Annotated in this window: 108 protein-coding genes (1 of these 108 running past the window's edge); 58 read left to right on the forward strand and 50 right to left on the reverse strand. The window is 60.9% G+C overall.

Annotated features, from left to right (window positions below; translation table 11 throughout):
- Positions 1–414: 414 nt before the first annotated feature.
- The 7 genes from ycaC to AC1MEK_RS25675 all read right to left on the reverse strand — a co-directional run bounded on the left by ycaC (position 415) and on the right by AC1MEK_RS25675 (position 7,608).
- Positions 415–1,035 (reverse strand): isochorismate family cysteine hydrolase YcaC, encoded by a 621-nt coding sequence (gene ycaC / locus AC1MEK_RS25645; RefSeq protein ID WP_480399046.1) that lies wholly within the window; start codon positions 1,033–1,035, stop codon positions 415–417.
- 100 nt (positions 1,036–1,135) lie between these two features.
- Positions 1,136–2,974, reverse strand: a complete 1,839-nt coding sequence (locus tag AC1MEK_RS25650; RefSeq protein WP_480399168.1) for an amidohydrolase — start codon at positions 2,972–2,974, stop codon at positions 1,136–1,138.
- Positions 2,975–3,122: 148 nt separating this feature from the next.
- A complete protein-coding gene (locus AC1MEK_RS25655) occupies positions 3,123–3,782 on the reverse strand; it encodes an antibiotic biosynthesis monooxygenase (protein WP_480399047.1) in 660 nt (219 codons plus the stop codon).
- The gene (locus tag AC1MEK_RS25660) at positions 3,775–4,191 is read right to left on the reverse strand and encodes a DoxX family protein (protein WP_480399048.1); all 417 of its coding nucleotides are present in this window, start codon (positions 4,189–4,191) and stop codon (positions 3,775–3,777) included. The genes AC1MEK_RS25655 and AC1MEK_RS25660 overlap by 8 nt, the downstream gene beginning before the upstream one ends.
- Positions 4,192–4,340: 149 nt before the next feature.
- Positions 4,341–4,850, reverse strand: coding sequence for a GNAT family N-acetyltransferase (locus tag AC1MEK_RS25665; protein ID WP_480399049.1), 510 nt, complete (start codon positions 4,848–4,850; stop codon positions 4,341–4,343).
- Between the two features lie 181 nt (positions 4,851–5,031).
- Entirely contained in the window at positions 5,032–6,306 is a 1,275-nt protein-coding gene (locus tag AC1MEK_RS25670) for a glucarate dehydratase family protein (RefSeq protein ID WP_480399050.1), read from the reverse strand.
- Between the two features lie 18 nt (positions 6,307–6,324).
- The gene (locus AC1MEK_RS25675; protein WP_480399169.1) at positions 6,325–7,608 is read right to left on the reverse strand and encodes an MFS transporter; all 1,284 of its coding nucleotides are present in this window, start codon (positions 7,606–7,608) and stop codon (positions 6,325–6,327) included.
- Positions 7,609–7,819: 211 nt separating this feature from the next.
- On the opposite strand from AC1MEK_RS25675, the gene AC1MEK_RS25680 reads away from it, so the two are divergent.
- Entirely contained in the window at positions 7,820–8,758 is a 939-nt protein-coding gene (locus AC1MEK_RS25680) for a LysR family transcriptional regulator (protein WP_480399051.1), read from the forward strand.
- A 7-nt stretch (positions 8,759–8,765) separates the two neighbouring features.
- Positions 8,766–9,167: a hypothetical protein gene (locus AC1MEK_RS25685; protein ID WP_480399052.1), complete on the forward strand. Its 402-nt coding sequence runs from the start codon at positions 8,766–8,768 to the stop codon at positions 9,165–9,167.
- A 295-nt stretch (positions 9,168–9,462) separates the two neighbouring features.
- On the opposite strand, the gene AC1MEK_RS25690 is transcribed toward AC1MEK_RS25685, so the two are convergent.
- The 4 genes from AC1MEK_RS25690 to AC1MEK_RS25705 are packed head-to-tail and all read right to left on the reverse strand — an operon-like array spanning position 9,463 to position 13,007.
- Positions 9,463–10,311: a sugar phosphate isomerase/epimerase family protein gene (locus AC1MEK_RS25690; RefSeq protein ID WP_480399053.1), complete on the reverse strand. Its 849-nt coding sequence runs from the start codon at positions 10,309–10,311 to the stop codon at positions 9,463–9,465.
- Positions 10,304–11,545: an NAD(P)/FAD-dependent oxidoreductase gene (locus AC1MEK_RS25695; protein ID WP_480399054.1), complete on the reverse strand. Its 1,242-nt coding sequence runs from the start codon at positions 11,543–11,545 to the stop codon at positions 10,304–10,306. The genes AC1MEK_RS25690 and AC1MEK_RS25695 overlap by 8 nt, the downstream gene beginning before the upstream one ends.
- Positions 11,542–11,874 carry a MocE family 2Fe-2S type ferredoxin gene (locus tag AC1MEK_RS25700; RefSeq protein WP_480399055.1) on the reverse strand — a complete coding sequence of 111 codons (333 nt, stop codon included), beginning with the start codon at positions 11,872–11,874 and terminating at the stop codon, positions 11,542–11,544. Before AC1MEK_RS25700 ends, AC1MEK_RS25695 begins: the two co-directional genes overlap by 4 nt.
- A 41-nt stretch (positions 11,875–11,915) precedes the next feature.
- Positions 11,916–13,007, reverse strand: coding sequence for a fatty acid desaturase family protein (locus AC1MEK_RS25705; protein ID WP_480399056.1), 1,092 nt, complete (start codon positions 13,005–13,007; stop codon positions 11,916–11,918).
- A 181-nt stretch (positions 13,008–13,188) separates the two neighbouring features.
- Here AC1MEK_RS25705 and AC1MEK_RS25710 point away from each other — a divergent pair, with 181 nt between their 5' ends.
- On the forward strand, positions 13,189–14,232 hold the full coding sequence (locus AC1MEK_RS25710) for a LacI family DNA-binding transcriptional regulator (protein WP_480399057.1): 1,044 nt from the start codon (positions 13,189–13,191) through the stop codon (positions 14,230–14,232).
- Positions 14,233–14,355: 123 nt separating this feature from the next.
- Here AC1MEK_RS25710 and AC1MEK_RS25715 read toward each other — a convergent pair whose 3' ends face one another.
- On the reverse strand, positions 14,356–15,507 hold the full coding sequence (locus tag AC1MEK_RS25715; RefSeq protein WP_480399058.1) for a phytanoyl-CoA dioxygenase family protein: 1,152 nt from the start codon (positions 15,505–15,507) through the stop codon (positions 14,356–14,358).
- Entirely contained in the window at positions 15,504–16,355 is an 852-nt protein-coding gene (locus AC1MEK_RS25720) for an SDR family oxidoreductase (RefSeq protein WP_480399059.1), read from the reverse strand. The genes AC1MEK_RS25715 and AC1MEK_RS25720 overlap by 4 nt, the downstream gene beginning before the upstream one ends.
- A 165-nt stretch (positions 16,356–16,520) precedes the next feature.
- Between AC1MEK_RS25720 and AC1MEK_RS25725 the strand changes: the two genes are divergently transcribed.
- A complete protein-coding gene (locus tag AC1MEK_RS25725) occupies positions 16,521–17,546 on the forward strand; it encodes a LacI family DNA-binding transcriptional regulator (RefSeq protein ID WP_480399060.1) in 1,026 nt (341 codons plus the stop codon).
- A gap of 69 nt (positions 17,547–17,615) precedes the next feature.
- Entirely contained in the window at positions 17,616–18,614 is a 999-nt protein-coding gene (iolG, locus tag AC1MEK_RS25730) for an inositol 2-dehydrogenase (RefSeq protein WP_480399061.1), read from the forward strand.
- A 182-nt stretch (positions 18,615–18,796) separates the two neighbouring features.
- Here the strand turns inward: iolG and AC1MEK_RS25735 are convergent, their stop codons facing one another.
- From AC1MEK_RS25735 to lexA, 4 genes are read right to left on the reverse strand one after another with little or no spacing between them, the layout of a single operon-like run.
- Positions 18,797–21,898 (reverse strand): error-prone DNA polymerase, encoded by a 3,102-nt coding sequence (locus AC1MEK_RS25735; protein WP_480399062.1) that lies wholly within the window; start codon positions 21,896–21,898, stop codon positions 18,797–18,799.
- The gene (locus tag AC1MEK_RS25740; RefSeq protein WP_480399063.1) at positions 21,895–23,325 is read right to left on the reverse strand and encodes a Y-family DNA polymerase; all 1,431 of its coding nucleotides are present in this window, start codon (positions 23,323–23,325) and stop codon (positions 21,895–21,897) included. Before AC1MEK_RS25740 ends, AC1MEK_RS25735 begins: the two co-directional genes overlap by 4 nt.
- A 7-nt stretch (positions 23,326–23,332) precedes the next feature.
- Entirely contained in the window at positions 23,333–23,950 is a 618-nt protein-coding gene (imuA, locus tag AC1MEK_RS25745; protein ID WP_480399170.1) for a translesion DNA synthesis-associated protein ImuA, read from the reverse strand.
- Positions 23,950–24,567: a transcriptional repressor LexA gene (lexA, locus tag AC1MEK_RS25750; protein WP_480399064.1), complete on the reverse strand. Its 618-nt coding sequence runs from the start codon at positions 24,565–24,567 to the stop codon at positions 23,950–23,952. The genes imuA and lexA overlap by 1 nt, the downstream gene beginning before the upstream one ends.
- 412 nt (positions 24,568–24,979) lie before the next feature.
- Here lexA and AC1MEK_RS25755 point away from each other — a divergent pair, with 412 nt between their 5' ends.
- The 6 genes from AC1MEK_RS25755 to AC1MEK_RS25780 all read left to right on the forward strand — a co-directional run bounded on the left by AC1MEK_RS25755 (position 24,980) and on the right by AC1MEK_RS25780 (position 30,096).
- Positions 24,980–25,570: an amino acid synthesis family protein gene (locus tag AC1MEK_RS25755; protein WP_480399065.1), complete on the forward strand. Its 591-nt coding sequence runs from the start codon at positions 24,980–24,982 to the stop codon at positions 25,568–25,570.
- Between the two features lie 191 nt (positions 25,571–25,761).
- On the forward strand, positions 25,762–26,595 hold the full coding sequence (locus AC1MEK_RS25760) for an alpha/beta fold hydrolase (protein WP_480399066.1): 834 nt from the start codon (positions 25,762–25,764) through the stop codon (positions 26,593–26,595).
- The gene (locus AC1MEK_RS25765; RefSeq protein WP_480399067.1) at positions 26,592–28,073 is read left to right on the forward strand and encodes an aldehyde dehydrogenase; all 1,482 of its coding nucleotides are present in this window, start codon (positions 26,592–26,594) and stop codon (positions 28,071–28,073) included. Before AC1MEK_RS25760 ends, AC1MEK_RS25765 begins: the two co-directional genes overlap by 4 nt.
- A 14-nt stretch (positions 28,074–28,087) precedes the next feature.
- Positions 28,088–28,588 carry a flavin reductase family protein gene (locus AC1MEK_RS25770; RefSeq protein WP_480399068.1) on the forward strand — a complete coding sequence of 167 codons (501 nt, stop codon included), beginning with the start codon at positions 28,088–28,090 and terminating at the stop codon, positions 28,586–28,588.
- A 190-nt stretch (positions 28,589–28,778) separates the two neighbouring features.
- Positions 28,779–29,531 (forward strand): GntR family transcriptional regulator, encoded by a 753-nt coding sequence (locus tag AC1MEK_RS25775; RefSeq protein ID WP_274134711.1) that lies wholly within the window; start codon positions 28,779–28,781, stop codon positions 29,529–29,531.
- Position 29,532: 1 nt separating this feature from the next.
- Entirely contained in the window at positions 29,533–30,096 is a 564-nt protein-coding gene (locus tag AC1MEK_RS25780) for an NUDIX hydrolase (RefSeq protein WP_480399069.1), read from the forward strand.
- Positions 30,097–30,233: 137 nt separating this feature from the next.
- On the opposite strand, the gene AC1MEK_RS25785 is transcribed toward AC1MEK_RS25780, so the two are convergent.
- Complete coding sequence (locus AC1MEK_RS25785) at positions 30,234–30,527, reverse strand: DUF1330 domain-containing protein (RefSeq protein ID WP_480399070.1); 294 nt, start codon at positions 30,525–30,527, stop codon at positions 30,234–30,236.
- 138 nt (positions 30,528–30,665) lie between these two features.
- Between AC1MEK_RS25785 and ribBA the strand changes: the two genes are divergently transcribed.
- The 6 genes from ribBA to AC1MEK_RS25815 all read left to right on the forward strand — a co-directional run bounded on the left by ribBA (position 30,666) and on the right by AC1MEK_RS25815 (position 37,036).
- Entirely contained in the window at positions 30,666–31,775 is a 1,110-nt protein-coding gene (ribBA, locus tag AC1MEK_RS25790; protein ID WP_480399071.1) for a bifunctional 3,4-dihydroxy-2-butanone-4-phosphate synthase/GTP cyclohydrolase II, read from the forward strand.
- A 481-nt stretch (positions 31,776–32,256) separates the two neighbouring features.
- Complete coding sequence (locus tag AC1MEK_RS25795) at positions 32,257–33,282, forward strand: ABC transporter substrate-binding protein (protein ID WP_480399072.1); 1,026 nt, start codon at positions 32,257–32,259, stop codon at positions 33,280–33,282.
- A complete protein-coding gene (locus AC1MEK_RS25800) occupies positions 33,267–34,223 on the forward strand; it encodes an ABC transporter permease (protein ID WP_480399073.1) in 957 nt (318 codons plus the stop codon). The genes AC1MEK_RS25795 and AC1MEK_RS25800 overlap by 16 nt, the downstream gene beginning before the upstream one ends.
- Positions 34,224–34,229: 6 nt before the next feature.
- On the forward strand, positions 34,230–35,045 hold the full coding sequence (locus AC1MEK_RS25805; RefSeq protein ID WP_480399074.1) for an ABC transporter permease: 816 nt from the start codon (positions 34,230–34,232) through the stop codon (positions 35,043–35,045).
- A complete protein-coding gene (locus AC1MEK_RS25810) occupies positions 35,042–36,193 on the forward strand; it encodes an ABC transporter ATP-binding protein (RefSeq protein ID WP_480399075.1) in 1,152 nt (383 codons plus the stop codon). The genes AC1MEK_RS25805 and AC1MEK_RS25810 overlap by 4 nt, the downstream gene beginning before the upstream one ends.
- Before the next feature lie 210 nt (positions 36,194–36,403).
- Positions 36,404–37,036 (forward strand): START domain-containing protein, encoded by a 633-nt coding sequence (locus AC1MEK_RS25815; RefSeq protein ID WP_480399076.1) that lies wholly within the window; start codon positions 36,404–36,406, stop codon positions 37,034–37,036.
- 144 nt (positions 37,037–37,180) lie between these two features.
- Here the strand turns inward: AC1MEK_RS25815 and AC1MEK_RS25820 are convergent, their stop codons facing one another.
- Positions 37,181–38,599 carry a purine-cytosine permease family protein gene (locus AC1MEK_RS25820; protein WP_480399077.1) on the reverse strand — a complete coding sequence of 473 codons (1,419 nt, stop codon included), beginning with the start codon at positions 38,597–38,599 and terminating at the stop codon, positions 37,181–37,183.
- A gap of 369 nt (positions 38,600–38,968) precedes the next feature.
- Here AC1MEK_RS25820 and AC1MEK_RS25825 point away from each other — a divergent pair, with 369 nt between their 5' ends.
- Positions 38,969–39,454, forward strand: a complete 486-nt coding sequence (locus tag AC1MEK_RS25825) for a flavin reductase family protein (RefSeq protein ID WP_480399078.1) — start codon at positions 38,969–38,971, stop codon at positions 39,452–39,454.
- Between the two features lie 59 nt (positions 39,455–39,513).
- Positions 39,514–40,551 (forward strand): LLM class flavin-dependent oxidoreductase, encoded by a 1,038-nt coding sequence (locus AC1MEK_RS25830; RefSeq protein WP_480399079.1) that lies wholly within the window; start codon positions 39,514–39,516, stop codon positions 40,549–40,551.
- Positions 40,552–40,729: 178 nt separating this feature from the next.
- Here AC1MEK_RS25830 and AC1MEK_RS25835 read toward each other — a convergent pair whose 3' ends face one another.
- The 5 genes from AC1MEK_RS25835 to glnT all read right to left on the reverse strand — a co-directional run bounded on the left by AC1MEK_RS25835 (position 40,730) and on the right by glnT (position 46,642).
- Positions 40,730–42,055: an ammonium transporter gene (locus AC1MEK_RS25835; RefSeq protein ID WP_480399080.1), complete on the reverse strand. Its 1,326-nt coding sequence runs from the start codon at positions 42,053–42,055 to the stop codon at positions 40,730–40,732.
- A 241-nt stretch (positions 42,056–42,296) separates the two neighbouring features.
- Positions 42,297–43,619 carry an FMN-binding glutamate synthase family protein gene (locus AC1MEK_RS25840; RefSeq protein WP_480399081.1) on the reverse strand — a complete coding sequence of 441 codons (1,323 nt, stop codon included), beginning with the start codon at positions 43,617–43,619 and terminating at the stop codon, positions 42,297–42,299.
- 15 nt (positions 43,620–43,634) lie between these two features.
- Positions 43,635–44,318 (reverse strand): protein glxC, encoded by a 684-nt coding sequence (locus AC1MEK_RS25845; RefSeq protein WP_480399082.1) that lies wholly within the window; start codon positions 44,316–44,318, stop codon positions 43,635–43,637.
- Between the two features lie 11 nt (positions 44,319–44,329).
- On the reverse strand, positions 44,330–45,235 hold the full coding sequence (locus tag AC1MEK_RS25850) for a class II glutamine amidotransferase (protein ID WP_480399083.1): 906 nt from the start codon (positions 45,233–45,235) through the stop codon (positions 44,330–44,332).
- Positions 45,236–45,307: 72 nt separating this feature from the next.
- Positions 45,308–46,642, reverse strand: coding sequence for a type III glutamate--ammonia ligase (glnT, locus tag AC1MEK_RS25855; RefSeq protein WP_480399084.1), 1,335 nt, complete (start codon positions 46,640–46,642; stop codon positions 45,308–45,310).
- A gap of 288 nt (positions 46,643–46,930) precedes the next feature.
- Between glnT and AC1MEK_RS25860 the strand changes: the two genes are divergently transcribed.
- From AC1MEK_RS25860 to AC1MEK_RS25895, 8 genes are all read left to right on the forward strand, one after another.
- Positions 46,931–47,530 carry a helix-turn-helix domain-containing protein gene (locus AC1MEK_RS25860; protein WP_480399085.1) on the forward strand — a complete coding sequence of 200 codons (600 nt, stop codon included), beginning with the start codon at positions 46,931–46,933 and terminating at the stop codon, positions 47,528–47,530.
- Positions 47,531–48,580: 1,050 nt separating this feature from the next.
- Positions 48,581–49,447, forward strand: coding sequence for a formyltetrahydrofolate deformylase (purU, locus tag AC1MEK_RS25865; protein ID WP_480399086.1), 867 nt, complete (start codon positions 48,581–48,583; stop codon positions 49,445–49,447).
- Positions 49,444–50,346, forward strand: a complete 903-nt coding sequence (gene folD, locus AC1MEK_RS25870; RefSeq protein WP_480399087.1) for a bifunctional methylenetetrahydrofolate dehydrogenase/methenyltetrahydrofolate cyclohydrolase FolD — start codon at positions 49,444–49,446, stop codon at positions 50,344–50,346. Before purU ends, folD begins: the two co-directional genes overlap by 4 nt.
- Positions 50,328–51,569 (forward strand): FAD-dependent oxidoreductase, encoded by a 1,242-nt coding sequence (locus AC1MEK_RS25875; RefSeq protein WP_480399088.1) that lies wholly within the window; start codon positions 50,328–50,330, stop codon positions 51,567–51,569. Before folD ends, AC1MEK_RS25875 begins: the two co-directional genes overlap by 19 nt.
- A gap of 13 nt (positions 51,570–51,582) precedes the next feature.
- Positions 51,583–51,879, forward strand: a complete 297-nt coding sequence (locus tag AC1MEK_RS25880) for a sarcosine oxidase subunit delta (protein WP_480399089.1) — start codon at positions 51,583–51,585, stop codon at positions 51,877–51,879.
- Positions 51,876–54,773: a 2Fe-2S iron-sulfur cluster-binding protein gene (locus AC1MEK_RS25885; RefSeq protein ID WP_480399090.1), complete on the forward strand. Its 2,898-nt coding sequence runs from the start codon at positions 51,876–51,878 to the stop codon at positions 54,771–54,773. The genes AC1MEK_RS25880 and AC1MEK_RS25885 overlap by 4 nt, the downstream gene beginning before the upstream one ends.
- Before the next feature lies 1 nt (position 54,774).
- Positions 54,775–55,350 carry a sarcosine oxidase subunit gamma gene (locus AC1MEK_RS25890; RefSeq protein WP_480399091.1) on the forward strand — a complete coding sequence of 192 codons (576 nt, stop codon included), beginning with the start codon at positions 54,775–54,777 and terminating at the stop codon, positions 55,348–55,350.
- Positions 55,351–55,504: 154 nt separating this feature from the next.
- Positions 55,505–56,293, forward strand: coding sequence for an IclR family transcriptional regulator (locus AC1MEK_RS25895; protein WP_480399092.1), 789 nt, complete (start codon positions 55,505–55,507; stop codon positions 56,291–56,293).
- Positions 56,294–56,434: 141 nt separating this feature from the next.
- Here the strand turns inward: AC1MEK_RS25895 and AC1MEK_RS25900 are convergent, their stop codons facing one another.
- The 4 genes from AC1MEK_RS25900 to AC1MEK_RS25915 form a co-directional block, all read right to left on the reverse strand.
- A complete protein-coding gene (locus AC1MEK_RS25900) occupies positions 56,435–57,238 on the reverse strand; it encodes an isocitrate lyase/PEP mutase family protein (protein ID WP_480399093.1) in 804 nt (267 codons plus the stop codon).
- Between the two features lie 43 nt (positions 57,239–57,281).
- Positions 57,282–57,803, reverse strand: coding sequence for a methylated-DNA--[protein]-cysteine S-methyltransferase (locus AC1MEK_RS25905; RefSeq protein ID WP_480399094.1), 522 nt, complete (start codon positions 57,801–57,803; stop codon positions 57,282–57,284).
- A 262-nt stretch (positions 57,804–58,065) separates the two neighbouring features.
- Positions 58,066–58,746, reverse strand: a complete 681-nt coding sequence (locus tag AC1MEK_RS25910; protein ID WP_480399095.1) for a hypothetical protein — start codon at positions 58,744–58,746, stop codon at positions 58,066–58,068.
- Between the two features lie 216 nt (positions 58,747–58,962).
- Positions 58,963–60,096, reverse strand: a complete 1,134-nt coding sequence (locus AC1MEK_RS25915) for an MFS transporter (RefSeq protein ID WP_480399096.1) — start codon at positions 60,094–60,096, stop codon at positions 58,963–58,965.
- A 412-nt stretch (positions 60,097–60,508) separates the two neighbouring features.
- Here AC1MEK_RS25915 and AC1MEK_RS25920 point away from each other — a divergent pair, with 412 nt between their 5' ends.
- The 4 genes from AC1MEK_RS25920 to AC1MEK_RS25935 all read left to right on the forward strand — a co-directional run bounded on the left by AC1MEK_RS25920 (position 60,509) and on the right by AC1MEK_RS25935 (position 64,738).
- Complete coding sequence (locus AC1MEK_RS25920; RefSeq protein ID WP_480399097.1) at positions 60,509–61,492, forward strand: LacI family DNA-binding transcriptional regulator; 984 nt, start codon at positions 60,509–60,511, stop codon at positions 61,490–61,492.
- A 107-nt stretch (positions 61,493–61,599) separates the two neighbouring features.
- On the forward strand, positions 61,600–62,400 hold the full coding sequence (locus tag AC1MEK_RS25925; protein WP_480399098.1) for a sugar phosphate isomerase/epimerase family protein: 801 nt from the start codon (positions 61,600–61,602) through the stop codon (positions 62,398–62,400).
- Positions 62,393–63,358, forward strand: a complete 966-nt coding sequence (locus AC1MEK_RS25930; protein WP_480399099.1) for a sugar kinase — start codon at positions 62,393–62,395, stop codon at positions 63,356–63,358. Before AC1MEK_RS25925 ends, AC1MEK_RS25930 begins: the two co-directional genes overlap by 8 nt.
- Positions 63,359–63,421: 63 nt before the next feature.
- Positions 63,422–64,738, forward strand: coding sequence for an MFS transporter (locus tag AC1MEK_RS25935; RefSeq protein WP_480399100.1), 1,317 nt, complete (start codon positions 63,422–63,424; stop codon positions 64,736–64,738).
- Positions 64,739–64,747: 9 nt separating this feature from the next.
- On the opposite strand, the gene AC1MEK_RS25940 is transcribed toward AC1MEK_RS25935, so the two are convergent.
- Positions 64,748–65,587: an AraC family transcriptional regulator gene (locus tag AC1MEK_RS25940; protein WP_480399101.1), complete on the reverse strand. Its 840-nt coding sequence runs from the start codon at positions 65,585–65,587 to the stop codon at positions 64,748–64,750.
- Between the two features lie 167 nt (positions 65,588–65,754).
- Here AC1MEK_RS25940 and AC1MEK_RS25945 point away from each other — a divergent pair, with 167 nt between their 5' ends.
- The 3 genes from AC1MEK_RS25945 (at position 65,755) to AC1MEK_RS25955 (ending at position 68,169) form a co-directional block, all read left to right on the forward strand.
- Entirely contained in the window at positions 65,755–66,261 is a 507-nt protein-coding gene (locus AC1MEK_RS25945; RefSeq protein WP_480399102.1) for a YkgB family protein, read from the forward strand.
- Positions 66,262–66,523: 262 nt separating this feature from the next.
- The gene (locus AC1MEK_RS25950; RefSeq protein ID WP_480399103.1) at positions 66,524–67,420 is read left to right on the forward strand and encodes an alpha/beta fold hydrolase; all 897 of its coding nucleotides are present in this window, start codon (positions 66,524–66,526) and stop codon (positions 67,418–67,420) included.
- Between the two features lie 119 nt (positions 67,421–67,539).
- Positions 67,540–68,169 carry a CGNR zinc finger domain-containing protein gene (locus AC1MEK_RS25955; protein ID WP_480399104.1) on the forward strand — a complete coding sequence of 210 codons (630 nt, stop codon included), beginning with the start codon at positions 67,540–67,542 and terminating at the stop codon, positions 68,167–68,169.
- Positions 68,170–68,201: 32 nt separating this feature from the next.
- Here the strand turns inward: AC1MEK_RS25955 and AC1MEK_RS25960 are convergent, their stop codons facing one another.
- Positions 68,202–69,827: a methyl-accepting chemotaxis protein gene (locus AC1MEK_RS25960; RefSeq protein ID WP_480399105.1), complete on the reverse strand. Its 1,626-nt coding sequence runs from the start codon at positions 69,825–69,827 to the stop codon at positions 68,202–68,204.
- 484 nt (positions 69,828–70,311) lie between these two features.
- On the opposite strand from AC1MEK_RS25960, the gene AC1MEK_RS25965 reads away from it, so the two are divergent.
- On the forward strand, positions 70,312–70,593 hold the full coding sequence (locus AC1MEK_RS25965; protein WP_480399106.1) for a DUF1652 domain-containing protein: 282 nt from the start codon (positions 70,312–70,314) through the stop codon (positions 70,591–70,593).
- Between the two features lie 110 nt (positions 70,594–70,703).
- Here the strand turns inward: AC1MEK_RS25965 and AC1MEK_RS25970 are convergent, their stop codons facing one another.
- A complete protein-coding gene (locus tag AC1MEK_RS25970; protein ID WP_480399171.1) occupies positions 70,704–73,124 on the reverse strand; it encodes a UvrD-helicase domain-containing protein in 2,421 nt (806 codons plus the stop codon).
- 192 nt (positions 73,125–73,316) lie between these two features.
- The gene (locus AC1MEK_RS25975; protein WP_480399107.1) at positions 73,317–73,496 is read right to left on the reverse strand and encodes a hypothetical protein; all 180 of its coding nucleotides are present in this window, start codon (positions 73,494–73,496) and stop codon (positions 73,317–73,319) included.
- Between AC1MEK_RS25975 and AC1MEK_RS25980 the strand changes: the two genes are divergently transcribed.
- Positions 73,495–74,190, forward strand: a complete 696-nt coding sequence (locus tag AC1MEK_RS25980; protein ID WP_480399108.1) for a pirin family protein — start codon at positions 73,495–73,497, stop codon at positions 74,188–74,190. The two genes, AC1MEK_RS25975 and AC1MEK_RS25980, sit on opposite strands and share 2 nt — an antisense overlap.
- Positions 74,191–74,379: 189 nt before the next feature.
- Here the strand turns inward: AC1MEK_RS25980 and pgm are convergent, their stop codons facing one another.
- The 7 genes from pgm to AC1MEK_RS26015 form a co-directional block, all read right to left on the reverse strand.
- On the reverse strand, positions 74,380–76,026 hold the full coding sequence (gene pgm, locus AC1MEK_RS25985) for a phosphoglucomutase (alpha-D-glucose-1,6-bisphosphate-dependent) (protein ID WP_480399109.1): 1,647 nt from the start codon (positions 76,024–76,026) through the stop codon (positions 74,380–74,382).
- A gap of 139 nt (positions 76,027–76,165) precedes the next feature.
- Entirely contained in the window at positions 76,166–78,463 is a 2,298-nt protein-coding gene (locus AC1MEK_RS25990) for an ATP-dependent DNA helicase (RefSeq protein WP_480399110.1), read from the reverse strand.
- Between the two features lie 534 nt (positions 78,464–78,997).
- Positions 78,998–79,162: a hypothetical protein gene (locus AC1MEK_RS25995; protein WP_480399111.1), complete on the reverse strand. Its 165-nt coding sequence runs from the start codon at positions 79,160–79,162 to the stop codon at positions 78,998–79,000.
- 288 nt (positions 79,163–79,450) lie between these two features.
- The gene (locus AC1MEK_RS26000) at positions 79,451–80,845 is read right to left on the reverse strand and encodes an aminotransferase class I/II-fold pyridoxal phosphate-dependent enzyme (RefSeq protein ID WP_480399112.1); all 1,395 of its coding nucleotides are present in this window, start codon (positions 80,843–80,845) and stop codon (positions 79,451–79,453) included.
- Positions 80,846–80,941: 96 nt separating this feature from the next.
- Complete coding sequence (locus tag AC1MEK_RS26005; RefSeq protein ID WP_480399113.1) at positions 80,942–82,447, reverse strand: hypothetical protein; 1,506 nt, start codon at positions 82,445–82,447, stop codon at positions 80,942–80,944.
- Between the two features lie 678 nt (positions 82,448–83,125).
- Positions 83,126–84,160 (reverse strand): zinc-dependent alcohol dehydrogenase family protein, encoded by a 1,035-nt coding sequence (locus AC1MEK_RS26010; protein WP_480399114.1) that lies wholly within the window; start codon positions 84,158–84,160, stop codon positions 83,126–83,128.
- 63 nt (positions 84,161–84,223) lie between these two features.
- Positions 84,224–84,499: a hypothetical protein gene (locus AC1MEK_RS26015; protein WP_480399115.1), complete on the reverse strand. Its 276-nt coding sequence runs from the start codon at positions 84,497–84,499 to the stop codon at positions 84,224–84,226.
- Between the two features lie 130 nt (positions 84,500–84,629).
- Between AC1MEK_RS26015 and AC1MEK_RS26020 the strand changes: the two genes are divergently transcribed.
- The 4 genes from AC1MEK_RS26020 to AC1MEK_RS26035 all read left to right on the forward strand — a co-directional run bounded on the left by AC1MEK_RS26020 (position 84,630) and on the right by AC1MEK_RS26035 (position 87,627).
- On the forward strand, positions 84,630–85,535 hold the full coding sequence (locus AC1MEK_RS26020; protein WP_480399116.1) for a LysR family transcriptional regulator: 906 nt from the start codon (positions 84,630–84,632) through the stop codon (positions 85,533–85,535).
- Between the two features lie 365 nt (positions 85,536–85,900).
- Positions 85,901–86,305, forward strand: coding sequence for a MauE/DoxX family redox-associated membrane protein (locus tag AC1MEK_RS26025; RefSeq protein ID WP_480399117.1), 405 nt, complete (start codon positions 85,901–85,903; stop codon positions 86,303–86,305).
- Positions 86,306–86,358: 53 nt separating this feature from the next.
- Entirely contained in the window at positions 86,359–86,952 is a 594-nt protein-coding gene (locus tag AC1MEK_RS26030) for a cupin (RefSeq protein ID WP_480399118.1), read from the forward strand.
- Between the two features lie 330 nt (positions 86,953–87,282).
- Positions 87,283–87,627 carry a hypothetical protein gene (locus AC1MEK_RS26035; protein WP_480399119.1) on the forward strand — a complete coding sequence of 115 codons (345 nt, stop codon included), beginning with the start codon at positions 87,283–87,285 and terminating at the stop codon, positions 87,625–87,627.
- Between the two features lie 27 nt (positions 87,628–87,654).
- Here the strand turns inward: AC1MEK_RS26035 and AC1MEK_RS26040 are convergent, their stop codons facing one another.
- Both AC1MEK_RS26040 and AC1MEK_RS26045 read right to left on the reverse strand, forming a co-directional pair.
- A complete protein-coding gene (locus AC1MEK_RS26040; RefSeq protein ID WP_480399120.1) occupies positions 87,655–88,089 on the reverse strand; it encodes a DUF1810 domain-containing protein in 435 nt (144 codons plus the stop codon).
- Between the two features lie 104 nt (positions 88,090–88,193).
- Positions 88,194–88,364, reverse strand: coding sequence for a hypothetical protein (locus AC1MEK_RS26045; protein WP_480399121.1), 171 nt, complete (start codon positions 88,362–88,364; stop codon positions 88,194–88,196).
- A 262-nt stretch (positions 88,365–88,626) separates the two neighbouring features.
- Between AC1MEK_RS26045 and AC1MEK_RS26050 the strand changes: the two genes are divergently transcribed.
- Positions 88,627–89,424, forward strand: coding sequence for an EAL domain-containing protein (locus AC1MEK_RS26050; RefSeq protein ID WP_480399122.1), 798 nt, complete (start codon positions 88,627–88,629; stop codon positions 89,422–89,424).
- A gap of 89 nt (positions 89,425–89,513) precedes the next feature.
- Here AC1MEK_RS26050 and AC1MEK_RS26055 read toward each other — a convergent pair whose 3' ends face one another.
- Positions 89,514–90,620, reverse strand: coding sequence for a Gfo/Idh/MocA family protein (locus tag AC1MEK_RS26055; protein WP_480399123.1), 1,107 nt, complete (start codon positions 90,618–90,620; stop codon positions 89,514–89,516).
- Between the two features lie 294 nt (positions 90,621–90,914).
- Here AC1MEK_RS26055 and AC1MEK_RS26060 point away from each other — a divergent pair, with 294 nt between their 5' ends.
- The 3 genes from AC1MEK_RS26060 to AC1MEK_RS26070 all read left to right on the forward strand — a co-directional run bounded on the left by AC1MEK_RS26060 (position 90,915) and on the right by AC1MEK_RS26070 (position 92,309).
- Positions 90,915–91,214, forward strand: a complete 300-nt coding sequence (locus AC1MEK_RS26060) for an RcnB family protein (protein WP_480399124.1) — start codon at positions 90,915–90,917, stop codon at positions 91,212–91,214.
- A 234-nt stretch (positions 91,215–91,448) separates the two neighbouring features.
- On the forward strand, positions 91,449–91,967 hold the full coding sequence (locus AC1MEK_RS26065) for a DUF4142 domain-containing protein (protein WP_480399125.1): 519 nt from the start codon (positions 91,449–91,451) through the stop codon (positions 91,965–91,967).
- 63 nt (positions 91,968–92,030) lie between these two features.
- Positions 92,031–92,309 (forward strand): hypothetical protein, encoded by a 279-nt coding sequence (locus AC1MEK_RS26070; protein ID WP_480399126.1) that lies wholly within the window; start codon positions 92,031–92,033, stop codon positions 92,307–92,309.
- A gap of 39 nt (positions 92,310–92,348) precedes the next feature.
- On the opposite strand, the gene AC1MEK_RS26075 is transcribed toward AC1MEK_RS26070, so the two are convergent.
- A complete protein-coding gene (locus AC1MEK_RS26075) occupies positions 92,349–92,609 on the reverse strand; it encodes a DUF1652 domain-containing protein (protein ID WP_480399127.1) in 261 nt (86 codons plus the stop codon).
- Positions 92,610–92,720: 111 nt separating this feature from the next.
- Here AC1MEK_RS26075 and AC1MEK_RS26080 point away from each other — a divergent pair, with 111 nt between their 5' ends.
- From AC1MEK_RS26080 to AC1MEK_RS26095, 4 genes are all read left to right on the forward strand, one after another.
- Positions 92,721–92,954, forward strand: coding sequence for a hypothetical protein (locus tag AC1MEK_RS26080; RefSeq protein WP_480399128.1), 234 nt, complete (start codon positions 92,721–92,723; stop codon positions 92,952–92,954).
- Positions 92,955–93,093: 139 nt separating this feature from the next.
- Entirely contained in the window at positions 93,094–94,458 is a 1,365-nt protein-coding gene (locus tag AC1MEK_RS26085; RefSeq protein ID WP_480399129.1) for an iron-containing redox enzyme family protein, read from the forward strand.
- The gene (locus tag AC1MEK_RS26090; protein ID WP_480399130.1) at positions 94,455–95,441 is read left to right on the forward strand and encodes a methyltransferase; all 987 of its coding nucleotides are present in this window, start codon (positions 94,455–94,457) and stop codon (positions 95,439–95,441) included. Before AC1MEK_RS26085 ends, AC1MEK_RS26090 begins: the two co-directional genes overlap by 4 nt.
- A complete protein-coding gene (locus AC1MEK_RS26095) occupies positions 95,438–95,974 on the forward strand; it encodes a hypothetical protein (protein WP_480399131.1) in 537 nt (178 codons plus the stop codon). The genes AC1MEK_RS26090 and AC1MEK_RS26095 overlap by 4 nt, the downstream gene beginning before the upstream one ends.
- Before the next feature lie 76 nt (positions 95,975–96,050).
- On the opposite strand, the gene AC1MEK_RS26100 is transcribed toward AC1MEK_RS26095, so the two are convergent.
- Positions 96,051–96,428 carry a termination factor Rho gene (locus tag AC1MEK_RS26100; protein WP_480399132.1) on the reverse strand — a complete coding sequence of 126 codons (378 nt, stop codon included), beginning with the start codon at positions 96,426–96,428 and terminating at the stop codon, positions 96,051–96,053.
- Between the two features lie 214 nt (positions 96,429–96,642).
- On the opposite strand from AC1MEK_RS26100, the gene AC1MEK_RS26105 reads away from it, so the two are divergent.
- Complete coding sequence (locus AC1MEK_RS26105) at positions 96,643–96,957, forward strand: DUF6021 family protein (RefSeq protein ID WP_480399133.1); 315 nt, start codon at positions 96,643–96,645, stop codon at positions 96,955–96,957.
- Positions 96,958–97,180: 223 nt separating this feature from the next.
- On the opposite strand, the gene AC1MEK_RS26110 is transcribed toward AC1MEK_RS26105, so the two are convergent.
- The 3 genes from AC1MEK_RS26110 to AC1MEK_RS26120 form a co-directional block, all read right to left on the reverse strand.
- Complete coding sequence (locus AC1MEK_RS26110; RefSeq protein WP_480399134.1) at positions 97,181–97,399, reverse strand: hypothetical protein; 219 nt, start codon at positions 97,397–97,399, stop codon at positions 97,181–97,183.
- A 235-nt stretch (positions 97,400–97,634) separates the two neighbouring features.
- Positions 97,635–98,003 (reverse strand): response regulator, encoded by a 369-nt coding sequence (locus AC1MEK_RS26115; protein WP_480399135.1) that lies wholly within the window; start codon positions 98,001–98,003, stop codon positions 97,635–97,637.
- Positions 98,004–98,071: 68 nt separating this feature from the next.
- A complete protein-coding gene (locus tag AC1MEK_RS26120; RefSeq protein WP_480399136.1) occupies positions 98,072–99,460 on the reverse strand; it encodes an ATPase domain-containing protein in 1,389 nt (462 codons plus the stop codon).
- 321 nt (positions 99,461–99,781) lie between these two features.
- On the opposite strand from AC1MEK_RS26120, the gene AC1MEK_RS26125 reads away from it, so the two are divergent.
- Together AC1MEK_RS26125 and AC1MEK_RS26130 are read left to right on the forward strand one after the other, a co-directional pair.
- The gene (locus AC1MEK_RS26125) at positions 99,782–100,057 is read left to right on the forward strand and encodes a hypothetical protein (RefSeq protein WP_480399137.1); all 276 of its coding nucleotides are present in this window, start codon (positions 99,782–99,784) and stop codon (positions 100,055–100,057) included.
- A gap of 123 nt (positions 100,058–100,180) precedes the next feature.
- The gene (locus AC1MEK_RS26130; protein WP_480399138.1) at positions 100,181–102,799 is read left to right on the forward strand and encodes an ATP-binding protein; all 2,619 of its coding nucleotides are present in this window, start codon (positions 100,181–100,183) and stop codon (positions 102,797–102,799) included.
- 30 nt (positions 102,800–102,829) lie between these two features.
- On the opposite strand, the gene AC1MEK_RS26135 is transcribed toward AC1MEK_RS26130, so the two are convergent.
- Complete coding sequence (locus AC1MEK_RS26135) at positions 102,830–103,063, reverse strand: hypothetical protein (protein WP_480399139.1); 234 nt, start codon at positions 103,061–103,063, stop codon at positions 102,830–102,832.
- A 246-nt stretch (positions 103,064–103,309) separates the two neighbouring features.
- On the opposite strand from AC1MEK_RS26135, the gene AC1MEK_RS26140 reads away from it, so the two are divergent.
- Positions 103,310–103,870, forward strand: a complete 561-nt coding sequence (locus AC1MEK_RS26140; protein WP_480399140.1) for a type 1 glutamine amidotransferase domain-containing protein — start codon at positions 103,310–103,312, stop codon at positions 103,868–103,870.
- A 34-nt stretch (positions 103,871–103,904) separates the two neighbouring features.
- Here AC1MEK_RS26140 and AC1MEK_RS26145 read toward each other — a convergent pair whose 3' ends face one another.
- On the reverse strand, positions 103,905–105,245 hold the full coding sequence (locus AC1MEK_RS26145; RefSeq protein ID WP_480399141.1) for a cation:proton antiporter: 1,341 nt from the start codon (positions 105,243–105,245) through the stop codon (positions 103,905–103,907).
- 289 nt (positions 105,246–105,534) lie between these two features.
- Here AC1MEK_RS26145 and AC1MEK_RS26150 point away from each other — a divergent pair, with 289 nt between their 5' ends.
- The 6 genes from AC1MEK_RS26150 to AC1MEK_RS26175 are packed head-to-tail and all read left to right on the forward strand — an operon-like array spanning position 105,535 to position 110,967.
- Complete coding sequence (locus tag AC1MEK_RS26150) at positions 105,535–106,389, forward strand: STAS domain-containing protein (RefSeq protein WP_480399142.1); 855 nt, start codon at positions 105,535–105,537, stop codon at positions 106,387–106,389.
- A 3-nt stretch (positions 106,390–106,392) separates the two neighbouring features.
- A complete protein-coding gene (locus AC1MEK_RS26155) occupies positions 106,393–106,755 on the forward strand; it encodes an STAS domain-containing protein (protein WP_404631880.1) in 363 nt (120 codons plus the stop codon).
- The gene (locus AC1MEK_RS26160) at positions 106,752–107,156 is read left to right on the forward strand and encodes an anti-sigma regulatory factor (RefSeq protein ID WP_480399143.1); all 405 of its coding nucleotides are present in this window, start codon (positions 106,752–106,754) and stop codon (positions 107,154–107,156) included. The genes AC1MEK_RS26155 and AC1MEK_RS26160 overlap by 4 nt, the downstream gene beginning before the upstream one ends.
- Positions 107,147–108,166, forward strand: a complete 1,020-nt coding sequence (locus AC1MEK_RS26165; RefSeq protein WP_480399144.1) for an ATP-binding protein — start codon at positions 107,147–107,149, stop codon at positions 108,164–108,166. The genes AC1MEK_RS26160 and AC1MEK_RS26165 overlap by 10 nt, the downstream gene beginning before the upstream one ends.
- Positions 108,153–109,025 carry a sensor histidine kinase gene (locus tag AC1MEK_RS26170; RefSeq protein ID WP_480399145.1) on the forward strand — a complete coding sequence of 291 codons (873 nt, stop codon included), beginning with the start codon at positions 108,153–108,155 and terminating at the stop codon, positions 109,023–109,025. Before AC1MEK_RS26165 ends, AC1MEK_RS26170 begins: the two co-directional genes overlap by 14 nt.
- Complete coding sequence (locus tag AC1MEK_RS26175; RefSeq protein ID WP_480399146.1) at positions 109,018–110,967, forward strand: response regulator; 1,950 nt, start codon at positions 109,018–109,020, stop codon at positions 110,965–110,967. Before AC1MEK_RS26170 ends, AC1MEK_RS26175 begins: the two co-directional genes overlap by 8 nt.
- Before the next feature lie 30 nt (positions 110,968–110,997).
- Here AC1MEK_RS26175 and AC1MEK_RS26180 read toward each other — a convergent pair whose 3' ends face one another.
- On the reverse strand, positions 110,998–111,563 hold the 3' portion of the coding sequence (locus AC1MEK_RS26180) for an SDR family oxidoreductase (protein WP_480399147.1). 292 nt of this gene lie beyond the right edge of the window; the window shows 566 of its 858 coding nt (coding positions 293–858); its start codon lies off the right edge, out of view; its stop codon occupies positions 110,998–111,000.

Below are 111,563 nucleotides of genomic sequence, written 5' to 3' on the forward strand. Positions count from 1 at the left end.
ATGCTCCTGGTTTGGCCCTCCTGCGTCGGGTCCCTTCATTCCGGCCTCGCTCCGTGGGTCCGGCGTGAAAGGGCCATCCATGGCCCACACGCCTCTCGCGGCATCCATGCCGCTCGACCCACTCCGCGAGACCTCCATTCAGCCTGCACCCAAGTCGCGATTTGTGGTGTCTGGAAGTTCTGCGTTTGAAGATCAAGATCAAAAGCAACGGCAACCGCATCGCGGGCAAACCACGTTCCTACGCCCTCCGGGCAGAAACCGCTCGTGGACACCACACAATCCCGTAGCAGCACGGCTTGCCGGCGGGACAATCTCGAGATCGCTCCCGCAGGCAAGCCCGGCTGCTACGAGGGATGTGCGATGCTCAAAAATGAGGTGGCCGCAAAATTTGCGGCCACCTTGTGCCGCGCAGGATTACTTGTTGAACGCCGAGTAGCTGTTCATCAGGTTGCGGTAGTTCGGGATGCGCTGGGACAGCAGGTTGGCCAGGCCTTCCATGTCGTTGCGCCAGTCGCGCTGCAGCTCGCAGGCCACGGCGAACCAGTTCACCAGTTGCGCACCGGCAGCGGACATACGCGCCCACGCAGCTTGTTGCACCACGTCGTTGAAGGTGCCGGAAGCGTCGGTCACCACGAACACGTCAAAGCCTTCTTCCAGCGCGCACAGGGTCGGGAACGCCACGCACACGTCGGTCACGACACCGGCGATGATCAGTTGCTTGCGGCCGGTGGCCTTGATTGCCTTGACGAAGTCTTCGTTGTCCCAGGCGTTGATCTGGCCAGGACGGGCGATGTACGGCGCGTCCGGGAACATTTCTTTCAGTTCAGGCACCAGCGGGCCGTTCGGGCCGGATTCGAAGCTGGTGGTCAGGATGGTTGGCAGCTTGAAGAACTTGGCGCAGTCGGCCAGGGCCAGCACGTTGTTCTTGAACTCGTTCGGCGAGAAATCCTGTACCAGCGAGATCAGGCCAGTCTGGTGGTCGACCAGCAGAACGACGGCATCGTTGATATCCAGACGCTTGTAAGGAACGCTCATGATTGACTCCATTTAAGTGGATTGCAGGTGTGTGCGATGCCAACAAACTGCGTCGGCGGATAGCCTCGCCGGGGTGATCCGGCGAGGTGTCTTTTGCTCTTTAGAAGGCGAAGCACGAGCAGCCAAAGGCGCCCCAGAAGCCCTGGAAGTCGCTGACCGGCACTTTCGACTGGCGTGCCTTGTCATGCCCGTGGGCGTGCACGGCGCACGGCCCGCTGCACTGGTGAACCGCAGCGGCCATCGGCGCGCCCGGGCGCCAGTGGCCCGGCACCATCGCCACCGGCGACCAGTCCGGCAGCACCGGCACGCTTGGCGGTGCCAGCTTGTCGAACTCGTTGGTGCCGTAGACGACCTTGCCGTCAACGATGGTCAGCACCGACTCGATCCACTTGATCGACTCTTCCGGCACGCTGAAGAAGTCCTGGGACAGCGCCACCACGTCCGCCAGCTGGCCGACCTTGATCTGGCCTTTCTTGCCCTGCTCCGAGGAGAACCAGGCGCTGCCACGGGTGAACAGCTCTAGCGCGGTCTCGCGGGACAGGCCTTCCGGATACAGCTCCAGGCCGCCGACGGTACGGCCGCTGACCATCCAGTACAGCGAAGTCCAGGGGTTGTAGCTCGACACGCGAGTGGCGTCGGTGCCGGCGCCCACCGGCACGCCTTCGGCCAGCATGCGCTTGATCGGTGGCGTGTGTTCGGCAGCGTTCTTGCCGTAACGGTCGACGAAATATTCGCCCTGGAACGCCATGCGGTCCTGGATTGCGATGCCGCCGCCGAGGGCCTTCACCCGCTCGATGTTCTTCGGCGAGATGGTCTCGCAGTGGTCGAAGAACCACGGGATGCCGCCGAACGGGATGTCGCGGTTGACCTTCTCGAACACGTCCAGCATGCGCGAGATCGACTCGTCGTAGGTGGCGTGCAGACGAAACGGCCAGCGGTGCTCGACCAGGTGGCGCACCACCGGCTCCAGATCCTGCTCCATGCCCGGCGGCAGGTCAGGACGCGGTTCGAGGAAGTCCTCGAAGTCGGCGGCCGAGAAGGTCAGCATCTCGCCAGCGCCGTTGTGCCGCAGGAAATCATCGCCCTGATGCAGCTTGACGCTGCTCGTCCAGTGTTTGAAGTCTTCCAGCTCTTCCTTTGGCTTCTGGGTGAACAGGTTGTAGGCGATACGCACGGTCAATTGCTTGGCTTCTGCCAGCTGGGTAATGACCTCGTAGTCGTCCGGGTAGTTCTGGAAGCCACCGCCGGCATCAATGCAACTGGTCAGGCCCAGGCGGTTCAATTCGCGCATGAACTGGCGGGTCGAGTTGACCTGATACTCCAGCGGCAGTTTCGGGCCCTTGGCCAGCGTCGAGTAGAGAATCATCGCGTTCGGACGGGCCACCAGCATGCCGGTCGGCTCGCCGTTGCTGTCACGCACGATCTCGCCGCCCGGTGGGTTCGGCGTGTCGCGGGTGTAACCGGCCACGCGCAACGCGGCGCGATTGAGCAGTGCACGGTCGTACAGGTGCAGCACGAACACCGGGGTGTCTGGCGCGGCCTGGTTCAGTTCTTCGATGGTCGGCAGGCGTTTTTCGGCGAACTGGAATTCGTTCCAGCCACCCACTACGCGCACCCACTGCGGGGTCGGCGTGCGCTCGGCCTGAGCCTTGAGCATGCGCAGGCCGTCGGCCAGCGACGGCACGCCTTCCCAGCGCAGTTCCAGGTTGTAGTTCAGGCCACCGCGGATCAGGTGCAGGTGCGAGTCGTTCAAGCCCGGGATCACCGTGCGCTTGTGCATGTCGATGACCTGGGTCGCGCCGCTGCGCATGCCCATGATCTCGGCGTCGGTGCCCACGGCTACGAACTTGCCGCCGGCAATGGCCACTGCGCTGGCTTTGGGTTTTTCCTGGTCAACCGTATGAAAGTTGCCGTTGAAGAGAATCAGATCGACGTTCATCGCGCCTCCTTGGGCAGAAGATTTGGCCGCACCGACGGCAAAGCCGGTGGCTGGCAGAGAAGTGAGAATCGCGGCGGCCGCGCTGAGCAACGAGCCCTTGGCAACGAAGCTGCGGCGCTCGCTGCTGCTGGGGGCGTCATCGCCGGGCTTATCCTTCATGGTCCGCTCCGGGTTTGGCCTTGGGCGCGGCGTTGAGCCAAGGCGCTGCGAGCTTGGTGGCCTGAGGCATCAGCAGGTAAACCACCAACAGGACGATGGTGATGGTGACCAGCGCGGTGCTGATCACGTAATTGCCCAGCAACGGAAAGGCGCGGAACACGGGCCCCCAGAGCAGCGGGATCAACAGGGTCAGCGGGCAAATCACGAAAAAGGTCACCACGGCCTGCTTCCAGCGCGGCGGCTGAGGCGCGTCGCCGGCCGGGACGAACCAGAATTCGTTGTGCGGATTGACCTCGGTGCGGTCGCCATCGGCCAGCATCGGCTCGGCCTCGGCCACCAGTTCGCGGCGCTGACTCGAATCCAGCCAGCTTTGCATCGCATCGGTGGAACAGAAGCGCAGCACACAGGTGAACATGTGCAGGCCGTCGGACTTGCCACGGATCACATCGACACCCAGATGCCCCGGGTACGACGCCGCGATGGACACGATGCGGCGCAGCCAGGCTTCGTATTGCGCCTCCTGGCCCTGTTTGACCCGGTGCTTGATCACCAGCGTGACGATCTCGTCGCGGGACAGGCCGGAGGCTTTGGCGGCGTCGGCGCTGACGTTCAAAGGGGCAGCGTTCAAAGGGCTTAGGGATTCAGGCATAACGCAACGCTCCGGAAAAACGATGATTGAGCGCCAGACGGCCGGGCCCGGCGATCAGCACACTGGTGAAAATGATGATCAGCAACCAGCCGAACTGCCCCTGCGCAACGCTCCAGTCCCCGTGCACCACCACCAGCGCCACCAGCAGCAGAAACAGAATAGGCAGGCACGCCAGACGCGCCAGCACGCCGGTCAGGATCAGCAGCGGGCACAGGACTTCGGCAAAGATCGCCAAGCAAAGGGTCAGTACCGCGCCCATGTGGAACGGGTCTTCGATCAGTTGCAGTTGGGCGTTGAAGTCCAGCAGCTTGGGCAACCCGTGGACGAACAACAGAAACAGCGCACCGCTGGCCCGCAGGAACAGAAGCCCCAGGTCCAGCGCGCGGTCATTGAAGGTTGAATAGCTCATCGCGTACCCATGAGTTCATGAACAGCGGGGCAATGGCGGTTTTCACCATTAGCCCGCGATGAAGTCATAGTGCGGCGGTCAGGTTTGGCGGTATTGAACAGGCGTGCTGCGATTGGCCGGTTTGTGCGTGGTGCGAGTTTTGCGAATTGTTACGGGGCTAGTTGCATGTGCGTGGTTCGCCACACAGGGTCATCCTCAACATCGACGATGGCGAAACCCTGGCGCTGCCAGAACTCGATCGCGCCCGCCAGAAACGGATGGGTGTGCAGGTAAAGCACCTCGACGCCCTGCTTGCGCGCAGCCGTTTTCAACGCCTGGAACATGCGTGCGCCCAGCCCGATGCGCCGGAACTCTGGATCGAGGAACAGCCGCACCACTTCCACCGTCTTGCGTCCGGTGTAATCCAGTTGCGGGAAGCGCCCGTCATAGGGCAGATAACCGATGGCGCCGATCAGACGGCCTTCACTGCGGGCGATGAAAAAACCACTGCAGTCGCCGCTCAGGTAAACGTTGCCAAAGCGCTTGAGATCGTCAGGTACGACATCAGCGTCCAACAGCGGAAACATACGGGCCCTGGCCTGCCTGGCGAACGCCACCACTTCAGCCGTTTCCTCGGGCTGGACCTGGCTGATGCGTGGGGCGTAGGGCAAGGTATTCATGACATGTCCGGCGATGGCAAAGGCCGGCAATGGTAACGCTTTCTTGCGGGAAGAAGCTCGCGATCTCCACCGCTATCACGGTCAGGAGAACAACCGGCGTAGCAGCACGGCTTGCCGGCGGGGACGTCCTCAAGATCGCCCCCCGCCGGCAAGCCGTGCTGCTACGTGGTCGGTGCACCCATCAATACCGCGGTTTGACCGCCTTCCACTCCGGCTTGTACTTCTGCATCTGCTTCACGTCATCGCGCGAGCGGATTCCGCAGGTCAGGTACTGGTCGTTGAGCTTGCCCAGCTGGTCATAGTCCAGCTCCAGCCCCAGGCCCGGGTCACGGGTGATCTTCACGCAGCCGTCGACGATCGGCAGCTTGCCGCCCTTGATCACTTCCTCGTCCGGCTCCTGCCACGGGTAGTGGGTGTCGCAGGCGTAGTCCAGATTCGGCACGGCGGCGGCCACGTGGGCCATGGCCATCAGGCTGATGCCCAGATGCGAGTTGGAATGCATCGATACGCCCAGACCGAAGGTTTCGCACATCTTGGCCAGCGCCTGGGTGTCGCGCAGGCCGCCCCAGTAATGGTGGTCGGCGAGGACGATCTGCACGCTGTTCTGCGCCACACTCCTGCGGAACTCGTCGAAATCGGTGACCACCATGTTGGTCGCCAAGGCTAGACCGGTGCGCTTGTGCAATTCGGCCATGCCTTCCAGACCCGGTGTCGGGTCTTCGTAATACTGCAAGTCATCGCCCAGCAGCTCAGCCATGCGGATCGAGGTTTCCAGCGACCAGTTGCCGTTGGGGTCGATGCGCAGCGGGTAGCCGGGGAAGGCCTTTTTCAGGGCCTTGATGCACGACACCTCATGCTCCGGATCCAGCGCACCGGCCTTGAGCTTGATGCTCTTGAAGCCGTAAGCCTCGATCATGCGCCGGGCCTGAGCGACGATCTGCTCCTCGCTCAAGGCCTCGCCCCAGCTGTCCGGCGCGTAGGGCGAATCGGCGTGCTGCGCGTACTTGAAGAACAGGTAGGCGCTGAACGGCACCTGATCCCGCACTGCGCCGCCGAGCAGGTCCACCAGCGGCAGGTTCATGGAACGCGCTTGCAAGTCGAGAAACGCCACTTCGAACGCCGAATAGGCGTTGCTCACCGCCTTGCTGGCGTGGGAGCCGGGCGCCAGTTCCGCACCGGCGATGCTGGCCGGCTTGTGCGCGGCTACCGTCGCTTTCACCACCGCTTTCAACTGCGCGAGGTTGAACGGGTCCATGCCGATCAGCTGGCTCTGCAACTGCTGCTGGATCGCCAACGCCGGGGCGTCGCCGTAGCTTTCGCCCAGACCGATGTAGCCGTTGTCGCTTTCCACCTCGATGATCGAGCGCAGCGCGTAGGGTTCGTGGATGCCACTGGCGTTGAGCAGCGGTGGGTCACGGAATGCAATCGGGGTGACAGTGACACGTGTGATTTTCAAATGACTTCTCCCGGTCAATCAGGGTTTGAGGCTTGAAGAGGTGCTCAGCGAAGCTTGAGTCGACAATGCACTATTGATGTCGCTCGGCAGCGTGCGATCAGCGCGCGGCGTGGTGCGGGCAAAGAAGATCACCACCGCCGCCAGCAGCGAGGTCGCCGCCAGGCCATACAGGCCGCCCTGGATGGAGCCGGTGGTCTGTTCGAGAAAGCCAAAGGTGGCCGGCGCAACAAAACCGCCGAGGTTGCCGATGGAGTTGATCAGCGCAATCACCGCCGCAGCGATTCGTGCGTCCAGATAGCCCTGGGGAATCGGCCAGAACAGCGCCGAAGCAGCCTTGAAACCGATCGCCGCAAAACAGATGGCGACGAAGGCGAATACCGGCCCGCCGGTGGTCGAGGCGAACATGCCGCAGGCGGCGATCACCAGAGTCACTGCGACCCACGCCTGCTGATGCTTGAAGCGCGCAGCCAGCGCAGCGAAGCCGTACATGGCGACGATGGAGATGATCCACGGGATCGAGTTGAACAGCCCGACCTGGAAGTCGCTCATGCTGCCCATTTTCTTGATCATGCTCGGCAGCCAGAAGGTCGCGCCGTAGATGGTCAGGGCTACCGAGAAGTAGATGAAGCAGAACAGCACGATCTGCCGGTCGGCCAACAGTTTGAAGATCGACGGCTTGATCACCTGGGTCGCCTCGCGGGCCTTCTGTTCGGCAGCGATGGCGGCGATCAAAGCGCCCTTCTCTTCTTCACTCAGCCATTTCGCCTCACGAGGATGGGACTGCAGCCAGAACCAGACGAAACCACACAAGGCAATCGAGGCGAAACCTTCGATCAGGAACATCCATTGCCAGCCGTGCAGGCTCAGGCCGCTGATGCCGAGCAAGGCGCCGGACACCGGGCCGGAAATCACCGAGGCTACTGCCGAGCCGCTCAGGAAGATCGCCATGGCCTTGCCGCGCTCGCTGGCCGGCAGCCATTGGGTGAAGTAATAGATGATGCCGGGGAAGAACCCCGCCTCGGCCGCGCCCAGCACGAAACGCAAAACGTAGAAGCTGGTTTCGCCCTGCACGAAGGCCATGGCCATCGCCGCCGCGCCCCAGGTGAACATGATGCGGGTCAGCCAGGCGCGGGCGCCGAAGCGTTGTAGCAGCATGTTGGACGGCACTTCGAACAGCGCGTAACCGACGAAGAACAAACCGGCGCCCAGGCCGTAGGCTGCCGCGCCGATCCCCAGGTCGGTCTCCATATGGCTGCGCACGAAGCCGATGTTGACGCGGTCGATGTAGTTGACGATGAACATGATCACGAACAGCGGCAGCACGTGCCGCTTGACCTTGGCGGCGGCGCTGGCCAGTGCCGAGGCGTCCGGAGACGGATGGGGGTTATTCAAAGGCGCGACTCCCGTTCATTGTTTTTTTAGGGATGATTTTTTGCGGATGGGTCGATGATGGACGCCGATATTGTTCCCGTCTAATCTAGATTGACTGCTGATTGATACCCGGAATGGATCAATGTTTGAACTCGCCCAACTGCGCTGCTTTACCACGGTGGCCACTGAACTGAATTTTCGCCGCGCCGCCGAACGCCTGAACATGACCCAGCCACCGCTGAGCCGGCAGATCCAGTTGCTGGAGCATCATCTGGGCGTCGAGCTGTTTACCCGCAGCACCCGCAGCGTGGCCCTGACCGCCGCAGGCCGGGCATTCTTCATCGAGGCTCAAAACCTGCTCGACCGCGCGCAACAGGCGGCGCTGGCCGCCAAGCGCATCGCCCAGGGCGACATCGGCTCGGTGAACATCAGTTTCGTCGGCAGCGCTGTCTATGAGTTTCTGCCCAGGGTCATCGCCGAGGCGCGATTGAACCAGCCCCACGTGAAGATTTCCCTGAGCGAGATGAACACCGCTTCCCAGCACGAAGCCCTGCGGGCGCGACGGGTCGATCTGGGCATTGTCCGCGCACCGTTGCTGCAGCCGGGTTTCCAGACCGAACTGCTGGTGCGCGAGCCGTTCGTGCTGGCCGTGCCGGTCGGCCATCCGCTGGCCAGCGCCGCGACCGTCAGCGTCGCCGATCTCGATCAGCAACCATTCCTCATGTATTCGCACTCGGCCTACCCGCCGTTCAACGAACTGCTCACCGGCGTGCTGCGCTCCGCGCAAGTGGCGCCGGACTACGTGCAATGGCTGGGCTCGTCGCTGACCATTCTGGCGCTGGTCAACGCCGCCATGGGCCTGGCGCTGGTGCCGCGCTGCGCGACCAACGTGGTGTTCAAGAACGTGGTGTTTCGCGAGCTGGAGCTCGGTGAAGGGGTGCAGAGCGAGCTGCACCTGGTGTGGCGCACGGACAACGACAACCCGGCGTGCACAATGCTGCTCGAAGCGATTCGCGCGGCGGTGAAGGCCGAAGCCGGTCTGCCAAACGCTGCTGTAAAACCCCCGTCGGCCTCGCTATGATCGGCCCATGATCCCCTCGATGCCGATCCGCTCACCCTGCCCGCCCGGCGCCTGCATTTGCGAGCGCGAACGGCTGCTGGAAACCGCTGGCGCGGACCTGCGCATCCTCAACCTGACCCGCCAGGAAGAGAAACGCCTGCTCGAACGGTTGGAAAACATCACCAGCCTTCAGGACCTGGGAAACATGCAGCGGCGCATGTTCGACCTGCTGGGCCTGCACATCGAAGTCGCGCCGGGCTTCAACGAAGTGCGCAGCATGCGCGGGATTGTCATCGACATCGCCGAACACCCCGGCCTGTGCCGCAAGACCCGCGCGGCGATCCCGGCAGCGATCCGCAAGGGCATGGAGAAATGCCCGCAGATTGCCTGGGATCTGCTCAATGCCCATGACTTGTTGAGGGATGCGTGAGAGGCGCCGTGGCCCTGCGATGCCACGGCTTGTAATTTTTTCTGACCACTTTCCCGGATTTGTAAAAAAATCTTGGCTAAGGTAAAAAAATCTTCGTGTTCGTCAGGAAAATAATGTCATGGGGTTTGTGGGCTACAGCCACCTCGTTGAAAAACTGTCTCTGAATGTCTGCCCGCTCAAGCGCTGTGCAGTGTTGATCGTCCCCACGCTCCGCGTGGGGATGCAGCGCAGGACGCTCTGCGTCCGGTGACGCGGAGCGTCACATGAGGCGTTCCCATGCGGAGGGTGGGAACGATCAAGTTCTGAGCGTTTCGGCCCAGAGATTTCTGGCCAGATCCTTAAGCATCAACGACTCCTCCCAGCGATCGGTAATGTCCCGGCCTGTGCGGTCGGTAATCGCATAAGGCGGCGGGCCGAGTTCGCAGGTGAACGACAGGCTGCCCGGCACGTGGTCCCGCGCCAACCAGTCGCGCATGCCGTACGCCCACCAATGGCCGAACAAATCGACCCACGGCCCGTGCTGCTCAAAGGCAATCGGCAGTTGCACCTGTTCGCAACTGGCCACGCGCCCGTGGAAACCCCAGCTATGGCGCAGGATGGTTTCGATCTGCTGCTGATCGTCGGCATCGGGCTGCAGGGGAATTTCCCGCCCCACCACGTAATGGGACAGATCCGCCAACAGCTTCACATTCGGTAACTCCCTGAGCAGATCGAGGGTGAAATGCAGGTCGTTGGTCACACGGTAGCGATGGGTTTCCAGCAGCACCGGGAAATCCACCTGCTCGGCCAGGCGCAGCCAGCCTTCGGCCAGCCTGACCGCTTCTTTCAAGGTCCGTGGCCGAACATCGGCCTGGATTGTCAGGTGATGGCAGCCGTACTGGCTGGCGATCTCCAGAGCCGGCTGCAAATCGTCGATGGCTTTGGGAAACAGCTGGCCCTCGATCTGCAACCCCAGATTTGCAGCCAACATTGCCAAGCGCTTTGCCGCTGCGGGCTCATAGAAATGATCGGTGACTCCATCAAACCCGGCTTCGGCGATTTTAGTGAGCTGCGCCTCCAGCGGCCCAGGCAACTCGCCCTGCTCGTTCTGCATCGCCCACATCGATTGAAACACCACCAGTTCGCGGTTGTGGACGTCAGGCATGGGCACCCCGCAGCAGGCTCTTGAGGGAAACCTCGGGGTCGGCCAGTTGCGAGACCGGCAGTGCAATCTGGTTCTCGATCAAGCGCTCGCACAGCTTGATGTCTTTGGCCACGCTGTTGCCCTGGCCCCAGCCGCTGGCGCCAACCAGTCGATCCTGAGCGTTGAGGTAGAGCAGAAGAAAACTGCCATCTGCGCCTTCGCGCGTGATCACCTTCGCATCCGCTTCGAGCACGCCCACCGTCTGCAGACCGAACTCGTAATGATCGGACCAGAAGCCCGGCACGCCGCTGATCGCCTGTTGTTGGCCGAGCATGTTCAGCGCCGCCAGACGCCCCTGGCTCTCGGCGTTGCGCCAGGTTTCCTGACGCCCGAACCGGCCCTCGGCGCCGGGAAACTCGCACACATCACCGGCCGCAAAAATGTCCTGCGCGCGGGTCTGCAGAAACCGGTCGACGCGAATCCCGCTGCCGGTTTCAAGGCCCGCTCGCTGTGCCAGCTCAAGATTGGGTTGCATGCCGATCCCCACCAGCAGCGCGTCACAGGGCAAACGCTCGCCGCTGACCAGTTGCACCGAAGTCAGTCGCTCGTCGCCCTGCACGCTCTCGATCTGCGCGCCGAGATGCACCGCAACGCCCTTGCTGCGATGCACGTCCAGCAACGCCTGTGACAGACGCTGCGGCAGAGCCCGCGCGGCAAGCCTCGCCCCGGCTTCCAGCACCGTGACCTCACAGCCACACTCACGCGCCGTAGCGGCCACCTCAAGGCCGATAAAGCCACCGCCGACCACCAGCAACCGTGTGCCCGGCTTAAGACTTTGCTGCAGGCGCAGCGCCTCATCCAGCGTGCGCAGGTAATGCACATTGCTGAAGTTGCGCCCGCCCAGATCCAGACGCCGACACTGCCCGCCCATGGCCAGCAGCAATTTGCCGTATTCCAGCTGCTGGCCATTATCCAGCTTCAACAGGTGCCGCTCTGCGTCGATATCTGTGACCCGAATGCCACTCAGATGCTCGATGCCCGACGCCATGAGCCCGGCCTCGCTGAACAGGCTGCAGGTCTCAAGCGACGCCTCTCCCTTTAGCAGCGCCTTGGACAGCGGTGGCCGCTCGTAGGGCAAGTGCGCCTCGTCGCCGATCAGCACGATGCGCCCGGCGAAGCCCGCCTCGCGCAGGGTCAAGGCTGCACGCCCGCCGGCATGCCCGGCGCCGACGATCACCATCGCCTCGATGCTCATGACTGGCCCTGCCCCAGGGTATCCAGCAGGACCTTGCCTGCCTCCACCTTGACCGGATAGGTCTTGAGGTTGACGCACGCCGGGGCGTTCAGCGCGCGGCCATTACGGTAGTCGAAACGGCCGTTATGTTTGGGGCACTCGATGACGTGGTCCATCACCAGCCCATCGGCCAGGTGAATCCGCTCGTGGGTGCACAGGCCGTCGGTGGCGAAGAACTCGCTGTCGGCCGAGCGATAGACCGCGTAGGTTTTTTGCTGATGATCGAAACGGATGACGTCTTCTTCATCGATGTCATCGACATGGCACACCTCTACCCACTGATTGCTCATGGCAGTGCTCTCTCTCTTGTTGTTCGAAGGGCGAAACGGCTTCAGCTGAACGCCGATTCCTGCGCAGTGGCCTCGGCTTGCGGCGCGGGCTCGCGCACCGGGCGACGGATGTAGTAACTGGGGTCCTTGCGCTGTTTGAGCAGCGTCGGAATGATTTCCCGGTACGCCTCGATAATGCTGTTATACGGCGGCGGGCAATCGTCCTTTATTTCTTCGTGAAGTTTGGCCAGCGCATGGTACGGCACCATCGGAAACATGTGATGTTCCAGGTGATAGTTCATGTCCGAGTAAAAGAAGCGGAACACCGGGTTCATATAAATGGTGCGGCAGTTTTTCCGGTGGTCGAGTTCATCTTCGGCCAGGCCCACATGTTGAGTCAGGCCGAACGCGTAACTGAGCCAGCCGCCGTACATGGTCGGTAGCAGCACATACATCAGCGGCAACCAGGAATTCAGGTAAAGCGCCGCGCCGATCACCAGCGCGTGTAACGCCAGCCAGATACGCGCAGTACGGTAGACCTTGGCAAACTCCGACTCAGGCACGAAGACTTTCTCTTCCTCGCTCATCTGCCCCGAGGCATGGAGAAACAGCGATTTGAACGCGTTGTAGACGTGGGGCAAGGAAAGAAACTTGAGCGCAATCATGTTCAGGCGTGGCGGACGCGGCTCGACGATTTCCGGGTCGCGGCCCACGACGATGGTGTCGGTGTGATGGCGGGCATGGCTCCAGCGCCAGACCTGCGGCTCGTACATGACCATGAAACAGGCCAGTTGATAGACCACGTCATTCATCCAGCGGGTCTTGAACGCGGTGCCGTGGCCGGTCTCATGCCAGCGCGAGTTGGCGGCGGTGCCGTACAACAGGCCGTACACCAGAAAGAACGGCACGCAGGCCCAGGTGCCCCAGAACATATAGCCGCCGATGCCGCTGACCAGCATCGCGCCCAGCCACAGCGCGGTGTCCCGCAGGGCGCGGCCGTCGCTGCGTTGCATCAGTTCTTTCATGCGTTTGCGCGGCACCGGGCACTGGTACCACACCGCCGATACCAGTCCGGCTTCTTCGGCGCGGCGGGCCTGTTCGCCGGTCAGGCTGTAGTCTCTTCCACGCTCGGGATCGTAGGGAATTTGCGACATTGTTATTGTTCTCCAGACAATTGAAACCGCGTTGTTCAATGACTTCGCTGATTCAAAAATATAGAGACGCAAGGCCCTGCAACAAGCGCTTGAAAGTATTCTCTCTCAAGCTATCATCCAGCCTTGTCCGGGCTTGATAGTTTTCTATCAAGCGCTGTTTTTACAATTAGCCCATGGCACCATGAATAATAAAAAACGCCCGACCATCGCCACCGTTGCGCAATACGCCAACTTGAGTGTCGCCACCGTTGACCGGGTGCTCAATGCCCGGGCGCCGGTCAATCCCGACACCGCCGAAAAAGTTCACGAAGCCGCCGAAGCGGTGGGTTATTTCGCCGCCCGGTTGATCTCCCAGCGCATCAATGAAAAGAAGCCGGCCTATCACTTCGGCTTTCTGCTGTTGGGCACTTCCCAGACGTTCTACAAGACCCTGAGCGATGCCATCGTCAAACAGGCGCGCGATGCACGCAGCGCCAATATCGTCTGCCATGTCGAGTTGATCCACGACCGCACGCCGCAGTCCATCGCCGGGCAGATTCATCAACTGGCCGAGCGCTGCGACTGCCTGGCGCTGGTCAGTTTCGAGCACCCGTTGATTCTCGAGGCCATCGAGCAGGTGCGGCTCAAGGGCGTGCCGGTGGTGTCGCTGCTGACCGAACTCCCAACGACGCACCCCGGCGCTTATGTCGGCACCGACAACCATGAAGTCGGGCGCACCGCGGCCTGGCTGATCGCCCACGGCTCGCACCCGGTGGGCGGTTCGGTGGCGGTGATGCTCGGCGGCCATCGCTTTCTCGGCCATGAGCAGCGGGAAGCCGGGGTTCGCAGTTTCTTCGAAGAAAAGGCCCCGCAGTTTCGCGTCCTGCCGCCGATCATCACCCTGGACAATGGCGCGATCACCGAAGAGGCCACGCTTGAGCTCCTGGCGAGGCATCCCGATCTGCGAGGGATCTACGTGGCCGGAGGTGGCGTTGAAGGGGTCATCAGCGCGCTGGCAGCCACGCCTGAACGCGGGCGGATCTGCGTGATTCTGCAGGAGCCGACCGTGGAATCCCGCCAGGCGATGCGCAAAGGACTAGTCACGCTGGTGATCGACTCCCAGCCGCGGCTGATCGCCAAGGAGTTGATCGAGGTGATGGTCGAGCTGCCGCGTACACAGGACATCGACCCGCAACGCCACCGGGTGCTGGTGCCGTTGCAGATCGTGACGCCGGAAAATATCTGACGAAGATATGCATATCCCCTGTAGGAGCGAATTCATTCGCGAATGATCGAAAAGGCGCCGCCGATGTGGCGCATGTCATGGCCAATCGCGAATGAATTCGCTCCTACAGGTTTTGTGTCGTAATCACGCCAACCGCTTGACCCGCATCGCCTCCACCGCCTCGCCAAACCGCTCGACCGGCCAGCGCTCCTCCAGCGCCTGGTGCATCAACTGCTGCCCGGTCTGTGGCGCCATGCCGTGCAGCGGCGGGTCGGTGTCCAGGTTGGTGGGAAACGAATAACCGTCGGCGCTCATGGCAATCACCGCCGACGCCTGCGCGGCATCCACCTCCCCCTGCTCCAGGCGCTTGAGCATGGACGGATACAACGCCAGCATCATCCGCTCCCGATTGACCGTTTCCATCGGTTTGCCGAACGCCGCCGAGATCTGCAACAGATTGGCCATGCGGAACTGGTCCGAAGTGCGGTTGGTGCCTGCGGCGTGAAACAGCGCCGGGTTGAAGAACAGCAAGTCGCCCTTGTTCAGCGGCAACTGGATCGCGTGACGGGCAAAATGATCAATGAAACGCTGATCGCGCCACGCCAGATAGCCCAACTCGTACTGCTGAGAAAACGGCAACAGCAGCGTAGGACCGGTTTCCAGCGGCATGTCAGTGTGCGCCACGGCGCCTTGCAGCGTCAGGTTCTGCGACAGCCGATGCAGCTCCAGCGGGTAGCGCGCCACCACCTCGTCGGTCTGGAAACCCAGGTGGTAATCCCGATGCGGCTGTTGCGCCTGCCCGCCCGGCGTGACCACGTTGACCTGCGCTGTGGTCTGGAAATAAGGGCCCAGCCACGCCTCGGCGATCAACCCCAGCAGCGGGTTGGCGTAATACTCGATGAACGACTCCGGCGAGTGCTCGGCCGCCTTCTGCAAGGCGTTCCAGATCCGCTGGTTGGCCCCGGCCTTGGCGAAGTGATCAGCGCGCACCACCCTGGCCGCCTCGTCGGCGATGATCTGGCGAAACACCTCGCTGTGCCGGTCGACCACCGAGGTGTCCGGATACGCGCCACGCACCACGAATACGCCGGGCCCGTCGCTCAAAACGCGATGCAGCTCGGCCAGCAACGCCTGGCGATTGCCGTGCATGGCCTCGCGCAAGGTGTCGGCCGCGTAGATCACCACGCGGCTGGCGACGTCCTGCGCATGGGGGTAATCGGCCAGATCGACCGATTGCCCGCACAGCGCCGCGAAAGCGTCGACGTCGAGGTCATCGACGCTGGCGAAGCGGCTCACAGGCCACCCAACCCGTCGAGGGTCAGCGGCGCGTCCGGGCGCGGGGTCGAGCCGTCGCCACAGCCCATGATGCCCTGCTCCATGTCGATCACCGCGCCGGTGGTCATGCCCGACTGGTCCGACAGCAGGTACGCCACGCTGTTGGCCACTTCCTGAGGTTTGAGCAGGCGACCAAACGGCGACTGGGCTTCGGCGCGCTCCAGCCAGCCATCGCTTGCGCCGTGGTACTGGCGCTGGATCTGGTCCTCGTGGGGCGTGTCCATCCAGCCGATGTTCAGGCCGTTGACCCGGATGCGGTTGCGCAAAGTGCTGAACGCGACGTTCTTGGTCAGCACCGCCAGCGCGCCCTTGGACGCCGCGTAGGCCGAGAGGAACGACTGCCCGCCATGGCCGGAGACACTGAGAATGCTGACGATCGAGCCTTCGACCTGATTGGCGATCATCAGCTTGATGCATTCCTGCATGAGGAAAAATGGCGCCTTGACGTTGACCGCGAAGATCCGGTCGAACAGCTCCGGCGTGGTGTCGATGATGCTGCCGCGATCGGACATTCCGGCGCAGTTGACCAGCCCGTGCACGGTGCCGAAGCGCTTTTTGGCTTCTGCCACCACTCGGCGGCAGTCGTCGACATTTTCCATGTCGGCTTCGACGAAAAACGCCTGGCAGTCCAGTTCAGCAAGCTGTCGCACCTGCTGCTCGCCCTTGTCGCGGCTGCGACCGCAGATAATCAGGCCGGCGGCGCCGCGCTGCGCCAGGGTGCGTGCCACAGCGGCGCCCAACCCTTGAGTACTGCCGGTGACGATGAAATAACGGCCGTTGAAAGAGGTGGAAAGGTCCAGTCCTGACATGCTCGGTTTCTCCTGCTGTTGTTGTTTTTGGCTGCGGGTACTGCATCAACAATAGAATTTAAATTCCATCTGTACAATGATTAGAACTGAGACTAGCATTGCCCTCACCTCATAGAGACCCGAATCAACCTCAACAAGACCTCAGCAGAGGCTCAAGGGGATTCCATGCTCGACCGCGCCAGACGTTTTTCCATCAAGCAGATCGCCGCGCAGGCCGGGGTCAGCAAGGCGACCGTCGACCGCGTGCTGCACGAGCGCGGCAGCGTGCATTACCAAACCAACCGGCGCATCCAGCAGGCATTGGAAGAACTCGAAGCCCAGGAAAAATCCGGGCCCGCAGTTGGCCGGACCTTTCACATCGACATCATCCTGCACGTGCCCAAGCGCTTCAGCGACGCGGTGCAGGAAGCCATCCACGCGCAACTAGGCAGCCTGGCACCGTTCCGCATCTTTCCGCGCTTTCACCTGTATCAGGAAATCGACACCGCGCAGATGCACGACCTGATCCTGCGCTGCGTGAGCAAGGGCAGCCAGGGGCTGATCCTCAAGGCCGCCGACGAGCCGCAGATCAACGAAGCGGTGAACCGGGTCACCGCGGCTGGGATTCCCGTGGTGACGCTGGTCTCGGACCTGCCGCAGAGCGAGCGTATCGGCTACATCGGCATGGACAACCGCACCGCGGGCCAGACGGCTGCCTACCTGATGTCGCGCTGGCTGGACAGCGCCGAGCAGGACGTCGGGGTGATGATCAGCAGTGAGTTGTTTCGTGGCGAAGAAGAACGCGAAATGGGCTTTCGCACCTGGCTGCGCAGCCGCGCGCCGCATCTGCGGGTAGTCGACATCACCGGTGGTTTCGGCGTGCACCAGCCGACCTTCGAGCGCGTCACCCAAGCGCTCAAGGACAACCCGTCGATCAAGGCCATCTACAGCGTCGGTGGCGGCAACCGCGCCATCGTCGACGCCTTTGCCGCGCTCAGGCGGCCACTGGCGGTGTTCATCGGCCACGACCTGGACCAGGAAAACCGCCAGTTGCTGGCCGAAGAAAAGATCGCCGCGATCATCGACCACAACCTGCAGGTCGATGCACGCAACGCCTTTACCCGGATTCTGCAGTTTCACCGGTTGTGCACGGCCGATCCGATCCCGTCTTCGGCGGTGCAGATCGTCACCCCGTTCAATCTGGCGCACTGAATTTCGCTTTGCCGTTCCACCCGTTTGACCGATCTACCCCGACAACAACAATCCCAGGAGATCCACCCCATGCTACGCATCGCAGTCCTCGGCGCAGGCCGTATCGCCAACATCCACGCCGCCAACGTCGCGGCCAACCCCGATGTGCAACTGTCGGTGATCGCCGACCCGTGGCGCGAAGGCGTCGACAAGCTGGCCGCGAAACTGGGCTGCGCGGCGGCGTACGACTGCGCCGAAGCCATCGCCCGGGACGATGTCGACGCGGTGGTCATCGGCACGCCCACCGACACCCACATCGACCTGATGCTGCGCGCCGTGCAACTGGGCAAACCGGTGCTGTGCGAGAAACCCATCGACCTGGATTTCGCCAAGGCGGCCAAGGCCGTGGAGGACATCGAACGGCTCAACGGCAAGGTCATGCTGGGCTTCAACCGCCGCTTCGACCCCGACACCCTGCAGATGCGCAAGGCCATTGCCGACGGCAGCATCGGCGAGGTGCGTCAGGTGGTGATCACCAGCCGTGACCCGGGCCTGGCGCCGGTGGAATACCTCAAGCATTCGGGCGGGATTTTCCGCGACATGACCATCCACGACTTCGACACCGCGCGCACCCTGCTGGGCGAGGAACCGGTGGAAGTCATGGCCATCGCCAGCCGCCTGGTGGACCCGGCGCTGGCGCAGATCGACGACTACGACAGCGTGATGGTCCTGCTGCGCACCGCTTCCGGCAAGCAATGCCACATCAACTGCTGCCGCGAGGCGGTCTATGGCTATGACCAGCGCCTTGAGGTGTTCGGCTCCAAAGGCATGGTCCTCAACGACAACCACCGCGCCACCACCGTGCGCAGCTACAGCGCCAGCCAGACCGAGATGCTGGAGCCGTTGCAGAACTTCTTCCTGGAGCGCTATGCCGATTCGTACCGCAACGAGTTGAACCAGTTCATCGCCGCAGTGAAAGCCGGCGAGCCGCTGCCGACCAACGCACGGGATGGGTTGAAGGCGCTGCACCTGGCCAATTGCGCGCTGGAGTCGATCAAGACCGGGCGCGCGGTGAAGGTAGAGGTGTAACCCGCTTCTGCCCAGAGGGCGTGGGAGCCCGACTTGTCGGCGATCTGCCGGGAACCGGCAGCAAATCCGGTGAATGCGGTTCGTCTGGCACGACAGAGGCGGATGGCTTTGCTGCCGCTGCGCGCCAGATCGCGGGCAAGCCCTACTCCTACGCCCCTCGGGCAGAATCAAAAGCGACAAAATCATTTGAAATCCCGGCTGCGCACATCAAGGCCGGTCAACAGCGGCGTCAGGTCGAACAGCCGCTGGGCGATGATGTGCCGCACGCCCTTCTGGTATTCGAACTTGCCGAACACCTGCAGCAGTTGCGAGCCCACCAGCACCTTGCGCTGACGCTCGGCCAGGTCGCGCCAGACCACCACGTTGATCATCCCGTGTTCATCCTCCAGGGTGACGAAGGTCACGCCACTGGCGGTGCCGGGGCGCTGCCTGCCGACCACCAGCCCGGCGACACTGAAGCTGCGACCGTGCTCTTCGCCCAACAGATCCTTCGAACTGCGAAAGCGCCTGGCGGCCAGTGAATGGCGCAGTATCGCCAGCGGGTGCGGCCCCAGGGTGGTGCCGAGGGTGTCGTAATCGGCCTTCAGATCCTGCGCCACGCTGGGCAGCGGCAAGGCTACCTGCGCCTCGTCGGCAAAGCAGTCATCGCCGAACAGCGGCCGCTGCACCTCGACCCCGGCCACTTCCCAGCGGGCCCGATGCCGATGGCCGGCCAGCCCGCGCAGCGCGCCGGAATCGGCCAATGCGGCGCGGGCGCGGTTGTCCAGGTCAGCGCGCACGCACAGGTCGGTCACGTCCCTGAACTCGCGCAAGCTGCGGGCCTGTTCGATACGCCGGGCGTCTTCTTCGCGAAAGCCGCGAATCATCCGCAGCCCCATGCGAATCGCCAGATCCTGGGTGTACTCGCGGCCCGGCACCGGCTCCAGCGAGCAGTCCCAGTCGCTGTAGCGCACATCCACCGGGTGCACGTCGATGTGGTGTCGGCGGGCGTCCTGCAGCAACTGGTCCGGGCTGTAGAAGCCCATGGGCCAGCTGTTGATCAGGGCGCAGGTGAACGCCGCCGGTTCATGGCATTTGAGCCAGCAACTGGCGTAGGTCAACAGGGCGAAACTGGCGGCGTGGGATTCGGGAAAGCCGTAACTGCCGAAGCCTTTGATCTGTTCGAAGATGCGGTCGATGAAGGCTTTTTCATAACCTTTTTTGCCCATTCGCTGACTGAGGCGTTCGTAATGAGACTCAAGGCCGCCATGACGCTTCCATGCCGCCATTGAGCGGCGCAACTCGTCGGCCTCACCAGGCGTGTAGTTGGCCGCGACAATCGCCAGTTGCATGACCTGTTCCTGAAACAGCGGCACGCCCAGAGTGCGTTTGAAGACATCCCGAAGTTCTTCCGATGGATAGGTCTCCTCTTCTTCGCCGTTACGCCGCCGCAGATACGGATGCACCATATCGCCCTGAATCGGCCCCGGGCGGACGATGGCCACCTCGATCACAAGATCGTAGAACTTCTGCGGCCTGAGCCTGGGCAGCATCGACATCTGCGCCCGCGATTCGATCTGAAACACGCCGATGGTGTCGGCGCGGCTGATCATGTCGTAGGTAGGTTTGTCGTCTGCCGGAATGTCGGCGATGGTCCAGCGCTTGTGCCGATGCAGTTCGACCAGATCGAAGGTGCGGCGCAACGCACTGAGCATGCCCAGCGCCAAAATGTCGACCTTGAGCAGGCCTACCAGATCCAGATCGTCCTTGTCCCACTGGATGATGGTGCGCTCGGCCATGGCGGCGTTTTCCACCGGCACAAGGCTTTCCAGCGGTTGTTCGGAAATGACGAAACCGCCGGGGTGCTGGGACAAATGCCGGGGGAAGCCGATCAGCTCACCGGCCAGGGTCAGCACCCGGCGCAACACCGGGCTGTCCGGCTCGAAGCCGCTTTCGCGCAGGCGCTCGGCGGGCGGCAGGTTGTCAGTCCAGCGCCCGCAGCAATCGGCCAGCGCGTTGATCTGGTCCGGCGGCAGCCCTAGCACCCGCGCTACATCGCGAACCGCGCCAGCGCCGTGATAGGTGCTGGCGACCGCGGTCAGCGCCGCCCTGCCCCGGCCATAGCGGCGAAACACGTATTGCAGGACCTCCTCGCGACGTTCGTGCTCGAAATCGACGTCGATGTCCGGTGGCTCGTTGCGCTCTTCGGAGATGAAGCGCTCGAACAACAAGTTGACCTTCGAAGGGTCCAGCTCGGTGATTTCCAGCGCGAAGCAGACTGCCGAGTTGGCAGCCGAGCCCCTGCCCTGGCAGAGAATGGCCCGATCACGGGCATAACGGACGATGTCGTGCACCGTCAGGAAATAGCTCTCGTACTTCTTGAGAGCAATGATGCGCAGCTCTTTTTCGATGTTCTCCCGCGCAACGGTGGGTACGCCTTTTGGCCAGCGCTTGCGTGCGCCCTGCTCGGTCAATTCACGCAGCCAACTGGTCGGGGTATGCCCCTTTGGCACCAGTTCCCGGGGATATTCGTACTGCAGTTGCTTGAAATCGAAACAGCAGCGCCGGGCGATGACCAGAGTCTCCTCCAGCAAGTGCGCGGGATACAGATCCGCCAGCACCGCCCGCGAGCGTAAATGCCGTTCGCCGTTGGGAAACAGCCGGTGCCCGGCCTCGGCCACGGTGGTGTGATGGCGGATGGCGGTCATGGTGTCCTGCAAGGCGCGACGTCCCCGGGCGTGCATGTGCACATCGCCACAGGCCACTGCCGGGATGGCCAAGGTGTCGGCCAGCGCCAGCAAGGTGGCGAGCCGCTGCCGGTCATCCGGGCCACAATGCAGCTCGACGCCCAGCCACAGGGTCTCTGGAAACTTGCCACGCAGCCAGTCTCCCTGGGCCAGACGAGCTTCGACCGGTTGGTCCAGATCCGCCAGCCACAGCGCCAGCAGGCCATCGAGCGGTGTGTCGAAGTCCTCGGGCAACAGGCGGTACTCGCCCTTCTTGCTGCGTCGCCGCCCTTGAGTGATCAGCTTGCACAGCGCCTGATAGCCCGCCAGATTCTCCGCGAGCAAGACGATTTTCGGGCCGTTCTCGACCGTGATTTCACTGCCGACGATCAGCGGTACTTCACTTTTGATCGACGCCTGCCAGGCCCGCACGATGCCGGCCAGGGTGCACTCATCGGTGATCGCCAGCGCCTGATAGCCCTGTTTCTTCGCCCGCTCGAACAGTTCTTCGGCGCTGGAGGCTCCGCGCTGAAAGCTGAAATTGGACAGGCAATGTAGCTCGACGTATTCGCAGTTCATGCGAACCAGCCGTGCAGCAACAGGCCGCCGTCGTCATTGACCTTGCGATAGGCCCAGCCGCGCTGGCCGCTGCGGGTTTCGATCAGAAAGTAGTCGCGGCGCATGTCGCCGCCGTCCCACCAGCCGGACTCGATGCGTTCGGGCCCGGCCAGCACCCGCACCGCCGAGGGCGTCAACGGCTCGGGCTCGCGCAGCAGCCAGCCCGGACGCGGCACGCGATGGGTGGCGATCACCGGTTTGCCGGTGTTGTTCGGCAGCCATGCGCATTCGGGCCGGTGATCGGCCTGAAAAGCCAGCCCGCTGACGGCCTCGTCCCCCAGCCGTGCCCGCAGGCGTTCGCGCAATTGCTCCCAGGGCATGTTCTGTTGCGGCCGATCATCGAACAGCTCGCGGTGGGAGGGCACGAACGCTGGCAGGTCATTGGCCTGCAGGCGCAAAGCACGTACGGGCGACGGTACCTGCACCTGTTCCAGCCGCCCTCGCGCCAGCTCGAACAACATGTTGGCCTCGCGCTCGGCACTGAGCAGGCCCACCGGAATCAGGGTGTCGGGGGCCACGCTGCCGACACTGGGCACGTGCTCCAGGTGAATGACGAAACGCTGCACGCCACTGTCGCGCCCGCCGAGGAACAGCGCCAGGTCGGCGATCATGCGCTTCAAGGGAAACAGCAGCGCCTGATGGGATTCGACGTCGAAATTGAGCTCGATGCGGGTCTCGAAATGATCTGGTGGCACGTAACACTCAAGCGCCACCGGCCGACGCCCGAGCAAGGTGTCCAGATGCTGCAGCAGCGTGGCGGCAAAGCGCCGGGCCAGGGTGTCGCGCGGCAATGCCAGCACCTGACACAAACGCTGCAGGCCCATGCGCATCAGCGCGGTGGACACCTCCTCGGGCAAGCCGATGCGATTGACCGGCATCTGTTCCAGCACCCGCTCCAGTTGCTCGTTGCAGGTGATGGCCAGACCGTCATGGGCATTGGCCAGCATCCGCGCCGCCACCGGATTGGGCGCAACGACAATACGGTGGCTGAAGCCCATTTCTGTCAGTTCGTGGCGCAAGCGCGCTTCGAACAGCGGCCAGGGGCCGAACAGCCCCAGGCTGGATTCGACTTCCATCAGCAGCACGCGCGGGTATTTCAGGCTGACCTGGGAGCTGAAACCGTAGGCCCAGGCCGCCAGCAGTCGATGGGAGCGCTCGGTTTCGCCCGGATCGTACTCAACGGTGTCGAAATCGCGGCTCATGGCATGGGCCGCCGTCAGCGACTGCCCGGCACGCAAGCCCAGCGCCCGCGCTGCGGCATTGACGGTCTGCAGCACCCGGCGCTGGACTGGGCCGCTGATCAGGGCCAGCGCACGTTCAGGCTCGGCGCGACGGCGCATGACGCCGTCCAGTGCCAGTTGCGGCAGCACAACACAGGCCCAGAGCATGCCGACCTCAAGCGTCCTGCGCGAACGGAATGGGTGATGCCGGCGCCAGCCCGCCCCGGCACTTGAGTACCCGCAACTGGCTGGGACGCACATCGATGGCCAGGCGCAGGGCCGCCGGCGACGGGTTGGCCGCCGCCTGTTGGCTGCGACAGGCAAAGGCCAGGGTTTCGCCGGTTTCGGCCGCCACCTGCAAGCGGCGCAGGGCCCGGTCATCGACCTTGCCCGGCCAGCACAGCACTGCGCCGCAACTGCCCGAGCGCAAGCATTGCTCGACCGCCCACAGGGCATCGCGCTCGTCGGCGTCGATCACCGACAGTTGACGCAGGTCGATACCTGCCGCCTGCCAGGCTTGCGGATACGGCACATGGGGCGGCGCCACCAGCACGATCCGCTCGCCCTTGTCGGCCAGCCGCGCCAGGGTGGGCCAGAGCAGGCGCAACTCGCCGCTGCCATGGGCCGGAATGAGAATTTCGCTCAGCGCCGCCGGTGGCCAGCCGCCGATGGGCAATGCCGCATCGAGCAAGGCGTGGCCGGTGGGTTGCTCGCCCACAGGTTTTGCCTGCGGGCGGCCTTTCCAGACCCGGCGTTCGTCCAGCAATGCATCGAGACTGACCACCGCGCCCATCATTCGCGCCTCACCAGGCCGCAGAATACGCCTTCGATGGCGAAATCCTGATCGGCGCGCACGATGATTGGCGCGTAGGCCGGGTTGCGTGGCAACAGACGAAATTCATCCTTGCCCCGCTCCAAACGCTTGATGGTCACTTCGCCATCGAGCCTGGCGACGACGATCTCGCCGTCTCGCGCGTCGGCCTGTTGCAGGATGCCCACCAGATCGCCGTCGAAAATGCCGTCTTCGATCATCGAATCGCCTTTGACCCGCAGCAGATAGTCGGGGACGCGCAAAAAGGTACGGCTGTCGAGGGTAAAGGTGTCGTGGATGTCGATGTCCGGGCCGATCGGCGCACCGGCGGCCACGCGGCCCAGTACCGGGATTTCCAGCATTTCGGCGCGCTTTCGGTGTTCGACCAGGCGAATGCCCCGCGCCTGATGGGCGGTGACTTCGATAAAACCGGCTTCGGTGAGCGCCACGATGTGCTTGCGCGCCACGCTACGGGAAGCGAAGCCGAAGGCTTCACCGATTTCCGCAAGGCTGGGCGGCTGGCCATTTTGAGCGATGCGATCACGGATGAAGGTCAGGATGGCAGCGCGTTTTGGGGATAGATTCGTCATGGAGTACATTTGTACTCTTTTCGGCGAGCGCTGACCAGCACCTCTTGTCTGCTCCCTGACTGACTCCGAGATTCTGCCGATCCTGTACCTGTAGGAGCGCACGAGCCCCGCGAGGCCGCGATCGGCTGCGCAGCAGTCGTAAATCCGGTAATCGCTGATGTATCTGACACACCGCGTGCGCAGGGTTTGCTGCCGCTGCGCGCCAGATCGCGGCCTCGCATGGCTCGTGCGCTCCTACAGTTGCGCGTACGTCTTCATGCCACGCGTGAGGTGCGCGTTCTCCTTCAGGCCATGCGTCGCCTCAAAACCCCTTTTTCGACACAAGTGCTAACAAACCACTTGCACGATCAATCTTATGGTATACCATCAGACCAAATACAAACCCCCATCAACAATCTGATCAAGAACCCGGGAGCCACTCATGAGTTTCGAAATTCGCAAGATCGTCAGCTACCTCGAAGAAACCCTGATCGAAGGCGGCAAGGCCACCGACACGCCGGTGACCATGGTCGGCCTGGCCGTGGTGATGAAGAACCCTTGGCTGGGTCGCGGTTTCGTTCAAGACCTCAAGCCTGAAATCCGCGCCAACTGCTCGGACCTGGGCGCGATGATGGTCGAACGCCTGACCGGCCTGATCGGCGGCGCCGACAAGATCCAGGCCTACGGCAAAGCCGCCGTGGTCGGTGCCGACGGTGAAATCGAGCACGCGTCTGCCGTGATCCACACCCTGCGCTTCGGCAACCACTACCGTGAAGCCGTGAAAGCCAAGAGCTACCTCTCCTTCACCAACAAGCGCGGCGGCCCGGGCACTTCGATCCAGATCCCGATGATGCACAAGGACGACGAAGGCCTGCGCTCGCACTACATCACCCTGGAAATGCAGATCGAAGACTCGCCACGCGCCGACGAAATCGTCGTGGTGCTGGGCGCGGCCAATGGCGGTCGTCTGCACCCGCGCATCGGCAACCGTTACATCGACCTGGAAGAGCTGGCTGCCGAGAAAGCCCAGTAATCCGACGCCGAGAAAACATACTAATAAGGCCGTTTGAAAGCGTCGCGAGCGAAGGCAAGACAAGGCAAAAGCAGGCGAAAAAGCGGAGTCCAGGTGTTCTAAATGAGCATTTTTCGCCTGTTTTTAACGCCGTATTGCCGAGCGCAGCAGCTTTCAATCGGCCGTACAAGGCCTGTGCAGGAGCGATCCAAATGATTCGGCTCACCGCTGAACGCACCCCGGCCGGCACCAGTTATCTGGCGACCGGCCAAGGCCACCCCGTGGTGTTGATCCACGGGGTCGGTCTGAACAAGGAGATGTGGGGAGGACAGATGGTTGGTCTGGCCCCGCACTATCGAGTCATTGCCTACGACATGCTCGGTCATGGTGCGAGCCCGCGTCCTGATCCCGAGACCGGCCTGCCCGGCTACGCCGAGCAACTGCATGAACTGCTGGAGCACCTGGGCCTGCCCTGCGCCACGGTCATCGGTTTCTCCATGGGCGGCCTGGTCGCACGGGCCTTCGCCCTGCACTTCCCGCAGCAACTGGCGGGGCTGGTCATTCTCAATAGCGTATTCAACCGCAGCCCCGAGCAGCGTGCAGGCGTCATCGCCCGCACTAGCCAGGCCGCCGAACACGGCCCTGATGCCAACGCCGCCGAAGCGCTGTCGCGCTGGTTCAGCAGCGAATATCAGGCCGCCAACCCGGCGCAGATCGCGGCGATCCGCCAAGTGCTGGCCAGCAACGATCCGCAGGGTTACCTCACCACTTACAAACTGTTCGCCACCCAGGACATGTACCGCGCCGACGATCTGGGCAGCATCCAGGCGCCGACACTGGTGGCCACTGGCGAGCTGGACCCCGGCTCCACGCCCGACATGGCGCGCCAGCTGGCCCTGCGCATCAAGGGCGCGCAAGTGCAGATACTTGCCGAGCAGCGGCATATGATGCCGGTTGAGTCGCCGCGTCTGGTCAATCAGATGCTGCTCGATTTCCTCAAGCAGGCAGACGCGCAAAACACTTCGGTAAAGGGGATCGTTGCATGAGCCTTACCCGTTTTCAGATGTGCATCGGCGGAGAGTGGGTCGATGCGCTGTCCGGCAAGACCTTCGAAAGCCTCAACCCGGCGTTGGCGCAACCCTGGGCCGAACTGCCTGACGCCGCCGAAGCCGACGTCGAGCGTGCCGTGCAGGCCGCGCAGGCGGCCTTTGAGAACCCGGCCTGGCGCAAACTGACCGCCACCGCGCGGGGCAAACTGCTGCGTCGCCTGGGCGATCTGATCGCCGAGAACAAGGAAAAACTGGCGCAGCTGGAAAGCCGCGACAACGGCAAGCTGATCCGCGAAACCCGCGGCCAGGTCAGCTATTTGCCTGAGTTTTTCCATTACACCGCAGGCCTTGCCGACAAGCTCGAAGGCGGCACCCTGCCGCTGGACAAGCCGGACCTGTTTGCCTACACCGTGCACGAGCCGATCGGCGTGGTGGCCGGGATCATTCCCTGGAACAGCCCGCTGTACCTGACCGCGATCAAGCTGGCACCAGCGCTGGCCGCCGGCAACACCATCGTGCTCAAGCCGTCCGAACACGCTTCGGCGACCATTCTGGAGCTGGCGCGTCTGGCCCTGGAAGCCGGGATTCCGCCGGGCGTGGTCAACGTGGTCACCGGCTACGGCCCAAGCACCGGCGCCGCCCTCACCCGTCACCCGCTGGTGCGCAAGATCGCCTTCACCGGCGGCGCCGCCACGGCCCGTCACGTGGTGCGCAGCAGCGCCGAGAACTTCGCCAAACTGTCGCTGGAGCTGGGCGGTAAATCGCCGAACATCATCTTCGCCGACGCCGATCTGGACAGCGCGATCAACGGCGCCGTCGCCGGGATCTATGCCGCTTCCGGCCAGAGCTGCGTATCGGGTTCGCGCCTTTTGGTGCAGGACGAAATCTACGACGAATTCGTCGAGCGCCTGGTGGCCCGCGCCCAGCGCATCCGCATCGGCAATCCGCAGGACGAAACCAGCGAAATGGGCCCGATGGCGACCGCGCAACAACTGGCGGTGGTCGAAGGTCTGGTGGCCGACGCCCTGGCCGAAGGCGCGCGCCTGCGCACCGGCGGCAAGCGCGCACAGACCGGCAGCGATGGCTGGTTCTACGAGCCGACGCTGTTCGAATGCGACGCCAACTCGATGAAAATCATGCAGGAAGAAGTCTTTGGCCCGGTCGCCTCGGTGATCCGCTTCAAAGATGAAGCCGAAGCGCTGGCCATCGCCAACGACTCGCAATTCGGCTTGGCAGCCGGGATCTGGACCCGCGATCTGGGCCGCGCCCATCGCCTGGCCCGCGACGTGCGCTCAGGCATCATCTGGGTCAACACCTACCGCGCCGTGTCGGCCATGGCGCCGATCGGCGGTTTCAAGAACAGCGGCTACGGTCGCGAGAGCGGTATCGATTCGGTACTGGCCTACACGGAACTTAAAACGGTGTGGATCAACCTCTCGCAAGAACCGATGCCCGATCCTTTCGTGATGCGTTGAGCGAGGTTTGCAGCATGATCGAACCCGGCATTTACAAAGACGTCATGGGCAGCTTCCCGTCCGGGGTCACGGTGGTCACCACCCTGGACCCGGAGGGCGGCATCGTCGGCATCACCGCCAGCGCGTTCAGCGCGTTGTCGATCGAGCCGGCACTGGTGCTGTTCTGCCCCAACTACGCGTCGGACACCTACCCGGTGCTGCGCGACAGCAAGCAGTTCGCGATTCACCTGTTGTCGGCAGACCAGAAAGCCGAAGCCTATGCTTTTGCGGGTAAAGGCAAGGACAAGGCCAAAGGCATCGACTGGCACCTGAGCGAGCTGGGCAACCCGCTGCTCAGCGAGTCTTCGAAGATCCGCGCCACGGCGATCATCGAATGCGAGCTGTGGCGCGAGTACGACGGCGGCGATCACGCGATCATCGTCGGCGAGGTGAAGAACCTGATCCTGCCTCACGAGCCGGTCACGCCGATGGTCTATCACCGCGGCAAACTGGGGCCATTGCCAAGCCTTGGTTGAGTTCTGCGGCTGAAATTGGCAAGAAAAGAGGTGAAACAGGGCCCATCGGTGTCGATGGGCCTGCTGGTTGGCGTCGCGCGGCGTGATAAACTGCGCGACGTTTTGGTCGACAGACCCCTAATCACCCCTGGCTGTCCCCGCTGCCTGTAATCCGGGCAATGGCCGGACAGCCAACTCAAGAGCGGAACCCATGAAACGCCTGCCACTCGACGACACATTCAAGGTCAACCGCAACCCCGTCACCCTGCGGGAAATCGTGCTGGACAAACTGCGCAGCGCGATCATGAACTTCCAGCTGCTGCCCGGTGACCGCCTGGTCGAACGCGACCTGTGCGACCGCCTCGGCGTCAGCCGCACCTCCGTCCGCGAAGCCCTGCGCCATCTGGAATCCGAAGGCCTGGTGGAATTCGCCGACGCGAAGGGCCCGCGCGTGGCCATCATCACCCTGGAAGACGCCTGCGACATCTACGAGCTGCGTTGCGTGCTCGAAGGCATGATCGTTCAGCTGTTCACCCTGCGCGCCAAGGCCAAGGACATCCGTGCCCTGGAAAAAGCCCTCAACGAAAACAGCGAAGCGCTGAAGGAAGGCGACCTGCAGCAGGTGCTCGATTCGGTTCAGGGCTTCTACGACGTGCTGCTCGAAGGCTCGGGCAACCATGTGGCGGCCACCCAGCTGCGCCAGTTGCAGGCACGCATCAGCTACCTGCGGGCGACCTCGGTCTCCCAGGAAAACCGTCGCGGCGCGAGCAACCGGGAAATGGAAAAGATGGTCGAAGCGATCAAGAGCGGCGATCCACTGGCCGCGCATCAGGCCTCGGTGGATCACGTGCGCAGCGCCGCGAAGGTCGCGCTCGATTACCTCAAATCCAAACAGGACGATGGCACCAAGGTGCGCGACATCGTCGAACCCGTGGTTCTGAAGGAACCGCGCATAGGACACTGACATGCCAGCCCCGCGCTTTTGTCCGCAATGTGGCAGCGCCGACCTCGCCCGGCGCGTTCCTGACGGAGACACCCACGAGCGGCTGATGTGCGGGGGCTGCCAGTACGTCCACTACGTCAATCCGAAGATCATCGCCGGCTGCATCATCGAGCGCGAAGGCAAGTACCTCTTGTGCCAGCGCGCGATCCCGCCACGGCCCGGCACCTGGACGCTGCCGGCCGGGTTCATGGAGGCTGGCGAGACCACCGAGCAGGCGGCGCTGCGGGAAGTCTGGGAAGAAAGCGGCGTGCGCGCCGAAATCGTCTCGCCCTACTCCATCTTCAGCGTGCCGCAGATCAGCGAGGTGTACATCGTCTTTCGCGCCATCGCCCTGGAAGTCACCGGCCAGTTCGGCCCGGAAACCCTGGCCTGCCGCTTCTTCGACCCGGAAGATATTCCCTGGGACAGCATCTACTACCCGGCCATCCGGCAGATCCTGGAACGCTACATCGCCGAGCGCCAGGCCGGGGTGTACGGGATTTATGTCGGCAATGATGACACCGGGAAGGTGCATTTCATTCGCTGAACCTGCCGCATGACGGCGATCGGTCACACGCTCTGTAGGAGCGAATTCATTCGCGAAAAATGTTCCAGGCCACGCAGATGCGTTGGATGTTCCGACGCATCGCGAATGAATTCGCTCCTACAGAGTCTGCGTATCCGTTACCCCTCAAACCCCTCGACAATCACGATCTCGGCATGGGCCGCGCCCTGGCGGTGGCTCATGGCTTCCTGGTACTCGGGCGAGTGGTAGCACGCCAGCGCCTGTTCGTAGGACTCGAACTCGATCACCACGCTGCGCTGTGGGGTCTTGCGCCCTTCCAGCGCTTCGGCGCGGCCGCCGCGGGCGAGGAACTTGCCGCCGTACTTCTTGAACGCAGCCGGGCCGCGCTGGGTGTACTCGGTGTATTGCGTCGGGTCGTTGATGTCGACGTGGGCGATCCAGTAGGCCTTCATTGCACTCTCTCTTTTATGGTCAATGCTCAGGTTTCAACGCTGTAGTTTCAAAAAGGGTGAATCTGTGAAATATTCTGTCTTATGGTATACCACGATTTTCCCTTGTTATCCTCCCTTCATAAAAAAGAGATCCCGAGTATGGCGTTCGACCGCATCGAAGACATCATCGAAGACTACCGCCAGGGCAAGATGGTCCTGCTGGTCGATGACGAGGACCGGGAAAACGAAGGCGACCTGCTGCTCGCCGCCGACCGCTGCACGCCGCAGGCCATCAGCTTCATGGCCAACGAAGCGCGCGGGCTGATCTGCCTGACCCTCACCGACGAGCACTGCCAGCGTCTGGGCCTGGAACAGATGGTGCCGAGCAACGGCAGCGTGTTCTCCACCGCGTTTACCGTGTCCATCGAAGCCGCTACCGGCGTGACCACCGGCATTTCCGCCGCTGACCGTGCCCGCACTGTGCAGGCGGCCGTCGCAGCCAATGCCACTGCCGAGGACGTGGTGCAACCGGGGCATATTTTCCCGCTGCGCGCCCGCGAAGGTGGCGTACTGACCCGCGCCGGCCACACCGAAGCCGGTTGCGACCTGGCGCGCCTGGCCGGTTTCACCCCGGCCTCGGTGATCGTCGAAGTGATGAACGACGACGGCACCATGGCCCGTCGACCGGATCTGGAGCGCTTCGCCCAGAAGCACGGCATCCGCATCGGCACCATCGCCGACCTGATCCACTACCGCCTGAGCACCGAGCACACCATCGTGCGCATCGGCGAGCGCGAACTGCCGACAGTGCATGGCACCTTCCGCCTGATCAGCTACGAAGACCGCATCGAAGGCGGTGTGCACATGGCCATGGTCATGGGCGACGTGCGCCGCGACGAGCCGACGCTGGTGCGTGTGCACGTGGTCGACCCGCTGCGCGACCTGGTCGGCGCCGAGTACAACGGCCCGGCCAACTGGACGCTCTGGGCGGCCCTGCAAAAGGTCGCCGAGGAAGGTCGCGGCGTGGTCGTGGTGCTGGCCAACCATGAATCGTCCCAGGCGTTGCTCGAACGAATCCCGCAATTGACCCAGCCACCGCGCCAGTACACCCGCTCGCAGTCGCGGATTTATTCGGAAGTCGGCACCGGGGCGCAGATCCTGCAAGACATCGGCGTGGGCAAGCTGCGTCACCTGGGCCCGCCGCTCAAGTACGCAGGGCTCACCGGCTACGATCTGGAAGTGGTTGAAAGCATTCCTTTTTCAGGCTGAACGTGACCATACGGCGCGCTGCAGAGCCAAATCAGTAGCGCGCCGAATACAGCATCCTTTGCCCTTCCGTTCGTCACAGAAACACGAAAAATCAAGGCATCAGAAGCGGCAAAGTGCTTGCAGAAAGTTTGGAATACCATAATATGACATTCCGTAGGCCGAGGATTTTTTCGTCAGGTGTACCCGCCAGGGACAGCACAAACAAGAACATCTGACAGGCCCCGTTTTTAAAGGCCCGTAGCCCCAAATGCTGCGAGTCCACTGCTCCCGACAGGCGGGCAAGAGGTTCTGTACGAGATGTTCTGACGCGAAGGTGAGGCAAGGCGAAAACAGCCGAGGAAGCGGAGTCTACGAGCTGTAAATGAGCATTCCGACCGGGCTCGCGATCGAGGCTGTTTTCAACGCAGCATCACCGAGTGTCAGGACATGTCGTGCAGGACCGAGCAGCCCGCTCAAAAACACAACAAATGAGGGCGAAAAAATGGTGTTGATTCAACGTGCAACAGCGGTCCTGACAGCAGGTGTATTGGCGCTCTCGTGTCACGCAGCCATGGCGGCTGACAGCGTCAACTTCGTCAGCTGGGGCGGCTCGACCCAGGATGCACAAAAGCAGGCCTGGGCCAATTCCTTCACCAAGAACACCGGCACCGCCGTGGTTCAGGACGGTCCGACCGACTACGGCAAACTCAAGGCCATGGTCGAAAGCGGCAACGTGTCCTGGGACGTGGTCGACGTCGAAGCCGACTTCGCCCTGCGTGCGGCCAGCGAAGGTCTGCTCGAACCGCTGGACTTCAGCGTGATCAAGAAAGACCGCATCGATCCGCGCTTCCAGTCCGACCACGGCGTGGGTTCGTTCTTCTTCTCCTTCGTCCTCGGTTACAACGAGAACAAACTCGGCAAGGCCAAGCCTGAAGACTGGTCGGCGCTGTTCGACACCAAGACCTACCCCGGCAAACGCGCCCTGTACAAATGGCCGAGCCCCGGCGTGCTGGAGCTGGCCCTGCTGGCTGACGGCGTGCCGAAAGACAAGCTCTACCCGCTGGACCTGGACCGCGCCTTCAAGAAACTCGACACCATCAAGAAAGACATCGTCTGGTGGGGCGGCGGCGCGCAATCGCAGCAACTGCTGGCGTCCGGTGAAGCCTCGCTGGGCCAGTTCTGGAACGGCCGCACCTACGCCCTCAAGCAGGACGGCGCACCGGTAGGCGTGAGCTGGAAACAGAACCTGGTCATGGCTGATTTCCTCGTGGTGCCAAAGGGCGCCAAGAACAAGGATGCGGCCATGAAGCTGATCGCCGAAGCCGCCAGCGCCAAGGGCCAGGCCGACTTCTCCAACCTGACCGCCTATGCGCCGGTCAACCTGGACAGCGTGCCGCGTCTTGATTCGACTTTGGCGAAGGATCTGCCAACCGCCTATCCTGACGACCAGATCACTCTCGACTTCGCGTACTGGGCCAAGAACGGTCAAGCCATCGCGTCACGGTGGAACGAATGGCTGGTCAAGTAAAGATGACGGCCCTCGCGTCCCGTCAATCCAACCCGGCCGGTGGTGCGTCCAGCACCGCCGGCGCGGCATCCACCCAGGCCGTGACGATGAAACAGACCAATACCCTGTCACACCGCTGGAAAGGCAGCCGCAACCTGCTGCCGGCCCTGATTTTCCTCGGCCTGTTCTTCTTCGCACCCCTGATCGGCCTGCTGTTGCGCGGCGTGCTGGAGCCCGTGCCCGGCCTTGGCAACTACGAACAACTGTTCGCCAACTCGGCGTACTCCCGCGTGCTGTTCAACACCTTCTCGGTGGCCGGGCTGGTCACGCTGTTCAGCCTGTTGCTGGGCTTTCCGCTGGCCTGGGCGATCACCCTGGTGCCCCGTGGCTGGGGCCGCTGGATGCTCAACATCGTGCTGCTGTCGATGTGGACCAGCCTGTTGGCGCGCACCTACTCCTGGCTTGTACTGCTGCAGGCTTCGGGTGTGATCAACAAGGCGCTGATGGCCATGGGCATCATCGATCAGCCGCTGGAAATGGTGCATAACCTCACCGGCGTGGTGATCGGCATGAGCTACATCATGATCCCGTTCATCGTGCTGCCGCTGCAGGCGACCATGGCCGCCATCGACCCGATGGTGCTGCAGGCCGGCTCCATCTGCGGCGCCAGCCCCTGGACCAACTTCGTCAAGGTGTTCCTGCCGCTGTGCCGCTCGGGGCTGTTTTCCGGGGGCCTGATGGTGTTCGTGATGTCGCTGGGTTACTACGTCACCCCGGCCCTGCTCGGCGGCGCCCAGGACATGATGCTGCCGGAGTTCATCGTCCAGCAGGTGCAATCGTTCCTCAACTGGGGCCTGGCCAGTGCGGCAGCGGCGTTGCTGATCGTCATCACCCTGGTGCTGTTCTACTTCTACCTCAAGCTGCAACCGGAATCCCCGGTCGGCTCCAACCACGCGAGGTGACCCGCCATGCTCCTGACACCCAATGCCATGAGCCCGCGCCTGCGCTGGGGCCTGTATTCGGTCACCGGGCTGATCGCGCTGTTTTTGCTGCTGCCGATCGTGTTCATCGTGCTGCTGTCGTTCGGCTCGTCCCAGTGGCTGGTGTTTCCGCCGCCGGGCTGGACGCTGAAGTGGTACATGCAGTTCTTCAGCAACCCGGACTGGATGGCCGCAGCCCTCGCCAGCCTGAAAGTCGCGGTGCTGACCACGATCTTCGCCGTGCTGCTGGGCCTGCCGACCGCCTTTGCTCTGGTGCGCGGGCGCTTCCCGGGCCGCGACATGCTGTACGGCCTGTTCACCCTGCCGATGATCGTGCCGCTGGTGATCATCGCGGTGGCGGTCTATGCGCTGTTCCTCAAACTCGGCTACACCGGCACCCTGGTGTCCTTCGTGGTCAGCCATGTGATCGTCGCGCTGCCGTTCACCATCATCTCGATCATCAACTCGCTCAAGCTGTTCGACCAGTCGATCGAAGATGCCGCGGTGATCTGCGGCGCCTCGCGGATTCAGGCGGTGCTCAAGGTGACGTTCCCGGCGATTCGTCCGGGCATGGTCGCCGGCGCCCTGTTCGCCTTTCTGGTGTCGTGGGATGAAGTGGTGCTGAGCGTGATGATGGCCAGCCCCACCCTGCAGACCCTGCCCGTCAAGATGTGGACCACGCTGCGCCAGGACCTGACCCCGGTCATCGCCGTCGCTTCGACGCTGCTGATCGGCCTGTCCGTTCTGGTCATGTTTATCGCCGCGACCCTGCGTCGCCGCAACGAAGCGAGAATGCCTTCATGAGTGCCGTGATCAAAGATGCTTCGCAATCCCAACAGCCCCTCGTCAGCCTGCGCAACCTGAACAGGCACTATGGCGACTTTGCGGCCGTGGACAATATCTCGCTGGACATCAAGGACGGCGAGTTCCTGACCTTCCTCGGCTCCAGCGGCTCGGGCAAGAGCACGACGCTGTCGATGCTGGCTGGCTTTGAAACGCCAAGCTCGGGCGAGATTCTGGTGGAAGGCAAATCACTGGTGAACGTGCCGCCGCACAAGCGGGACATCGGCATGGTGTTCCAGCGTTACTCGCTGTTCCCGCATCTGTCGGTGCGCGACAACATCGCCTTCCCGCTGGCCATTCGCAAACTGTCGGCGGCCGAGCGCGACAAGCGCGTCGACGCCATGCTCAAGCTGGTGCAGCTGGAAAAATTCGCCCACCGCCGCCCTTCGCAACTGTCCGGCGGCCAGCAGCAACGGGTCGCCATTGCCCGGGCGCTGGTCTACGAGCCACGCATTCTGCTGATGGACGAACCGCTGGGCGCGCTGGACAAGAAGCTGCGCGAAGACCTGCAGGACGAACTGCGCCAGTTGCATCGCCGCCTGGGGATCACCATCGTTTACGTGACCCACGATCAGGAAGAGGCCATGCGCCTGTCCCAGCGCATCGCGATCTTCAGCCACGGCAAGATCGTCGGCCTGGGCACCGGCTACGACCTGTACCAGAACCCGCCGAACGCCTTTGTCGCCTCGTTCCTGGGCAACTCGAACTTCCTCAAGCTCAAGGCTCAAGGCAATGGCGCGGCGACCTTCGAGGGCCAGGCGCTGTCGATTCGCCTGACCTCGGGGTTGACCACCGATCAGGACGTGCTGCTGATGATCCGCCCGGAAAAGGCCCAGGCCCTGAGCGTCGAACAGGCCGCCGCGCAACCGCTGCCCACCGGCTGGAACGAGGTCAGCGCCAAGGTCGGCGAGGTGCTGTTCCTCGGCGAAAGCCAGACCTGCACCGTGATGACCGCCGGCGGCACCCAGATGACGGTCAAGGCGCTGTCCGCTGCGGGCATGCCGCTCAAGGCCGGTGACCAGGTGCGCGTACGCTGGGCCACCAGTGACGCCTGCGTGTACACCGAATGGGCCGAGAGTGATCTGAACAAGGCGGCTGGGGCGCATTGATCGCCCTAGTGGATTACCGACGCTGTTCCCTTTTGTGGGAGCCGGCTTGCTGGCGAATGCAGAGTGTCAGTCACTACAACTGTGAATGACACACCGTATTCGCCAGCAAGCCGGCTCCCACAGTTGTTTATTGCGTTCGTTACAACCGGCAACAACCTCACCTATGCTCTGAAGACCCGCGCCCATCAACGTGCAGTCCCGGAGCCTCTCATGAAAACACTGCCCGTCCTGTGCGCCCTGCTGCTGGCCAGCTATCTGGGCCCTGCCGCCGCCGAACAATGGAAACTGGCCAGGGACGAAAACGGCATCAAGGTCTACTTGAGCCAGCCGGTGGGTTCGGGTTACCAGAGCTTTCGCGGGGTGGCCTCGATCAAGGCCGACATTCCGACCCTGAGCCGTCTGCAAGAGAACCTCACCATCGCCTGCAAGTGGCTCTACGCCTGCGCCAACATGCGCCTGCTGAAGATCGACGGCGACAAGACCTTCGTTTACCTCACCACCGACCTGCCCGCCCCTGCCAGCGTGCGGGACATGGTGCTGCAGGTGCAGACCGAACAGCTGGACAACGGCACGCTCATCCGCCACCTGAGCGCGGTCAGGGACATGGAGCCGGAAGTGCCGGGGGTGATCCGCGTCAACGAACTGCACGGCGAGTGGATCATGGAGCCCAAGGGCGAGCGGGAAACCGAGGTGACGTACCAGATGCAGGCCGAGCCCGCCGGGGCGATTCCGTCATGGCTGGCGAACCGGTTCGTGATCGATGCGCCGATGGTGACGCTCAAGACGTTGCGCGCGGTGGCGGAGCGCCAGGGTGGGCATTCGGCGGATGTGGAAGGCAAGTGAGCTCCCAAGGCATGCACAAAATGACTTGTGGGAGTGAGCTTGCTCACGAACGGCCATTGCAGCCGCCCTGTACTCGGCGTCTGACAACGGATTTTCGTGAGCAAGCTCACTCCCACAGGAAAAGCATCAAGCCTTCAAGCAATGTTATTTGGCATATCCCACGCGGGCGGATTTCATGCGTTCAGCCTTGCCCCGCGTCGCCAGGCAGTAATACAACGGGCAGGTAATCAACAACCCCGCCAGCCACGACAGGTCCACCCCTTCCAGGTAATTGGCCCAGGGCCCTACATACAGCGAGGTGTTGGCGAACGGCAACTGCACGATGATGCCGATGAAATACGCCACGATCGCGTGCGGGTTGAAGCGCCCGTAGATCCCGCCGTCAGGGCTGAAAATCGAGGCGATGTCGTAGTTGCCGCGCTTGATCAGGTAGAAGTCGATCAGGTTGATCGAGGCCCACGGCACCAGCACGATCAGCAGCGTCAGGATCAGGCCGATGAACTCCTTGATGAAATCGCCGGAAGCGCCCACCGCCGTGACGCAGCAGCCCGCCAGAATCACCGCAGCCAGGATCACCCGCACCTTGATGCTCGGCGTCCAGTTGCCGGCGAAGGTCTGGATCGAGGTGACGATGGAAAGCACCGCGCCGTACAGGTTCAGCGCGTTGTGGCTGATGATGTTGAGCAGGAACAACAGCATCAGGACCGGGCCCAGCACGCCGGTCGACTGCTTGACCGCCGCCATCGCTTCGGTGCCTTCGGGCGTTGCCAGCACCGCTACCGCGCCGAACGTAAACGACAGCGTCGTGCCCAGGGTCGCGCCGAAAAACGTGGCCCAGAACGGCTTGGCGATGCCGATATCACACGGCAGGTAACGCGAGTAGTCCGAGGTGTAGGGCGAAAAGCTGATCTGCCAGATGATGCCCAGGCACAGCGTTGCCAGGAAACCCGACAAGTTGTACGCCCCACGGCTGAAGAAATCGGCGGGCAGCTCCTGGCTGAAGATCATGATGAAACCCGCCAGCAACGCTGCGCCCATGACCCAGGTGCCGATGCGGTTGAGGGTATGAATAAAGCGATAGCCGATCACGCCGATGGCCGTGGCGCTCAACGCGCCGATGATCACGCCCGCAGGCAGCGGCACGCTCGGTGCCATGCCGTGGATCGACTGGCCGGCCAGGACGATGTTGGAAATGAAGAAGCCGACGTAGATCAGCGCCGCGAAGAACACGATCAACAGTGCGCCGTAGCGGCCGAACTGGCCGCGACTCTGGACCATCTGCGGGATGCCCATGCGCGGGCCCTGGGCCGAGGCCAGGGCGATGAACACGCCGCCGATCATGTGGCCCAGCGCGATGGCGATGATGCCCCACAACAGGTTGAGGTGAAACACCTGGATCACCATGGCGCCGGTGACGATGGGCAGTGGTGCGATGTTGGTGCTGAACCACAGGGTGAACAGGTCCCGCGCCTTGCCGTGACGCTCGGCCAGCGGAACGTAGTCGACGGTGTGGTTTTCAATCAAATGCGTGGCGTTGCCGCCATGAGTTTCGGATGTAGTCATCGTTTCGCCTGAATTCTTGTCTTTGTGGCCAGCTAAAACCATGAAGCGACTGCCAGAACCTTGCGGCCATGACGCGCTTTGGAACGCCGCAAACACATCCCTGCACTCACGAGCGAGGCAACCATATTATGGTATGCCAACATTTTACAACTGCCCGCTCGGTCTTTTTTACCAACGGCAAGGCTCAGATCTATAAGGAAAAACCGGTTCAGCAAACGCGCAGGCAGCGGTTTACAAGGCTCGCAAGGGCTTTTGAAAACCTGCCAGGGCTCAAGGTGAAAGAAAAAACACTTGCAGAAAAGGTATTACGGTATACCATCAGACACACAAAACTTATCACCTTCGGCACCGAACCGCAGAGGTAGCAAAATGATCGACGCAACCGCCTACAAGACCGTCATGGGCTCCTTCCCCTCCGGCGTGACCGTGATCACCACCCTGGGCGATGACGGCGAGGTGGTCGGCCTGACCGCCAGCGCCTTCAGTTCGCTGTCGATGGACCCGCCGCTGGTGCTGTTCTGCCCCAACTACAGTTCCGACTCCTACCCGACGCTGATCAAGAACAAGCGGTTCGCCATCCATTTACTGTCCGGCTCGCAACAAAGCGAAGCCTACGCCTTCGCCCGCAAAGGCAAGGACAAGGCCGCCGGTATCGAGTGGACGTTGAGCGAATTGGGTAACCCGATCCTGGCCAATGCCACTGCCATCATCGAATGCGAACTGTGGCGCGAATACGAGGGTGGCGACCACGCCATCATGGTCGGCGCGGTCAAAAACCTGATCGTCCCCGAGCAACCGGCAAGCCCGATGGTGTATTGCCGCGGGAAGATGGGCGCCCTGCCCGCTCTTGCCTAAACTTGCGGCCTGAAGCTTAAAACGTGTAGCTGTCAAAAGAACAATCCGAGGTAAGCGTCATGAAATTTTCGTTGTTCGTTCACATGGAACGCTGGGATGAATCCGTCAGCCATCGTCAACTGTTCGAAGACCTGACCGAACTGACCCTGATGGCCGAAAAAGGCGGCTTCAGCACCGTGTGGATCGGCGAACACCACGCCATGGAATACACCATTTCCCCAAGCCCGATGCCACTGCTGGCGTACCTGGCTGGCAAGACCACCACCATTCACCTGGGCGCGGGCACCATCATCGCCCCGTTCTGGCACCCGCTGCGGGTGGCCGGTGAGTGCGCGCTGCTGGACGTGATCAGCAACGGCCGCATGGAAGTGGGCCTGGCCCGTGGCGCCTACCAGGTCGAATTCGACCGCATGGCCGGTGGCATGCCCGCCTCCGAAGGTGGCAAGGCACTGCGCGAGATGGTCCCGGTGGTCAAGGCGCTGTGGCAAGGCGACTACGCCCATGACGGCGAGATCTGGAAATTCCCCACGTCCACCAGCGTGCCGAAACCGGTCAAGACCCCGCCGATGTGGATCGCCGCCCGCGACCCGGACTCGCACAACTTTGCAGTGGCCAACGGCTGCAACGTGATGGTCACTCCGCTGATGAAGGGCGACGAGGAAGTCGTCGACCTTAAAAACAAGTTCGAAACCGCACTGGCCAACAACCCGGGCGTGCCGCGCCCGCAACTGATGGTTTTGCGCCACACCCACGTGCATGCCGAGAACGATCCCGAAGGCTGGAAAGTCGGGGCCAAGGCCATCGCCAAGTTCTATCGCACCTTCGATGCCTGGTTCGGCAACAAGACCACGCCGGTCAACGGCTTCCTCGCGCCAAGCCCCGAGGAGAAGTTCGCCGACCGTCCTGAATTCGCGCTGGAAAGCCTGCACAAGACCGCGATGATCGGCACACCTGAAGAGATCATTCCGCGCATCAAGTACTACCAGGAACTGGGCGTCGACGAGTTCAGCTTCTGGTGCGACAACAGCCTGCCTCACGCCGAGAAGAAGAAATCGCTGGAGCTGTTCATCAAGCATGTGGTGCCGGCGTTTCGTTGAATGATCTTGCGGTACAAAATCCCGGGGCTGGCGACAACCCCGGGATTTTGTTTAACGCTATTCCCTTGTGGGAGCCGGCTTGCTGGCGAATGCAGTGTGTCATTCTCCACATTAAGTGAATGACACACCGCATTCGCCAGCAAGCCGGCTCCCACATTTTTAACCGCGATGTGGGCGGTCAGTGGTTGTACGCACTCTCATTGTGCTCAGCCAGGTCCAGCCCCATCTCCTCGACATGCTCGTCAGCGCGCAACCCCACCAGCACTTTCACCACCTTGAGAATGATCCAGCTGGCGATAAAGCAATAGGCCGTAGTGAACACCACGCCCTTGATCTGCGCGATCACCTGACCACCCAAGGTCACGCCTTCCACCAGACCGCCCAGCGACGGCACGCAGAACACGCCCGTCAACACCGCACCGATCATGCCGCCAATGCCATGCAGGCCAAATACGTCGAGGCTGTCGTCATAGCCGAAGCGCTTTTTCAGCACCGTCACGCTCAGGTAGCAGAACACCCCGCACAGCAGACCAATCGCCAGCGCGCCACCGACGCCCACGTAAGCACACGCCGGGGTAATGCCGACCAGCCCGGCCAATGCACCGCTGGCCAGGCCCAGTGCGCTGGGTTTGCCGACCTTGAGCCACTCGGTGAACATCCAGCCGAGAATCCCCGCGCAGGCGCCCAGTTGGGTGTTGAGCATGACGATGCCCGACAGCCCATTGAGACCACCGCCGGAGCCTATGTTGAAACCGAACCAGCCGACCCACAGCATCGCCGCACCGACCATGGTCAGGCTGAGGTTATGCGCCGGCATCGGAGCATTCTCGTACCCCTTGCGCTTGCCCAGCATCAGGCACGCCGCCAGCGCCGCGACGCCTGCGTTGATGTGCACCGCCGTGCCGCCGGCGAAATCCAGCACGCCCCAGTTGTGCATCAAGGCTCCCGCCCCGCCCCAGACCATGTGCGCCACCGGCGCGTAGACCAGGGTGAACCAGATCGCCATGAACAACAGTGCCGCCGAGAACTTCATGCGCTCGGCAAAGGCACCGGCGATCAACGCCGGGGTGATGATGGCGAAGGTCATCTGGAAGGTCACGAACACACCCTCCGGGATGTCACCGACCAGGCTTTCAGGGGTCATGCCCGCCAGAAACGCCCGGCTCAGGCCGCCGACGAAACTGTTGAAGCTGACTTCGCCCTCGACCATGTTGGTGGTGTCGACCACCATGCTGTAGCCGTAGATCACCCACAGCACCCCGACCAGCCCGGCGATGCCGAAACACTGAGTGAACAGCGAGAGCATGTTCTTGGCCCGTACCAGGCCGCCGTAAAACAGGGCAAGGCCCGGCAGGCACATGAACAGCACCAGCACGGCCGCGGTGACCATCCAGGCCGTGCTGCCGGTGTTCAATGTCGGGGCATCGGCCGCCTGGGCCAGGGGAATGCACGCACTGAGTGCAATTAAAGCGAGAAGGGATTTGCCGGGTAGACGGTTAACCATTGTCGAAGCTCCTGCAATGAATGGAAAAGTGTCTGGCAGAAAGCGATGTGATCAAGCCTAAGCGTCGGGCCTTGCTGGCCTCTTTTTCAAGAACACGCATAACCTTGTAGGAGTGAGCTTGCTCGCGAACGCGGTGTGTCAGAACCCGATTTGGTACAGACACACCGTATTCGCGAGCAAGCTCACTCCTACAGGAGGCGGTTTCGCCAGGAATATCTGGTGAAACCTCATTAGCTTTTATTCAGTACTGCTGCCCCGGAATCCACGAAGTCCCGGCCAGCGGCACCCGGGCCATGGCGGCGGATTCCACGGTCAAGGCCACCAGATCCTCAGGGTCGAGGTTATGCAGGTGAGACTTGCCGCAAGCACGGGCCATGGTCTGCGCTTCGAGCACCAATACACGCAAATAGTTGGCCAACCTGCGCCCGCCCTCGACCGGATCCAGGCGTTTGGACAATTCCGGGTCCTGAGTCGTGATGCCCGCAGGATCGCGACCGTTCTGCCAGTCGTCATAGAAACCAGCCGCCGAACCGATCTTTTTCAGCTCGTCATCCAGACGCGGATGGTTGTCGCCCAGGGCGATCAGCGCCGCCGTGCCGATCGCCACCGCGTCAGCGCCCAGCGCCATGGCCTTGGCCACGTCGGCGCCGTTGCGGATGCCGCCGGAGACGATCAACTGCACCTTGCGGTGCATACCCATTTCCTGAAGGGCCTGAACCGCCTGGGGAATGGCCGGCAGAATCGGAATGCCGACGTGTTCGATGAACACTTCCTGGGTCGCTGCGGTGCCACCTTGCATGCCGTCGAGCACAATCACATCGGCACCGGCCTTAACGGCCAGCTTGACGTCGTAGTAAGGGCGGCTGGCGCCGATTTTCACGTAGATCGGTTTTTCCCAGTCCGTGATCTCGCGGATTTCAGCGATCTTGATCGCCAGGTCATCCGGGCCGGTCCAGTCCGGGTGACGGCAGGCCGAACGCTGATCTACACCAATCGGCAAGGTGCGCATGCCGGCCACGCGCTCGGTCACCTTCATGCCCAGCAGCATGCCGCCGCCACCGGGTTTGGCGCCCTGCCCCAGCACGATCTCGATGGCGTCGGCCTTGCGCAGGTCGTCCGGGTTCATGCCGTAGCGTGACGGCAGGTACTGATACACCAGGTGCTGCGACTGACCGCGCTCCTCCGGGGTCATGCCGCCGTCACCGGTGGTGGTGCTGGTGCCGGCGATGGTCGCGCCACGGCCCAGCGCCTCTTTGGCATTGGCCGACAGCGCGCCGAAGCTCATCCCGGCGATGGTCACCGGAATCTTCAGGTGGATCGGCTTCTTGGCGAAGCGGTTGCCGAGCACCACATCGGTGCCGCATTTCTCGCGATAGCCTTCCAGCGGATAACGCGAGACGCTGGCGCCGAGCAGCAGCAAGTCATCGAAATGCGGCAGCTTGCGCTTGGTGCCGCCGCCGCGAATGTCATAGATGCCGGTCTCGGCGGCGCGCTGGATTTCCTGAATGGCCAGGCGGTCGAAAGTGGCCGATTCGCGCAGGACGGGGGTTTGTTTTTCGCTCATGGAAAATGCTCCTGATCAGTACGCGCTGGCGTTGTCGACTTTGAAGTTGTACAGCTGGCGGGCCGAGCCGTAGCGTTTGAAATCGCTGGCTTTTTCGTTGAAACCGGCCTTGTTCAGCAGCGCCTGCAGCTCTTCGATGTGCTCAGGACGCATCTCTTTTTCGATGCAGTCCGAACCCAGCGACTCGACCTTGCCCTTGACGAAGATCTTCGTTTCATAGAGCGAATCGCCCAGCGCATCGCCGGCGTCGCCGCACACCACCAGGCGCCCGGCCTGGCCCATGAAGCAGCTCATGTGGCCGATGCTGCCGCCGACCACGATGTCGATGCCTTTCATTGAGATGCCGCAACGGGCCCCGGCGTCGCCTTCGATCACCAGCAAGCCGCCGTGGGCCGTGGCGCCTGCCGCCTGCGAGGCGCTGCCTTTGACGCGGACGTAGCCGGACATCATGTTCTCGGCGCAGCCCACGCCGACGTTGCCGTGCACGGTGATCGAGGCTTTCTGGTTCATCCCCGCGCAGTAGTAACCGGCGTGCCCTTGAATATCGACGGACACCGCTTCGTTGACGCCGACGGCCAGGTTGTGGGCGCCGTTGGGATGGGTGACCACCCACTCGCGGTCTTCGAGCTGTTTGACTTGATCGTGTAGCGCCTGGTTAAGGTCACGCACGCTGGCAGTGGAAAGATCGATGGTTTTCATGTGCGTGCTCCTTAAGCCGACTCGCGTTCCCAGATGTACATCGTCGCGGGAACGGGTTCCCAGACCTTGGCTTTCTCGATGCCCGGCAGGCTCGACAGCGCCTGATATTCCGAGGCCATGGCGACGTAGTCGTCGGTCTCGGCCAGGATCGCCGGCTTGCAGGCAATCGGGTCGCGGATCACCGCAAAGCCGTTGCGCGTGCCGATGGCAAAGGTGAAGAAGCCGTCGAGGTCTTCCAGTGACTTGTCCAGCGCGGTCTTCAGCGAGTCGCCTTGCTGCAGGCGCCAGGTCAGGTAACCGGCGGCCACTTCAGTGTCGTTCTCAGTATCGAAATGAATGCCCTCGCGGCGCAGTTCCTGACGCAGACGGAAGTGGTTCGACAGCGAGCCGTTGTGCACCAGGCACAGGTCGGCGCCGGTGGAAAACGGGTGGCTGCCTTCCATGGTCACCGCGCTCTCGGTGGCCATGCGGGTGTGGCCGATGATGTGGCTGCCCTTCATGGAGCCCAGGCCGAAGCGCTCGGAAATTTCTTTCGGCAGGCCCATGCCCTTGAGGATTTCAATGCTCTTGCCCGCGCTCATGATGCGCACGGTCGGCGCCAGTTCGCCCAGTGCGGCGCGCACCAGGGCTTCGTCCGCCTTGATTTTCAAAACGATGGCGCTGGCGTTCTGAAACCAGTCCAGCGGCGCTGCGAGTTTGCCTTCGAGTGCACCGATCAGCACCTTGAAGTCATAGCCTTCGGTGGTGGCCTGCAGGGTCAGCTTGACCCAGCCATCGCTCACTTCATCGCCATAGATGGCAAAACCGGCGCTGTCCGGGCCACGGTCGGTCATGGCTTCGAGCATCGGCTCGAAGAGCTTGCCGAGCTGGGGTTCCAGCGCCGGATTCTTGAGGTATAAACCCACGATTCCACACATATTCATAACTCCTGGGCAGACGACGCCCAACCCATTGGCCGGGCGTCAGAAACGGTTGATCAACGCGAAAAATCAGAAGAATTCGGTGTAACGCTGGATTTCCCAGTCGCTCACATGACGGCTGTACTCCACCCACTCCATGCGCTTGAGGCGGATGAACTCGCCGACGATTTCGTTGCCCAGCACTTCGGCGAACAGCGGGTCGGCTTCCAGGGCGTCGCAAGCTTCCTTGAGCGACTGCGGCAAGGTCTTGATGCCACGGGCGGCGATCTCTTCAAGGCTCAGCTTGTAGAGGTTCTCGTTGCACACGGTGTCGATTTCCAGCTTGCGGTCGATGCCGTCCAGGCCTGCGGCGATGATCGCCGCCGTGACCAGATACGGGTTGCAACCGGCGTCCGGCAGGCGGAACTCCAGGCGGCCGTAGGGCACGCGGACCATGGCCGAGCGGTTGTTGGCCCCGAAGGCAATGAAGGCTGGCGCCCAGGTCGCGCCCGACAAGGAGTTGCCCACGACCAGCCGCTTGTAAGAGTTGACGGTGGGCGCTGCGAACGCGCACAGCGCCGGGCCATGGGCGAGCAAGCCTGCGGCGAAGTGATAGGCCAGTTTCGACAGGCCCATGCCGCTTGGATCACTGGCATCGTGGAACAGGTTCTTGTTGGTGGCGCTGCTGATCGACAGGTGAAAGTGCATGCCGTTGCCCGCGCGTTTCGGATCGGGTTTGGGCATGAACGAGCAGATCATGCCCATGTCGTTGGCGATCTCGCCGGCCGCCATGCGGAAGAAGGTGAAACGGTCCGCCGACTCCATCGCATCGCTGTAGGTGTAATTGATCTCGAACTGGCCGTTGGCGTCTTCGTGGTCGATCTGATAAATGTCGAAGCCCACCGGCTGCAGCGCCTCGGTCAAGCGCTCGAGGAACTCCCGGGAGCGCGAAAGGCCCTTGTAGTCGTAGCACGGCTTGTCCAGCGCATCGCTGGCGTCGACCAGCTGCAATGCACCTGCGCCATCGCGCTTGAACAGGCTGAATTCGGGCTCAAGGCCGGTGTTCAGGGTCCAGCCACGGTCGCTCAGGCGCTCGACCTGCTTTTGCAGCACGTAGCGGCTGTCGTAGGGCCAGGGTTTGCCTTCGACATGGCCGATGCACACCACGCGGCCGTAGCCTTTCTGCCAAGGCACCGGGGTCAGCGACGACAGATCGCCCTTGGCCATGAAGTCCGGCCCATGGGGTTCCATGCCCATGCCGCAGATGGCGAACCCGGCGAAGCCCGCGCCATCTTCGGCGACCATTTCCAGACCCGAAACCGGAACCGATTTGGTCTTGGACGAACCGTGGATATCGACGAACTGAGCCAGCACGTACTTGATCCCGTGCTCCTCGATCAGCCGCTGTGTTTCGGGTGGCAACATGTGCGTTCACTCCTGGCAATGGGCAAAACGTTGAGGTGAAGAACCGCAGTTTTGCTTCCTGATCCGTACTTATTCCAATCAGGAAACTTACTTTCCCATCAGGAATGCAAGCGCCTTGCCAGTTTGGTATGCCAGCCCGGGATTTTCGTGAAACGGGAAATTGCGCTGTATATATGGGAAACTCGTTTTCACCTCGGGAATAATCCGCCGCCGACCGAACAGCCGAAGCCCGAATCGCACATTCCTGGTGCGAATTTAAAGTTATTGAACGGAAACCGTGCAAAGCCGATGACTGAAGAACAGACCCCCAAGTTGAAGCTCGAGCAGTACCTGGGCATCCAGATCAAGCGCCAGCGCCAGGCGCAGGAATTGAAACTGGCCGATGTCGCGCGCATCGCCGGGATCAGCCAGGGCATGTTGAGCAAGATCGAAAACGCCCAGGTCTCCACCAGCCTGGATAACCTCAGCCGCCTGTGCGACGTGCTGGGCATGCCTATGTCCAAGCTGTTCAGCCAGTACGACCAGCAAGGCGGCAGCGCGCTGCTGGTCAAGCGCGACGAGGGGCTGGAGGTGGTGCGGCGCGGCACGGAGAAGGGTCACACCTATCACCTGCTCAATCACAGCCGCGGGCCGAAGAAGAGTTTCGAGGCGTACATGGTGACGATGGATGACGCCAGCGAGGAGTTCCCGACGTTTTCCCATCCGGGCACCGAGTTTCTGCATCTGCTCGAGGGTGAGCTGGTGTATCGGCATGGCAATCAGCTCTATCGCATGGAGGCTGGGGACAGTCTGACGTTCGATGGCGATATTCCCCATGGGCCGGAGGAGTTGGTGCAGGTGCCGATCCGGTTGTTGTCGGTGATGAACTATGGGGCGTCGGGGGAATGACTTGTGCCGCTGCGCGGGTGGTTTTGTGGGGTGTCATTCGATCCGCGCCGGTCGTTCCAGCCGGCGCGGATCTGTAGGAGCGCAGCTTGCTCGCGATCTGACGCGCAGCGACAGAAAAACCGTCGAATGCGGTGCGTCTGATACGATTCGATTGTTCTTTCGATTTGCCTCCGGCGGGTCACTTTCGAAAAGCGCGAAAGTAACCAAAGCGCTTTTGCTCCTGGTTTGGCCCCTCCTTCGTCGGGGTCCCTTCACTCCGGCCTCGCTCCGTGGGCCCGGCGCGAATGGGCCATCCATGGCCCCGCGCCTCGCGCGGCATCCTGCCGCTTGACCCACTGCGCGAGACCTCCGTTCAGCCTGCACCCAAGTCGCGATTTGTGTCGCCTGGGAAATTTGCACATGAAGATCTAAAGCCAGATCAAAAGCGATTGAACGCCCCCCGCCCCGTAGCAGCCGGGCTTGCCCGCGGGTCGCCCTCAAGATCGCCCCGCCGGCAAGCCGCGCTGCTACGGTCGGGGTTCACCCTTGATTTTGCTTTTTGCTTTTTGCTTTTCGCTTTTCGCTTTTCGCTTTTCTGCCGAATTGAATCCAACGGTGAGGTCGGGCCCCGTCCCAGGAGGCCGAATGGAGGCGTTGCGTAGTGGGCTGCTGGGCATGGATGCCCAGCAAGCCGCTGTGGGCCATGGATGGCCCATTTGCGGCGTGCCCACGGAGCAATGCCGGAATGAGGGCAGTCCGAGCCTAGGCGAGGACCCGTATGGCGGGAAAAAAGCGCTTTGGTTACTTTCGCGCTTTTCGAAAGTGACCCGCCGGAGGCAAATCGGGAGAACAACCTCGCTTTAACAGGCTGACCACGTCCTTGCCCCACCTAGATATTTCCCACCAGTTAAAAAACTTTCCAAAAACTTCTAGACGCCCCCTCCCCCTTTCGCCTATAAAACAGCCTTCGCGAATATTTAATTCCTGACAGGAATTTTTATTCATCCCTGAAAAATTCGTTCACCCGCCAATCTCCGCCGTGCGCTGCCGCCACCTTCCAGAGGACATGCCATGCAACACGAAAAGAATCACTTCATTCTCAAGATCAGCTGTCCGGCGACCTCCGGCATTGTTGCGGCGGTGACTTCGTACCTGGCCAGCAACGGCTGCTACATCGGCGAAATGGCGCAGTTCGACGATGACTTCAGCGGCAAATTCTTCATGCGCGCGGTGTTCCGCTTCAACGACGGTCACGACGGCGACATCGCGCAGATCAAGGCCGGTTTCGACCAAGTCGCCAACGCCTTCGACATGCAGTGGGAACTGCACGACACCCGCCAGCCCATGCGCGTTCTGCTGATGGTCAGCAAGTTCGACCACTGCCTCACCGACCTGCTCTACCGCCACCACAAGGGCGAAATGGACATGACCATCACCGCCATCGTCTCCAATCACCTCGACTTGCGACCGATGGCCGAGCGCGAGGGCATCCGTTTCATTTACCTGCCGGTGACCAAGGACACCAAGGCCCAGCAGGAAGCCGCGCTGATGAAGGTCGTCGATGAGACCGGTACCGATCTGGTGGTGCTCGCCCGCTACATGCAGATCCTCTCGGACGATCTGTGCAAGCAACTCTCGGGCCGTGCGATCAACATCCACCATTCGTTCCTGCCCGGCTTCAAGGGCGCCAAGCCGTACCACCAGGCCTACGAGCGCGGCGTGAAGCTGATCGGTGCCACCGCTCACTACGTCACCAGCGATCTGGACGAAGGCCCGATCATCGAGCAGGAAGTGCAGCGCGTGGATCACGCGTACCTGCCGGACGATCTGGTCGCCACCGGCCGCGACACCGAAACCGTGGCCCTGTCCAAGGCGGTGAAATACCACCTGGAACACCGCGTCTTCCTCAACAACGACAGAACGGTGATCTTCCGGTGAACACGTCAAAAGTGATCGACGGCAAGGCCGCTGCCGCCCGGGTGCTGGCGCAGGTCAAGGCCGATGTGCAAAGCCTCAAGCGCGACGGCATTGAACCGGCGCTGGCGGTGATTCTGGTGGGGCAGGACCCGGCCAGTCAGGTGTATGTGCGCAACAAGATCCTGCGCGCCGAAGAGGCCGGAATCCGTTCGCTGGAGTACCGGCTGGACAGCGACACTCGCGAAGCGGATCTGCTCGAACTGATTGGCGTGCTCAACGAAGACGCCAGCGTCAACGGCATCCTCCTGCAACTGCCGCTGCCCGCCCATATCGAGGAAACCCGCGCGCTGCAGGCCATCGCGCCGGGCAAGGACGTGGATGGCTTTCACAGCGAAAACGTCGGCGGCCTGAGCCAGGGCCGCGAGGTGTTGACGCCCTGCACGCCCAGCGGCTGCATGCGCTTGCTCGAAGACGCCTGCGGTGATTTGAGTGGCAAACATGCGGTGGTCATCGGCCGTTCGAACATCGTTGGCAAACCCATGGCCGCCCTGCTGCTCAAGGCTCACTGCTCGGTGACCGTGGTGCATTCGCGCAGTGTCGACGCCAAGGCCCTGTGCCGCCAGGCCGACATCGTGGTTGCCGCCGTCGGCCGGCCGAAGATGATTGACGCCAGTTGGCTCAAACCTGGCGCGGTGGTGATCGATGTCGGCATCAACCGCATTGACGAAGACGGCCGCAGCCGCCTGGTCGGCGATGTGGATTTTGCCAGCGCCCTGCCTCAGGTTTCGGCCATCACGCCAGTGCCCGGCGGCGTCGGCCCGATGACCATCGCTTTCTTGATGAAAAACACCGTCACCGCAGCCCTCAACCAAGCCCAGGTTCGCAGCCATTCGGAGGCCTCATGCCTTTCAATCTCTTGAAGTACGGGCTCAGCTCGGAATACCCGGTCGAGGTCGACCTGCCGGCGCCCAAGGAGCTCAAGCCTTCCTACGACGTGGTGATCATCGGCGGTGGCGGTCATGGCCTGGCCACCGCCTATTACCTGTCGAAGTACCACGGCATCACCAATATCGCGGTGCTGGAGAAAGGTTATCTGGGTGGCGGCAACACCGCGCGCAACACCGCGGTGATCCGCTCCAATTACCTGACCAGCGAGGGCGTACGCTTTTATGCGGAATCGGTGCGGATGTTCGAAGGGCTGTCCAACGAGTTCGACTTCAACATCATGTATTCCCACCGCGGCCAGCTGACCCTGGCCCACACCGACGCCACCGTGCGTTCGTTTCGCCAGCGCGCCGAGGTCAACAAGCACTTCGGCGGCCGCACCGAGATGATCGACCGCCAGCAGATCCGCGAGCTGGTGCCGACCCTCAACCTCGACCCCGGCCACCTACCGGTGCTCGCCGGGCTCTGGCACATCGACGGCGCCACTGCGCGCCATGACGCGGTGGCTTGGGGTTATGCCAAACAGGCAGCCAAGCGCGGCGTGGAAATCCACCAGCTCACCGAAGTGCAGGAGCTGGTGATCGAAAACGGCAGCATCACGGCGGTCAAGACCAATCGCGGCACCATCAAATGCGGCTGCGCGGTGCAAGCCGTGGCAGGCATGAGTTCGCAACTGATGAAAAAGGCCGGGATCCGCTCGCCGATCCAGACCTTCCCGCTGCAAGCCATGGTCACCCAGCCGTTCAAGCCGTTCCTCGACCCGCTGGTGAGTTCTTCCGCCCTGCATTGCTACGTGCAACAGACCAGCCGTGGCGAAGTGGTGTTCGGTGGCGGCTCCGATCCGTACCCGCTGTTCAACACCCGCTCCACCCTGGATTTGAAGGAAAGCCTGCTGGCCCACGCCATCGAGATGTTCCCGTTCCTGGCCAACGCCAAGTTGATGCGCCAGTGGGCCGGGATCACCGACATGACGCCGGACTACAGCCCGATCATGGGCCTGTCGCCGGTGAAGAATTACTACCTGGACGCCGGCTGGGGTACCTGGGGCTTCAAGGCCACGCCGATCTGCGGCAAGACCATGGCGGAACTTGTGGCCAGCGGCGGCAAGGTGCCGGAGCTGATCAAGCCATTTGGTCTGGAGCGTTTCTCGACCTTCCAGCAAGTCAACGAAATGGGCGCCACGGCGGCCAGCCACTGACGGAGCGGCAACTATGAAAGTCATGAATTGCCCGCTCAACGGGCCACGCAACATCAGCGAGTTCACCTACGGCGGCGAGTTCAAGCAGATGCCCGATCCGCAGACCTGCAGCGACGCCGAGTGGGCCGACTACGTGTTCAACAGCGAAGACACCCTCGGCGTGGTCCGCGAATGGTGGATGCACAACCCGTCCAGCTACTGGTTCATGGCCGAGCGCCACACCGGCAGCGATGAAATCCTGCGCACCTTCGACCCCAAAGAGCTGTTCACCACCCGCGTTGAATTCACCGCCAAGGAGACCGCGCAATGAGCCGTCTACCCGCTCCCATGGGCCTGCTGATCGACCGCAACCAGCCGCTTGCCTTCAGCTTCGACGGCAAGCCCTATCAGGGTTTCGCCGGCGACAGCATCGCCAGCGCCCTGCTCGCCAACGGCCGATTCCTGCTGTCGCGCTCGTTCAAGTACCACCGCCCGCGCGGCCCGCTGACCATGGCCGGACAGGACGCCAACACTCTGGTGCAGTTGCCCCACGAGCCCAACGTACTGGCCGATACGCACCTGCTGGAAAGCGGCGTGCAGGTCACCGGGCAGAACTTCAACGGCTCGCTGGACAACGACAAGGACGCCTACCTGGGCAAGTTCTCCAAGTTCATGCCGGTGGGCTTCTATTACCGCGCCTTCTATAAACCCAAGGGCGCCTGGAAGCTGTGGGAGCCGATGATCCGCAAGAAGGCCGGGCTGGGCGTGCTGGATCTGAAATTCCAGCCCGAGTACTACGACAAGGCCTATCTGTTCGCCGACCTGGCCGTGGTCGGCGCAGGCCCGGCCGGCTTGCAAGCCGCGCTGACCGCCGCCAACGCCGGGGCCAAGGTGTTGCTGATCGAACAGCAGCCGATTCTCGGTGGCTCGCTCACCTACGCTCGCTTCGACGTGGAAGGCGTTCGCGCTGATGTGTTGCGCCAGCAACTGGTCGAGGCCGTCGAGGGCCACGCCAATATCCAGATCCTGAAAAAAGCCACCTGCAACGCCTGGTTCACCGACAACTACCTGCCGGTGATTCAGGGCAAGCGCATGTACAAGGTGCGCGCCACGCAGTGCCTGATCGCCAGCGGCGCATTCGACCAGCCGGTGATCTTCCGCAACAACGACCTGCCCGGCGTGATGCTGAGCAGCGCCGCCCAACGCCTGATGAAACTGTACGCGGTCAAGCCGGGCAAGCGCGCCGTGGTACTGACCGGCAACGATGACGGCTATCTGGCGGCGCTGGACCTGCACGATCAGGGCGTCGAGGTCGCTGCGCTGGTGGATATGCGTTCAGGCCCCGCCGACCGCGCCTTGCTGCTGGCGCTGGAGAAACGCGGCATCGTCTGCCACTTGGGCAGCACCGTGTACGAAGCGCTGCACGAAAAAGGCATGCGCCATGTCAGCGGCGTCGATGTGCGCAAGATCACCGGCCAAGGCCAGGTGGCGAGCAGCGGCATGACCCTGGATTGCGATCTGCTGTGCATGTCCGGCGGCTACATGCCGGTTTATCAGTTGCTGTGTCAGGCCGGTGGCAAGCTGGCCTATGACGACCAGAGCGCGCAGTTCACACTGAGCGGGTTGCCGAAAAACCTCGGCGTTATGGGCTCGGCGAACGGGTATCACGGGCTGGACAACGTGCTGGCCGACGCCACCCACCACGCGGCCGAAGTGGTGGTTGCCCTGGGGCTGGAACTCACCGCCAAGCCGTTGCCGATGCGCAGCGAAGCCCAGGTCAATTTCCCCTGGCCGATCTTCCCGCACCCCAAGGGCAAGGATTTCGTCGACTTCGACGAAGACCTGCAAGTGCGCGACATCATCAACGCGACGAAGATCGGCTACCGCGACGTGCAACTGGTCAAGCGCTACTCCACCGTCGGCATGGGGCCGTCCCAGGGGCGCCATTCGGCCCTGCCCACCGCGCGGCTGGTGGCGTCATCGACCCAGCGCAGCGTCAGTGAAACCGGCGTCACCACGGCGCGCCCGCCGTTCGAGGCCGAAAAACTGGCCCACGTCGCCGGCCGCGCCTTCGATCCGTACCGGCAGACGCCGATGCACCGTCGCCATCTGGACGCAGGCGCCAAGATGATGCCCGCCGGCATCTGGCAACGCCCGGCCTACTACGGCAAATCCAGCGAACGGGACAAATGCATGCAGGCTGAAGCCGCGCACGTGCGCAACAAGGTCGGCATCATCGACGTCTCTACCCTTGGCGGTCTGGACGTACGCGGCCCGGACGCCGCCGAGCTGCTCAACCGCATGTACACCTTCGCCTTTCTCAAGCAGCCGGTGGGCCGCTCGCGCTATGCGCTGATGACCAACGAGCACGGCGTGGTGATCGACGACGGTGTCTGTGCGCGTTTCGCTGAAAACCATTTCTACGTCACCGCCACCACCAGCGGCGTGGATCGCATCTATCAGCAGATGCTCAAGTGGAACGCCCAGTGGCGCCTGGACGTCGACATCGCCAACGTCACGGCGGCGATTGCGGCGGTCAACGTGGCCGGGCCGGATTCGCGCAAGGTGCTGAAAAAGCTCTGCGCGGATCTTGACCTGTCCGCCGAAGGTTTTCCTTATCTGGCCGTGCGCCAGGGCACTGTGGCCGGAATCAAGGCGCGGCTGCTGCGAGTCGGCTTTGTCGGTGAACTGGGGTATGAAATCCACGTCCCGGCGCGCCACGCGCTGAAGCTGTGGGATGCGCTGATGGACGCGGGCAAGGACTTCGACATCCGCCCGTTCGGCGTCGAAACCCAGCGCCTGCTGCGTCTGGAAAAAGGCCACGTGATCATCAGCCAGGACACCGATGGCATGACCCATCCCGGCGAGATCGACATGGGTTGGGCGGTCAGTCGCAACAAGCCGTTCTTCGTCGGCCGCCGCTCGGTGGACATCCTCGAGGCACAACCGCAGAAGCGCAAACTGGTCGGCTTCACCCTGCCCAAGGCCAGCCCGCTACCGCTGGAGGGGCATCTGGTCCTGCAAGGCGCGGACATCAGCGGCAACGTGACCTCCTGCGAGTACTCGCAAACCCTGGATCGGATCATCGGCCTGGCGTACGCCGCCTTCGATCAGGCAACACCGGGGCAGCAGATTCCGATTCGCGTGGAGGACGGCGTAATCGTCCAGGCCACCGTGGTGAAACTGCCCTTCTTCGACCCCGAAAACCAGCGCCAGGAGCTCTGACATGTCCAGCCTCAATGCCGAACACCCGATCCAGAGCGCCCCGCTGCAACTGGGCGCCGTTGAACCCTGTGCCCTGCTGGACCTGACCAACCTGCCACGGGTCGGCTTTCGCGGCGCGCAGAGCGCCGAATACCTGCGCACGCGCGGTTTCAGCCTGCCCGATGCGCCCAACCGGGCACTGACCCAGAGCGACGGCAGCCATGTCGCGCGCCTGTCGCAGACCGAGTACTTGATCCTCGGCAGCCTGCAGGACCAGGGCGAACGCATCGCCGACGAGGAAGCACGCTGGGAACTGGACCACAGCGCCAACTACCTGCTGCCGCGTCAGGACAGCCACGCCTGGTTGCAGTTGAGCGGCGCGAGCATTACCCATGTCATGGCCAAGCTGTGCGGCGTCGATCTGCGTGCACAGGCCTTCCCGCCGGGCGCCGTGGCGCAGACGTCGGCGGCGCGGATCAACGTGATCGTGGTCAATGTCGGGGATGGCGTGCAGCCGCGCTTGCAGATCCTGTTCGACCGTGCGTCCCTCGAGTATTTCAAGGGCGCGGTGCTGGATGCGATGGCCGAGTTTGGCTAATGCCGCATTAATCCTTGTGGGAGCCGGCTTGCTGGCGAATGCAGGGGGTCATGCACCAACGCTTTGAATGACACACCGCATTCGTCGGAACGCCGCCCGCACCAAGCCGGCTCCCACAGGGACATTGCTGCGAAGGTGAGATTGGAGCCCCACCATGAACCTGCCTGAATCACCCGACAAGGAAACCGACTACAGCGTCCCGGCCCTGGCCCGGGGCCTGAGCGTGCTGGGCATGTTCAATGCCCGCACCCGCAGCCTGAGCATGCAGGAGATCGCGGCGAAACTGGGGGTCAGCACCTCGGCGGTCTATCGCATTCTGTTCACGCTGACCGACATGGGTTACCTGAACAAGCACAACACCCAGTACGAACTCGGTGCGCGGGTGATCAGTGACGGCTTCAGTTATCTGGCCAGCCGCGACATCGTCGAAGTGGCGATGCCGCATCTGAACGCGTTGCGCGATCGCACGTCGTTGTCCTGCCATCTGAGCATTCGCGAGCAGACCGACAGCCTGTACCTGTTCCGCGCCTTTGCCGCGCAACGGCTGTCGGTGAACATTCCGGTGGGCACGCGCATCGCCTGTCACTGCACCGCCATGGGCCGCATGCTGTTGACCGCACTGGACGACTCGCAACTGGGGGCGCTGTACCAGCACATTCGCCTGGACGACTACCCCACGCCCGCGCCACGCACTTTGCCAGAGTTGCAGGCGCTGATCGCAGGGGACCGGGAACGTGGCTGGGTGTTGCACCGCTCCGATTACTCGACCGCAATCGCCACCTCGATCCGCGATCACAACGGTCTGGTCAGTGCGGCGATCAATCTCTCGGGGCCCGATGCGGTGATGGACCCCGAAGGCGCGCGGGAGCGGTTTCTGGAGTTGTTGCTTGAGTGCAGCGCGAAGATCAGCGCGGATCTGGGGTATCGCGGGAACGAACGCTGAATCGTAGCAGCACGGCTTGCCGGCGGGGCGATGGACCGGACGCTACGATAGCGTCTGACAGAACGCTCCCGCGGGCAAGCCCGGCTGCTACGGGGGCCGGGTCGAATTCAAATCACACGAACGTAAAGGGGCGAGATGAACTCAATGCCCAAACAACGCCTGCACCTGGCTGTAGCCCATGCTGCTGTGGGTCACCGTATCGGACACGCCCTCTTGCAGAAACCCTCGCGCCAATTGCTCGGCCTGGCCCCAGAGGTTCAGCACCAGGCTTGACCCCGCGCTCAGGCGACGCACGCCCAGTTTCGCCAACTCATCGGCGGCAGGCAGGCCCGGCCGGGCCAGAACGTTGATCGGCAAACCGACGCCCTGGGCAATGGCCTGGATCGCCTGCAGATCCGTCACCGCCGCAACGAACAAACCATCGGCGCCAGCCTGCTGATACAGACGACCGCGCTTGAGGGTTTCTTCGAGGCGCAACTCTTCGCTCACCAGATTCGACAGGTACACGTCGGTGCGCGCATTGATGAACACATCCAGGCCGTTGCGCGCCGCCAGGTCCTTGATCGCCTCGATCTTGCGCGCCAGGAGTTCAGGCGCATCCACTCCGTCTTCCAGATTGATGCCCACCGCCCCGACGTCCAGCACCCGCTTGATGTTCTGCGCGACGGTGAGTGGCTCGTCGGAGTAGCCGTTTTCCATGTCTACCGACAATGGCACCGTGAGGACTCTGGCGATGCTCGCCGCCACATTGACCGCGACCTCCACCGGCAGCATGCCTTCATCGGCGTAACCCTGGCTCCAGGCAACGCCGGCGCTGGTGGTCGCGACCGCTTTCGCGCCCAGGCTCTCGACCAGCCGCGCGCTGCCAGCATCCCAGACATTGGGCAGGCGCAGAACCGTGGATTGGTGGTGCAGATCACGAAAGGTCTTGGCAGAGGCAGGCATGTTCATCTCCATTGAAAGTGCATGTGAGTGGTGGCGTCGCAGTCTAGAACAGGGAAGCCTGAGCCGCCTCTTTCGGCGCTGGCTCAAGACTGCCCTCCAGTGTCAGCAACAGCGCCTTGGCTTCAAGCCCGCCGGCAAATCCGGTGAGCGAGCCCGAGCGGCCAATCACCCGATGGCACGGCGCAACGATGGAAATCGGATTCTTGCCATTGGCAGCGCCCACCGCACGCACCGCGGCCGGGTTGCCGATCTGGGTGGCGATGTCGAGGTAGCTGCGGGTTTCGCCGAACGGAATGGTCAGCAGCGCCTGCCAGACCTTTTTCTGGAACTCGGTGCCATGAAAGTCCAGTTCCAGATCGAAGCGGTCACGGGTACCTGCGAAATATTCGGCCAGTTGCTGCTCGGCGCGGTCGAGGATTTCACTGTTTTGCGCCTCGGCCATGGGCCCGAGCAATATGCGATTGGGCCGCTCATGCTCCCAGAGAATGGCCGCCAGACGCGGCCCGTTGGCCACCAGCTTCAACTGGCCGACCGGGGAATCGATGAAGCGATACGTGAAAGTCATGACAGGGCTCCTGCGCTTGCAATGGGCCAATGGTACTCGCTGGGCAACTTGGGGCCATCCAGTTCTTGCGGTCAAATTCTGGACTGCCCCCTTTTACCTTTTTGGCCGGGGCTAGCTACTAACTCATGACGGCTAACGCGAAACCCGTAGCAGCACGGCTTGCCGGCGGGAGCGTCGTGTCAGGCAATGCAGTGGTGACTGTTGCACCGTCCCGCCGGCAAGCCGTGCTGCTACAAATGCATGCCCGACGCCGTAAGAAAAATCACGTCGGACACCCCACCGCCCCGCCATTGAGGTTCTGCTTGTAGTTCTCGTACTGCAGCGTGGCCTTGCCGTTGTTCCATTTGAGGGTCAGCACCAGCACCGAGTCGAAATCATCGCCGGTCCAGTCGTCGACCAGTTTGAGGCGCTTGCCAGAGGCTTCTTCGGCGACTTTGTTGATCAGCTCAGGCAGGTAGCCGTGGGACCAGGCTGTGTAGATCGTGGCGTCGTGGTATTTGTCGCGCATGAACTCGTCGGCCAGGTCGCTGGTATCGTTGGCGGCGAAGTCGATATTGACCGGCAGGCCCAGCTTGATGGCGCTTGGGCCAACCGTCATCAAAGGCCGCAGGTAGCTGTAGGAGTGGTCGCCCTCGCCCTCTTCCACATGCCGGCTGGGGTTGGCGGCGAAAATGAAGTCAGCCTTGCCGAAGGTGCTCGGCAAAACCGTGGACAAGTCGATCGCACGGTTCAGGCCCTGGCAGTTCAACTGCCCCAGGCCCATGGCCGGTTTTTCGGCGTGGCGCAAGAAAACCAGGGTCTGGGTGCCATTCTTGGGCTCGGCGTGCACGCCCTTGCCTACGGCGAACCAGAAGATGGCGGAGCAGACCAGCAGCGTCGGCAGGAAGACATAGGCGAAACGCTGGCGTGCCAGGGAAAAAACAGAGGATTTGAAGAAGGTCATGTCGGCCCGGAGTTCTGATGATGCGTGAGGGGCATGTGTGCCCTGTGCAACGTCCCTGTGAACTGGCGATCTGCTAGCGAGATGCAGGCTAGCGAAGCTTTATGTCCGTATGAAGAATGACCATCAGATGGGAAAACGCCTCAGAGGTTGCACGCAACCCCATGATTTACTGGATTAATCGCCCAACGGTATGTAAGAAAATGTATCCAGCGGCATTCAAGCCGCCAGCTCCCGCGGCTTGTAGCGGCTGCACACCAGCGCACTGACCACCACCGCCAGCCCCGCCAGGCTATACACCCAGTTCGGTGAGGCAATGGGCAGCAGCACACCAGCCAGCAGTGGCCCCACGCCTGCGCCGACATCGCGCCACACTGCATTGCCCGCAAGCGCCTGCACCCGTGCAGCGCCCGGGTTGCGCTCGGCCACCAGGGTGGTCACCAGTGGCAGTTGCAGGGCTCGCAGAATCAGCACCCCGCCCGCGCCGATGATCAGCCAGTGAAAGCCGAATGCGGTCAGCGCCAGGGTCGTCAGCGCGGAAAACACCACCAGCATACGCACAGCGCCATAGCTGGCCGCAGCGCGCCCGCCCAATGGGCTCAGAAGCATTTCCGAGGCATAACGCAGTGCCAGCAGCACACCGGCGATGAACACCGCGTTGCCGCCCAAAACCGACTGCGCCTGCAACGACAACCCAAAGATGAACAACCCGTCCAGCGCGACGCCCTCGATGAAAGACCACATCGCCACGCTGTCCGGCGCCTTGAAACGGCGGCCCGTGGCGCTGGGCATGGCGTGAGGAATGTTCGGCAGCCCTCTGGCAATGAACAGCGCCGCCAGGGAGAAAAGCGCCAGGATCAGAAAGATCACTCGCGGCCCGAAATGCAGGCTGATCAACGCGCCCAGCGGCAGCGCCAGCATCGGGCCGATGGCGATGATCGCCCGCGAGGTGCCTGATCGGCGGGCCGCGCCGCCGGGTTCGGAGGTGGCCAGCGCCTGGGTCGAGAGGTTCAGCGCGCCAAAGGTCAGGCCCCAGCCCAGGCGCAAGATCAGCAAACACCAGAAACCGGTGATGAACGAGTTGCCGAAGGCACAGAGCGCCGACACCGTGGCCGCCAGCATCACCGTCGGCCGGTCGCCGTAGCGGGCGTAGAAGCGCACCACATAGCTGTAGCCGAAGATCCGCACCAGACGGTTGGCCGCCAGCAGTATCCCGGCTTCGGCCAGGGTGATGCCGAAGGCGTCGGCGTTCATCGGCAGCAGCAGGTACAACAGGACGTCACTGGGCAAGCACAGGCTTAACACTGTCGCCGAACGGCGGGAGGCGGAATCGGCATCGCGGGCGGCAGTCATTCGCAGAAAGGTCCTGTAACACAAATGTCATTGCAGCATGCAGATCCAGCTGAGTTATAGCAACCGCCCAAGAACAACTCTTTCAATCGAGTCCAGTTCCGAGAGGGCGGTGCCTTCGAAATCGTCCCGCGGGCAAGCCCGGCTGCTACGGGATCAAGGCGTGCTGACAACTTCGCGTTTCCTCGCCCTGCGTAGCAGCACGGCTTGCCGGAGGGAGCGATCTTGAATACGCCGCAAACTTGTTGATCGAACACGCACCTTTCATCCGATCCCGAGTTGACGACGCCCACACTTTGGTGTTTCCTGAAACCGGTTTCAGAGCCACCCATGCTCTGCCCAAAAGCCTGCTGATAAATCCAACAAGGGCCAGGCCGTGAACAGTATTCCGACATCGACGCGTGCCCGCGTCACCATGAATGACGTCGCCGATCTGGCAGGCGTCTCCAAGGCCAGCGTCTCGCGCTTTATCGGCGAGGATCGCCAGCTGCTGTCTCAGGCCATTGCCCAGCGCATCGAGCAGGCCATCGAAACCCTCGGTTATCGCCCCAATCAAATGGCCCGTGGCCTCAAGCGCGGTCGTACGCGGCTGATCGGCATGCTGGTGGCCGACATCCGCAACCCCTACTCCATTGCCGTGATGCACGGCGTGGAAACCGCCTGCCGCAAGCACGGCTACAGCCTGGTGGTGTGCAACACCGACCGCGACGACGAACAGGAGCGCCTGCACCTGGCGGCGCTGCGCTCGTACAACATCGAAGGCCTGATCGTGAACACCCTCGGCCATCACCTGCAGGAACTGCGCGAACTGCATGACGAATTGCCGATGGTGCTGGTGGACCGCAAGGTCGATCAACTGCAAAGCGATCTGGTGGGGCTGAACAATGTTGCAGCGGTGAATCAGGCGCTGGATCACCTTCAGGCCCAGGGTTTTCGCGACATCCTCATGGTCTCCGAGCCGCAGGACGGCACCAGTTCGCGGATCGAGCGCATCGAAGCCTTCAAGGCGGGAATTGCCCGACGTTCCGAACTGCGTGGTCAGGTGCGGGAAACCGGCGAACAGCTGCGCGAGCAGATCCGCGAGTTTCTCGCCCAACGCAGCCACGGTCACAAAGCGCTGTTCACCGCCAACGGCGTGGCCACCCTGAGCACCACCCGCCATTTGCACGATATCGGCTGCCGCCTGTTCGACGACATCGGCCTGATCGCCCTCGACGAACTGGACTGGTATCCGCTGGTGGGCAGCGGCATCACCTCACTGGCGCAACCGACCCATGACATCGGCGTCACCGCCTTCGAGTGCCTGCTTAGACGCCTGCGCGGCGATCAGGAGCCGGTAAGGCTGTACGACTTCGCCGCTCAGTTGATCGTGCGCGGGTCGACGCGACAGCGACCTTAAACCTTCCCCTGTTTCTACCGCAGGTCCGCCAATCTGTCGATTTGAAGAACTTACTTCGAGCGAAAACGCTCGTAAAAAAATGAAACCGGTTTCAGAGGACAATAACAATGAACCGATCCCCCGTAGCCATCAGCCTGGGCGCCTTTGGTGCCGACTTCGTCCGCGAGAAAGGCCAGGCCAGTTTCATCCCCTTGCTGGTCGACGCCGGCGTCTCGCGCATCGAGTTGCGTGAGGAACTGTTCAACGGACGCGAAGACCTCGCCGCCCTGGGTGAGGCGATTCGCGCCCAAGGCCTGGAATGCCTGTATTCGGCGCCGCTGGAATTGTGGCTTGCGGGGCAGCATCAGCCCAATCCGCAACTGGAGCCGACCCTGCAGCGAGCGTCGGCCTGCGGCGCGGCCTGGCTGAAGGTTTCCCTGGGGCACCTGACCGAGGACAGCGACGTTGCGGCACTGGCCGAACGCCTGGCCCGTTTCGATGTGCATCTGCTGGTGGAAAACGACCAGACCCCGCAAGGCGGTCGCATCGAGCCTTTCAAGCAGTTCTTCGCCCGCATCGACGCATTGCAGATGCCCATCGGCATGACCTTCGATATCGGCAACTGGATGTGGCAGGAGCAGTCGGCCAGCGCTGCGGCGCAGCAACTGGGGCGTTACGTGGAATACCTGCACTGCAAGGCGGTGGCGCGCAATGCGCAGGGCAAACTCATCGCCGTGCCGCCCCGCGAGGCTGATCTGCACCTGTGGGAGCAACTGCTCAAACACATGCCGGTCGGCGTGCCCCGTGCCGTCGAGTTCCCGCTGCAAGGCGACGACCTGCTGGACGTCACCCGCACTCAGGTCGACGCCCTCGCCCGTCTTGGCCAGCCTCGCGTTCAACCTTCCCACGAGGCGCTGAGCCATGTCTGAGATCGATATCCTGTCCTTCGGCGAAACCATGACCATGCTGGTGGCCGAGCAAACCGGCGACCTGGCGGCCGTGCGTCACTATGAAAAACGCATCGCCGGCGCCGACAGCAACGTTGCCATCGGCCTGTCGCGGCTGGGTTTCAACGTCGCCTGGCTGAGCCGGGTCGGCAACGATTCCATGGGCCGTTTCGTCACCCAGAGCCTGGAGCAGGAAGGCGTCAATTGCCGCCATGTGACAGTGGACCACGGGCACCCGACCGGCTTTCAGTTCAAGTCTCTGGAGCTTGAGGGCGCCGACCCTGTGGTCGAGTATTTCCGTCGTGGTTCGGCCGCCAGCCACCTGTCGGTCAACGACATCGTTCCCGAACTGCTCAAGGCCCGGCACCTGCACGCGACCGGCATTCCGGCGGCGCTGTCGGCCAGTTGCCGCGAGCTGTCTCACGTGCTGATGACGCAAATGCGCGAAGCCGGACGCAGCGTGTCCTTCGATCCCAACCTGCGTCCTTCGCTGTGGCCGGACCGGGCGACCATGATCCGTGAAGTGAACCGCCTGGCGGGCCTGGCGCACTGGGTCATGCCGGGCCTGGCCGAGGGCGAACTGCTGACCGGCTACGACACCCCCGCGCAAATCGCCGGCTTTTACCTGGACATGGGCGTCGAGGCGGTGGTGATCAAACTCGGCGCCAAGGGTGCCTACTACCGCACGCACATGAACGAAGCCTTCGTGCCCGGCGTGCCGGTGGCCAAGGTGATCGACACGGTGGGCGCAGGCGACGGCTTTGCCGTGGGCGTGATCAGCGCGCTGCTGGAAAACCTCGACTTCGCCCAGGCCACTGCCCGTGGCAACTGGGTCGGCAGCCTGGCCGTGCAGAGCCGTGGCGACATGGAAGGCCTGCCCAGCCGCTCCGCCCTGCAATCCGCTGAAGCGAACCGCGCGAAACGACGACAACCTGCCTGATTTTCCAAACGACCCGTTCCATTCACCTGCTGCGACAAAAACAACATGCTCAGGGAGCCCCACATGGAAAAGCTACTCGACACCGTGAAGCACGCCGGCCTCAAACGTCGCTGGCTGCTGATCATGCCCATCGTCTTCATCACCTACAGCCTGGCCTACCTGGATCGCGCCAACTACGGCTTCGCTGCCGCTTCCGGGATGGCCGAGGACCTGCACATTACTCCCGGCATGTCGTCGTTGCTGGGGGCACTGTTTTTCCTCGGTTACTTCTTCTTTCAGGTGCCCGGCGCGATCTACGCGCAGAAACGCAGCGTGAAAAAGCTGATTTTCGTCAGCCTGATCCTCTGGGGCGGCCTGGCCACCCTGACCGGTATCGTCTCCAACGCCTACATGCTGATCGGCATCCGCTTCATGCTCGGCGTGGTCGAAGCGGCGGTCATGCCGGCCATGCTGGTCTACCTGTGCTACTGGTTCACCAAGGCCGAGCGCTCGCGGGCCAACACCGTGCTGATCCTCGGCAACCCGGTGACCATGCTCTGGATGTCGGTGGTCTCGGGGTATCTGGTGGCGCATTTCAGCTGGCGCTGGATGTTCATCATCGAGGGCCTGCCGGCGGTGATCTGGGCGTTTATCTGGTGGCGCCTGGTGGACGAGCGTCCGGCCCAGGCCGACTGGCTGAGCGCCGAAGAGAAGAGCGAACTGCAAGCGCGCCTGGACGCCGAGCAGGTCGGGATCAAACCGGTGAAGAACTACGCCGAAGCGTTCCGCTCGCCCAAGGTGCTGCTGCTGGCGGCGCAGTATTTCTGCTGGAGCATCGGTGTCTACGGCTTCGTGCTGTGGCTGCCGACCATCATCAAGAAAGGCATGCAGATGGACATGGTCCAGGCCGGCTGGCTCTCGGCGCTGCCGTATCTGGCGGCGGTGATCGGCATGGTCGTGGTGTCCTGGGCATCGGACAAACTGCAGCGGCGCAAGCTGTTCGTCTGGCCGCCCCTGCTGCTGGCAGCCGTTGCGTTCTATGGCTCCTACGCGCTGGGCACCGAGCACTTCTGGTGGTCGTATTCGCTGCTGGTGATCGCCGGCGCCTGCATGTACGCGCCCTACGGCCCGTTCTTCGCCATCGTGCCGGAAATCCTCCCGGCCAACGTCGCAGGCGGCGCCATGGCGTTGATCAACAGCCTTGGCGCGCTGGGTTCGTTCGCCGGCTCCTACCTGGTGGGTTACCTCAACGGCGTGACCGGCACCCTCAGCGCCTCGTACCTGTTCATGAGCGGCGCGCTGCTGGTCTCGGTGGTGCTGACCCTGCTGCTCAAGCCCGACACGGCGGCAAAGCCGCTGCGCGATGAGCCAGAAGTTCGTCGCAGCCCTGCCCATACCTGATCGATCGACTCAGGCCGAAGCACCCTCCTCGCCGACTGACTTGAGCCAGTCGCGAGGATTGCTCCCTGTCTTGCGCCGAAAGGCCCGGGCCAGGGCCGACGGACTCTCGTAGCCCACCTGGTCGGAGATCAGCGCGATGGGCCGGCCCTCGCGCAGCAATTTCTGGGTCAGGCTGATGCGCCAGCTCAGCAAGTATTCAGCGGGCGTCTGCCCGACCACCTCCTTGAAATGCGCGGCGTAACTGGCTCGCGACATATTCGATTCATCCGCCATCTGCGCGATCGACCAGGACTGGCGTGGATCTTCGTGGATCTTCACCAGCGACCTTGCCAGCCGGGGATCGGCCAGCCCGGCCATCATCCCGGACTTCAGATCGTGATGATCGAGCAAGTGACGCAGCAGCAGAATCACGATCAGCTCGAACAGCCGATCCAGCGCCGCGTGGCGCCCGCAATGATCCTGCGCCGCCTCGACGAACAGCCAGCCAGTGGCGTCCGCCAGCATCGGCAGTTCGGCCAGCGGCAGCACGACCATATCCGGCAATGACGCTGCCAACGGATTGTTGACCCCACCGGCGAATTCCAGCGACGCACATTGCAGCTGCGCGCCGTCCTCCTCGCTGCTGATCAGCTGGTGCCGGGTCGGGCGCGGGATGAAGATCAGGCTGGGCTGGGTCAGCCGTTGCACGGGCTTGCCGGGCATGGCGAGCCCCAGCTCACCCTTTTCCAGAAGGTGGATATGCCCTCTTCTATCCGCGCCCTCAAACACGCTGATCCCGCACAGCGCGCCGCTGTAGAACAGGTTCGCGCGTACGCCGAACAGCGACAGCAACGTCGATAAACGGTCCATGGCCTCTCCAGATTGGACGATCTGCATCAAATATACGACTGATTGCGTCCTTTACTCCATCCTCTCATCGCATCATGGCTACGTAGTCAACACACACCGCCTGCCGCCTGATGCGAACAGGCCCCAAGCCTTCTTGCACAACTTTGAACAGTATCCGGAGAGACGAAATGAGCACTTCCATCCTCGACAACGGCAACACCGCAGTCAGCTTCCTGAAAAAAGGCCTCGGCGCGAAAGTGACCCGCGCCGGCGTCGCCGCGCTCTACCTGGCCATGACCGTGATCTACCTGTGGTTCGGCGGCATGAAGTTCACAGGCTATGAGGCCAATGGCATCCATGGCTTCGTCAGCAACAGCCCGCTGTTGTCGTGGATGTACAGCTTCATGAGCATTCAGGGCTTTTCCAACTTCCTCGGCGTGCTGGAAATCTCGGTGGGCGTGCTGATCGCCGGCCGCCTGCTCTCGCCGAAACTGTCAGCGCTGGGCGGCCTGCTGTCGGCCGGGCTGTTCCTCACCACGCTGTCGTTCATGCTGACCACCCCAGGCGTATTCGAGCCTTCGCTGGGCTTCCCCGCCATTTCGGTGGTGCCTGGCCAGTTTCTGCTCAAGGACCTTGGCTTGCTGGCAGCGTCGATCTTCATCGTCGGTACTTCGCTGACAGCGCTGGAGAAGTGATGCATCTGCAATGAAGCGCCGGGAAACGGCACTTCGAAAGGCGCCCCAGGAAATCTGGGGCGCCTTTTTTATGTGGGCGATTTGAGCCGGGTTCAGACGAACGGATAAATAACCTTCAAAAACCTATTTGACAGGTTACCAACTCAAGAATAACCTCTCAAACACAAACAAGGCAGTTACCAAGATTTCTCTGTGCTGACTGACCCACCACCGCGCGTTTGAACAATCCCTATCCTCATTCGAGAAAGCGAGACTGACGATCATGAGCAACCTGACCTCGACCCCAGCATCCACCCAGTACAAATTCGCCGAAGCCGATGGCGTTCGCGTGTTCTATCGTGAAGCTGGCGACCCGGCGCTGCCGACGCTGTTGCTGCTGCACGGCTTTCCGAGTTCGTCGCACCAGTTTCGCGACCTGATTCCCTTGCTCAGCGAGCAATTCCACCTGGTTGCCCCCGATCTGCCAGGCTTTGGTTTCACCGAAGTGCCCGTCGAGCGCCACTACCGCTACAGCTTCGACGCGCTCGGCGACACCCTCGCCGCCTTCGTCGATGCGCTCGGCCTGACCCGCTACGCGATGTACGTGTTCGACTACGGCGCCCCCACCGGCCTGCGCCTGGCGCTCAAGCATCCGGAGCGAGTGACCGGGCTGGTTTCGCAAAACGGCAACGCCTACCTTGAAGGCCTGGGCGACGCCTGGGCTCCGATCCGGGCTTATTGGGCCGAGCCTTCGGCGCAAAACCGCCAGACCGTGTCCGATGCCGTGCTGCATCTGGCCGGGACTAAATGGCAGTACGAGCATGGCGTGGCCAATCCCGAGGCCATCGCGCCGGAGTCCTACACCCTCGACGCCTTGCTGCTGGAGCGCCCGGGCAACAAGGACATCCAGCTCGACCTGTTCCTCGACTACGCCAACAACCTCACGCTGTACCCTGCGTTTCAGGCTTTTTTCCGCCAAGCGAAGGTTCCGACGCTGGCTATCTGGGGCGAGCACGATCCGTTCTTCATCCCACCAGGCGCCCACGCCTTCAAGCGCGACAACCCTGATGCAGTGGTGGAGTTGCTGGACACCGGGCACTTCGCATTGGAAACCCACGCGCGGCATATCGCCGGGCGCATCGTCGATGTCCTGATCGGTCACCCTGCCAAGCGCGCCTGACCCTCTGAGGCCCGTTCAACGCCCGGCTGCCAGACGCAGCCGGGCATTGTCGTCATAACTTGCCAAAGCGTCTTTGTATGGTTACCTTTCGCTTCATGTCAAAAATCAGGTGAACGCCCATGACCACTAACTTACGTGGCCCAGCACACTTCATTGCCGATGCGCCGGCGCTGGATTTCCTGAACTCGGTGGCCACGCCTGTGAGTGAGCCGGTCGACTGGATCGAAGACGGCACTGGCATGATCGACTGGCTCAGACAAACCGGCTGGATTGATTCCGCAACGCTTGCAGATCTGGAACAACAGGCCATGCCTGGCGAACTGGATACGGTCGCCACGCAACTGCGGGCATTGCGGGACTGGTTTCGCCAGTTCGTCGGCAAATACCGCGGCGCTCCGCTGACAGCGGATGCCATGGATGATCTGGCAACACTCAATCGCTTGCTCGAACGGGACGACAAATACACCCACATCAGCCTGGCACCCGGGGAATCGGGGAAATTCCAGGCGCAGTTGCGCAGGCGCTGGCCTGCGCCCCACACCCTGCTGCTGCCCGTGGGCGAGGTGCTGGCGGACTTCATTTGTTCGGAAGACTTCACCGACATCAAAAGCTGCGAAGGCGCAGGCTGCACCCTGATGTTCGCCGACCATACCCGTGGCAGAAAGCGCCGCTGGTGCAGCATGGCCGTGTGCGGCAACCGGGCCAAGGCGGCCGCCCATCGTGAACGCGCCAAACTGTCCGGCAACTGAGGGTCAGCTGCCGGACCTTGCGCGTGTGAGCATCACACTTTGAACCGCGCCACCATCGCCTTCAGATCGACCGCCAGACGCGACAACTCATGGCTGGCGGCGCTGGTCTGATTGGCTCCGGCTGCCGATTGCGCTGCCAGGTCACGAATGTTGACCAAGTTGCGGTCCACTTCGCGGGATACCTGAGCCTGTTCTTCCGAAGCACTGGCGATCACCAGGTTGCGCTCGTTGATGCGCGAGATGGCTTCGGTAATGAGCTCCAGCGCATCGCCAGCGGAACTGGCCAGGCTCAGGGTGCTGCGGGTGCTGTCGGTGTTGCGCGACATCGACTCCACGGCATCGCCGGTGCGGGTCTGGATACCGGCCACCATCTGCTCGATTTCCGTGGTCGACTGCGCCGTGCGATGGGCCAGCGCCCGTACTTCATCCGCCACCACAGCAAATCCGCGCCCTGCCTCGCCGGCCCGTGCCGCCTCGATGGCGGCGTTGAGCGCCAACAGGTTGGTCTGTTCGGCGATCGAACGAATCACATCGAGCACCTTGCCGATGTCGCGGCCCTGCTCGGCCAGGCCTTCCACCAAGCCGGTGGTGGCCTGGATCTGCTGGGTCATGTCCTGAATCGAACGTACCGTCTCGATCACACGGTCGCGGCCCTGGCGCGCAGTCTGGTTGGATTCTTTCGAGGCTTCGGACGTCGACACCGCGTTGCGCGCCACCTCCTCCACCGCAGCGGTCATTTCGTTGACGGCGGTGGCGGCCTGTTCGATTTCATTGTTCTGTTGTTGCAGGCCGCGGGAGGACTCTTCGGTCACCGCGCTGAGCTCTTCAGCGGCCGACGCCAGCTGCGTGGCCGAGCCTGCGATCAGTTCGATGGTCTTGCGCAGGTTCTGCTGCATGGTCGCCAGGGAATGCAGCAGTTGCGTGGCTTCGTCCTTGCCGTCGATTTCGATCGGCTTGGTCAGGTCGCCGCCAGCAATCTCCTCGGCCACACGAACCGCTCTGGCCAGCGGGTTGACGATACTTTTTGTGAGTAGCCAGGCCAGTAACACCGTCAACAGAACGGCAATAACCGACACCACGACAATGCCGAGATTGGCACTTTCGTACTGTTCTTTGGAAATAACCGAAGCTTCACGGGCGCCGGCCTTGTTGATGGTGATCAGTTGATTGATCTGCACGCCCATCAAGTCTGTGGCGTCTTTCATGCGCGTGTTGATCAAGTTGCGCATTTCTTCGGCCTTGTCCTGACGCGACAACTCCAGTACTTGCGCCTGAACATCGAGAAAAGTCGCCAAGGTCGCTTCGAACTGGCGATACACCGCCAACTCCTCACCCTCGGCGGGGAGCACTGCGTAGTTCTTTTTCGCTTCCTGCAACTTGCCGATCAGCTCGGCAATGCGCGCCTCGGTTTCACGCAGCGCGGCCGGATCGCGGTTGACCAGCGTGCGGAACGAGGTAATGCGCAGGCGCAGGCTGTTTTCCAGCATCGCGCCCAGATAGCTCACGCTGGGCAACTGGTTGGTTTCCATGTCGGTGGTCGCCTGGCGGATCAGGGCCATGCGATTGACGGAGAAGAATCCCAGCCCGATCACCAGTACGGCAATAAAGGCGAAGCCCAGGAATGCGCGTGGCGCAATGTTCATGTTTCGTATCGACATGGAATTACTCTCATTGAAGGTCCGGCTGAAACTCATATCGGCCGCATTCAACGATTAATTCAGTGCCCTTTAGTTATTTTTTTAAACACAAGTTTTAGTGGATCCAAAATAACAGGCGAAAACGTTTGCCTGTTAAGCCAGCTTTACACCTGTCATCAAAGTGTGAGTTTTTAACGGGCTTTAACATCACCAAAATGGTGGCTTAGTGCCTTATTTTGAAATAACGATTCCGCATCAGCAACATCTGAAAACTGGATATAAGGGAATATGACCTGCATCAAGAAACGGTAATTTTCCGGCGCTGTAGGAATTTTTTCTCATCCCTGTCAGAAACCAGTGCTACCTTTATCTGACGCATCCACGCCTCGACCGACGCGAATCACAGAACAAGCACTGCCGGGCTCTGGCCCGAGCGTTGCGCCGTTGCTCGACACTGGCTGAATACAACCGTTTTCCTGCCCTGCGGAGCTAGTGAATTGCTCGATTGAACGAGGTAGGCCCCATGAATAAAGTCACGTTCCCCAACGCCTGCCAGCTGATGCGCTGGCATTTTCATCCCGTGGGCTTCGAAGCCAGCATGGATGCGCCCAGCAGCATGGTGGCGCGCCTGTTCGACCGTGCCAGCGGTGAAACGGTGATCGCCATTGCCGGAATCCCCTGCGCGACGGTGATGAACGCGATGGACGTGGAACGGATCATCGAGGCCATCGAGCTGGAGCTTGAGACGTTCGTGCCCAGCCGGATCGAGTATTTGCAGCAGGCCTAGCCTTCCACCCGTTAACCAATGTGGGAGCCGGCTTGCTGGCGAAAGCGGCGTGTCAGACGACACAAGGTTGAATGCCCCATTGCATTCGCCAGCAAGCCGGCTCCCACATATCAAGCGCCGCCCTCTTGAGCTACGCCCCCACGCCGATCCTCGAAAAACGCCTTGTCCCCGGCAATCCGCGCCGAAGCCCTCGGCAGCGCGGCCTCATCGTTGCCCGGCGCGTCGATGAACCAATAGCAATGGCGCACCGCGCGGGTGATGGCGACATAGGCCAGACGCAGCACCTCGTCCTTCTGCGCATTGTCGAACGCTTCCAGATCGCCCTCCTTGCCCAGGCCGGCCAACTGGTAGACCTGATTCTTGTACGGCGACTGAGTCAGGTGCTGGCAATCGCCGAGCAGGAAAACCGCATCGGCCTGCAGGCCCTTGGCGCTGTGGTAGGTCAGCTGTTTGAGGCGGCGCTGCTCCGGCGGCAGGGCGTAATCGGCGTCGACCACCGCCTGCAGCGCCTCCGGCAACTTGCTGCGCTCACTGCCCTTGCGATAAAGGAGCAATACCGAATCCCCGGCGTTGTAGTGCTCGATCAGGCTGGCTACCAGGCGCTCATCGTCCCGATCCAGTACGGTGACCGGCAGCAACTCCTGCACCGGCCCGCTGGCCCTGGCCTTTTTGCCGCTGATCGCAGGCGCCGCACGCACGATGTGCTCGGCCGCATCGATGATGTGCTGATGGCTGCGGAAGTTGTCGCTGAGCATCACCTTGGTGGTGGCAGGCGAGGAGAACTCCTTGGCGAACTCCATGAAGAACTTCGGCGAACTGCCGCGCCAACCATAGATTGACTGCCAGTCATCACCCACGCACAGCAGCGACGAACGCTGCGCGCCGCGCCCGGTATGCAGGCTCGAACCACGGCTGCGCACTTCGCGCAGGCTTGCGCGAATCCAGGAAACGATCTGCGGCGAGACGTCCTGAAATTCGTCGATCATCAGGTGCGACAGCGGGCGCAAGCCTTCGTCGCTGACCAGTTTGAGGTTTTCCGGGGAGTTCTCGCCAAACAGCGAGAACATGCGGTTGTAGGTCATGACCGGCGGCGTCTGGGCCAACAGGTGATCTTCAAAGGCTTTCCAGTACAGGCTCAGGGCTTCGAAGAAGAAGCGGTCCGGGTCCTGGTCCGAAAAGCTCATTCGCGACACCGCGTCCGGCACGTCCAGCCCCAGGTTTTCGATGAAACCGGCGGCAGAGACGAAAGCGTCCAGCAAAGGCGCAGCGCTCAGCTCGCCCTTGACCTTGTATTCGAAGCCCGGCCCGGCCACCGCCGCGCCCGACAGCGACTGCATCATGCCTCGCGCAGCTTCGTAGTTTTCCAGCCAGATCACCGGCTTGCGGCAGAAGGCCTGGAACAGCGTGCGCTTGATCACCCACTCGGCCCACACCGGCAGCTTGGCGTCCGGGCGACGAAGGTGCTGGTCTTCGCTGGGGTCGAAGCCCAGCACGATCCAGGCGTCGAGCTCGGCGGCGTAACCGTGGACATGGAAGGTCAGGCCGCTGACCTCGACGGTCTGGCGCATCGGCTCCACGCCCTGGATCGGCCAGGCGCCCTTGCGAATCCACAAGTCCTCGACCACATCGCACAGTTCTTCATCGCGCTTGGACGACAGGCCCATCACCGTGATGCGCTTCTGCACGTCCGGGTGGTCACGGTCCAGTTCCTTGAGCTGCAACGAATGCCGGTACAGCGGCGCCATCACCTGGCGAAAGCGCTGGTTGCTCGCATACAGATCGCGATAACAAAGATTCATCTGCTGGCGCTGGGCATCGTTGATGCGCAGGTCGAACGGGTTGCTGTCGGCACCATCGTTCAACAGCTGGCCGCCGAACAGGTCGGCGCTCTGGCTGCTCAGGTTCTCGAACGCCTGCAGTTGCTCGAACCCCGGCAGGCTGCGCACCAGCGGCAGAATCCGCGAGTGGAAGGTGCGCACCACTTCACGGGCCTGGCGCAGGGTCAGCGTATGCCCCCACAGCGCCATGATCTCGATCAGCTTGTTGATGAAGTCCTTGCGCGACTCGCGGGTGAAGGTCACCACGGTCATGGCGTCGAGCTCGAAACCCAGATAGTGGTGCAGCAACAACACCCGTAGCACCAGCGACGTGGACTTGCCCGCGCCAGCGCCCGCGATCACGTAGGTCGACGGCGTGTCGCTGAAGATCATCTTCCACTGCGCGGTGGTCGGTTGCGCATGGGCCGGCAGTTTTTCTGCGACATCGGCCTTGATGCGCTTTTTCAGCTCGTTGTTCAGCGGCAGTCGCCAGTCGTCGAACAGGTGCTCATCGACGCGGGGGCCACGATGTTCTTGCGGCCGCGTGTCGCGAATCACCAGCACCCGGCGCCCTTCCTCGATGCCGTCCAGGCGGCCTTCGGCGTAGCCCTCGTCCATGCCCTGCTCGTGGCCGTTGAGATAACCGTCGGCGTGACCCTGATGCCAGGACGGCACATGCTGGGCCTGCAGGCGCGACAGCCCGCGACCGATCATCCGCGCCAACAGGCGCTTGAAGAACGGCAGACGCTCGGGAGCATTCAGATCAGGTGGAAGATCGGGAGATGGCTTGGCGGAAAAATCGTGCGGCACGCAGGCTCCGGCTATCAGGTTAAACGTGAACATAAAGGCGCCTATGGTCGCCCCATTCGCCGCCAAGCTCCAGCGAAATGCTTTGCGCTCATGGAGTTAGCCGATCAAGTGCAGGTAACTCGGCAGCATGACCACGCCAAAAACATCTAACAAATCGATCAGAATGACGCAAAACTTACGCTTTTTATCGATAATAAATTGATAGATGATCACTCCATCGACTAACCAGCGGCGCCGCGATAAACGGTCCGGCCCTGCTACGGAGGAACTGATCATGCTGCAACTTCGACCTTTCAAATCCCTGGGCGGTGCCGACCACGGCTGGCTGAACGCGCATCACCATTTCTCGTTCGCCAACTACTACGACCCAAGCCGCATGAGCTGGGGCCAACTGCGGGTGTGGAACGATGACGTGATCCAGGCCGGTACCGGCTTCCCGCGCCATCCGCACCGTGACATGGAAATCATCACCTACGTTCGTGAAGGCGCCATTACCCACAAGGACAGCCTGGGCAACGAAGGCCGTACCGAAGCCGGTGACGTGCAAGTGATGAGCGCCGGAACCGGTGTGGCCCACAGCGAGTACAACCTGGAAGCGACCGACACCAAGATCTTCCAGATCTGGATCATGCCGGACGAAGTCGGCGCGCCGCCTTCCTGGGGTGCCAAACCCTTTCCAAAGGCCAATCGCGAAGGCTTCGTGACCCTGGCCAGCGGCAAGGCGGACGACGACATCGAACTGCGCATCCGGGCCAACGCGCGTCTGGTGGCGGCCAACCTGAAAGCCGGTGAAACCGCCGAGTACCGCTTGGACGAAGGCCGCCGCGCCTACCTGGTGCCGGCGACCGGTGCCATCGAAGTCAACGGCCTCAAGGCCCAGTCCCGTGATGGCGTAGCGGTCGAAGACGAACGCGTGCTGCGGGTGACCGCGGTGGAAGACAGCGAGATCGTGCTGGTGGATGTCGCTTGATCAACTGCTGACCCGGTAAACAAAAAGCCCCGACGCTTACGCGCCGGGGCTTTTTCATATGCGGTCGACAGCAAACCGAATAACGGCCTTCGCGAGCAAGCTCGCTCCCACAGATTCATGGCTCATTCAGCCAAGATACGATCCGGTGGGAGTGAGCTTGCTCACGAAAGCTTCAGCACGGTCAACCCGTCACTTCGGTGTAATCGCCCCATCCACCAACACCTGCGCCTCAGCCACCAGGCGCTTGAGGTGTTCCTCGCCCTTGAAGCTTTCCGCGTAGATCTTGTAGATGTCCTCGGTGCCCGAAGGCCGCGCGGCGAACCAGCCGTTTTCGGTCATCACCTTCAGGCCGCCAATGGCCTGATCGTTGCCCGGCGCCTTGCTCAGGATGCGGGTGATCTTCTCGCCCGCCAATTCAGTCGAAGTGACCTGTTCCGGCGACAGTTTGCTCAGCAATGCCTTCTGCTCGAAGTTGGCCTTGGCCTCGACACGGGTCGACACCGGCTCGCCCAGCGCATCGGTCAGCGCCTTGTACATCTCGCTCGGGTCGCGGCCCTTGCGCGCGCGGATTTCAGCGGCCAGCAGCGACGGAATCAGGCCATCCTTGTCGGTGGTCCAGACGCTGCCGTCACGACGCAGGAACGACGCACCGGCGCTCTCCTCGCCACCAAAGCCCAGCGAGCCTTCGAACAGCCCTTCGGCAAAGAACTTGAAGCCCACCGGCACTTCGTACAGACGGCGGCCCAGGCGTTCGGTGACGCGGTCGATCATGCCGCTGCTGACCACGGTCTTGCCCACGGCGGCATCGGCGCGCCACTGCGGACGGTTCTGGAACAGGTAGTCGATGGACACTGCCAGGTAATTGTTCGGCGCCAGCAGCCCGCCGGTCGGGGTCACGATGCCGTGGCGGTCGTGGTCCGGATCGCAGGCGAAGGCCACCTGATAGCGGTCCTTGAGACCGATCAGGCCCTGCATGGCGAAGTTGGACGACGGGTCCATGCGGATCTTGCCGTCCCAGTCGACGCTCATGAAGCGGAACGTCGGGTCGACGTGCTTGTTCACCACGTCCAGGTTCAGGCCGTAGTGTTCGCCAATGGCCGACCAGTAGCGCACGCCTGCGCCGCCCAGCGGATCGACGCCCAGACGCAGGTTTTCGCCGCGAATGGCGTCCATGTCGATGACGTTTTTCAGGTCAGCCACATAGGTGTTGACGTAGTCATGGCGGTGAGTGGTGGCCGCGCGCAGCGCCTTCTCGTGGCTCATGCGTCGAACGCCTGCGATCTTCTCGGCCAGCAATTCGTTGGCCTTGTTCTCGATCCACTTGGTGATGTGCGAGTCGGCCGGGCCGCCATTGGGCGGGTTGTACTTGAAGCCGCCGCTTTCCGGCGGGTTGTGCGACGGCGTGATGACGATGCCGTCGGCCAGGCCAGACGTGCGGCCCTTGTTGTAGCAGATGATCGCGTGGGACACCGCCGGCGTCGGGGTGTACTCGTCACCTTCGGAAATCATCACGTTGACGCCGTTGGCCGCCAGCACTTCCAGCGCCGAGGCCGCAGCGGGCGTGGACAGCGCGTGGGTGTCGGCGCCCATGAACACCGGGCCGTCGATGCCGTTGGCCTGGCGGTACAGGCAGATGGCCTGGGTGATGGCCAGCACGTGCCATTCGTTGAAGCTCAGGTCGAACGAGCTGCCGCGATGGCCGGAGGTGCCAAAGGAAACCTTCTGGGTGGCGACCGATGCATCGGGTTGCCCGGTGTAATACGCCGTGACCAGACGAGGAAGATCGACCAGCAATTCTGCAGGCGCCAGTTTGCCCGCGAATGGACTGATACTCATGCGAAACCTCCGTGGATGAAGAAAGAAAATAGGTACGGCGAAACAGGAAAAAAGCCTGCGGCGCGGCAGTTTACTGGCACTTGGACCGTCGTGCTTGAGTATCGATCCGTAACCCGTTGAGACAAATAGCAGCTGTGATTCAGATTTGCCACCACGCGGGCAACAATTGCTGAATCCGCCGCTCGCGAAAGCGATCATCGATCAGCACCACTACGCCACGATCGTCCTGCCCGCGAATCACCCTTCCGGCCGCCTGCACCACTTTCTGCATGCCGGGGTACAGATAGGTGTAGTCGTAACCGGCGCCGAACAACAGGCCCATGCGCTGTTTGAGTTGCTCATTGACCGGGTTGACCTGCGCCAGCCCCAGGGTGGCGATGAACGCGCCGATCAGCCGCGCCCCAGGTAAATCGATGCCCTCGCCAAAGGCACCGCCCAGCACCGCGAAGCCGATGCCCTGGCTGTCCGGCGTGAAGCGATCGAGAAAGGCCTGTCGGTCAGCTTCGGCCATGCCGCGAGACTGCTGCCACATCGGGATCTGCGGATGCGTGTCGGCCAGCAACTGCGCGACCTGTTGCAGGTAATCGAAGCTGCTAAAGAACGCCAGGTAGTTGCCCGGCCGCGCCTGAAACTGCGCGGCCATCAACTCGACGATGGGCGCCAGCGAGGCCTGCCGGTGATTGAAGCGCGTGGACACGTGGCTGGCGATCTGCACATCCAGCTGCGAGCGCTGGAACGGCGAATCGACGTCTACCCACGCGGTGGTATCCGGCAAGCCCAACAGATCACGATAAAAATGCCGCGGGTTGAGCGTGGCCGAGAACATCACCGTGCTGCGCGCCGCATTCAGCCGCGGACGCAGAAAACCGGCAGGCACCACATTGCGCAGGGTCAGCCGAGACAACGCGCGCTTGCCGCCGGCCTCACGCTTGCTGATGTCGAACAGAAAATGCTCGTCGAACAGCTCGGCAATCCGCCCGAAGGCAATCGCCTCGAAATAGAAGCTTTGTAGCTCGCCGTTGGCGGCCTGGGGGTGATCGTTGAAATAGTCGCCGAACGCGGCGACACACAGGTTCAGGCTGGCTATGAACTTGCCCGGTGTTTGCGCATACGCCTGATAAGGCGCCAGCTGATCCTTGTGCAAGGCGTTCCACTCGCGGTTGAGCCTTTGCAGCGGCTTTTTCAGCGGTTCGGGCGCGCTTTTGCGCAACAGATCGAGGCTGAACTGATCCAGGCTGGCGCTGTACATCTGCCGCGCGCGCTCGACCATGTTGTGTGCTTCGTCCACCAGCACCGCCACGCGCCACTGATTGAACTGACAAAGCCCGAACAGCAAGGCGCTCAGGTCGAAGTAATAGTTGTAATCGGCGATCACCACATCGCACCAGCGGGCCATTTCCTGGCTCAGGTAATAGGGGCATATCTGGTGACGCAGCGCGACGTCGCGCAGGCCGGCCTGGTCCAGCCGCGGCTGATCGACAGCCTCGCTGCGGGCAGCGGGAAGTCGATCGTAAAAGCCCTTCGCCAGCGGGCAGGAGTCGCCGTTGCAGGCGTTGGTCGGGTATTCACAGGCCTTGTCCCGGGCCACCAGCTCCAGCACGCGCAACTTGAGTGTCGGAGCACTTTCGCCAATCACGCTCAGGGCATCGAGCGCCAATTTACGGCCGGGCGTCTTGGCGGTGAGAAAGAACACCTTGTCCAGCTGCTGGGTGGGCGCAGCCTTGAGCATCGGGAACACCGTGCCAATGGTCTTGCCGATCCCGGTCGGCGCCTGGGCCATCAGGCAACGGCCCGTGCTGACGGCCTTGTACACCGATTCTGCGAGCACCCGCTGACCGCTGCGAAAGTCCGTGTGGGGAAATTGCAGCGTCGTCAGTTGCGCGTTGCGACGCTGCCGGTGGGCCATTTCCTGCCGCGCCCAGTGCAGAAACACTTCGCATTGCTCATTGAAGAACGCCTGCAATTGTTCAGCGCTATGGCGTTCGCGGATCAGGGTTTCCTGCTCGCTGACGATGTTGAAGTAGACCAGGGCAATGTTGACTTCGGGCAGTTGCAATTGCTGACAGAGCAGCCAGCCATAGACCTTGGCCTGGGCCCAATGCAGTTGGCGATGATTGGCGGGCATCGCGTCGAACTCGCCGCGGTAGGTTTTCACTTCTTCGAGTTGGTTGAGGGCCGGGTCGTAACCGTCCGCTCTGCCCCGCACGGTCAGCTCGGCGAACTGCCCGGACAACGCCACTTCGGTCTGATAGTCGGCGCCCCGCCTGGTCGCCACCGTACGATGCCCGGCGATGCCTTCCTGCGCGGTGGGCGACGGGGTGAACCGCAGGTCCAGATCTCCGGCCTTGGCGGTGAACTCGCACAGGGCGCGCACGGCGATGCTGTAGCCTTCGGCGGGCAGCTGGGTTTGGGGCTGGACGGGGGCGATGGCAGTCACGCGGGTCGAGTCGCTGGGAGTGGCACTGGATGGGTGTACAGTTAACCGATCGGCGGGGTGGATGGCAAATGGAAATAGACGGGGGGCTTGCGCTTTTTGGCTTCGCCCTGAGGTTGGTGCTGATGTTGGGGGCTTATCCGGGTTAAGTGGCGACGCTGAATTTCTTTGTTCTGGCTAACGCCAGACCCGTTTCGGCTTCGCCGAGTTACTTGGAAAGGACCCCCAAGTAACCAAGGGGTCTTGCTCCTGGTTTGGCCCTCCTGCGTCGGGTCCCTTCACTCCGGCGATGTTCCGTGGGCCCGGCGCGAAAGGGCCATCCATGGCCCACGCGCCTCTCGCGACATCCTGTCGCTCGACCCACTCCACATCGCCTGCGTTCAGCCTGCACCCAAGTCGCGATTGGTGGTGTCTGGGCTATCGCGCATGAAGATCAAAAGCCAAATCAAAAGCGATCGGCTAACGCCGTCCCCGTAGCAGTCCGGCTTGCCGGCGGTCTGGCGCGCAGCGGCAGTAAAATCAGGCGCCTTGGTCGTGTCAGATACACCGTATGCACAGGTTTTGCTGCCGCTTCGCGCCAGACCGCCGGCAAGCCGGACTGCTACGCCCTTCGGGCAGAATCAAAAGCAGATCGCATAACACCCAGCCGTTGCCGTTGCCGTTGCCGTTGCCGTTGCCGTTGCCGTTGCTTTTGATCTTCATGCGCAAATATCCCAGACGCCACAAAACGCGACTTGGGTGCAGGCCGAACGCAGGCGATGTGGAGTGGGCCAAGCGGCATGGATGCCGCGCGAGGCGCGGGGCCATGGATGGCCCATTCGCGCCGGGCCCACGGAACATCGCCGGAGTGAGGGAACCTCGACGAAGTCGAGGCCAAACCAGGAGCAAGACCCCTTGGTTACTTGGGGGTCTTTTCCAAGTAACTCGACGAAGTCGAAACAGGTCTGACGTTAGGAAGAACGCTCTTGATTTTGATCTGAGAGCCAAAAGCTAAACCCGCTCCTGCACCAACACATTCCTGATCGTCACCAACACCGATTCGATATCCTGACTCCAGTCCGCCGCCCCGCTCAGACACAGGCTCTGCTGATGCAAGCCCTTCACACTGAACAACTCCCCCGGCGCAATCACGATCCGCTGCTCCAGCAGACGCTCGAACACCCGGCCCATGTCCACCGGATGCACACCGTCCAGCCAGAGCATCGCCCCGCCCTGCGGCGCCTGGAAACGCACCTCCTCGCCCAGATACTGCCCCGCCAGCGCTGCCAGCTGGCTCATTCGCGCCTTCAGGCTCTCGCGCAGCCAATGCAGATGCCGATCCACCTGCCCCGAACCATACAAACGAGCAATCGCCTTCTGCCTGATCGGCGGCAGGCGAAACGAGCGCAGCAGCATCTGCTGATGCCACAACTCGCGGGAATGGCGGCTGAGCAGATAACCGAACGGCGCCTCAAGCCCCAACGTCTTGTCGAACGCCCCCAGCACCAGCAAGCGTTTCGGATCGATCAAATCCCGCAGCGGCCGCGATTGCTCGATGAAACACAAGCCGCCATGGGTATCGTTCTCCAGCACCCAGACGCCGCTGTGATTTAGCACTTCGGCAAGCATCTGGCGCTGCTCCAGCGCCCTGACCCGCCCCCGCAGCGGGTCCATGCGCGACGACAGGATTGCCATCTTCACCTCGCCGCGCTTGAGCAGGCCTTTGAGTTCACGTACGTCGTACTCGCCTGATCCATCGGCACACCACTCGACGACGCGAATGCCGAACGATTGCAAGGTGCGCAACAGGCTCCAGCTGCACGGCGATTCCACCAGGACTGCGCAGTCGCGCAGTTGCAGGGCCTTGAGCACGGTTTTCAGTACGCCGGTCTTGTCCGGGCCGATGAACACGTTGTCCGGGTGCCAGCAATGCTCGGTGGACGAGGTGTAGTGCGCCGCCAGCGCCGTGCGCAATTCAATATCGCCGAACGGCTGGAAACGCGGATCGGGCTGGCAGGGATAGTTGCGCACCAGTTCGCGTTCCAGGGCGAGCAAGGCGCCGTCCAGCGATTGCAGCAAAGTCGGCTCATCGGCACCGAAAACGAACATGTCGGTGCGCCGGGCGCTGGCCTGGTAGCGCTCCAGCGCATCACCGCCTTCGCACAGGACGTCGTTACAGGGTTGCGGCAAGGCGTAGTAGCCCGACTTGGGCACCGAGCAGATCCGGCCCTCCTTTTCCAATAATGAGTAGGCGTTTTGCACCGTGGAAATCGACACCCGGAGCCGGCGGGCCAGCAGGCGCAGCGAAGGTAGCTTGACGGCCGGCCCCTGGGGCAGTTCATTGGTCAGCCGCGACAGGTAGCGGTACACCACCTGGTAGGCGAAATCGGTCTTGTTGTTATTCATCGGACACACCCCATCCATGCGCAAGGCGCAGGGTCGTAAAGAGAAAATGCATGTTCGGCGGCCAGTCGAAGCCGCCCCATCACGGGCAGAGAACGGCTAGCGGCCGGAAATCCATTGCGAAACCGTTTCCCCGGTCTCCTGATCAACCGTCGTGACCCGGCCCTTGTCGGGGTCGCTGGCACGCACCCGGGCAATGATCGAGCGGTCGTCGAGAAAGTCCACGCGCCGCTTGGCGTACAGGTTTTGCAGACCCTTGAGCGTGAGGCCACTGACGTCCACCAGCCACTGAATCACTTGGTCAGATGCGCCGTCGCCAGACAGCACCTTGTGCAGGTCCGCCAGCGCCACCAGCATCCCGGCGTGACAACGCCGCAGGAACGTCTCCAGTTGCGCGCCGTGATCGACGAAGGGCGCGAACATCAGGCACACCAACTGAGCTTCGTTCAGGCCGAACGCTTCCTGTGCGTATCCGGCCGCCAGCTCGCGCCGCTGCTGCAACTTGTCGGGCGTGGCGTAGGCGGCCATGGCCTGATCGATCAGGCGTTTGGGCATCCCTTTGCGGCGCATCATGCCCGCCGCCAGCTCCAGGTACTCGGCGATGCCATCGGCGTACTCGCGCCCCTGGACGAATTGGGCCATGAGCCCGCGCATGTGGGCCATCAGCAGCGGGTTGGCGCAGTCCGACTCACTGAAGCTGAACGCCAGGTCGTCGAAGCGGAACCCGAGAAAATCGGTGAGCAGCGCCCAGTGATCTTCCAGCCTAAATCCGATCAGGTCAGCGACCGTGAGAAACGCCGGGGTCACCGGACTGCCCGGGTACACCGACAGTCGCCGGCTCGTTGCCAGCGGCTCGGACTCGTCGCCATACAGCTCGTGGTAGTAGGCCTGCCCCACGCTGTCGATGGTGCTCAGCGCGGTGCTGAAGGCGAGCTTGTGCCAATGCTCCACCGGCTGGCCACCCTGGCGCGCCAGGCGCATGATCCAGGTGGCGTACTGTTTCTGCTCCTTGAGCGAATCACCGCTGAGCACCGCATCCACACCCTCGCCCCAACAGGCGGCACGCCCCAGAAACTCGCTCATGCCCAGGTAGCAGCTGTTGCAGAACGTGGTGCGCGCATCCCCGGCGGTCAAATGGCCGCCCAGCAGCATGTCGGAGCGATTCTGCTCACGGCCGGCGGCGGAAAACGGCAGGTCAGGCTCGAAGGTCTGCACATAGCGGTGATCCACCACCAGCAACTCGACACGCGGGTCGTCGTGCAGGAACAGCGCCGAGTAACAGCGGTTGATGTTGTCCATGACCGCTGAGGTCATCCCGGCATGGCGCATGTTGGCGATACGCAGATTGAATGTCATCGGCGCCCGGCAGGCGATACTTAATTGCGCGGCGCGTAATAACGCTACGGTATAAGCGCTGTCCTTGCCGCCACTGAAAGCCACCAGAATTCGATATTGACCAATACGCTCCATGCCACCGGCGGCGACGATAAGCCGTTGAATCAATAATTGCAGTGCCGTGCGTTCGGTACGGCTCAAATAACTCAACAGCCGTTGCAGCACTTGTTGATAGACATAGGTCATTGCTTGTTCGTGAATAGCACCCATCACTTGGTTATCCGTATTGCTGTTTCACTCCACCATCGGACTCTGCGGCCAGTCACCGTTATCCAGAGTCGATGCCCTGCGCACCGCGGCAAACAACTCGTCCCGATCAGCTGCTGCCTGGCACTGGATAACGCTGAGCGCCCCGTTCTGCGGGCCTTTCGCATCGAGACCGGGAGGCCAGGTCGGCCTTTTCAGCCCCTCCCGCGTAACAAAGATGCAATGGTTGCAGCACAGGGAAACATGAAAAACCGATGCCACTGCGCATCCGGCACTGAGTGATCATCGGCAACGAGAGAAAGTCAGACATGACTCATTCCTTGAGTATTCGTTCACCCCGTTATTATCGATGCTCGAATAACAATTACAAGCTACAGAAAGCCGACGGATTGCCTGTCAGCTTTCCACCCAAAGATGAACCTGTTTAAACAAACTTGTTTAATAATGCAGTGCATTGAAAAACATAAACCGCTCTAACGTCGCACAGAGCGCCAGGCATTCAAATGTTTAACAGCAAGGGTGGATAAACAAAAAAGCCTTCCTGAACGATTCGGGAAGGCTTTGTCGGATGTTGCGTGGCCGGTAAATGACGGGGCGGACACCTTGGGCAGGTGACCGGATCCTCAATGTCGACGCCGTGGCCCAGGCGTCGAACAGTCAGCCTTGCGCGATGATTTGCGCTCAGGCGGGCTCGACTTCCACCACCACACGACCGCCTACGGGGCAGCCATCCATCACGCGGTGGGCTTCAACGACCTGATCGAACGGGAAGACCTTAGTCAGTTGCGGCAGCAGCAGCTTGTCGCGGGTCAGTTCGTTGATCTTGAGCAGTGCGCGCTCCACCGCTTCCTTGTCCTGGGGAATACCCAGTTCCGGCTTGCCGGTGAAGTTGCCGACGCAGTGCACGAAGAACTGAATGTTCTTCTGGAACGCGGCGCAGGCCGGGAATTGCACCTGGTTGCCGCCTTGCAGACCGTACAGGATCAGGCTGCCGCGTGGCGCCAGGGCATCGCCCAGAATCGACATCTGCGGACCACCCAAACCGTCGAGGATGACGTTGACGCCCGCCTTGTCGGTATATTTGTTGATCGTCATCAGCAGATCCTGCTCTTCGGTGACGATCACTTTGTCGGCGCCCAGAGAAGTCAGGTATTTGCGCGAAGTGCCTTCTTCATCATCGGTCTTGATCGCCGCGATGACTTTCAGGCCCAGTGCCTTGCCCAACTGCAGGAATGCAGGGCCTGCACAGTGGCCGGCGTCGGTGATCAGGGCCACTTGCCCCTCTTTCACACGGGCCAGTTCCACGTAAGCGAAATACGCCACCAGCATCGGGGTGTAGTGCACCGCGGCCTGGTTGGGCGTGAGGATGTCCGGGTATTTGGTCACGGAGGTGCGTGGCAGCACGATGTGCTCGCCATACACGGGATGCTCGTTGGGGTTGGCGGACGGAAAGCTGGCCACCTTGTCGCCGACTTTCAGGTCTTCCACGCCTTCGCCGACGGCGGTAATCACGCCGGCCATTTCAGAGCCCAGGCCGGCAGGCAGCTTGGCCTGGGAAGATGCCAGATTTTGACGCCACAGCACGTCGTACCAGGTGACACCAATCGCCTGGACGCGTATCTGCACCTCTCCGGGTGCTGGCAACGCGGCGGGTTGCTCTTCTACCTTGAGCACCTCGGCCGGGCCAAACTGATGAAAACGGATCGTGCGGGACATTTCGAACCTCGCCTTATGAACCTTGATGCCATGAACTCTATCCGGGCGTTGCCGGTAACACTATCAGTGGCTATTAATAGTCGACATGCCTGTCATCGATTCTGTTGCTGAAAGGCGGTCATTAGATAACCATCGAATGCTCAGGGATTCAAGGCGGCCATTGTTGTTTTCTCGTATCGACAATGCAACCCGCCGGGGATTTTCCGGATGAACGTCACCCTGGTCGGCGCGGTATTTGCGATGACCTTGCGGCGTTCGCCCAGCGGGAAACCTATATTCGTTGGTCAGAATCGACACGCCAAGGTTCAGCAAATTATTGATAGCCGTGATGGTTAACACGTTTGTATGCTTGCAGACGAATTCAACGGTGCGCAGAATCCGCCAATACCCGTATCATTCGCGCCTGAGCTGAAAGCGGCCCTGCCTTGCGGGCGGCCAACGTATCGACCCACGTCCCCGAGACCCCGTCATGAATCGCAACGATCTGCGTCGCGTCGACCTCAACCTGCTCATCGTCTTCGAAACCCTCATGCATGAACGCAGCGTCACGCGTGCGGCGGAAAAACTCTTTCTTGGCCAGCCGGCCATCAGCGCCGCCCTGTCGCGCCTGCGCGGGCTGTTCGACGACCCGCTGTTCGTGCGCACCGGCCGCAGCATGGAACCCACCGCCCGCGCCGTGGAAATCTTCGGCCTGCTCTCGCCAGCGCTGGATTCCATTTCCACCGCCGTGAGCCGCGCCGCCGACTTCGACCCGGCCACCAGTACCGCGGTGTTCCGCATCGGCCTGTCGGACGACGCCGAATTCGCCCTGCTGCCCTCGCTGCTCAAGCGCCTGCGCTCCGAAGCGCCGGGCATCGTGCTGGTGGTGCGCCGCACCAACTACATCCTGATGCCGTCGCTGCTGTCGTCCGGGGAAATCTCCATCGGCGTCAGCTACACCGACGACTTGCCCGCCAACGCCAAGCGCAAGGTCCTGCGCCGCAGCCGCCCTCGCCTGCTGCGCGCCGACTCCATGCCCGGCGCCATCAGCCTCGATGACTTCTGCGCCCGGCCCCACGCGCTGGTGTCGTTCGCCGGTGACCTGGGCGGCTTCATCGACGAACACCTGGAAAAACTCGGCCGCAAACGCCACGTCGTGCTCGCCGTGCCGCAATTCAACGGCCTGTCGACCCTGATCGCCGGCACCGACATCGTCGCCACCGTCCCCGACTACACCGCCGACGTCCTTACCGCCGCCGGTGGCGTACGCGCCGAAGACCTGCCCCTGGAAACCCGCACCTTCGAACTGCACATGGCCTGGCGCGGCTCGCAGGATAACGACCCAGGCGAGCGCTGGTTGCGGTCACGGATTCAGATGTTCTTTGGCGATACCTGACGGTCTTTGTGAGACTCTGGCACCTGCGGAAAACAGGTTCCACGCGTCCAGATTTATCCATTCGAGTCCACAGTCACATCTTTGTGGGGGTATAAATAGGGGTACGAGCAATCCATTGAAAAAATGGTACCCCCAATTTTTCGAACTGCCGCTCTGGAAGGCGGAAACCCGCTTTCCCCCATTGACGCGGCCAGCACTAGATTGGCCAACTCTGCGAGCGCCAGTCCCGCTCCCGGGAGGGACAGATGCAGAACTCCCTCTAAGACTGCAACATCCTATCAGCCGGCAATAGCAGTTTTCGTGATCGCCGCACTGATGGCCACCGGAGCAAGCTGGGCAGCATTCAGAGCCTTTTTCGAACCGAAATGATCACCTGGTTCATCGCCTTCAGTATGTGCATCCTTGCCCTACTCAAGCTTCGTGATCTGGAATCGCTCACCGATATGTTTCTAGGGTACGACCTGCTGGCGCAGCGGGTCGTCCGATACGCATATGTGTATCCCGTCGCTGAGGCTGTCGCTGGAGTCCTGATGATTTCGGAGACGCTCATCTGGGTTGCCTCCCCTGTCGCGTTGTTCATTGGCACTGTCGGTGCATGGTCGGTCTTCAAGGCGGTGTATATCGACAGGCGTGAATTGAAGTGCGCCTGTGTGGGTGGCGACGGCAATGTTCCGCTAGGCTTTGTGTCGCTGACTGAAAATCTGATGATGATTGGCATGGGAGTAGCCGGAATGGTATCGCTCTATACCTACGTCAGCGTGACGGCGTAAGTCGCCCGTCCTTTGGGCAGAAAGGTACTACCTGCCAGGGAAGGAGGGTCGAGATGTCGCTTAGCCGACGCCAGTTCAATACGTTCACCGTGCTGAGCCTTGCTGGCTTGGGAGGGCTGCCTATGAAACCTGTGTTTGCCGCGGCCGCTGTTCAGAAATTGTGGTTTAAAGAAGCCAATCGAGGAATCCCTAACAACCCGACACTGCCTGTGTTGATTTATCCAGGCGCAGTGCAGGTAACAAGCGGCGATGCCGCGCGGCTTTTTGAAAAAACGTTTTTTGACAATGGCTGGCCACCGCAATGGCGTTACGGCGTGTATAGCTACCACCATTACCATACCCACGGACACGAGGTATTGGGCGTCTATGCTGGAAATGCCCGCTTGATGTTGGGAGGGCCTGATGGTCATGTGGTGCAGGTGAACGCGGGGGATGTGCTGTTGCTCCCAGCAGGCACTGGCCACTGCAACCTAGGCTCCAGCGATAACTTCATGGTGGTCGGCGCTTATCCCCCAGGTCAGGAAGGTGACATCAACCGAGATCCGGCCACACCTGCACAGATCGAACAGATAACGCGGTTGCAGTTCCCGTCCACCGACCCTGTTTTAGGAACAGCGGGCGGCGTGGCGGATTACTGGAAGGCATGACTGGTCGCGCTGCTCTGTTGGGAAGAACCACAGACAAGTCGACATATGCCTGACGTAATTTCACATATCGGCCCGAGGCATCACGCCTTTAGATGACCCCGGGGAGCTGCCATTGCTAGTTTCCACTGCTTCACATCTGAATTCCCCGCCGCGCATAATTCATGATGCGATTCGACACGCAATCGCAGCACACGCAGCTCAGGTCTATCAGCAAGCAGATTTCACAATTAAGTAGGGCCACTTTCCAGCATGGCCAAATGCCTCTCTTTCGCTTAGACGCGAAAAAGCGCAGGGTAATGCGATAAGCGCAGTAGCCTTGAGAAGCCCACTATGACTGGTTATCAGCGACAGCACCTGACAGAGCCATCACCAGATTCAAAAAAGTCTGAATTAGCTCAAAGCGACGCTCAATGGCGGAAGGCGCTTCTAAAGCTTGAGTTAAGTCGAGATTCTCATCGGGCTGCAGATTGCTATCGACGCTGCTCTGCCCTCTTTTCTCATCTGGTGGAGAGCAAGCTAGTAACACCTGCCCAAGAGGCGGCAATGCGGGTGGAGATCAAAAACGCTTGGGTGGCGGCGGTTGAACGGGTAAATGAGCCAGATTCAGTTCCCATCCGGCAGCGGAACCAGCACGCGTGCGATCAAGACATCTCGATCGATCATCCAGGTCGCTGATAAATCAAAAACACTGTTGATTCTTTCTCACTTCCGAAACGCATGGAGCAACTTGATAGTTTGATCGTCAGGCACTCCGCCGAAGAACTGATCGAGTGCTCGCTGGAAGAACTCAGGTTCCGAGTCCGCCTCGTTGAACAATGTCAGGCACGAGTGCAGCTTCATATCATCAGGGGTGCCAAAAATTTTAAATGCACTCAAATCGCCATGCTCGAAGAGCATTTGGACGCACTCATCAAGTCTCGGCCCGAGCACTGGGTGTGCTAGGTAGGCACGAGCCTCCCCCAAACTGGTGATGCCGAAGCGCATGGCTGTTTCGCTTTTGCCCAACCCTTTGAGCTGAGGGAAAACGAACCACATCCAGTGACCCGTTTTACGCCCTCCTCGCAGCTCACCCATGACTTGGACAAAGAGTGGACGCTGCGCATCAACGAATCGTGACAGGTTGAAAGGATCATACATGCTGCGACTTCCTCAGGGCGTAACACTAGGGTGAGCGGACAGCAGCCAAGCAGTTCTATGAGCCCCAATCTAACCAGGCAAGCTCTATAATTTTGTGGGCTGCTTTACTGGTCGGTTTCTACTTCGCCAGAGCGATCAGGATCGATGTCATCTTCGTCTGCCTCTACCGAATCACCATTCGGGTTAGAGGATTTAGAAGACGGCTTTTGAGGATCGTTGATGAATGGAACGCGGCTCGGGCCTTTTTCTTCAAGCCCTTCAGTCTTCGGTTGCATGATAACTCCTCCACTTATGTGCTTTGGAAGACTGCTGAGCGCATACGTTCACTCCAATCAGCTAGGAGGCCGTTTTCATTCACGATTTGACCGGTGAGATACCAGAGGCTGACGCCCAGATGGTCAGACGCCTCGTCTCCAATACGTTGATCATGCGAATGAAAAACTGGAGATCTTCATAAGGCCGGTTTTCGATGTACATTGAAAGTCCTGAGTGTCCCATGCAAGCCCGCCTTGACTGACCGTCGTACAGGAAAAACCTATGGCAGAGCAAACACAGTTGACTCCATTCGAATCGGTCGGGTGCGCTGAATGTCGAAACCTCGACAATTTGGGCTTCAGTTTTACCATGGCCTTCCAGCCAATCTTCAATATCAGGACTGGCTTGCCATACGCGTACGAAGCCCTTGTCCGGGGTCTGAATGGCGAAAGCGCCGCCAGCATCCTTGGGCTGGTAAACGACCAAAACCGATATCGTTTTGATCAAGCGTGCCGGGTGCGAGCAATAGAACTCGCTGCGGAGTTAGACCTCCCAACGATTCCGGACTGCAAGCTCAGCATCAATTTCCTACCCAACGCTGTGTACAGAGCGGAAACCTGCATTCGAGCCACATTGGAAGCTGCACGCACGTTTGGCTTCCCGGTTGAGCGTCTGATGTTTGAGGTCACTGAAGGTGAGCGAGTGGATGACCCTGATCACCTCAAATCCATTTTTCAGGAGTACGAGCGCCAAGGGTTCACAACCGCGATTGATGATTTCGGATCAGGCTATTCAGGGCTGAATTTCCTTGCGATGTTTCAGCCGAATGTTCTCAAAATCGACATGGCGCTGACACGAGGTATTGATCGAGATGGAGTACGGCGCGCCATTGTTGAAGGCATCGTGCTGGTATCTGAGCGACTGGGAATCACCGTGGTGGCTGAAGGCATCGAGACGCCTGAAGAACGAGATACGCTGTTGGCGTTAGGCATCGACCTCATGCAGGGCTACCTCTTTGCCAAACCTGTGGTGGGTAAACTACAGACGATGGCTGAAGTGATGATCTCCACTCCTCGTTGAACGTAGTCTGCCAACTCCTATCATGTCTCGGCTGTTTTTACCGACTGACAAGCCGACGCGCGCTTTCACTCACACGTCGGCGCTGCCTGTCATTCGGTTGGCGATTCGGTGTTGATATACGGTGGTGCCTTGGCTAATGCCAGCTTCCGAGCCTGAGTACTTCGAGGGCAAGGCCTCGGAGCCAATGGTTCGAGTTTCTGCGGCATCCCAGTCTCCAGCGCGCGCTCGATTGCCTTTACCACCCTGACGTCACGCCAGCCTTCTTGCGCATCGGGTTCGGGCGACTGGTCGTTGAGAATGCAACTTGAAAAGTACGAGGTCTCCCCCGCGAACTGATCCACTACCGGATAAACATGGTCAGTGGTCTGGCCATCGATGATCATTCGATAGCTGATCGCTACTCCCTCCCCATATCCAAAACAGGGCGAGGCTTCGATTTCGCCCTTCGTTCCGAGCAACTGAAACCGCTCAGTGCCAGGCAGCGTGTAGCTCACCGTGAACTGAGCGAGTTTTTCTTCCGGGAAGCGGAGCGTCACGGTGACCGTGTCCCATGAGTCCAACGGTGAACCTGGTGTCTTCGAGCCCAGCGCCATGACTTCAATGGGTTCGGCGTTGAATAACTTGCGAACCATGTTCAATGGATATGGCCCCATGTCGGGGACAGGGCCAGCCGCGAAGCCGTTCTGAGCTCGATGGTTACTGGCTTTCACGGTCTGCGTGAATGTCGAGGTGAACAAGCGTGGCTCTCCGAGATATCCGCTCTGCACGCGCTCGATCATCTCAAGCGTCCCTGGCTCACAATGGAGACGGTAGGCAACCATGAGCTTTGCGTTCGTTCGTTCAACGGTATCGATGATCTCTCGGCATTCGGCTTCGCTGATCGCCATAGGCTTTTCCAGAAGGACATGAATGCCTGCGGTGAGTGCGGGAAGCACAAACTCGGCATGAAGAAAATTCGGTGTCGCTATGTAGACCGCGTCTATTTCGCCGGAAGCTAACAGCTCGGGATAGTCAGCGTACGTGTAGGGCTTCAGGCCATACACCGCAGCCAGATCCTGCGCTTTGACCGGGTCTCCGGTAACCAATGCTGTCATCACTGAATTATCGGTCTGCCCTACTCCGGGCATGAATGCGCCCTGAGAAATTGAGCCGCCACCGACGACGGCATAACGAATCTTTCCATCTGAGCCTGGCATCACTTCCTCCCGTTGAGTCTCGACTGCTCACACAAGGAGTGGGCAAGCCTGGCCTGCCAAGGTTCCATCTTTGTAGGCTCGTCGCCCGTATGCACTTTTGGCCCGCGTAAATCTACAACCTCAAATCTCCGGTGATCATCCTCTCGGAACAATACTGGACTGAGGAACTCATCTTAAAAGACGGATTGAAAATCAGGCCTTTCCAGGCTCGTCCGGATTTCTCCGGATTTGATAAGGCGCAGCCCACACCCTACAAACCTTGGCTTCAGAATGTACCCACAGAAGGAATGACCTATGCGCTCCAAACAACCAATCGCTGCCTTAGTCATCACTTTACTTTGCACAGTGTCAGGCGTCTCTCATGCGGCAGATGACCCCAGCGTTACGCTGAATCGGCCTGGAACCGGGGACAGGGAATACAAAGTGGGTGATCCTGTGCCCGATGAATATCAACGCGAAAGCATGGAGGTCAAAGACTGGAAAAGCCGCCACTTGAAGGCGCCGGCCGAGCATGAGCAATGGGTGCAAATCAAAGGCAGATACGCCTTGATCAGTGTGCCTACGGGCACGATCAAGGAAATGGTCGACAAATAGTCTTCAGGAGACCACAACCTCCTCCGCTACTGTTGAAAAGCACCGGGAGTGCTCATTCAGAGCACTCGTCTGGGCTGAATTTCGTGATGATGCGCCGCCGCCTGTTCAGAACAGAGATGAGGACAACCAGGTTGAATACTTCCGCCTGGCAAATACTGGGAACGATGTTTCCAGTACGCCGCTCCCTACTCCATGGACAGCCGTTGTCCATCAAGGAATGAAGAGGAATTCAGCATGTTCAATCCAATAAAAAGATCCGTTCCAGCGTTCGCCCTCATCGTCGCGTTGGGTACTCCCCTAGCCTACGCAGCTCAGGACGATGACTTCGTTGAAGACGCCTCCGCCAAAGGCGTGGCGGAAGTGGAAGCCGGTAAGCTGGCCCAGGAAAAAGGCACAGCCGCCGACGTAAAAAGCTTTGCTGACATGATGGTCAAAGACCACACTGCCGCCAGCGCCAAACTCAAGTCGATTGCCGATGCCAAAAATCTTGAGGTCTCTGACAGTGCGGAGCTGGTCGACAAAGCGAAGGCTATGATTCTTGAACTGAGAGGCGCCAAGTCGTTTGATCAGGCGTACGCGAACAATCAGGTCAAGGCTCACGAAGCGACCATTGAGTTGTTCGAGAAGGAGGTGTCTGACGGCAAGGATGCGGAACTCAAAGCTTTCGCATCCGACACTCTGCCAAAACTGAAGACCCACCTGGAGCATGCCAAGACGCTGGCAAAAGCCCATGGCGGTGATGCCGCGAACTAACATCACCTGCGCCGCGCTTCTTAAGGGCGGCGCAAATCACCACGTGCAGAAAAGGATTTCGATATGACCATCTCTTACGACGGTATCGCTTCGCTGTGTGTTTCCGCTGGCGAGGATCAGTCAAAGGTTCGTCGTCTACACACCATCGTCTTTATCAAACTAAGGAGTGAATATCCGAAAGGGCTGGGCTTGGTGGACTTCGTGGGTCATTTGAATCGTCCCACGGGTTTCAAACATGTGCAGATTTGCACCTCAGGAGGTCCATCCGTGTCAGGAGAGGTCATCGATTATCTGGAACACACTAGCGGAGGCTGGATCAGGTTCGAGGTAGGTGGATCATGACCTTTTGCCTTCCACCTACTGGAGAGATATAGCGACTAATCACGCAATTTTAGGAGGCAGCTGTTTCTTGGTGTGGGATATGGCGGCGAACTCCGTTCGAAGCTCCCCTATGAGTTCAGAGATGGCCCGACTGGTGCCCAGCGTCGCGATATCAATCCCGCCTACCGCTAAATTGGCACCCGTCATTCGGTCGATGATTTCGATGGTTAGCTCGTTGGCCGAAGGTGACGTGCATCGACATTCGAGAGGCAAAAAACTCGACTCGATGATGTGGCGTAACTCAAGCGGAGAAATAGACATGGTGTTTTCCTTTTTTTGTGTGAGCGGTCGACTCCGAGACAATTGTGTTAATTCAATCTTTCGGCCTGAAGGCGGCGATAGAAACCTTCCCATTACCTGTCAGGAGGGCACATGAACCAATCCCACCCAAACGCTGAAGCAGAGGTGGCGAGCCACCTACGCGGGCTGCGTAGCGCCATTCAAGCTCTCGCTGAGCGCCACACCTCTGAACCCCATGAGCTTTCCGGTCATCAGACGGTGGATTCACGGCAAAGCCTGCTGCTCAGCTTCGAACGGCTGGAGGCCTGTGTCGATGAAATGCAGCAGATCCTCGCAACCATCGTGGAAGCCACGCACCAGGGATGACCCAGGCGCCAGAAATACTGACGCCACCCCCTGAATTCGTGCGTTGGGTGTCATCTGTCCACGCCCAACAAACTTCGTTGAATTAATCCGCAAGGCATTTCTCTCACCTACATACCAAGAAAATTGTGTAGGCCTACCTATGACTTCTCTGCGAAGTGTCACTGACTGTCTGATCTCGAAACCGACGCAAACATCAGATGCGGTTTCCATCTACCTCGCCCTCTTGAACCGGCCTCAGGACGTCGCCTTTCCGGAGATTCGGGAATTCCTGGACTCGCAGTTGATGCTCGCCAATCAGCACACTGACGCCGCAGAGCTTCCTGTCGACCTCAGCAATTGGGCAGCGTGGATCGAGCGCAACGCAAGACAGGTGGCAAGCGCCTATCGCGAATATCTGGAAGGCCGACACGCCGGGCGTGGAAGAGAACTCTTTATCCACAAAGCCCACGCTTTGTATTTCCTGCAGCACGTGGCACCGACCAAACTGGTCGACGGTGCCTGGCTGTATGACGCAGTCAATCATGCGGCTGACTGGCGCTATCACCCCCTGATTCGCACGTATCTGGAAGAGCTGGGCGATGGCGATCCAGCCATGAACCACGTCGTGCTCTACCGCAAATTGCTGGCAGATCATGATTGCACGCCAACTGAAGTGCTTGATCGGGAGTACTACGTACAAGGCGCCATCCAACTGGCATTAGGGCATGCAGGCCACGCGTATCTGCCTGAGGTGCTGGGTTACAACCTAGGTTATGAGCAACTGCCGCTGCACCTGTTGATCACTGCATTCGAGCTCAACGAACTGGGCATCGACCCCTACTATTTCACACTCCACGCCACCATCGACAACGCCAGCACGGGCCACGCCCACAAGGCTGTGCAAGCCGCGCTTGATCTCTTGCCCTTCGATGACTCGCGTGAGGAATTCATCGCACGGATGCGCACAGGGTATCTGCTCAACGAACTGGGCAAAGGCACCACGGCTGTGATTTCAAGCTTCGATCTGGAGCAGGAAGTCATCGCTATGCTGGAACGCAAACGCACATTCGGACAGCACATGCATTCTGATTACTGCCGTCTCGATGGCATGACTGTCAATGAGTGGCTTTCTGAACCGGGGCGTTGCCGGGCTTTTCTTGCCGCCCTCGAAAACAAGGGCTGGATTAAACGGCATCAGGATCCGGCTGAAAGCCGTTTCTGGCAACTGATCGATGGCCCAGGTTCAGTGATGTTCGGGGTATTCAGCGGCTACGAAATGCAGCTGCTGCGAGACTGGATTGCGGGGAGGTGGCAGGTAGAAAACCAGTTGAAAAAGGCCAGCCCATTTCGCGCGCAATTCCGGCGGCGTGCACCTCGCGTTGAGCGCCCTCCGACAATTTCAAGCGCCTTGCCGATCAAGCACCTGACCACTCTCCTTTCTCCGGCCCTGCATTCCACTCCAGACGGCCTGAATGCCACCCGTGTGTTTTCCCGCCAACTTGCCGAAGGATCTTCAATCCGATGAGCCAAGCTATTGTCCATTCCCAGCCCCTCGATGTGATCAACCCCGAAGATCAAACGCATGATCTGGCACTGTTGCAGTTGGGACGGCGTCTTTTGGCGGACGACTATCGATTCATTACCGTCACTCCGCTTACTCACCAGCGCAATAACAGCCGTCCCGAGAATCATCAGGCACGCGATCTCAGAGACATTTTCGGTTGGAACAGACCCTTTGCTTCTGAGCTACTCCCTGAGGCAGAGCTGGAAGCCCTGCTCAGACGAGGCATCCTGCGCGCCCATGCGGGGCTCTGGATCAGCGAAGTGCGTTGGGCGAGCCTGCATGATCATCTGTTCGTGCACTCCGCTTTCCCCACCGTCTCGAACGACTCGGTGTTCTTCGGCCCTGACACCTACCGGTTTGCAGAGGCCATCGAGGAGCACTTGCGCACCTCGACGCATCCCATCCGAACGGCAGTCGACATAGGCTGCGGCAGTGGTGCTGGCGCCATCCTGATCGCCAAGGCCAGACACGACGCCCAGGTACTGGCGCTAGACATCAACCCCACGGCGCTGAGGTTTACAGCTGTGAATGCCGCGCTGGCTGAGACGGACAACGTCTCTGCGTGGCACAGCGACCTACTCGACAGCGCCTCTGGCGATTTCGATCTGATCGTTGCCAATCCACCCTACATGCAAGACAGTCGGAAACGCGCCTACCGCCACGGTGGGGATCGCCTGGGTTCGGAGTTGTCTGTACGTATAGTGGATCAAGCCATGAGCCGCCTGACTGTAGGCGGGAGCCTCGTGCTCTACACCGGCTCGCCTTGGGTCGAGGGGGTGGATTTGTTTCTGGAACAAGCCCGCCCGCTGATCGACAGACCTGGTTACAGTTGGTCGTATCGTGAGGTCGATCCTGATGTGTTTGGGGAAGAACTTGAGACCAACATTTACTCACGCGCGGAACGGATTGCGGCGGTGGTACTGACGGTGACCAAGCTCTCATGAGCCATATCATCACCCAGCGCTCAGAGGCCGATGTCCAGGCGAGTTCAGACGCAATCATGTTCGGATCGCTGAAGGATCGACTGGACTTTTATCGAAAGGAAATCCAGTACGAAACGACCATGCTTTCCAGTCGGACAAACGCCTATTTGGGCGCTCAGTCGTTTCTGGTGATTGCCTATTGCTCCTGCATGGCGAACGTCAATCCGCAGTGGGGAGAAGTCTTTTCGTTGGTGATGTCGATTCTGCTGTCCGTTTTAGGGGTGATCACCTCGTTGCACGCCTGGTCGGGCATCAGAGCCGCGTACGAGATCATTGATCACTGGTACCTGAAGCAAAGCAACCTGTTGCAAAGCCAACCCAAGATGAGCGACGCATACGACGATTCCCCATTATTCGCCAAACGTGAATCCAATCAGGGTGGGTACCGGGACGCACTGAAGTTTTCGATGCGCTCACCCTGGATCTTCTTCACGCTGTGGATTCTACTTGGCGGCTTTTCCGGGCTGATTCACTTCATCGCGATCAAGGTCTGATGAAGAGCCACCATTGAACGATGGCACTTCACCGTATATTTCATAGCTGAGATGATCCAAGTAAAGTGGTTGCAACTCATTGCATTCGGAGCGCTTGAATCAACTCGGCTTTGGTCATTTTGGAGCGCCCGAAGACATTTCGTGATCTGGCCTCCGCCATGAGGCTCACCTTGCTTTGAGTTTCCAGAGACGACTTGGAATCGCGACCGTGGCCACTTCGAGTTTGCGCAGCCCTTTTGGCAGAATCAGATTTGGCGCGGGATTTCGTAGCAGACGATGTCTTCTTACCCGAACCTCCTGCCTTTTCCCCCCCTCCCGATTGCTTGTTGACGGTCGCCCATGCCCGAGCTTGCGCCTCTCCTTTGGGCGCACCCTTATGCTCATAGCTTTGTTCGATGTGTTCGGCTTTTCGTTTTTGCTCTTCGGTATATTTTTCTTTGCTACCACGTGGCATGGCTGATACCTCCGAGTGGGAATCTGGAGTCTCGCGTCTATGCGAATACGGAAGCTGATTTCTCCCAGAAAGTTCACTGAGTTTAATAGCATTCCGGCTGCACTGAGCCGCTCAACACAAAACAGCTCCGCCCGTCGCCCTTGATGCACTTCTAGCGCACGCCCTCCTCTCAACTTCATACGCGGATGAGCCGCGTTCCGAGAGGAGCATTACCATGTCAATCGATAACAACGGGCCGGAGGCTGCATATCCCGGACCGGCTCAAGAGGTCTCCAATACCGGAGAGGGTCATGATTCAGGCCTCGAAAAAACTGCTTCGGAGCCCAAACAGGGTACGGTAGACCGACCAGAGGACTGGAATCCCCCACCGGTTAATCCCGGCTCGGATCCTGAGGCTCAGACTGATGATGAAACCGGTAAATCCAGTGATGAGGAAGAGTTAGGCTTCGACCCCGACTCGCCTGATGTGTCTGATCCTCAAGTTGACCCGCTGCACCCGGCACGCACCAGTAACGACCCTGCACCTTAAGGAGCTACAGTCCTTGCTCCTGGTGTCAGACCGAGCCTCCTCCGTCAACAACAGCAACATTCTGGCGGGCGGTGGCTCTTTTTAGGCAATGCAGAACTGACGATGGATGGCGCTGATCAGATGATCTATCAATGGATGCTCTTCGCCCGTTCAACCTTGGAAGTTCAATCAGAGTCAGACACTGCAAAGTCTGACTCGTTGATTTTCTGAACACTTGCCAGCCTCAGCTGCCGTAAGGCACTGAGGCTGTTACAGTGGCCCCATCAACCGGATCGGTTTCGGTAACCGCGACCGCCGATGTTAACAACCGATAGTAGTGCATATGAAAACGTGACTGGTCGTCTCGTCCTTCCAGTTGAGCGCACAGCGCGCTTTCCAAGTGCCACTCACGGATACGACGCAAACTCTCAAGTTGACGCGGGGATCGGGTATTGCTGGTCATGAGGCTCTCCTTGCCGGTCGTCGATAGGACTTACAAGTGAGGCAGGGCCTGACGGCAAAGGTTCGGTGAATTTCGATCTCCCGCGCAGGCCATCGACAGAAGGGTTTTTTGACACTTCCCGCAGCGTGCGTGGACTAACGGTTGCGTGGCTACGGTGGCCTCATCCGATAAGGATGCCCACAGGATAAGGATCGCTTTTACAACAGTTGCGCAGTCCCCACAGTACCAGCAGGGTCTATACGTCTTTACCCTTGATCGCGGCATGTACCTGCTGAACAACGAGGGAGGGATCAAAGGGTTTGAGGAATACGCACTCAAACAGGTCTGGTCGAGCAACTCCCAAGTGGGCCTGCGCGCCACTCATGAGGACGATAGGTGTGTGTTTGAAACCAGGCTTGGACTTGACCGCCTCAGCGAACTCCAGCCCGGTCATACCTGGCATCATGAAGTCAGTGATGATGATGTCTGGCTTATCTCGTTCCAGCATTTCGAGTGCCTTGATTGCACTACCCGCTGTGACGGTTAGAAACCCCTCATCCTCCAAAGCGAAGCTCAAGATGTCTGCGATCAAATACTCATCATCTACGATCATGACTGTCTTCATGCTTCACACTGGCATTCATTTGCCGATAAAGACCTCCGCTGGATCAGATTCGTAACTTTCAGCATCGCTCAGCCCCTTTTCACCATTAACCCTTTTTCTGACATCACCAATTGCATGAGCGAGGTCGAGAATTCGCTGTCTCTGAGCTTGAGAATACTGAGGCGTCGCTGGAGTTCAGCGTCTTTGGGCTCCAACTCGACCAGAAGCATGTTATCGACGGTGCTGGCAAACTCAGGAGTCGGGTAACCTGCATCAACCCTCATAAGCTGTTGCAGTTCAAATGTGGCCAGCACGGTCACTTCCCTTGATCGAAGTGCTTCCAGTAATGCAGCAATGACGCCCCTCACCCGCGTCGGCTCCGCCGACACGCGGCTCAATCCACTGAGGCTATCGAGGAAAACTCTCTTGACGTTGTGACGATCAACGGTCTCAAGAAGCTCATAGGCAATCCGATCGATGAGGCCTGTGGTGGAGGAAGTCCATCTGATCTGAAGCGCCCCCTCTTTTTCCAGTTCTTGGAAGTCCAGGCCTAAAGCGTGCGCCTTGATGCGCACACGTTGTGCAGACTCATGAAATCCAAAAAGCAGGCCAGGAGATTCAGCAGTGCTGGCTGAGAGGAACTGAAGACCCATGGATGTTTTACCCGCTCCCGAAGGCCCAATTAGCAAGGTAATGGACGACCGCACGAGGCCTCCGCCGATGATGGCGTCGAGCGAGCGCAGACCGCTGGTAATGCGCCCATACTCAGAGTCACTCTCCGCAGATGGCTGCGGATAAAGGCTTTCCAGTCGCGGGTAGACAGTTATCCCATGCTCATTGATCTCGAATTCATGAGATCCCGCGATAGCGCCACTACCTCGGGTTTTTCGAAGTTTGAGGCGGCGGACGGACACCGCACCCAAGTGCTCCTCCCCCATCTCAATAACGCCGTCCACCATGGTGTGTTCAGGACTTCCCTCATCGAGCTGTGAGCTGGTCAAGAACAAGACCGTACAGCCGGCGAACGCAGCATGCCCCTGCAGGGCGGATATGAACTTTTTAGTGTCTATCGGGGATTCAGCCTTTGATCGAGCATTCAGAAGTCCATCCAGTACCAGCAATGTAGACTTCTGCCGACTGATCTCGCGGCGCAACAGCTTGACCACTTCTTCAAGGCCATCGGTCTCCAATGTATCGAAGGCGCTGATGAACTGAATACTCTCTCCCAGCTCCGCTTTATCGAAAAAATCGAGCGTGGACAGGAATTGGAACAGGCGATCGTGGGGTTCGGCCAATAACGATGCAAATAGCATCCTCCCGCCGTGCCTCACGTGATTAAAGCCGACTTGATTGGCCAGAATGGTTTTGCCTGACCCGGGGCGCCCCTGGATAATGTATGAAGCGCCAGAGATGAGCCCGCCCTTCAGCAACGTGTCGAGACCAGAGATACCCGTTTTTAGGCGTTCGAGCTGTTTCACGTGTTATTCCTCTTCAGACCTCACAAGCATTGACACGAGCTCCCGTCCTGAGATTCTGACTCACTCAAGGCGCTCGCCTCGGGTGATCAACAAACAGATATTCCCGCGCATGCTTTTCCTGAGACCAGCGTCAGTCAGGACGATTCCCTGGTTATTTCCAACGGGCGCACAGAAGACATATCGGCCATTTCCAAGTATGCCGCTACCATGCGGGGAACCCTTGAAACGGTCATCCGGACAAAGCTCAGCTCCCGCTCCTCACATATCAGCAACGCCACGCGATGTACTGCATCTCACTTAGCCTTGCTTTCAGGACGACACATGCGCCCCATCATGATCCCGGGAAAAAAATATCGCCTTCGCCAGCAGGGACGTCGTGAGTTTGTCGACGGCTTCATTGAAAACAATCTTTTTTATGAAGGTGTCTACCCCTACCATCGCGTGGGCTTCTTGGACGCAGCGAGCAATCACTTCTATCGTCACCCTAAGAGTTTGAGCCAGGGGGACTGCACAATGGAGCTCGCCGGAACGGTCTCGGGACTGATACTGACCGGCATCGCTGGCGGGCAATATGACCTGATAGAAGAGTGCCCATAACCTGTGAGCAGGTTCTAGCCGCTCTAACGTAGTTGTTTGGGGGCCCCTGCAATCGCAGCTGGAACTAATGGCGTTACCCCCACTCGCATAAGCAATCCTCTATTTCAGACGCCTGAGCCCCACATGAGCCAAACCCCGACCGGAGATAAATTGTCATTCTTGCCCCGTGGTGAGGCTGGAGACCTGATCCGCAATCATGACTGGACATGCAGCGGGCTGGGTGCTCCGGAACAGTGGCCACAGAGCCTGAAAACCGTTACATCCATGTTGCTCATCTCGCCCGTTCCCATCGTTCTGTTATGGGGAGTCAAGGGCATCATGATCTACAACGATGCTTATTCCGTTTTCGCGGGAAGCCGCCATCCTCGTCTGCTGGGGTCAGAAGTCCGGAAAGGTTGGGCAGAGATTGCTGATTTCAATGACAACGTCATGCGGGTGGGTTTGGCGGGTAGAACGTTGGCCTACAAAGATCAGGAATTGACGCTGCATCGCCATGGACGACCCGAGCAGGTGTGGATGAACCTGGATTATTCGCCAGTGCTTGATGAGAGTGGCGAACCCGCCGGCGTCATCGCCATCGTGGTTGAAACGACCCAACGTGTGCAGGCAGATCGCAACCTGCAACGCAGCGAACAGCGGTTTCGTGCCTTGGTCAATGCAGCAGCCGATGTGACTTATCGGCTTTCTCCCGACTGGGAGGATCTGCATCATCTCCAAGGTGAAAACACTGCTACCCCGAACGTTCAACCAACCCTTGGCTGGCTTGAAACCTTCATTCTTCCGGCAGAGCGACAACGGGTAAGCGTTATTATCGAACAGGCCATCCGGGACAAAAGTACCTTCGATATGGAGCATCAGACGATGCGTGCTGACGGCACCGGCGGCTGGATCCTCTCACGCGTCGTGCCGATCTGTGACGACGACGGGAACTTGGTGGAATGGTTTGGAGCCGCAACGGATACGACCTCGCGAAGAGAAGCGGAAGAGACCCTACGCGTCAACGAAAAACGGCTGCTTTTTCTGGATGCACTCGGCAAAGAAACCGCGCGCAGTGCTGATGCCGACGTAATCATGGCAGTCACCACTCAGATGCTGGGTGAACACCTTGGCGTTGCAGTGTGCGCCTATGCGGATATGGAACCAGACCAGGATGCGTTCACGATCCGAGGGGATTGGCATGCTCAAGATTCCTCCAGCATCGTCGGCCAATACCATCTTGCGAGCTTCGGGCAGTTGGCGCTGGAGAAGCTTCGTGCCGGACTGCCACTGATACTCAATGACAACGCAGGCCAATTGCCCGAACACGAAGCGCATACGTTTTTGAGTATCGGCTTGGCAGCGACCGTGTGTATGCCGTTGGTGAAAGAAAATCGCCTCACAGCGTTGATGGCCATTCATCACAATACCCCGCGCGAATGGCAGCCCTATGAATTGACCTTGCTGGCTGAAGTGACCGAGCGATCATGGGCTCACATCGAACGCGTTCGGGCTGAGGTCCAGCGGCGCAGAAGCGAAGAACGCTTTCGAAACGATCTGGAATCACAGGTACAAGAGCGAACCGAGGCCTTACGCGTGAGCGAAGCGAATATTCGCCGCACTGAACAGGCCCTTCACCAAGCTCAAAAAATGGACGCCCTCGGCAAGCTGACAGGTGGGGTCGCGCACGACTTCAACAACTTGCTGACGGCGATCATTGGCAGCCTTGAACTGTTGAGTCGACGAATGCCTCCCAGCCCCCCGCTGAAGCGATTGCTGGACAACGCCAGAACCGGCGCTCAGCGAGGCGCATCGCTGGTTGCTCGAATGCTTGCCTTCGCCCGCCAGCAAGAACTTCAAATGCAACCCGTGGAGCTCTGCGACCTGGTCACCGGCATGAGTGAACTGCTTCAGCGATCCCTGGGCCCGACTGTGGAACTCAGCATCACACTGACGGGCGAACCTGCGTGGGTGTCAAGTGACCCAAACCAACTGGAGTCAGCATTACTTAACCTTGCAGTCAACGCCCGCGATGCGATGCATGGACAAGGCACCATCTCCATAGCGATCGACCTGCAAACAGTCGCCATTTCCGACTCCAGACTCAAGGCGGGCAACTACTGGCGCATCCGGGTAACAGACACGGGTGAGGGGATGGATGAGGATACTCTGAGGAGAGCCGTGGAACCCTTTTTCACCACCAAAGGGATTGGCCAGGGAACAGGTCTGGGTTTGTCCATGGTGCATGGGGTGGTCGAACAGAGTGGCGGTGCACTGCGGTTGAAAAGCCAGCTCGGACAAGGAACCACGCTGGAGCTTTGGCTACCCCAAATCGAATGCCCCGCTGGCCCATGCAGTGAACGCGTAGACGATAGCGACGTTGAGCTGAAGAGTCTTGCACCCTTGAAAATACTGGTAGTCGACGATGATCCTTTGGTGCTGATCAACACCGTTGAAGTGCTCAGAGATATGGGACATCACGTGTGCTCAGCGAGCGGAGGCAACGAAGCCCTGGATCTACTCGATCAGCAACCTTTCGATATCGTGGTCACTGACCACGCGATGCCATCCATGACAGGCGCACAGTTGATAGCATCCATGCAATGCAGACATCCTGAGGTTCGTTCAATTTTAGTCTCTGGCTACGCCGAAATAGCGCCTGGACAAATTCCCGAAGTCCCCCGCCTCTCAAAGCCCTACTCCCGACAACAGCTTCTGAAACTCGTGGATGCGGTAGCAAGAAACTCAACGGGTCCGGTTGCTTAAGGCGACCGGACCTGAATGGTCGACAACTTTTCAAATCTCCCCTGGATGCTCAGGCGTCAACGAATTGTTTCGCTCCACCTTCGTAGCGCCCTCCTCCTCTACCGGCGCCTCATCGTCCGACGGAAGAGGAACGTGATCATCCTCGGCCCCCGGATCACTGCTTGCCGGTGGCGTCGGGATCACGTCCGGTCTGCCCGGTTCCAGGGGTTGAATCGAATCGACGGCGTTTTCGGTGCCGCCAGGAATGCCTGCTGAGCTGTTCATACTCACCTCGCATGGCCACGGAAAGGCCGCGACCTATCGATTTCGAATCGCAGTCAGTGGCTTGGTTCGATGAATTTCACCAGTGGTACACGAAGTTCTGCCAGATCCAGTCACTCACGTCGCATCAATGCCCGATGAGCGAATTCTTCGAACTTCTCGGCAGCAGCAATGCCCACACTGGACGTGGCTGAACGGTTCTCGCGCAGCTAATACGTGCCACCTCAGGCACTTCGATGGAGGCTCACCATGACCCAGGATTTGCACAGCAAGAAGGTTTTGATCATCACAGCCAACACCGGTATCGAACGCGATGAATTGCTCAAACCTATGGAGGCGTTGAGGGCACAAGGCGCCCAAGTGGTGCACGCGACGCTGAAAGGCGGAGACGCGCAAACATGGGTACACGACAGCGAGCACGACGTGTCCGTGCAGTCGGACGCCACACTCAAAGGTCTGCAGGCCAAAGACTTTGACCTGTTGCTGATTCCCGGCGGCACGGTCAATGCCGATACGCTGAGGCAGGACGCCGATGCGCAGCGCCTGGTGCGCGAATTCAGTTCGAGCGGCAAGCCTGTGGCCGCCATTTGTCATGGTCCGTGGCTACTCATCGACGCAGGCGTATTGGACAGCAAAACGCTGACGTCCTACGTGAGTATCCGCCCGGATCTGGTCAATGCCGGTGCAGATTGGGTAGACACTCAAGTCAAGGTCTGCCCCGCTGAAGGCTGGACGCTGATTACTTCACGTCAACCCGACGACTTGCCCGCGTTCAATGAAGCCCTCAGCAATGCTCTGCAAGCGGCATAGGACTCGATCTCGTTCAGCCGATATCAGCGTGCAGTCACCGCCGTTGCTTCCAAGACTCGTAGCGGGTAAGCATGGGCTGCACGCTGATGCCGTGAACGACGATGCTCAGCGCCACCACGGACAGCACCAGGCTCGTGGCTTGGCGGGCGATGTCAGCCTCCAGGCCATGGTTGAGCGCGTAAAAAAGGTAGTAGAGACTGCCGATCCCGCGGATGCCGAACCAGCCCACCAAACTGCGTTGGCGAACGTTCAGCAGGCCGGGCAATGGCATGAGCAGCACACTGAGAGGGCGCAGCAGCAGAAACAGCACCGCTGCGACGATCAGTGAACGGCTGTCCCAATGGTCCAGCAGCACGACGCCGATCAGCGTCACCAGAAAGACTTCCAATGCCCGCTCGATGAGGCTGCCGAAGGCGAGCATGTCTCCCAGCATGATGCCTGCTGCGATCTGCTCGCTGTCGAGGGTGTCGATGTCCCCTTTGACCGCATGCTCGGGCGCCACATGCTGGTGCCCCACGACCGGCTGCACCAGATGCTCTGCGGCCGGGTCCTGCGGGTCCGATGAGGTTCTGACTTCCGCGTGACGCAGCCCGGCACCGGCGGCAAAAACGGCCAGGAAGCCATAGCCGTGAATGGCCTCGGCCACCACGTAGGCGATGGCGATCAAGGCCAGCGCCAGATAGTCATTGGGGGACACCGTGCTGTCGTCATTTTGCAGCCGTAGATACAGCGTCAACTTGCCGAGTCCGCGCCCCAGCCAATAGCCACACAGCAAACCGGCTGTCACTGCCCACAGCACATCCTCGAGCAACCAGTCGCTTAGCCAGCCTTGCTCGGGGTGATTCAGGAGCAGCAGCCCGAGCAGAACGAAGGGAAACGCCACCCCGTCATTAAGCCCTGCCTCCCCGGACAGGCTGAAACGCACGGAATCCGAGTCTTGCGCATCGACCACCTGGACCAGCGTCGCCAGCACCGGGTCTGTCGGTGCCAGAATCGCCGCTATCAGCACCGCGCCGCCCCAAGCCATGCCCAAGCCGAAATGCAGCAATGCACTGACACCCGCGATGCAGGCGACCATGACCGGGCCGGCCAGGTAACTGGCAGCCCACCATCTGCGATTTTGCAGGGGCAGACGCAACTTCAGCCCCGTGAAAAACAACGAGAACAGCACGGCGACTTCGGTGAGGTGCTCCATCCACACGCGGGCCTGAGTCACGTCCAGTTGCACCAGCCCAAGACCACGCGCGCCCAACGCTACGCCCAGGCCCAGGCACACCACAGAAGAGGTGACGGGCATCCATCGCAGATAGGACGACGAGAGCGCCAGCAGCAACAGCACGGCGCCCAGCATGGCCAGCCAGACTATGAAGGTCATCGGTCATTAAACCCTGATCGAGCACGTAATGAGTTTCGACCGGTAGATCGGCCGCATCGTTGCAGGAATTGCTAGAGAACGACTTCGCACTCTCGGCATGTTGAGCTGCTATCTTGACTTCATCGATGCCGACAGGTATCTCGATACGTCGCTCACCTGCCCCAGCAGCAGACCGCCGTCAACTTCAAGCAACGTGCCGGTTACCTCAGATTTTTTTGAACCTCTGAGCGGCGCCGCGCTCTTCCAATGATCAAAAAAAGGCGTTCAAGCCTTCCCAGGAGTTCATTTCATGGCAGCACTGCATCAAAACACCTTGAGCACCCTCACTCGATCCGAGTCTCAACTATCGGACAACTGGTGGGAAGCCTTGGAAGCCAGTGGCTCTACGCGCAATCTCAAGGCGGAAGATGTACGCCAGCAAATCTCGGAGTTTCTACAGCTGTTGGTATCCGTGCTGGCGCGCGGGGCCTCTCAGAACATCACGGCGGCAGAATGGGCAGACACTCGGCTTTTCCTCGAAAAGCTGTCGCACCAGCGGGCGCTGGCCGGTCAGGACTCCCAGCAAACCGCGCACTTCATCTTTGCCTTGAAAGGGCCATTATTCGCCGCGCTTCAGGCCGAGTATTCCGAGCAACCGGCATTGTTAGCCGAACAGCTCTGGGAAATCTCCCAACTGCTGGACCTGCTGGCGATGCACACCATCCGCACCTTCCAGAAATCCCGCGAGGCAGTGATCAAACGCCAGCAGGACGAATTACTGGAGCTGTCCACACCGGTCGTCAAACTCTGGGACGGCGTTCTCGCCCTGCCCATGATCGGCACGCTGGATTCTCAGCGAACCCAGATGGTCATGGAGTCGCTGCTCCAGCGCATCGTAGACACCGGCTCGCAAATCGCGATCATCGACATCACCGGCGTGCCGACGGTGGACACCCTAGTGGCCCAACATCTGCTAAAGACCGTCACGGCCATTCGACTGATGGGGGCCGATTGCATCATCAGCGGCGTGCGCCCACAAATCGCGCAGACCATCGTTCACCTGGGTCTGGACCTGCAAGGCGTCGTGACCAAAGCCAACCTTGCTGACGCGCTTGGACTTGCCTTGCGCCGTCTGGGCCTGACCGTCACACAGTCGGTGGTGTAAGCCATGGAACGGATTCCGATTCTGCAAATGGGTGATTTCCTGTTGGTCACCATTCAAGTGGACATGCATGACCAACTGGCAATGACCCTTCAGGACGACCTGTCCGAGCGCATCAGCAAGACCTCTGCCCGTGGCGTGCTGATCGATATCTCCGCCCTCGACATGGTCGACTCGTTCATTGGCCGGATGATCGGCATGATTTCAGGCCTGTCCCGAATCATGGACGCCGAGACTGTGCTCGTCGGCATGCAACCTGCTGTGGCAATCACGCTGGTCGAATTGGGCATGACCCTGCCCGGCGTCAGCACGGCCTTGAATGTCGAACGCGGCATGGCCCTGCTGCGTGAACGAGCGTACGCCCGATGAGCGCGCCGAGCAGCGGCAGCCATGACATTCGCATTGAGCAGGATGTCGTGCTGGCCCGCCAGTTCGTGCGCAAGCTGGCGCAGGACTGCGGCATGCGCTTGATCGACCAGACCAAGTTGGTGACCGCCGTCTCGGAACTGGCGCGCAACACGATGGTGTACGGCGGGGGCGGCACCATGGATTGGGAAATCCTGGAAGACGCCGGGCGCACCGGCCTGCGGCTGACGTTTCGAGATGAAGGTCCCGGTATTCCCGATATAAAACTCGCCATGACCGATGGGTGGACGTCAGGGGGCGGGTTGGGTCTCGGCCTCACGGGGGCGAAGCGTCTGGTCGACGATTTTGAACTGGACACTGCACCGGGCAAGGGCACACGAGTGATGATCGGAAAATGGATCTGAACCTGGCCGGAAGCTTGACGCAGGTATTACCAATCGAAGACGACAGCCACATTGGCCATGCACGGCGAACGGCGCGCAAGCTGGCGGAAGACTTGGGTTTCGATGAGGTAGACGCTGGCCGCGTCAGCCTTGTTGTCACTGAACTGGCGAGCAACATCCTCAAACATGCCGTTCATGGGGAGATTCATCTGCGCAGCCTGCCTGACAGTTCACCGGGGGTTGAAGTCATTGCGGTGGACCGTGGTCCGGGATTCGATCCAACGCATGGCCTGGCCGACGGTTTTTCAACCCGAGGCACACAAGGCATCGGGCTGGGGGCGGCGCTCCGCCAGGCTCAAGTATTCGATGTGCACAGCGATTCGCGCGGCTCGGTGTTGCTCGCGCGCTTTTACCCGCGCCATGCCCGCGTGCAGGATCGTCGCTACGGCGTCAGCCAACATTCGCTGCATAACGATCCCGCGTGCGGTGATTTGTGGGCCATTTCCGCCCGAGATCAGACAGTGAGTGTGCTGGTCATCGATGGGCTGGGCCATGGTCCCGTCGCTGAAGAGGCCGCCTTGGCCGGTGCTGACGCGTTCTCCCGCCATGCCATGGAAGAGCCCGGCAGCGTGCTGGATGAAATCCATCAGCAAATGCGCGGTACTCGCGGCGGCGCGGTGGCCATCGCGCAATACGATGGGGTGCAACGTCGATTGCAATTCAACGGCATCGGTAACATCGGAGCGATGCTGATCGGCGGAGAGAAACCAAGAGGGCTTGCGTCGCATCCAGGTATTGTCGGTCTGCAATTCCGTCGAGTCCCGACCGTGGCCTATCCTGACTGTGGCGGTCAGTTGCTGATCCTCTACAGCGATGGACTGCAGTCACGCTGGAACCTGCATGACTATGCAGGGTTGGCGTTTCGACACCCGGCGATCATCGCCACTGTACTGCACCGCGACTACTGTCGCGGCAAGGATGACGTGACCGTGCTGGTTATTACCCTGGAGACTTCCGATGACAGACGCTGACACTCACGATACGAGCGGGGCGTCCGATGAAGTGGCGCAGCTAAGGGCGGAAGCGGCAGCACTGCGCGCCGAACTGGATGAAACCAATCAGGGCGTATTGGCTTTGTACGCCGAACTGGACATTCAGGCCGAGCAATTGCGCCAGGCGTCCGACTTGAAGAGTCGGTTTCTCTCCTACATGAGCCATGAGTTTCGGACACCACTGGGGTCGATACTGAGCATTGCCAGCCTGCTGTCGGATGAGCTGGACGGCCCTTTGAGCCCGGAACAGCACAAGCAGGTTTCCTATATCCGCAGCTCTGCGGGAGAACTGAGCGACATGGTCAATGACCTGCTGGACCTGGCCAAGATCGAAGCCGGACGCATCACCATCTCCCCCGCATGGTTTGACATGCTCGACCTGTTCTCCGCGCTGCGTGGCATGTTTCGCCCAATCGTCGACACCTCCGCTGTGGACCTGATTTTTGAAGAGCCTGTCGGTTTGCCGCGTCTCTACACCGATGACAAAAAGCTGGCCCAGATACTGCGCAACTTTATTTCCAATTCACTCAAGTTCACGCAACGCGGCGAGGTGCGTATTTCAGCGAGACTGGAGAGTGAGCACGAAATACGGTTTGCCGTGAGTGATACCGGTATCGGCATCCCCGAAGAACTGCACGGAAAACTGTTCGAAGATTTCAGTCAGGTGGACTCCCCGCTGCAAAAGCGTTTGCGAGGAACAGGGCTCGGATTGTCCCTGTGCAAACGTTTCGCAGAGTTGTTGGGTGGACGTGTCGGGCTGACCAGCGAGCCGGGCCGTGGCTCGACGTTTTTTGTCGTCATTCCGCTGGCGTTGGCGCAGGAGCAGGCAGATGAATAGACACGCCCGCCTGCTCATCGTCGACGATAACGAGGCGACCCGCTATGCCCTGCGTCGACGCATGGAGAAGCACGGTTTTAGCGTCGATGACGTCGGAGCGGGCGCTGAAGGGCTGGCGCTGATCGAGGCACGCTTGCCTGATGCCCTGATCCTGGACGTCAATTTGCCGGACATGAGCGGCTTCGACATTGTTCGTCAACTGCGCGCGTCGCCTCGCACGGCCCTGCTGCCCGTCGTCCACGTGTCGGCGGCATCGATTCACACCGGGGACATCGTGACAGGGCTGGAGGCTGGCGCGGATGCTTATCTGATCCACCCTGTGGATCCAGACGTCCTGGTGGCAACAATCGGTACCCTGCTAAGGGTCCGGGACACCGAACGTGCATTGCGCGAAAGCGAGGAGCGCTTTCGCGAAATATTCGCCAACGTCGCAGCGCCGATCGCCGTGATGGACGGCGACTTGAATGTTCATGAGTGCAACCACGCCTTCACCCTTCTGGCAGGTAGATCAGGCCAGACGGTGAAGCCGCTTTTCCGACAGGGTCAGGATTTTTTGTTGACCGGGCTCTGCGGAGCACTCTCTGCAAGTGAGCGCTGGCAGGGCACATTGAGCATGTGGGTCAGAGGTGACCTTCGCGAGACTGAATGGCGTGTATCGCCCTACCGGGCCAATGGGTTGAGTCTGGTGTTCATCGAGGATGTGACCGAACAACATCGTCGTGAGCAGACCCACCAGCAGGAACTTAAGTCCGTGAACCATCAGTTGGCACTGGAAGTGGCCGAGCGCGCCAAGACCGAAGAACAGCTGTTGCAAGCTCAAAAGATGGACGCCATTGGCAAGCTCACGGGCGGCATCGCGCACGATTTCAATAATCTTCTGACCGGCATCATCACAGGCCTTGAGCTGATCAAAAAGCGTGCGGTAGATGCGCAGACCCAAAAGCTGCTCAACTACGCAGACGCGGCGCTGGCCTCCGCCAAAAGCGCTGCCACGCTGACCCATCGGCTGTTAGCGTTCGCACGCCAGCAACCTTTGGACGCCCGCCCCTGCGACATCAATCTGCACATTCTTTCTCTAGAAGACCTGCTCAGTCGTACGATCGGCAAGCGCATCGGTCTGACGCTGGAACTGACCTCGCGAAAGGCGATAGCCCTTGTCGATGCAGGCCAACTGGAAAGTGCGATTCTCAACCTCGTTATCAACGCGCGAGACGCCCTGCCCGATGGCGGGAACATTCGAATCAGCACGTTCCAGACCCACTCCAAAGGTGATGCCCAGCTCGTGGATGGCCCCTACATCGCCTTGAGCGTGCGGGACGACGGCGTCGGCATCGATCCTAACGTCATCGATAAAGTCTTCGACCCGTTCTACACCACTAAGCCCGTGGGTCAGGGAACGGGGCTGGGACTGTCGACCATTTACGGCTTTGCGCGCCAGTCAGGCGGGGATGTCAAGCTGCGCAGCGTTCTGGCGCAAGGGACCGAAGTTACCCTGATGCTACCCGCCGCTGAAAGCCAGTCGATTCCGCCTCCGCTGCCCGTTGAAGCTGCCGATGCCGGAAGTGGTGAACACGTTCTCGTGGTCGAGGACACCGACTCGGTGCGTATGTTCGTGACTGAAATGCTATCCGACGCGGGATACCGATGCAGCCAGGCGGCAGATGTTAAAACCGCATTGGAGCTTCTCAGGCAAGATATGACCATCGATCTGCTGCTGAGTGATGTGGGCCTTCCGCACATGACAGGACGAGAACTGGCTGACGAGATGCGACGATCGCGTCCTACCGTTCCCGTGCTCTTCATGACCGGCTATGCGGAAAACGCCCACAACCGGCAGGCCTTCCTCGGAGACCGAATGGACATGATCACCAAGCCGTTTCAGAGCCCAGAACTGCTGGGCAAACTAAAAGCGATGCTCGGCACGCCCTCCGAGGATGCGTGATCCATTCATTGTTCTCTGAGCCACAGCAGCTCAGAGAATGGGCTTGCCCCCCGTCACACCGTACCGCGATCCGGAAATGTAACTGCCCTCATCGGAGGCCAGCAGCACGTAGATGGGCGCAACTTCGACCGGCTGACCGGGGCGGCCCAAAGGCGTGGTCTGACCAAAGTTTTGCACTTCTTCGCTGGGCATCGTCGATACGATCAAGGGCGTCCAGATCGGCCCTGGTGCCACGCTGTTGACTCGGATGCCGCGCGGTCCAAGCATTTGCGCCAGGCCTGCGGTGAAATTGGCGATCGCGCCTTTGGTGGTGGCGTAAGGCAACAGTGTCGGTTTGGGCGAATCAGAATTCACCGAACTGGTGTTGATGATCGAACTGCCCGCCTTCATGTGCGGCAATGCAGCTTTGCACAGACGGAACATGGCCGTGACGTTGATATCGAACGTCCTCACCCACTCTTCGTCGTCGATCTCCTCAATGCTGTCATGGGTCATCTGGAACGCCGCGTTGTTCACCAGCACGTCGATACGGCCGAAGGCTTCGATTGTCTGTTGCACCACCGCCGAGCAATGCGCCTTGTCGGCCAGATCACCCG

The sequence above is a fragment of the Pseudomonas sp. 2 genome, assembly GCF_056627435.1.

Bases quoted from the DNA above. Each gene is read 5' to 3' on its own strand.
- ycaC (WP_480399046.1), bottom strand. From the start codon at position 1,035: ATGAGCGTTCCTTACAAGCGTCTGGATATCAACGATGCCGTCGTTCTG.
- AC1MEK_RS25650 (WP_480399168.1), bottom strand. From the start codon at position 2,974: ATGAACGTCGATCTGATTCTCTTCAACGGCAACTTTCATACGGTTGAC.
- AC1MEK_RS25655 (WP_480399047.1), bottom strand. From the start codon at position 3,782: ATGCCTGAATCCCTAAGCCCTTTGAACGCTGCCCCTTTGAACGTCAGC.
- AC1MEK_RS25660 (WP_480399048.1), bottom strand. From the start codon at position 4,191: ATGAGCTATTCAACCTTCAATGACCGCGCGCTGGACCTGGGGCTTCTG.
- AC1MEK_RS25665 (WP_480399049.1), bottom strand. From the start codon at position 4,850: ATGAATACCTTGCCCTACGCCCCACGCATCAGCCAGGTCCAGCCCGAG.
- AC1MEK_RS25675 (WP_480399169.1), bottom strand. From the start codon at position 7,608: ATGTTCATCGTCAACTACATCGACCGCGTCAACATCGGCTTCGTGCGC.
- AC1MEK_RS25680 (WP_480399051.1), top strand. From the start codon at position 7,820: ATGTTTGAACTCGCCCAACTGCGCTGCTTTACCACGGTGGCCACTGAA.
- AC1MEK_RS25685 (WP_480399052.1), top strand. From the start codon at position 8,766: ATGATCCCCTCGATGCCGATCCGCTCACCCTGCCCGCCCGGCGCCTGC.
- AC1MEK_RS25690 (WP_480399053.1), bottom strand. From the start codon at position 10,311: ATGCCTGACGTCCACAACCGCGAACTGGTGGTGTTTCAATCGATGTGG.
- AC1MEK_RS25695 (WP_480399054.1), bottom strand. From the start codon at position 11,545: ATGAGCATCGAGGCGATGGTGATCGTCGGCGCCGGGCATGCCGGCGGG.
- AC1MEK_RS25700 (WP_480399055.1), bottom strand. From the start codon at position 11,874: ATGAGCAATCAGTGGGTAGAGGTGTGCCATGTCGATGACATCGATGAA.
- AC1MEK_RS25705 (WP_480399056.1), bottom strand. From the start codon at position 13,007: ATGTCGCAAATTCCCTACGATCCCGAGCGTGGAAGAGACTACAGCCTG.
- AC1MEK_RS25710 (WP_480399057.1), top strand. From the start codon at position 13,189: ATGAATAATAAAAAACGCCCGACCATCGCCACCGTTGCGCAATACGCC.
- AC1MEK_RS25720 (WP_480399059.1), bottom strand. From the start codon at position 16,355: ATGTCAGGACTGGACCTTTCCACCTCTTTCAACGGCCGTTATTTCATC.
- AC1MEK_RS25725 (WP_480399060.1), top strand. From the start codon at position 16,521: ATGCTCGACCGCGCCAGACGTTTTTCCATCAAGCAGATCGCCGCGCAG.
- iolG (WP_480399061.1), top strand. From the start codon at position 17,616: ATGCTACGCATCGCAGTCCTCGGCGCAGGCCGTATCGCCAACATCCAC.
- AC1MEK_RS25735 (WP_480399062.1), bottom strand. From the start codon at position 21,898: ATGAACTGCGAATACGTCGAGCTACATTGCCTGTCCAATTTCAGCTTT.
- AC1MEK_RS25740 (WP_480399063.1), bottom strand. From the start codon at position 23,325: ATGCTCTGGGCCTGTGTTGTGCTGCCGCAACTGGCACTGGACGGCGTC.
- imuA (WP_480399170.1), bottom strand. From the start codon at position 23,950: ATGGGCGCGGTGGTCAGTCTCGATGCATTGCTGGACGAACGCCGGGTC.
- lexA (WP_480399064.1), bottom strand. From the start codon at position 24,567: ATGTACTCCATGACGAATCTATCCCCAAAACGCGCTGCCATCCTGACC.
- AC1MEK_RS25755 (WP_480399065.1), top strand. From the start codon at position 24,980: ATGAGTTTCGAAATTCGCAAGATCGTCAGCTACCTCGAAGAAACCCTG.
- AC1MEK_RS25760 (WP_480399066.1), top strand. From the start codon at position 25,762: ATGATTCGGCTCACCGCTGAACGCACCCCGGCCGGCACCAGTTATCTG.
- AC1MEK_RS25765 (WP_480399067.1), top strand. From the start codon at position 26,592: ATGAGCCTTACCCGTTTTCAGATGTGCATCGGCGGAGAGTGGGTCGAT.
- AC1MEK_RS25770 (WP_480399068.1), top strand. From the start codon at position 28,088: ATGATCGAACCCGGCATTTACAAAGACGTCATGGGCAGCTTCCCGTCC.
- AC1MEK_RS25775 (WP_274134711.1), top strand. From the start codon at position 28,779: ATGAAACGCCTGCCACTCGACGACACATTCAAGGTCAACCGCAACCCC.
- AC1MEK_RS25780 (WP_480399069.1), top strand. From the start codon at position 29,533: ATGCCAGCCCCGCGCTTTTGTCCGCAATGTGGCAGCGCCGACCTCGCC.
- AC1MEK_RS25785 (WP_480399070.1), bottom strand. From the start codon at position 30,527: ATGAAGGCCTACTGGATCGCCCACGTCGACATCAACGACCCGACGCAA.
- ribBA (WP_480399071.1), top strand. From the start codon at position 30,666: ATGGCGTTCGACCGCATCGAAGACATCATCGAAGACTACCGCCAGGGC.
- AC1MEK_RS25795 (WP_480399072.1), top strand. From the start codon at position 32,257: ATGGTGTTGATTCAACGTGCAACAGCGGTCCTGACAGCAGGTGTATTG.
- AC1MEK_RS25800 (WP_480399073.1), top strand. From the start codon at position 33,267: ATGGCTGGTCAAGTAAAGATGACGGCCCTCGCGTCCCGTCAATCCAAC.
- AC1MEK_RS25805 (WP_480399074.1), top strand. From the start codon at position 34,230: ATGCTCCTGACACCCAATGCCATGAGCCCGCGCCTGCGCTGGGGCCTG.
- AC1MEK_RS25810 (WP_480399075.1), top strand. From the start codon at position 35,042: ATGAGTGCCGTGATCAAAGATGCTTCGCAATCCCAACAGCCCCTCGTC.
- AC1MEK_RS25815 (WP_480399076.1), top strand. From the start codon at position 36,404: ATGAAAACACTGCCCGTCCTGTGCGCCCTGCTGCTGGCCAGCTATCTG.
- AC1MEK_RS25820 (WP_480399077.1), bottom strand. From the start codon at position 38,599: ATGACTACATCCGAAACTCATGGCGGCAACGCCACGCATTTGATTGAA.
- AC1MEK_RS25825 (WP_480399078.1), top strand. From the start codon at position 38,969: ATGATCGACGCAACCGCCTACAAGACCGTCATGGGCTCCTTCCCCTCC.
- AC1MEK_RS25830 (WP_480399079.1), top strand. From the start codon at position 39,514: ATGAAATTTTCGTTGTTCGTTCACATGGAACGCTGGGATGAATCCGTC.
- AC1MEK_RS25835 (WP_480399080.1), bottom strand. From the start codon at position 42,055: ATGGTTAACCGTCTACCCGGCAAATCCCTTCTCGCTTTAATTGCACTC.
- AC1MEK_RS25840 (WP_480399081.1), bottom strand. From the start codon at position 43,619: ATGAGCGAAAAACAAACCCCCGTCCTGCGCGAATCGGCCACTTTCGAC.
- AC1MEK_RS25845 (WP_480399082.1), bottom strand. From the start codon at position 44,318: ATGAAAACCATCGATCTTTCCACTGCCAGCGTGCGTGACCTTAACCAG.
- AC1MEK_RS25850 (WP_480399083.1), bottom strand. From the start codon at position 45,235: ATGTGTGGAATCGTGGGTTTATACCTCAAGAATCCGGCGCTGGAACCC.
- glnT (WP_480399084.1), bottom strand. From the start codon at position 46,642: ATGTTGCCACCCGAAACACAGCGGCTGATCGAGGAGCACGGGATCAAG.
- AC1MEK_RS25860 (WP_480399085.1), top strand. From the start codon at position 46,931: ATGACTGAAGAACAGACCCCCAAGTTGAAGCTCGAGCAGTACCTGGGC.
- purU (WP_480399086.1), top strand. From the start codon at position 48,581: ATGCAACACGAAAAGAATCACTTCATTCTCAAGATCAGCTGTCCGGCG.
- AC1MEK_RS25875 (WP_480399088.1), top strand. From the start codon at position 50,328: ATGCCTTTCAATCTCTTGAAGTACGGGCTCAGCTCGGAATACCCGGTC.
- AC1MEK_RS25880 (WP_480399089.1), top strand. From the start codon at position 51,583: ATGAAAGTCATGAATTGCCCGCTCAACGGGCCACGCAACATCAGCGAG.
- AC1MEK_RS25885 (WP_480399090.1), top strand. From the start codon at position 51,876: ATGAGCCGTCTACCCGCTCCCATGGGCCTGCTGATCGACCGCAACCAG.
- AC1MEK_RS25890 (WP_480399091.1), top strand. From the start codon at position 54,775: ATGTCCAGCCTCAATGCCGAACACCCGATCCAGAGCGCCCCGCTGCAA.
- AC1MEK_RS25895 (WP_480399092.1), top strand. From the start codon at position 55,505: ATGAACCTGCCTGAATCACCCGACAAGGAAACCGACTACAGCGTCCCG.
- AC1MEK_RS25900 (WP_480399093.1), bottom strand. From the start codon at position 57,238: ATGCCTGCCTCTGCCAAGACCTTTCGTGATCTGCACCACCAATCCACG.
- AC1MEK_RS25905 (WP_480399094.1), bottom strand. From the start codon at position 57,803: ATGACTTTCACGTATCGCTTCATCGATTCCCCGGTCGGCCAGTTGAAG.
- AC1MEK_RS25910 (WP_480399095.1), bottom strand. From the start codon at position 58,746: ATGACCTTCTTCAAATCCTCTGTTTTTTCCCTGGCACGCCAGCGTTTC.
- AC1MEK_RS25915 (WP_480399096.1), bottom strand. From the start codon at position 60,096: ATGACTGCCGCCCGCGATGCCGATTCCGCCTCCCGCCGTTCGGCGACA.
- AC1MEK_RS25920 (WP_480399097.1), top strand. From the start codon at position 60,509: ATGAATGACGTCGCCGATCTGGCAGGCGTCTCCAAGGCCAGCGTCTCG.
- AC1MEK_RS25925 (WP_480399098.1), top strand. From the start codon at position 61,600: ATGAACCGATCCCCCGTAGCCATCAGCCTGGGCGCCTTTGGTGCCGAC.
- AC1MEK_RS25930 (WP_480399099.1), top strand. From the start codon at position 62,393: ATGTCTGAGATCGATATCCTGTCCTTCGGCGAAACCATGACCATGCTG.
- AC1MEK_RS25935 (WP_480399100.1), top strand. From the start codon at position 63,422: ATGGAAAAGCTACTCGACACCGTGAAGCACGCCGGCCTCAAACGTCGC.
- AC1MEK_RS25940 (WP_480399101.1), bottom strand. From the start codon at position 65,587: ATGGACCGTTTATCGACGTTGCTGTCGCTGTTCGGCGTACGCGCGAAC.
- AC1MEK_RS25945 (WP_480399102.1), top strand. From the start codon at position 65,755: ATGAGCACTTCCATCCTCGACAACGGCAACACCGCAGTCAGCTTCCTG.
- AC1MEK_RS25950 (WP_480399103.1), top strand. From the start codon at position 66,524: ATGAGCAACCTGACCTCGACCCCAGCATCCACCCAGTACAAATTCGCC.
- AC1MEK_RS25955 (WP_480399104.1), top strand. From the start codon at position 67,540: ATGACCACTAACTTACGTGGCCCAGCACACTTCATTGCCGATGCGCCG.
- AC1MEK_RS25960 (WP_480399105.1), bottom strand. From the start codon at position 69,827: ATGTCGATACGAAACATGAACATTGCGCCACGCGCATTCCTGGGCTTC.
- AC1MEK_RS25970 (WP_480399171.1), bottom strand. From the start codon at position 73,124: ATGATCGGTCGCGGGCTGTCGCGCCTGCAGGCCCAGCATGTGCCGTCC.
- AC1MEK_RS25980 (WP_480399108.1), top strand. From the start codon at position 73,495: ATGCTGCAACTTCGACCTTTCAAATCCCTGGGCGGTGCCGACCACGGC.
- AC1MEK_RS25975 (WP_480399107.1), bottom strand. From the start codon at position 73,496: ATGATCAGTTCCTCCGTAGCAGGGCCGGACCGTTTATCGCGGCGCCGC.
- pgm (WP_480399109.1), bottom strand. From the start codon at position 76,026: ATGAGTATCAGTCCATTCGCGGGCAAACTGGCGCCTGCAGAATTGCTG.
- AC1MEK_RS25995 (WP_480399111.1), bottom strand. From the start codon at position 79,162: ATGAAGATCAAAAGCAACGGCAACGGCAACGGCAACGGCAACGGCAAC.
- AC1MEK_RS26000 (WP_480399112.1), bottom strand. From the start codon at position 80,845: ATGAATAACAACAAGACCGATTTCGCCTACCAGGTGGTGTACCGCTAC.
- AC1MEK_RS26005 (WP_480399113.1), bottom strand. From the start codon at position 82,447: ATGGGTGCTATTCACGAACAAGCAATGACCTATGTCTATCAACAAGTG.
- AC1MEK_RS26010 (WP_480399114.1), bottom strand. From the start codon at position 84,160: ATGTCCCGCACGATCCGTTTTCATCAGTTTGGCCCGGCCGAGGTGCTC.
- AC1MEK_RS26020 (WP_480399116.1), top strand. From the start codon at position 84,630: ATGAATCGCAACGATCTGCGTCGCGTCGACCTCAACCTGCTCATCGTC.
- AC1MEK_RS26025 (WP_480399117.1), top strand. From the start codon at position 85,901: ATGATCACCTGGTTCATCGCCTTCAGTATGTGCATCCTTGCCCTACTC.
- AC1MEK_RS26030 (WP_480399118.1), top strand. From the start codon at position 86,359: ATGTCGCTTAGCCGACGCCAGTTCAATACGTTCACCGTGCTGAGCCTT.
- AC1MEK_RS26035 (WP_480399119.1), top strand. From the start codon at position 87,283: ATGACTGGTTATCAGCGACAGCACCTGACAGAGCCATCACCAGATTCA.
- AC1MEK_RS26040 (WP_480399120.1), bottom strand. From the start codon at position 88,089: ATGTATGATCCTTTCAACCTGTCACGATTCGTTGATGCGCAGCGTCCA.
- AC1MEK_RS26045 (WP_480399121.1), bottom strand. From the start codon at position 88,364: ATGCAACCGAAGACTGAAGGGCTTGAAGAAAAAGGCCCGAGCCGCGTT.
- AC1MEK_RS26050 (WP_480399122.1), top strand. From the start codon at position 88,627: ATGGCAGAGCAAACACAGTTGACTCCATTCGAATCGGTCGGGTGCGCT.
- AC1MEK_RS26055 (WP_480399123.1), bottom strand. From the start codon at position 90,620: ATGCCAGGCTCAGATGGAAAGATTCGTTATGCCGTCGTCGGTGGCGGC.
- AC1MEK_RS26060 (WP_480399124.1), top strand. From the start codon at position 90,915: ATGCGCTCCAAACAACCAATCGCTGCCTTAGTCATCACTTTACTTTGC.
- AC1MEK_RS26065 (WP_480399125.1), top strand. From the start codon at position 91,449: ATGTTCAATCCAATAAAAAGATCCGTTCCAGCGTTCGCCCTCATCGTC.
- AC1MEK_RS26070 (WP_480399126.1), top strand. From the start codon at position 92,031: ATGACCATCTCTTACGACGGTATCGCTTCGCTGTGTGTTTCCGCTGGC.
- AC1MEK_RS26075 (WP_480399127.1), bottom strand. From the start codon at position 92,609: ATGTCTATTTCTCCGCTTGAGTTACGCCACATCATCGAGTCGAGTTTT.
- AC1MEK_RS26080 (WP_480399128.1), top strand. From the start codon at position 92,721: ATGAACCAATCCCACCCAAACGCTGAAGCAGAGGTGGCGAGCCACCTA.
- AC1MEK_RS26085 (WP_480399129.1), top strand. From the start codon at position 93,094: ATGACTTCTCTGCGAAGTGTCACTGACTGTCTGATCTCGAAACCGACG.
- AC1MEK_RS26090 (WP_480399130.1), top strand. From the start codon at position 94,455: ATGAGCCAAGCTATTGTCCATTCCCAGCCCCTCGATGTGATCAACCCC.
- AC1MEK_RS26095 (WP_480399131.1), top strand. From the start codon at position 95,438: ATGAGCCATATCATCACCCAGCGCTCAGAGGCCGATGTCCAGGCGAGT.
- AC1MEK_RS26100 (WP_480399132.1), bottom strand. From the start codon at position 96,428: ATGCCACGTGGTAGCAAAGAAAAATATACCGAAGAGCAAAAACGAAAA.
- AC1MEK_RS26105 (WP_480399133.1), top strand. From the start codon at position 96,643: ATGTCAATCGATAACAACGGGCCGGAGGCTGCATATCCCGGACCGGCT.
- AC1MEK_RS26110 (WP_480399134.1), bottom strand. From the start codon at position 97,399: ATGACCAGCAATACCCGATCCCCGCGTCAACTTGAGAGTTTGCGTCGT.
- AC1MEK_RS26115 (WP_480399135.1), bottom strand. From the start codon at position 98,003: ATGAAGACAGTCATGATCGTAGATGATGAGTATTTGATCGCAGACATC.
- AC1MEK_RS26125 (WP_480399137.1), top strand. From the start codon at position 99,782: ATGCGCCCCATCATGATCCCGGGAAAAAAATATCGCCTTCGCCAGCAG.
- AC1MEK_RS26130 (WP_480399138.1), top strand. From the start codon at position 100,181: ATGAGCCAAACCCCGACCGGAGATAAATTGTCATTCTTGCCCCGTGGT.
- AC1MEK_RS26135 (WP_480399139.1), bottom strand. From the start codon at position 103,063: ATGAACAGCTCAGCAGGCATTCCTGGCGGCACCGAAAACGCCGTCGAT.
- AC1MEK_RS26140 (WP_480399140.1), top strand. From the start codon at position 103,310: ATGACCCAGGATTTGCACAGCAAGAAGGTTTTGATCATCACAGCCAAC.
- AC1MEK_RS26145 (WP_480399141.1), bottom strand. From the start codon at position 105,245: ATGACCTTCATAGTCTGGCTGGCCATGCTGGGCGCCGTGCTGTTGCTG.
- AC1MEK_RS26150 (WP_480399142.1), top strand. From the start codon at position 105,535: ATGGCAGCACTGCATCAAAACACCTTGAGCACCCTCACTCGATCCGAG.
- AC1MEK_RS26155 (WP_404631880.1), top strand. From the start codon at position 106,393: ATGGAACGGATTCCGATTCTGCAAATGGGTGATTTCCTGTTGGTCACC.
- AC1MEK_RS26160 (WP_480399143.1), top strand. From the start codon at position 106,752: ATGAGCGCGCCGAGCAGCGGCAGCCATGACATTCGCATTGAGCAGGAT.
- AC1MEK_RS26165 (WP_480399144.1), top strand. From the start codon at position 107,147: ATGGATCTGAACCTGGCCGGAAGCTTGACGCAGGTATTACCAATCGAA.
- AC1MEK_RS26170 (WP_480399145.1), top strand. From the start codon at position 108,153: ATGACAGACGCTGACACTCACGATACGAGCGGGGCGTCCGATGAAGTG.
- AC1MEK_RS26175 (WP_480399146.1), top strand. From the start codon at position 109,018: ATGAATAGACACGCCCGCCTGCTCATCGTCGACGATAACGAGGCGACC.